This window comes from Seonamhaeicola sp. ABD4_175, assembly GCF_056160885.1.
This window is the reverse complement of record NZ_JBSWYC010000001.1, coordinates 1,105,243-1,220,585: the sequence shown is the minus strand read 5'-3', so window position 1 is coordinate 1,220,585 and position 115,343 is coordinate 1,105,243. Positions and strand designations below refer to the sequence as shown.

Sequence of the window (115,343 nt, the reverse complement as noted above, 5' to 3'; positions counted from 1 at the left end):
AAACTACACGTTTGTTTTCTTTTGAAAAATTAACAGGATATACAAATTTTGATCCTGAATTTAACCAAACTTTACTACCATCGGCCAATGTTAAAAACGATCTTTTTCCGTAAGGCACCACAAGAGTATTGTATTTAACGGTATTTTGGTTATTGGTTTCTTGGGTTAAAGTTTTGGAGTTGCCAATGTTAACTTTTGAACCTGATGTTGAGTAAGAAATAGTTGTGTTTTCGCCATCAATTTTAATGTTTTTATCTTTGGCTATAATAAGTTTTACTTCGTTTGAATTTTCTAAAGATTTTACATCAGCAGATTTTACAAATTTTGAAATTTCAGAGGTTTCGTTTTGTAGTTTTAAGTAAGCACCAACACCTAAAGCTATTACTATAACTGCAGCAGCACTAGTTGAAATGTATTTTAAACGTCTTTTTACTTTCAATTTTTTAATTGAAGAAAAAATAGACTTTTTTAAAAGCTCTTTTTCTAAATCTGTTGCAGAATTATTTTCAAACTTTTTATTTGAATGTTGGCTCATTTTAGTACGTTAAATAAGTTTTTATAAGTAGAAATTAACGCTTCCTAATAGATAAAGCATCAACCTTTTGTTCTATAGACAAATTTTTTATAATTTTTTTAAAAAAATTGGAACCAAGAGAATATTATTAAAGTAGCAGGGTGTTTTCTTAGGGTTTTAATGGCTCTGTAAATGTTGGTTCTTGCAGATGAAACCGATACGTTTAACATTGCAGCAATGTCTTCGTATGATAGGCCTTCTTCAAACCTTAGTTTTAAACCTTCACGTTGTTTTTCGGTAAGCTTATTTAGCAATGTATTTAATTTAATTACTTTTTGTTGGTAAATTTCTTTTTCAACTAAATAATCTTCAACAGGTTTGGTATAATTTTTTTTATGAAGTATAGTGGTGTTTAATTCGTTTTTATCAAAGCAAATTTCTTTAACCTTATATTTTTTATTGATTTTACGTTTTAAAGCGGTAAAAAGGTAGAACTTAACATTATTAGTATCTCCTAATTTATTTTTGTATTTGTATAGGTCTACAAAAAGATCATGAATACAATCCATGGTGTAGCTTTTGTCTCCAGAAATTTTAATACCGTAAGAAATTAATGAATCTACATGTAAATCATAAAGATTACCCAAAGCCGAAGTGTTACCTTCCCTTATTTGAGACCAGAGGGTTTGTTCTTTAGTATTGGTTTTGTTTGTAATCTCCATTAACAGCTTAATTTAGTAGCTTTCGCCAAAATATTTGAGGTTTTTAAATAGAATTTAGAAACCAGAAATGTGCTTTTATTCAAAAAAGGTTTGTTGTGTTGTTAAAGAGGGGTGTTGGGTACTAATTTATAATAAAAAATTAAATATTATTAATTATGAAGAATTAATTATTAACGTGCCACTTTTTGTAATTTGATAAATTTTAGGTTAAAAAAAGCAAAAAACATGAATTTAAAAAGATATTTTTTATTTCTATAAATTAGTGTGTTATGGTAATTAGTTGTTTTTGCAATGTTTGCTTTACTATAATTTTTGTTGAACAGTTGTTTTAATAACATTAGATAACTATACAAAAAATGTATACATTTGTGAAAATTAAAAATGGGGATGTAGCTCAGTTGGCTAGAGTGCTTGACTGGCAGTCAAGAGGTCACGGGTTCGAATCCCGTCTTCTCCACAAATAAAAAAGCTTCCTAAATAGGAAGCTTTTTTATTTATTCATAATTAAACTTGGTAATATTTCATACAAGTTAATTGTGTTTGATATCTTTTGTCTGTCATTTAAAACTATTGATGCCGTATAATTTTCGTTTAGTTTAAAAGATGTTACTTTAATATTATTCTCATTCGGTAAAAAGGTTGGGTCTATTTTATGTGTACCGTTACTTATTCTTAAATTTTTTATTGAATCATTAATGCCAATACCTAAATATTTTACAAAGGCTTCTTTTCTAGTCCAAAATTCAAAAAAAGAAAAGTATTTGTCTTTACTTTTATTTATTATAGAAATTTCTTCATCATTAAAAACGCTAAATAGTATATCATTAAACACAAAAGTTCTATTTAAAAACTCTATATCAACACCAATTTCAGAATCTGTAATACCAATTAAAGCGCAGTTGTTTGCGTGAGAGATATTAAAAAAAATATTAGGATGTGAGGCTAAATAAGGTTTTTTATTATTGTTGTATGAAAAGTTAATTTCATTGTAATTTAGTTTTATAATTTCACATAAAATATATTTTAAGAGAGCTCTACATATTATGAATCTGTTTCTGTCTTTAGGAAAACGATACCTGCTTGCTTTATTTAATTCTTCAGTATTTAGGAGTGTTTCTAAAAAAGGAATAAGGTTGATAAAATGAGATATGTTTATTGTAAAAAGTTTAAAACCATTAAATTGATGTATGGGGTGTTTTAGTTTTACATTATTTATTTTGGCAGTTTTGCAGGTAATATAATTATATGTTTTCTTGCTCATAGTTATCTAATACAAGTTGAAGTTTGTTTGCAAAACCTTTAACAGCGGGTGGCAAAAGCATATCAGTATGGTTTCCGGCTACTTTATGTTTTTTAATACCATTTAAGGCTATTTTTTTCCAACCTAAAAGATTAAAATCATGAGCAAAATAAATATTTTCTGAAGCTCTGAATAAATCTACTTTAATATTATCTGGTATTATTGTGTAGTTTGAGTAAGCTTTTTCATGATATTCATCAATTTTTGGAGTTCTATTAAATTGTATTTGGAACTGTTTTTCTTTTCCATATTTGTATCTTAAAATGATTCCTGAAAACATAGTTTTAAGTAAACTATATCTTCTTTTAAAGTTTTTAATGCTACTAAACATATCAAAGCCCATATATATAAGCTGACTTATGTTATAAAGTTTTTTAACTACTTCTTTTTTAAATGATTTATTATAATAGTAGTGTGGGTAAACATAACTATCAAATAACGCTAGAGTTTCAACAGTTTTACCTTTAGCTTTTAATTGTTTTACCATTTCGTATGCAATAATACCACCAAATGAAAATCCGGCTATTTTAAAAGGCCCTTTAGGGTTAACGGTTAAAATTTCAGAAATATAGTGTGCAGCCATAGCTTCAACCGAATCATGAGGTTTCTCATTGCCATTAATTCCTTTAGCTTGAAGCCCGTAAACAGGTTGGTCTTCACTTAAATTTTTAGCTAAATTTTTGTAAATTAACACATTATAGTTTGCGCCATGTACAATAAATAGAGGGGGTTTAGATCCTGTTGTTTTTAGTGGCACTAGAGAATCCCAAGTTATAAAATTTTTATCCATATAAGATGCTAACTTGTAAATAGTTGGATGTGCTAAAAGTGAAGCTAAAGGTAACCTGTTGCCTGTTTGCTTTTCAAGCATTGTCATTACCTTTACTGCAATTAATGAATGGCCGCCTATTTCAAAAAAATCACTATGGATATCTATTTTTTCAATGTTTAAGCACTCTTGCCAAATTTTAGTAATAATTTCTTCAGAATTAGTAAGCTTGTTATTAGTAATTTTAATTGAATTGAGGCTTTTTAGAGATTGTAATAAAGTATTGCGGTCTATTTTACCATTAAGTGTTTTTGGAAATTCATTAACAAAATTAAAATGTTGAGGAATCATATGAGGTGGCAATTGCTTTTTAAGAATATTTTTGAAATTGGCCACTACAGCTTGTTTTTCAGTAATTGATTTTGATGGAATTAAACAAGCAACTAAATTACCATTATGAAGTAAAACTACTGATGATTGAACACCATCTAAAGAGTCTATTGCTTCTTCTATTTCTCCTAACTCTATTCTATGACCTCTTATTTTAACCTGCTGATCAATGCGTCCTAAGCACTGTATTTCACCAGAAGGCAGAAGTTTAGCTAAATCTCCTGTTTTATATAAAACTGGTCCTAATTTTGATTCAAAAGGATTATTTATAAATTTTTCATTTGTTAAATCTTCTCGCTTCCAATAACCATGGGCAACCCCATCTCCTGCAATACAGAGTTCTCCAGTTTTTCCTGGGGCGACTAATTGATTTTGGTTATTAACAATGTAAACTTGTGTATTATTTATAGGAAGCCCTACTGTAATAATTTCATCGGTTTTTGAGATTTGTTTTACAGATGACCAGATGGTGGTTTCTGTAGGCCCATACATATTCCAAAGTTCATCAACATTTTCTAATATTTTTTTTGCCAAAACCATTGGCATTACTTCACCTCCGCATAAAGCTTTTAGCGGTAATGGTTTATGCCATTCTGCGTCAAAAAGCATTTGCCAAGTTGTTGGTGTTGCTTGCAGAATAGTGATTTTTTCTTCTTTTAGCAAGTCTAATAATAAGCGGCTATCTTTTGAAGTCTCTTCATCTGCTAAAACTAATTTTGCTCCTTTTAATAAAGGTGTAAATAATTCTAACCCTGCAATATCAAATGAAATGGTGGTTATTGAAAGAAGTTTGTCTGATATTTTAATACCAGGTTTTTTTAACATACTATATAGAAAGTTAACTAAGTTTTTGTGCGTAATAGGCACACCCTTTGGTTTTCCTGTAGAACCTGAAGTATAGAGCAAATAAACATTATCATTAATATTTGATTTTATATTTACCTGTGTTTTTGGGTAATTATTTAATTTAGAAAAAATGGTGTTTACAAGCAGAATTTCAGAATTAGAGTGCAATGTGCTTAAAAGATCTTTGGTTTTTATTAAGTATTTGGCCTCAGAGTCTTCTAACATAAACTCTAAACGGTTGTTTGGATATTTAGGATCTAATGGTAAGTATGCTGCACCACATTTTATAATAGCAATTAAACTAACAACTAATTCTATTGATTTTGGTAACGAAACCGCTACAAAATCACCTTTACTAACACCTTTATTAATTAAATAATGTGCTAATTGATTAGATTGTTTCTCTAAATCTTCATAAGTTATTGCATTATTTCCAAATTTTACAGCTTGGTTATTTGGTGTTTCAAAAGCTTGTTTACTTAAAAGTTGATGTAAAGTTTGCTGTGGGTAATTAACATTTGTATTGTTAAGTTTTAAGTACTCTGAATCATCAACTTTTAAGAATTCACCTATTTTTTTGTTTGGGTTTTCAATTATACTTAATAAAACTTCTTTAAAAGAAGTCATCATTTTTTTAATAGTTTCTGGTTTAAAAAGCGAAGAGTTATAAGACCATTCTAGAGTAAAATCATTTTCTGTACCGGTGGCATTTAAGAATAACTCAAAGGCTTCATATTCTCTAGGGTTACTAACCAATTTATACGTTAATTCTTTAAATTTAACAGCATTGGTCATTCCCATATCTATATTAAACATAATAGGAACTAACGGAACTCTTGATGGGTCTCTAGGTATTTGAAGTTTTTTAAGTAGTTGACCAAAACTAAACTGTTGATGGTCATAGGCATCAAAAATTGAATTTTTTCTGTTTTTTAAATAATCAATAAATGAACTTTCATGAGAAAGTTTACTTCTTAAAGGTAATAAATTAACACAATGTCCTATTAATTGTGTTTTTCCGCTTTGAGATTGTCCTGCGGCTGGTAGGCCTACAACTAAATCATCTTGTCCTGTTAGGTTGTGTAAAAACACCTCAAATGCAGCTAATAAAGTAACTACAAAACTTGCGCCAGCTTTTAATCCTGCTTTTTTCAGCTTTATTACAAGATCTTCATCTATTGTAAAATCTAAACGGTTGCTTTTAAAGGTTCTAATTTCTGGTCTTGGAAAATCTGTAGGTAATGAAACTGTAGGGACAGAATCTTTATACACATTTAACCAATAGCTTTCAGTTTTGGTATAGGCATCACTATTTATAAATTCTTGTTGTTCAATTGCATATGAAGTGTATGATTCAACTTTAGGTAAATTAGGTGTTTCATTTTCAACAAATGCTGAGTATAAAGAACCTAACTCTTCTAACATAATTCCAATAGACCATCCATCACAAATAATATGATGAGCGGTTAGTACTAAACGATGTTCGTTTTCTGAAATTTTAATCAAACCAACTTTAAAAAGTGGTCCCCTTACTAAATTGAATATATGACTAGCATCTGCAAGTAGATACTTTGAAAACAAAGCTTCTTTTTGAGACTCATTATGTTTACAAAAATCTTTATAATCTATTTTTAAAGATACTTGTTTAAAAATAGTCATAAACTTACTATCTGTACTATAAACAGCTCTTAAAGCTTCATGACGGTTTACCAATTTTTGGAGGGCATTTAATAACTCTATTTCATTTAGTTTGCCCAATAAAACCAATGTTACAGACTCATTGTATGCTCTATTGGCATTGTTGCCTCCAAATTCACAAGCTGTCCAAATTTCTATTTGAGATTCTGTGGTATAAATTACTTTATCAACCACGGGAGTTTCAAATGGGTTATGAGTTTTTTTTACTGTTGTTTTAGAGCGTGTTTCATTCATTAGTTAAAATGGTTAATTAGTAAAAAAAATCCCTTTTATTAGAGTTCTATTTTTTTATAATTTTTATCTGTATTTCCTTTAACATACCATGCTGGATTTCCATTTTCATCAATACCAAGTTTTGCACCTTTAACAGGAGGCATATTTAATTCTTTAACAGACTTTTTGGTAGATTTTTTGGTTGAAATTGATGATTTTAAAATTCCTACATTAACTAATTCGTTTATACTTTCTTTAAAGCATTTAATTATAAATAAAATGTCTTCATTTTTAAAAACTTCTGTCATATAGCAAGGAAAACCGTCCCAAATATGTATGCCTTTAAGCCTAAGTAAAACAAATAACAATTCTGAGTATGGAACTTCCTTAATAAAAGCAGTTCGCCATAATGATCCAAAATAATTAATTTGAATAGGCAATCCATTTTCAGTAAAAAAACTGTTTAATTCTGAGGCCAATTGCTCTGTTAATTGAGCTAAATTATTTTGAAGTTTATGTTCGTTTGCTTTTAAATGTAAAAGAGCGGCTTTAGTTGAAGCTAAAGCTAATGGATGACGCACAAAGGTTCCTGCAAAATAAGTAACACCAACTTCAGGGAATGAATCATCACCATATTGCCAAAAGCCACCATCTAAGGCATCCATATATTTTTTACTTCCTAAAATAGCTCCAATAGAAATACCGCCACCAATTACCTTCCCGTAGGTAGCAACATCAGCCTTAATGTCATACATACCTTGAATGCCTTGAGGATGCATACGAAACCCTGTAATAATTTCATCAAAAATTAAGGTAATATCTTTTTGTTGGGTTATTTTTCTTACCTTTTTTAAGAATTCTACAGGTTGAAATTCTGGTCTTCTACTTTGAATAGGCTCTACTAAAACAGCTGCAATTTCATTAGCTCGATCTTTTATAATCTGTAAACTTTCTTCAGTGCCATAATCTAAAACCAACATATTTTGAACAGCTCCTTGCATAATACCAGGAGCAGCTGGAAATGTTCTTTTCATTTTAGAACCTCTTACTATCACCTCGTCGTTAATACCATGGTAAGAACTAGAAAAAACTACAATTAAAGATTTACCTGTTACAGTTCTTGCAATTCGCATGGCGCCTAAAACAGCTTCAGATCCTGTATTGCAAAGTGCAGCTCTTTCGTGCCTTGTTAGTTCACAAAGTAGCTCACAAACTTCACCTGCTAACGGATGTTGTGGACCTACCTCAAAACCAAGTTCAACTTGATTGTGAATAGCTTCTTTTATGAAATCTGGTTGGTGACCAAATAAACAAGAGCCAAATCCGTTTAATGTATCTAAAAATTCATTTCCATCTAAATCCCAAAGTTTGTTGCCAGATGATTTTTCAACAACTAACGGGTACACTAACTCTTTTGTAAATGGCTTAAAACCTGAAACTACACGTGGATCTGACATATGCCCACGATGCTTTTGAGTATAAGCTTTACTTTTAGCCGTTTTTTTATTGTAAGCCACTGTTAAATCTTTTAGAAATGCTTCTTGTTTATCTGTTATTTGTATTGCTGTTTTTTCTATTTTAGGAGAAGCACCAAAGGGTTTTTTATAATCTTTTATTTTGTCTTTTTCTACTTTTGGGGGTGTATTACTCTCTACGTGTTTTATATTATTCATTACAACGCTTTCCTGAGGGGTTGTTGTAGGTTGTCCACCTCTTAAGAGTTCTAGCTGTTTCCCTAATAATTGAAGTTGTTGTGCAATTAAATCTATAGCAGTACTATTATTTGTATTAGAAGGTATATTTGAACTAAACCCATTAGTTTGAATAGGAGGAGTTACTGGTAATTCTATATTAGCGGTTGTTAGAGTGTTAGAAGTTATTATGTTTGGTGCAAATTTATCAGCTGGTAAATTTTTATCTAAATGATTAGCTAAAAGACTTGGCGTTGCAAATTCTCCATTAAGTTGACGGAATGTTATAGGTGTTGCAAATTCATTTTTACAGGTAATAGCCATTTGGGTTAAAACCAAAGAGTCTAATCCAAGTTCTAAAAAACTGTCTTCATACTCACTAGTTTGTAAATCTATACCAGCAGTATTAAGCACTATTTCAGAAATTTTTTCTAGAATTAGTTGTTTTCTATTAGTTTGTTCTATTGTATTCATTTGTTGTTTTGAGAGTTGTAGGTTGTTTTGTTGATTTAGAATATTTGTTTCAGGCACTGGAGGGTTTATCCAGCAAGGCTTTTTATCAAAAGCATATGAAGGTAAAGTTACTCGTAGTCTTTTTTCATTTTTATAAAAAGCAGACCAATTAGGTTCAATACCATTTAACCAGAGAGTACCTAAAGCATTTAAAACAGTATGATAAGCATTTTCTTCTTCATTTGGTTTTACTAAACTAGCAACAGAAATGCTGCTATTAGAGTTCTTTTTTTGTTTAGATAATGTAGTAAGCGCCCTTCCTGGTCCAACCTCTAATAATACCAAATCGTCAAGTTCATATGCCGTTTCCATTGCTTGTGAAAATAGTACGGTATCTCTTAAATGATTGGTCCAATAGGTGGGGTTAGTAGCCTCGGCATCACTAAGCCAAGAACCTGTAACTGTTGATATAATAGGAAGTTTTGGAATGCTTAATGTTCTTTTATTTACTTCTTTTTCAAAAGTTTTTAATACAGGATTCATCATGGCTGAATGGAATGCATGACTAGTTTGTAGTTTTCTATTAGCTATTGTTTTTTTATTTAATATTATTGAAAAAGCATTAATAGCTTCATCTTCACCTGAAACTACAGATAACACATCTGAATTTACTGCTGCTACGGATAAGTTATTTGGAAGTATTTCTTTTAAATTTTTATAAGACATTCTAACAGAAAGCATACTGCCTTCTGGGAGTTCACTTACCAACTTACCTCTAACTGCAACTAATGTTAAGGCATCTTTTAGTGTAAATATATCAGCCAAATGTGCTGCTACAAATTCTCCTATGCTATGGCCGCAAAGTACGGTTGGTTTAATACCCCAACTCATCCATAATTGGGCTAGAGCATATTCAACAACAAATAAGGCGGGTTGTGTGTATTGTGTGTCTTTTAAGGTATTTTCTGTTTTAGAGGAATTTGTTTCAGGATAAATAATACTCTTTATGTTGTATCCAAATTCATCTTGTAAAATGTTAGCACATTTATTAAAAGCATTTTTAAAAACTATTTCGTTGTCATAAAGTGCTTTCCCCATTTGTAAATATTGTGCCCCTTGGCCTGGAAACAAAAATGCTAAATTACTAGGCACTACCTTTAAATGTGATGTTTTATTAGACGAAGTTTGGCTTAATAATGTATTTACATCTTTTTTAGAATTAGATAGTAAAGCAAAACTTCTTCTATTAAATGTTTCTTTAGTAGTAGAAAGCGTGTATGCTATATCTGCTAGTTTTGAATTTGTTTTTGATTTTATATATGTTCCTAAGTCTAATTTATAAGCCTCAAGGCTATTTTCTGATTTGGCCGACCAAGTTAACAGTTGAAGAGGCCTTTTACTTTCTTCTGATGTTGTTTTGTTAGACTTATATTCTTCTACAACTACATGCACATTGGTGCCACCAACACCAAAAGAACTTATTCCCGCACGTCTTAAACTATTGGTTTTCCATTCACTTAGTTTTGAATTTACATAAAACGGACTATTTTTAAAATCTATTGATGGATTTGGGTTTTTATACCCTAAAGAGGCAGGAATTTGCTTGTTTTTTAATGACAACATAGTTTTTATAACACCGGCAACACCAGCTGCAGCTGTAAGATGCCCCATATTACTTTTAATAGAACCAATAGCACAATACCCTTTATTGGGCTGCTCTCCAAACGCTAAACGCAAACCTTCAATTTCTATAGGATCTCCTAAAGGAGTAGCGGTTCCATGTGCTTCTATATAACTAATAGTTGATGGTGGTATTTTTGCATCTTCTAAGGCACTCATAATAGCACCAGCTTCACCTTCAACGCTTGGGGCTGTAAAGCTTCCTTTGTTAGAGCCATCGTTATTAACTCCAATACCTTTAATGACACCGTAAATGGAGTCTTTGTCTTTTATTGCCTGGTCTAAATCTTTTAACAAAATTACACCAGCGCCATCACTAAACAAGGTGCCTTTTCCTTCTGCATCAAAAGAGCGACATTGCCCATTAGCACTTAACATAGAGCCTTCTTGGTATAAGTGGCCACTGTTCATTGGTGCTGTTACGCTAGAGCCTCCTGCTAAAGCAACATCACATTGTCCGCTTCTAATTGCTTTAACTGCCTCTGCAATTGCTAATAAAGATGTAGAGCAAGCAGAATGAACACTTACCGCAGGCCCTTTAAGATTAAGATGATAAGCTGTACGTGTTGCAATGTAATCTTTGTCATTAACAGTAAATGATTGAAATTTTCCAATAGCATTTATTAAATCAGTATTAGGAATAACATTGTTTATATAATAAGTATTGTTACCTGTGCCTGCATATACGCCTATACTACCATCATAATGTTTTGGTAAATGGCCTGAAGTTTCTAAAGCTTCCCAAGCTATTTCTAAAAATAGCCTTTGTTGAGGATCCATAGCTTCGGCTAGCTTAGGGTTAATTCCAAAGAAGCTGGAATCAAAACTTTTAGCAGAAGGCACAATACCTCTTGCTGCTACGTACATTGGATCATTACGTAATGACTCTGGAATGGATGTGTCAAGTTCTTCAGGCGAGAAGAATGTAATTGTATCTTTTCCGTTTTGTAAAATTTCCCATAATTCATCTAAAGTAGATGCTCCTGGAAATCTACAAGCCATAGATATTATGGCAACATCTCCACCTGTGCTTTTTCTTTTTGGTTTTTTTCTTTTCTTATTGAAATCATTTTTGAGATTTAAAAAATCTGATAAGCCAGAAATAGTAGGGTACTGATATATTTTTGTTACAGGAACTTCTATACTTAATCTTTCTTTTATTAAAGCAGAAACTTTTTGTGTTAAAAGTGAAGTGCCTCCCATTTCAAAGAAATTATCATCAATTCCTATTTCTATATTTCCTAGTTGTTCACTCCATATTTTGGCTATATCCTTTTCGGTATTGTTTCTTGGTTTTATAAGAATTGGAGCAGAATCAAGTCTTTTATTTACTATAGGAGGAAGGTTCTTTTTGTCTACTTTTCCATTAGAATTCATTGGAAATTCACTAACCACAATAAAAATAGAAGGAATCATATACTCTGGTAATGATTCTGTTAATTGACTTTTACAATCTTGTATGGTATTACGCTTATTAAAAAACTGAATGTAAGCAACTATTTTTTCTTCATTGTTTATTGCTTTACTAATAATAACAATTGCTTTTTTTACAGAAGGTAAAGAGTTTAGAGAAGTTTCAATTTCTCCTAATTCAATACGATACCCTCTTATTTTGACTTGATCATCTTTTCTACCAATGTATTCTAGGGTTCCATCTTTGTTTTCTTTTACATGGTCTCCCGTGAGATACATTTTTTTGCCAGGCTCAAATGGGTTATCAAGAAACTTTTCTTTTGTTAATTCAGGTTTATTTAAGTAACCAATAGCTAAACAGTCTCCAGAAAGGCATAATTCTCCAACTTCTCCAGGAGCAGCAAGCTCTAAGTTTTCTGAAACAATGTAACTGTTTGTGTTAGCCAATGGAAATCCAATAGAAAGTGTTTTTCCATTTGAGTTATTGGAGTTGTATTTATGTATTGTAGATGTTACCGTTGTTTCTGTGGGTCCATATTCATTATAAAAGTCACAAAATTCCCCAAGTTTTTCGGCTAATTTTAATGGGCATACTTCACCTCCAGCAATAATTCGTTTTAAAGATTTTATTTTAGAAAGATCTGGTAACGTTTCAAGATAGCTTGGGGTAGCATGCAAATGAGTAATTTTATTGGTATATAAAAATTCATCTAATTTATGATGATTTAAAGTTTCTTTATCTACAATAAAGAGGGTAGCTCCGTTTAATAATGCTAAGAATATTTGTTCAATAGAGGCATCAAAACAATAGTTAGAGAATAATAAAATATGCTCTTTGTTGGTAATGTTAAAATATTTGGTTTGAGATGTTATTAAATTAACTACAGATTTATGTTTAATAACAACACCCTTGGGTTTTCCTGTGGTTCCTGATGTATATATTACATAAGCTGGATGACTATTTTTTGTTTCATTATTAACAATTAATTTTTTACTGAAGGCATCTAGTTTTGATACAAAATCATTTATAATTGAAATATTTATAGTGAGCTTACAATTACTGTCTTTTTGAATATATTGTTTTCTAGATTCTGGATAATCTACATCTATGGGCACGTAAGAAGCACCTGCTTTAAAAATACCCAACATGCAAAATATAATCCATTCACTACGTTCTATCATTAAACCAACAAAATCATTAGGTTTAATTTTATGAACTTGAGTTAAATAATTTGCAAATTGATTTGAAATAGCATCTAACTCTTGGTATGAAAAATATTTACCATTAAATACAACAGCTTTGTTATTTGGTGTTTCAATTGTTTGCTTAACAATTAATTCTTGTAGTGTTTTTTGAGAGTATACAAGTTTTTCACCTTGTATTTTATTAGTAGGTTTCATTACGGTTAAGTTATTTACAAAGACAATTAGATTAAAAAAAATGTCTTCTAATAGTATTGATTATCTGAGGGGCTATAAAATCAATACTTAATTAAATACTAACACAATATTAAAATGTTGGGCATTAATATTAAAATTAGCACCTTATATTACACTAAAAATCGATGAATTGAAACAAATAAGCTGTTTTTAGTTATAAAAGAATAGTATTAATAAAGGATATTAATGAGATTATAAAAAGAGGTTTATCAAAAAATTTTTAACCTTTAGCAATTATGAATTGCTGTTTAATAGATTCACCAAAGTATTTATAGGATTGATGCCAAAAAATAAACCCGTTTTCTTTAAAAAGTTTCTTATAATTATGAGAAAATGAGCGCTCACTACCATAGGGTTTAGAGTTGGGGTTTTTGTTAAAATCATGTTCTGCATCATTAGGTTCAATAGCTACAAATATCACATTTTCTAAACTTTTTACTTCTTTTAATAAGGTCTTTAATCTCTCTTCAGTAAAATATTCTAAAACGCCTCTAGAGGTGACAAAAATGGTATGAGAATGCCCATTTTTTTTAATCCATTCCAAACCATCTGAAGCTAAAAATGTTAGCTTTTTATTGTTTTTGTACTTTAATAAATTTTCATTTGTTTGAATAGGGCTAAGGTCTATACCTATAAGTTTGTTTATTTCATGAAATTTATTGCTTAAGTATTCCAAAACTTTTCCATTTCCTGTTCCAATTTCAACTATTGTATTAAAATTAGTAGTGCTTTTTTCTAATTCATTCTTTAAAATATCAAAAACAAACGAACAATCAGGTAAAAAGCTATTATAGAAAGAATCATTATTAGAGTCAAAAAATTCGTTCCCTTTTTTTTCCCAATAGTTTTGATGAAGCTGTGCTAAAGATTCATAATCCTGTTTTTTTTCTAATTTATTTAAAAGAGCTCTTCGCATAAGGCGTTCATTAAAACTGAGTTTTCCTTTAAGTACCAGAGTCATTCCGCTTTTAGCTAACTTATTAGCTTTGGCAGGTTGAGCTTTAATTAATAAAACACCTAAAGTTCTTGAAAGAAATTCAATTAAAGCTTGTCTTACTTTTGTTTTCATTTAAAAATGAATCTATTTAAAATTTACTATAACAAATAAAAGCGAAGATTATTCATTTATAAACTATTTATGATTATGTGTAAATTTTTTTGTTGAAAGCAAAATTAACATACATATGCACTAAAGTTATATTCCCGTCTTCTCCACAAATAAAAAAAGCTTTCTAAATAGGGAGCTTTTTTTATTTTAGTTTAATTAGTGATTTACTTAATGCTAACAAATCTGGTTTTATAAACTCTGGTGTTTTTGCTAAAGGATACAGTTGTTGCCCTGGCCTGCTAATAAAAGCAGCTCTCCAATTTGCCCAAAGTGCTCCGGCTACATCCCAGCCATGGGCTGCAATTAGCATGCTTTCTGTTGGTTTTACACCTATTTTTTTTGAAGCCCAAGTGTAAGCATCTGTAAATGGCTTAAATTTTTTAATACCTTCAACACTTAATACATCATCAAAATATAATGATAAATTGGCGTTTTCAAACTGATTTTTCACACCTTCTGTAGATGAGTTTGTAAAGGCCACAAGCTTATAATTATTATTTTTTAATGCTGTTAGCGCAGGTTTTACATCAGTATGCGCGTGTAATGATTGTAGGGCATTAGTAACTGTTTTTTTTGCATCAAATTCAGAAATTGAAATGTCATTATTTGATGCTATCATTTGTAGTGTTGCTGCGCCAATATCAGAAAAAGAAAAATATTGACCACTTGCACTAGTAACCAATGAATATTGTAGCATAGTTGTAAACCAAATGGACAACAATTCTTGGTTGCCTCCTAATTTATTAGCAATAATTGGTTTAATGCTTGATAAATCTAAAAGTGTTTCATTTACATCAAAAAATAAAACTTTTGGTCTTACTGTCATGGTTTTTTCTTTTTATTATAGTAAAGCGAAACGGCTAAAGCAATACTAATGTAATTACATTTTGCAACTTATTGTATCTATTACTTAAATAGTTTAAATGAAAATATTTTTAGTTTAAAAAAAACACTAGGCAATTTTGCCTAGTGTTTATAGATAATATTTTAATTATTTTTTGCTCCATGCAAATTTTTGAAAAGGAGCATCTACGGCTGTTTCAGCAATATGATTTGTATAGTTACTAATTACTTTTTGAGCAAGCCCTAAAATAATTTCTAGAAGTTGTTTATCGGTATAACCAACTGCAAAGAATTTTTCTTTTTCTTCATTTGAAATATAACCTCTGTTTTGTGTTAATGCTAAAGTTGTTTTATGTAAAACTTGTAGCTTTTCAGTAGGTAAAGTTGTTTGATTTCTTAAAGCCTCAATAATGGCATCATCAACTTTCATAGCTTTTGCAATTGCTGTATGTGCAGGCACACAATAGTGGCAAGCGTGCTCAACGTTTATAGTTTGCCATACTACTGTTAATTCATCGTTGTTAAATGATGTGTTTGTAAACAATTCATGCAAATTTTGGTATGCCTCTAATAATTCTGGAGACTCAGCTAAAACACCATGTAAATTAGGCACATAACCATATGCATTTTGAGATTTTTCTAATAAACTTTTACTTTTTTCAGGTGCAGTTTCAATAGTGTGAATTGTTAATGTTTCTACGTTACTTGTTGTACTCATAATTTTAAATTTATGTTAAATAACTAAATGATTGTTTAGTTATTGGTTAAAAAAAATGTTTTATATGTTTTTAAATGTTAATTCAATATAATCTGCTATTTCTTTATTGCTATTCACTCTGGTGGCTGCGGCTAAACCGTGTTTTGCCAATACAAGAAAGTTGGCTTGTTTTATTATGGTGTCTTCGTCTTTTTTTGTATCTGTTTTTAGTTTTTCAATAAACATAGCTTTTAAATTATCCATAAACTGAAGTACATCAGTTTTAATAACTTCATCATCAATAAACGAAAATTCATTGTAGGTATTTGTAATTAAACAGCCTTTAACGTTTCCTTCTTCATAGCACACATCAACAGAATCATAAAAAAAATCTTTTATAGCTTCAACGCCTTTGGTTGAGGTTTTTAATTTATCGAAAATATTTTTTCTCTTCTTTTTATAATTTTTTAGTGTTTGCTGAAATAAGCCGTGTTTACTACCAAAACTAGAATAAATAGAAAACTTATTAATGCCCATTTCATTTTCTAGCATTTGCATAGATGTATTTTCATAACCATTACGCCAAAATAAACGCATTGCTTTTTCTAATACTTCTTCCTCATTATATTGTTTTCTTCTAGCCATTGTTATTTAAATACTTTACAAAACTAAACGATTGGTTAGAAACAAAAAAACTTTTAACATCATTTTTGCATTTAAGTTACATTTAAATTGATTTTACAATCCGAAAAGTCTTGGTAACCACATTGATATTTCAGGAATATATGTAATTAGCATAAGAACTATTATCATTATAAGTAAAAAAGGCAATAGCGGTTTTACCACCTGAGACACCGAAACTTTAGCAATACCACTACCCACAAATAAAATAGTACCAACGGGTGGTGTACATAAACCAATACAAAGGTTAAGCACTAATACAATACCAAAATGCACAGGATCCATACCCAAAGCCATCACCACAGGTAAGAAAATTGGTGTGAATATAAGTACAGCAGGTGTCATATCCATAAACGTTCCAATAACAAGTAGTGTAAGGTTTATAACTAAAAAAATGGCAAACTTACTGCTAAATTGTTCTAACAGAAAATTACTCATTAACGCAGGTATACCTTCAAAAGAAAATAACCAACTCATTGCCATAGATGTACAAATTAAAAACATGACTACAGCTGTTGTTTTGGCACTGTTTAATAGAATGTTTGGGAAGCTTTTTACTGTAATATCTTTATAAATTAGTGCTAGTACAGCGGCATAAAGTACCGCAATTACAGATGCCTCTGTAGCAGTAAAAACACCTGCAACAATACCGCCAACAACTATAACAAGCATAAGTAAGCTAAAAAATGCTTTTGTAAAATGGCTCCAAACTTCTTTTAAGCTTGCTCTTTGTCCTCTAATAAATTTTCGTTTTACAGCCACAAAAACAATGTAACCAATAATGGCCAAACCAAGCAAAATACCGGGTAAATAGCCCGCAATAAATAATGCGGCAACAGATGCTGCACCACCACTAGCTAAAGCATAAACAATTAAAATATTACTAGGTGGAATTAATAAACCTGTTGTTGAAGATGTAATATTAACCGAAGCACTAAAAGCTCTTGGGTAGCCTTCTTCTTCCATTCTATCTGTCATAATACTACCAATTGCCGATGTTGCAGCCACAGCAGAACCCGAAATTGCTCCAAATAACATGGAAGCCAAAACATTAACATATGCTAATCCTCCTGGAAGACTAGCCACTAAGGATTTTGCAAAATTAATAAGCCTATTGGCTATACCACCTTGTTTCATTATTTCGCCAGCTAAAACAAAAAACGGAATGGCCAAAAGTGCAAAACTATCAATACCCGTTGTCATGCGTTGGGCAATGGTTGTTATACCTGGCATTTTATCAATGTTTAACAGTAAACTTAATGTTGTAGAAATACCAATACTATACGCCACCGGAACTTTTAATAGTAACAGAAAAAAGAAACTAGCAAACAATACAATAATACTTATTACTTCAATGCTCATAGCTTATAGTTTTATTTGATTTTTTGAAATTTTTGAAATGTGATATACCGAAAACCACATAATTAATAGTCCGCTAAACGGTAAAATGGCATAAATATAGCCTAAAGGAATACGAAGTGTTCCTGATAATTGCCCTAGATGTAAAGTAGTATAAACAAGGTTGAAGCCACCAATAACCATTACAATTAGTGCAAACATAAAAATTAGAAATTCAATAGCTATGGCAGCTTTCTTTTTATTACTATCTGAAAATTTTTGATAGAGAAAATCCATAGACAGATGCTCTCTTTTGGCATTTAAATAGGCGGCTCCAAGAATAGACATCCATATAAGTGAAAATCTGGCAAGTTCTTCGGTCCAAGTAAAAGACCCTTTTAATACGTATCTTGAAAACACTTGAAATAATACATCAAATACTAAAAGCGCAAAAATAATTATTAAGAAAACTTCCATAAACCTAACCACGCGATCAAATAGTGTTTTTTTAGTTTTCATATGTTTAGTTAGATTTTATCTTGTTAACAATATCGGCCAATTCTGGGTGTTCTTTTTGAAACGCTTCTAAAACAGATTTAGATTGTTCTGAAAACAATGATTTTTCAGGAATTATAATTTCAACACCAGCATCTTTGGCTATTTTCATACTTTCTTCAACAGAAGCTTTCCAGAATTGTTTTTGTGCCTGCGCAGATTCATTGGCTGCATCTTGTACCCAAGTTTTTTCTTCTTCAGATAATTTTTCCCATTGTTTTGTGCCAATTAAAAGTACATCTGGTACTGATGAATGTTCATCTAAGGTATAATACTTACTAATTTCATAATGGTTTGATGATACAAATGAAGGCGGATTATTTTCTGCACCATCAACCACACCTTGTTGTATTGCGGTGTATAACTCGCCATAAGCCATAGGTGTTGCAGACCCGCCTAAGGCATTTACCATATTTATGGCCATTTGGTTGTTCATAACCCTAATTTTTAAGCCTTTTAAATCTTGAGGTGTTCTAATTGCTTTGTTAGCTGTGTAAAAACTGCGGCTACCGGCATCATAATAACATAAACCACGTAACCAAAATTGTTCGCCTTTTTGTAAAACAGCTTTACCAATTGGGCCTTCTAAAGTTTCAAACATATGCTGTTTGTCTTTAAACAAATACGGAATGCCAAATACATGGTAATCTGGCACAAAGTTAGACATTGTTGCGGCGCTTACTTTTGTAATTGCTACACTACCAATTTGAAGTAATTCAACTACTTCACGCTCTGAACCTAGTTGCCCATCGGGAAAAATTTTAATAGTTAAACTACCTTTAGATTTTTTTGCTAATGCTTGTTGAAACGCCACAATACCCTTGTGAACTGGGTGAGTTTGTGGCAAAGTATGCGCCAAGTAAAGCACCTTTTTGTCTGCATTTTGATTACATGACATGAAACCTAAAGACAGCAATAGTACTAAAAGGAACTTGTAGTTCATGTTTTATGTTAGTTTAAGTGGTTATCACAAATATAAAAAATACAATCGATTGTATTTGTGTGTTTCAATTAAAAATTGAAATAAACCTTAGAATTAGTATAACATATGTTTTTTATCATGTTACCAAGATATTCAATATCGTTTGGTAACAAATCATTTTTTAAATCTTCGGCCATAATATTACACAATATACGCCTAAAATATTCGTGCCTTGGTATTGATAAAAAGCTTCTGCTATCTGTTAGCATACCAATAAACTTGCTTAACAACCCCATGTTTGAAAGCACATTAATTTGCTTTTCAATGCCATCTTTTTGGTCTAAAAACCACCAAGCGGCGCCCCATTGCATTTTACCAGCAATACCATTAGAGTTAAAATTACCCATCATGGTGGCAAAAGCTTCGTTTTGTGCTGGGTTTAAATTATACGTTATGGTTTTTGTGAGTTGATTGGAGCTGTCTAGGGTGTTTAAAAATTTTGATAAACCGTCAATAATGGGGTAATCGGCAATAGAATCGCAACCAGCATCAGAACCAACAAGATTTTTTAAGCGTGCATTATTATCTCTAATTACGCCTAAATGAAGTTGTTGTACCCAACCTTTTTCATGATACTTTTTTCCTAGGTAAACTAATAAGCTAGAGCGGTACTTTTTTATATCAGTTTCAGATAAAGTTTCGCCGTTTAATTGTTTTTTAAAGATGGCAATAACTTCATTTTCAGTAAATCTAACAAACGAAAATGCGCCACTAATACCATAATCTGATAGTTTACAGCCATTATCATTAAAAAAGTCAATGCGCTTATCAATAGCCAGCAAAAGTGTTTGGTAGCTATTAATTTTAAAATCGACACAGTTCTCTAGTCTATCTAGATAGTTTTTGAAGTTGTCTTCGCCTATAAAAAACAAAGCATCAGGTCTAAAAGTTGGATAAACCTTGGTAAAAAAATTACTTTTAGCTATTTGTTGATGGTATTTTAAATCATCGGTTGGGTCATCGGTAGTGCACACCACTTCAACATTCATGTCTTGTAAAAGTTGCGCAGGTGTTTTGTCTTCTAAAATTTTATTTGCTTTGTTATAAATTTCTAAAGCATTATTTGGTTGTAAAATATCGTCTATATCAAAATACCGTTTCAGCTCTAGTTGCGTCCAATGAAACAATGGGTTTCTCAATGTGTTAGGCACTGTTTCTGCCCATTTTAAAAATTTTTCTTCTGAAGATGCTTCACCTGAAATGTAATATTCTTCAATACCATTAGCACGCATACCACGCCACTTATAATGGTCATATTTTAACCAAGCTTCAGTAATATTTTTAACAGGCTTATTTTCTGCAATTTCTTTAGCCGATAAATGATTGTGATAATCAATAATAGGCATTTTTTTTGCGTACTCATGGTACAGTGTTTCGGCTGTTTTAGATTGCAATAAAAAATTATCGGTAATAAAGTTTTTAGCTTTTATAATGCTCATAAATCAAGGCTTTTGCTAATTCCTAATTCTAAACCACGTAATTCTGCCAACCCTTTTAATCTGCCTATTGCAGTATAGCCAGAATAGGTGCTTTGCGTATCTAAATCGTTTAACATTTGGTGCCCATGATCGGGTCTCATTGGTAATTCAATATTTCGTTCTTTTTCAATGTCTTTTATGGCTTTTACAATGGCATACATGTTAGACGAACCCTCTAAATGATTGTCTTCATAAAAACTTCCATCAGCTTCACGTTTTACATTTCTAAGGTGAAGAAAATGAATGTTATTTTTGAATTTTTTTATCATTTTTGGCAAATCATTATCGGGATTTGCGCCTAACGAGCCTGTACAAAATGTAATGCCGTTTGAATGCGAATTTATAAACCCAACCAAATCATCTAAATCACTTTCAGATTTTATAATTCTAGGTAATCCCATAATGTCTATTGGCGGATCATCTGGATGAATGGCCATTTTAATACCTAACTCTTCAGCTAAAGGAATAATTTCATTTAAAAAATAAGATAAATTAGATTTTAAATCTTGGTGAGACATGTTGTTATATTGTGCAATCATGTCTTTAAAAACAGGAATGGTTAAATCATCAACAGTTCCTGGTAATCCTTTTAACACACTATCTTCTAAACGTTGTTTTTCAAAAGATGTCATTAAGGAAAAGCGTTCATGTGCTTTTTCAATAATATCTTTTGAGTATCGGTTTTCAGCATCATTAAGTTCCATAATGTGACACTCAAAAACAGCCATATCAATTTTATCAAATCGTAAAGCGGTAGCACCGTTATCAAGTTTCCAGTGTAAATGTGTTCTGGTCCAATCTAGTACGGGCATAAAGTTGTAACACACATTTTTAACACCACATTTGGCAATATTTATTAAACTTTGTTTGTAGTTTTCTATGCGTTGTAAATAATTGCCAGTTTGTAATTTTATGTTTTCATGAATGGGAATACTTTCAATAAAAGACCATGTTAAACCCGCTTTTTCAATAGTGTTTTTTACACTGTTTATGGTTTCAATATCCCAAATTTCACCATTAGGTGTTTGGTGTAAAGCTGTTACAATGCCTGTGGCTCCAGCTTGTTTTATGTATGATAATTTTACAGGATCGTTACTACCAAACCATCTAAAAGTTTGTTCCATTTTTTATAAATTTTATACACCACTAAAGGCGCTAAATCCGCCATCAATTGGTAATATGGTTCCAGTTACAAATTTTGAAGCTTCGGCGCATAAATAATGAATTGCTCCGTTTAGTTCTTCGGCTTCACCAAAACGTTTCATTGGTGTGTTTTTAATTATAGTTTCGCCTCTTTTGGTATAACTTCCATCTTCATTAGTTAATAATTTTTTATTTTGAGCGCCAATAAAAAAGCCTGGAGCAATGGCGTTTACCCGCAGACCTTCACCAAATTTTAAACCTAATTCTACAGCCATCCATTTAGTAAAATTATCAATAGCCGCTTTTGAAGCCGAATAACCAGCAACCCGCGTAATAACACTTTGCGCTGCCATGGAGGATATATTTATAATGCTACCTGTACCTTGTTTTGCCATGGTTTCACCAAAGATTATAGAGGGTAGGACAGTGCCATCTAAATTAAGTTCAGATACTTTTCTGAAGTCGTCCATTTTAAGATCGAAAATAGTTTGATCTTCTCCAATGGTTGCACCAGGCATGTTGCCACCAGCACCATTAATTAAAACATCAATTTGCCCCCAAATGTTTAAAATTTCTTCTTTTACGTTTTCAAGAAAGTTTTTATCTAAAACACTTCCTGTAAACCCTAAAACATTATCATTTATGGCTTTTAATTCTTCAATTTTTGAAGTTACTTTTGCTGGTGTTTGTCCAAGAATTGCAATTTTAGCACCTTGTGTAAGTAGGTAATTTGCCATACTACCACCAAGAGCTCCAGAGCCACCAGTTATTATTATTACTTTATTTTGTATGTTGAAAAGCGACATATTTTTAGCTTAATTTAATTTTTCGTGTGCGTACACGCAAATATATAAAAATTAAAGTGTATATAATTTTTAGCGTGTTGAAAATTAGTTATTGCTTAATAAAATTAACCATTTTGGTTGCTGCTTCTTGTAATTGAAGAGGCATACTATTTTCTTGCCAAGGGTGGCTAGCGTTAAACACATGGTTGGCATTTTTAATAATTACCAAACTACTTTTTGGTTGCCATTTATGAAGATTTTTAGCTTCATCTATTAAAATACTCGTATCATTTTCACCATGAATAATTAAGTATGGTATTTTAAGATTTGAAACTGCTTTTTCAACGTTTAAACGTTCTTTATTATTAATGGTATCTAAATAAAACTGATAATAATGCGGCATTTTTTGTTTTGTACGCCCATTTATTACATACTTTACACCTGTTTTTTTCCAGTTTTCAATACCAGAATTGGTTACAGATCTAGCCAATAAATTAGAAACACCTGCTAAACTAATGGCTTTTTTAATTCTAGAATCTTCAAAAGCAGTTATAGAAATAATGGCACCACCACGGCTATGTCCTATTAAATTTATGTTATTAACATCACCAATTTTGTTTATGGTGTTGTTTTCAAAACACCAATTAATAACGTGTTGTAAATCATCTAACTCTTTTGTGTAGTTGTTATTTCCAAAGGCTTCTAAATCGGGGAAATCAATTGGTTGTTCAATAGTACCGCCATTATGTGAAAAGTTGAATTTTACAAAGCAAAATCCAGAACCGGCAAAAGATTCGGCCATTAAATTCCACGCACCCCAATCTTTAAAGCCTTTGTAGCCGTGACAAAAAATAACAATGGGTTTTGGGGTGTTATTATTTAAATAAGTAACATCTATAACAATAGGTTTATTTTGGCTTCCAGGAATTACAAAGTTGTGTTTAGTAATCATTAGTTGGTATTTCTTTTTCAGTAAAAGGTATATTTATGTTACAAATTTCTAAAATAAGATGTTTCAATTCTGCACTAAAGCTATTAATAGTGTCTTGGGTTATTAAATATTCTTTTGTTCTAGCGCTTGGTTTGTCTTTTTTAGCAAATTTTATAAAACCAACACTTAAATTTTTAAATGAAATAATACCAGCTTCAACAGGCAGATTAAGCAACCCCGATTGTTGCATCATTAAAGCATAAGTAAGCACCTGGAAACTTTTGCTGTACTTTTTATAATCTGTAGTGAGGTCTTCCCAATTAACAATTTCAACATCTCGTTGTTCTACTTTTCCGGTTTTGTAATCTATAATTCTTGTAGTGCCGTTGTAGTTATCTACCCTATCAACTTTTCCGGTAAGTTTTATTGGGAAATCTAATTCAGGCACATTAAAAACGGCATTATTATTAGCTTCAATTGCTATTATTTTTATGGTGTTACCAGCTTTAAGTTCTTTAATTTCAAAATTTAAAAAGTTTATAACATAACGTTTAGCAATTTCAAAAACAATAAGGTTTTTGCCCGTTGTAATATCACCTTCTTTGTAAACATCGTTAAAATGATGTTTTACGGTTTTGTTGATGCTTTTTTTTAAGTTTTCAATAATTTCAACCGTTAAAAATTGCCCTTCTAATGGTTTGTAAAAATCTTCTAAAGTATTGTGAACAACGGTACCAAGTGTGTTGGCGGCCACAGTTTCTTCAACATCAATAAATTCATCAATTTTTAAAACTTTTTGGTAATAAAAATCAATAGGGTTTCTAATATAATTGGTTAATGATGATGGCGAAAACCCTTTTTCTGCTACCTTTTTTAAGCTTGAAATAACATCATCATTTTTTTCAACAACTTGTAATTCCTTTTTAATAGCAGGCACTTTTGGTGCAATAATTTTATGATTTATATTGTGAATACCCTCGTGCTCAAGCTGGATTATAAAACGACTTTTTTCACCGCCTGTTAAAACATCAGCTTCTGTGTTATAAAGTATATATACGTTTTTTGCACGTTGTAATAATCTATAAAAATGATAGGTGTAAACGGCATCTTTTTCTTTGTATGTTGGTAGTTTGTTTTCAATTTTAACATCAAACGGAATAAAAGAATTGTTGCTTTTTCCTGATGGTAAAATACCCTCGTTTACGCCACTTATAATAACGGTTTCAAAATCTAAAACGCGTGATTCTAACATACCCATTACCTGTAAACCTTGTAAAGGTTCTCCTTGAAAATCTAAGGTTTCTGATGCTAAAAGTTCTTTGTAAACACTATGTAAAGCGGCCACATCTTTAATGTGTTTATAGGTGTTGTTTAGCCTTGTTAACTCATTAAATAATTGGTTAAAACGAAACAGATATTCTAACGGTAATAAGTTGGCGGTTTTATCTGTATCTAGATAATTTTTAATATTTAAAATAAGTTGTGAACAATTATTTAAAACCGTTTCAGTATTGTTGTTCCAATTGCTAAATAATATATCAATTATAGCACTTGATGTTTTAGCAACTTCTTTAAGCTTACGCACTGTTAAGTACACCAAATTATTTGTTTTTATGGTGTCTATTATTTTTGAGGCGTTGTTAGAATCTTCAGTATTAAATAAAGGCCATATAAACTGGTGCGAAATAACACTTGTAATGTCTTTGTAGTAAAAGGTATTTGGTGTTGTTTTGTGAATTCTAAAAAGTGTTTCAAAAAGTGTAGCTAAAGGAATTGATTTTAACGGAAACCCCATGGTTACATTTAGCGCCTCAATGTTTTCTGGCAAGGCATTTAGTGTTGGTATTAGTAAGTTTTCGTCTCCTAAAACAACTGCGGTATTTGTTAACGTTTTATGTTCCTTTTGTATGTTTTTTAGTAATGAACCAATATGTTTTGCTTGCCCTATACTTTTTGGAACCCCATATATGTTAATGTTTTTGTTTTTAGTGTAGTTATTTGTAATCCAATTAAAAGGATGGTTTTCAAAGTACGACCAGTTTTTTTTATGATGTCTTGTAAAAAGTGCTGCATCATGTTTTGGGTTATTAAAAAAGGTATTATCAATATCCCAATAAACTTTGGCTAAATTTGTTTTTAAAAGGGTTTGTATTATGGTTGTTTCGGCAGTATTTAAAGCATTAAAACCTAAAAATACATGTTTTGTATTTGGGTTGTTTTGTATGTAATTTTGCAAACTGGCTGTTGCTTCTCTGTAAATTAAACCTTGATAGCCTATATTTTTATCTAAAAGTCTTTTGGTAAAATGGGTGTAATATTCAGGCAGTTTATTCCAAAAGTTGAGATAGTTTTTTATAAAATCTGTTTGATTTTTTTCTAAAGACCAGTGGTTTTCTTCAATTTCTTTTATGGCCGCTAAATAATTAAATATTTTTTTCTGCGGAATAAGATACCTATCTATTTCATTAAAATCTTGAAGTAAAATTTGCGCCCATTTAGAAAAGGCATCAAAGCTATCTGTTTCTTTTTGAGGTGTTAATGCTTTGTAGGTGTTGTAAAATTCAAATAAAAACTCTGTATTACCAATGTTTTTTATTCCTGAAAGATCTTCAACAAAGGTTTCAATACTAAGTATTGTGGGTGCAAAAAAGTTTTGGTTATTAACTTTAGCCAGTTGGTGTTTTAAAAACAGGCCAGCCCTTTTACTTGGCAGTATAAAGGTAAGGTTTGAAATTGTTATGCTTTGACTTTGAAGGTCTTTTAAAACATCAAAAATAAAACTAGTCATTGCATAAAAATAAAAAACGCTTCGGGATTCCCGAAGCGTTTTTTGAAGTTATTTTAAGAATTAACTTATTACTTTACTAAGTTAATTTCAACTCTTCTGTTTTGAGCTCTACCAGATCTAGTTTTGTTAGAAGCGATAGGTTTAGACTCACCGTAACCTTTAGATGATAATCTGAATTGATCAACACCATGAGACGTTAAGTAATCTTTAACTGAAGCTGCTCTAGATTCAGATAAGTTTTGGTTTAATTTTTCGCTACCAACACTATCTGTGTGACCTTCAACTGTAAATTTAGCAGTTGGGTACTCATTGATAATTTTGATGATATCAGATAATACTTGCTCAGATTCAGATTTGATAGAAGATTTACCTGTATCAAATAAGATAGTTTTAGCGTACTCATTTAAAGTTTTTTGTACTTCAGCAGTAACTTCAGGACAACCGTTGTTAGCTACAGTACCTTTTACTTTAGGACATTTATCATCTTTGTCTAATACACCGTCACCATCAGTATCTGGCCATGGGCATCCTTTGTTTGCAGCAGGACCAGCAGTGTTAGGGCATTTATCATCAGCGTCAGTTACACCGTCACCATCAGCATCTGGACAACCAGCTAAAGCTTTTAAACCAGCAACTGATGGACATTTATCTTTGTTATCAGCAACACCGTCACCGTCAGAATCAGGACAACCGTTTAACTCAGCTGTACCAGCTTCGTTAGGACACTCATCTTTAGAATCTTCAATACCGTCACCATCAGTATCAGGACAGCCGTTAAATGCAGGTAAACCAGCAACTTCAGGACAAGCATCGTCTTTGTCATATATACCATCACCATCAGTATCAGTTCCGCCAAATCTAATAGAAAGACCAGCAGTATGTTGGAAATGTGTATCTAAATAATCTTCAAAAGCATGTTTGTAAGCAGTTTGAAGTGTGAAACCAATGTTATCGTTAAACCAAATGTTTAAACCAGCAGTACCGTTTAAAGTACCAGCACCAATTTCATCAATCCAAGTGTAACCACCACCAACACCTAAGTAAGGATCAATAGTAGTTCCTTCTAAGAAGTTGTATTTAATGGTACCATCTACACCGTAGTATGATAAATCATCTGCTGAAGCAGAATCAGAAGTTCCAGGAACTTCTCCCCATTTTTCAATTTTGTTTAAAGATCCAGCTACGCCAAATGAGAAACCATCTCCTACGTATTTAGATACGGAAATTGTAGATAAAGAAGGTAAAATGTTGTAGTTATCAGTATCTACTAATTTACCAAAAATTGAGTAAGAAGCTTCACCGTTTCCTGTAAATAATGCACCATCTCCAGAAGGGAAAGCGTCTACTGCATTTACACCAATGGTAATTTGCCATGGGTTGTTTTTGTCTTGTGCATCTGCATAGTTGTAACCAAGAACTAAAACAAATGCTAACAATAATCTGCTAAGATTTTTCATATTCAAAAGTTTAATTTTTAAGTGTTAATTGTAAACAAAAGTAAGTTGTTAAATGTTATTAACAAAGACAAATATATAAAAAAATACTACAAAAGCTCTGTTCATCGATAGTTCAGACTCATTTTAACTAAATTTAAAACATTTGTCTTGTGCTATAGACACGCTTGCTTTAATAAAGTCACATGTTTTTTGTTAAAAAATGGTGTTAATTTCTTTAATAGTTACCTTTTTATTAACATATACTAAAAGTTTGCGTGTTACCTTTAAATGCATGGGTTGTAGCGCATCTTGATAGTTTTGTAGTTGTTGTGCGTGTTTTGTGTGTTCTGCACCTGTTTTATAGTCTATAATTACTACGTTGTTATTATTTTTAATATTTAACCTGTCTGGTCTTAAAATAATGCCTTCTTTGGTTATAATATCTCTTTCATTGTAAACAGTATCATCTGAATTAAAATAACTAGCTAATAATGGATGGTTTACAATTTGTAAAACTGTTTTTTTAAGTGCTTGAGCTTGGTTATTATTTATTGTAGCGGTATCTAAAAAATTATTTATTACGTTATCAACATCATTAATAGTTTTTATTTGTGCCATTATATTGTGTACAAGGTTTCCTTTTTCAATGGCTTCTTGTTGTTTGGTGTCCCATAAAAAGCCAGATTTTGTTACTACCTTAATATTATGGGTTTCTTTTGCGGTAGAAATAAATTCGTTTTGAAAAATGGTATTATTGTTTTCATGTGTTTTGGTTGATGTTTTTTTTGCCTCACCAAAACTGTAGGTTAGTTGTGTATTATTCCATAATGCTTTTTGTTGTAAATAGTTTATAAATAACCCTGCGTATGTTTTAGTATTTACTTCGCCTTTACCATTTATGTCTTTTTTTGAAATAATATATAATTGTTCAACGGCACGTGTTTGGGCAACATATAAAAGGTTTAAATTATCTAATTCAAGTTCTGTTTGGTGTTTATTGTGTATTTGAAGGCCTTCTTCACCATAAAACTCAAAATTTTTGTTGTAATTTAATAGGGTGTGGTCAAAACCATTATAGGTATTCTTATTTATTTTAAACCATTCTTTAGGTTCTAAATCTTTATAAATATTTAAATCGGCAAAAGGAAAAATTACCACAGGAAACTCTAAACCTTTAGATTTATGAATGGTCATAATTTTTACGGCATTTTGCCCTTCAGGAGATATAATGCTTAGTTTATCTTTTTTCTTTTCAAAATAAGATATAAAAGCTAAGAGGTCAGATCCTTTTTTTTGTGAAAATTCTAAAACTATGTCTAAAAAATACTGTATGTAGGCGTTTGATGTTTGTGCCAAATTAAAACTTCTAACAATAGTTTCGGCTAAATCATATAAAGGTAATTGTAATACATTGGTGTTTATAAAAACATGATGTTTCTCAAGGCTTTTTAGTAGTTGTTTAAGGGTTAGTTTTAACTTATTGTTAAAAAAATCATGTTTATTTTCAATATTAAATAGTAATGTTAAATAATTTAATACGGCAACTTTTAATTGGTTGTTATTAGGTTGTGTTAAAAGTTTTAAAAAATTTACTATAAATATAATTTCGGGGGCATTGTTTAGTAATAAGGTTTCTGATGATACTATAGGTATTTTTTGTTCACTTAAGTAATTTGCAATGGCAACACCTTCTTTACCTTTTCTAACTAAAATACAAATATCACTTAGGTTAAACCCTTGTTTTAGGCATTTGTTTATTGTGTTAAGTGTGGTTTCACTGTAAAGCTCATTACGGTTATCATCTTTTTCAAAATCTAAAAAAGACATTTCAACATAGCCATTGTTTTCAATAGCAGTTTTTTGGGTGGCTTTTAAATAAAGTTTTTGGTGCGTTTTACTGGCAAAAAAATGTTTAGATAAATAAGTAAAAAAATTGTTGTTAAATGTTACAATTTCATAAAAACTACGGTAATTAGTTGGTAAGTTTTTAACGGTTTTTTCTATAAAAAACGGATTGTCATGGTTTATCAAGCCAATAAACTGTTCTGCTTTACCACCGCGCCACCTGTAAATAGCTTGTTTGGCATCGCCAACTAACATAGTGCTTCCGTTTTCGGCAGCTAAAGCGTTGCTTAAAAGTGGTGTTAAATTTTCCCATTGTTTAATTGATGTGTCTTGAAATTCATCAATAAAATAATGTTTAAATTTTTCGCCCAAGCGTTCATAAATAAAAGGTGTTGGCTGTTGCTTAATTTGAGTGCTTATTATGGCGTTAAATTCTGAAATAAGCATTTTGTTTTGCTCTGTTTTTAAAAAATATAACTCGTTGTTTATAGCATTTAAAACAGATAACGGTGTGATGTTTTTATAAAAGTTTTTTAAAAAATTTAAATGATGAACGCCTTGTTTGGTTTTGTTAAATACCGTTGCAATTTGTGGTTGTAAACCATCAATAGTAGTGGCAATGTCATTACTTACACGTTTTGGGTAAAGTGTGGTGTTTTCAATATCATTTTGCCATTTGGCTTCAAAAGCAACATTAAAATTTTTATGTGCTAATTTTTCAAGGTGTTTTGGTAAATATTTCCCGGTAAAATCTGAAAAATTTAAGTTAGCATCTTCAAAAACTTGCAACATGTTTTTTGCGGTTTCAGCAATAGCGTCTTCGGTATGCTTTAATTCGTTTTTTAAGTGTTTTTTTAAGACATTAAAATCTTCAAAAGTTTTGTTTTTTAAAGTTTGAATAAACGGAATATCATTTTCATTTACCAGTAGTTTGGCAATTTTATTAAAATCAAAACTCACATCCCAACTTTTATCATCATCAGCTTTTTCAATAGCAAAATCAATTAAAATTTTTGTGAGCTCATCATTGGTGCCTGCTTTAGCAATTAAGCTGTCAACAGCTTCAGTTAAAAGTGACGCTTGGTCAAGTTCAACTTCAAAATTTAAAGGTAGTTTTAAATCGTGCGCAAAAGTTCTAATTACTCTGTGTGTAAAACCATCAATGGTAGAGATATCAAAAGCAGCATAATTAAATAAAATAGCATTTAATATGTTTTTAGATTTATTGTGAACCTCATTTTTACTTAAATCTAATTCACTACAAATAGTAGTAAACATGCTATTAGGGTTTGTTAAAATAGCGCTATTAGAAAATTCTTTAAGCGTGCCAACAATACGTTCTTTCATTTCGGCCACCGCTTTATTTGTAAACGTTATAGCTAAAATGTTTTTAAATTTTTCGGGGTGGTTAGCTTTAAATAAAATTTTTAAATATTCTTTTACTAGCGTAAAGGTTTTACCGCTACCGGCCGAGGCGTTATAAATAGTAAACGTAGGGTTAAGGCTCATAAATACTAATTTGATTACAAGATAAAAACAAACAATGGTTTAATAACAATTTATTATTTTTAATTGAGGGCTTTTATGCGTAAATTTGAATAGAAATAAATTACTAAATAGAAAAAACAAAAACACTATGGCTTTTGAATTACCAGAATTAGGCTACGCTTATGATGCGTTAGAACCACATATGGATGCACGCACAATGGAAATACACCATACCAAGCACCACGCAGGATATACAAACAACCTAAACAATGCAATAGCAGGAACAGATTTAGAAGGAAAATCTATTGAAGATATTTTAACTAATTTAGATATGAGTAACGGTGCCGTTAGAAACAACGGTGGCGGTTTTTACAACCACTCACTTTTCTGGTCTGTTATGAACCCTGAAGATAAAGGATATTTATCAGGAGAATTAAAAGATGAAATAGAAGCAACCTTCGGATCAAAAGACGCATTTATTGAAGCCTTCAGTAAAGCAGCAGCAACACGTTTTGGTTCAGGTTGGGCATGGTTGTGTGTACACAAAGGAGGTAAATTAGAAATTTGCTCAACACCAAACCAAGATAACCCATTAATGCCAGAAGTTGGTTGCGGTGGCACACCAATTTTAGGATTAGATGTTTGGGAACACGCATACTATTTAAACTATCAAAACCGTCGTCCAGATTATATAAAAGCATTCTTTAATGTAGTAAACTGGAACGAAGTTGAAAAACGCTACGCAAACGCGAAGTAATATTAATTTTAAGTGTTATCAAAAAAGTCGTTTAGGATGCATATTCTAAACGATTTTTTTTGGGGCGTTACCCACAAGGGGTCGGGCTTTTCACTATATCTTTTTACGTTTTAATTCCAGCTAACGCAGCAATTAAAACATAAAAAGGATGCCGTTTCAATCCCTAACGCAAACAAAATTCAGAAGAAAAAAAATTCTACAAAATCACTTGGGTGTAAGTGTAGCAACCAATTTAGTATTGCATATAATTTAAAAAAGGAGTTAGCAAGAATGTAAAACAGAAAATTAAATTTTACAGGCATTAAAAATGAAAAAGGTGAACTAGAACGTTCACCTTTTTGCCCCAAATCTACCATAAACTTAACCTACTTATGTTATGGTGGTTCAAATGTAGCGGTGTTAAAAAGATTGGTAAAATATATTGGCTGAAATACTTATAAATTGGCTTAATAGAAGTAAAGCCCAAAAAGCGGTTAAACAGTCTGTTTTATAGTGTTTTGAAAGAAATTGCAGTCATTTATCAAATGTTATTGCATAAAAAAAGGCGAACGAGAGTTCACCTTTTTTTGCCCCAAATCTACCATGAACTTAACCTACTTATGTTATGGTGGTACCAATTTATGTGTATTTTAGATAATCAACTTATTTATTAGATGAATAGCATAAATATCAGTCAAAATACAATATATACGGTTTAACCGTAATATTTTATGAATATGTTAATTAATAAGCACGTTCTTTGTTGCCTTCATAAAAGTTAATAAAAGCCTTGTTAACCACTCTATTACCACCAACCGTGGGGTAATTTCCTGTAAAATACCAGTCGCCTAAATTCTTAGGGCAAGCTTTGTGTAAATTTTCAACCGGTTGGAAAATTATTTTAACTTCAGCCTTTATACTTTCATGGCTTAACAGCTCTGAAATTTTATTTGAAATTTGTTCATCTGTAAAAGGGCTGTAAATATTTTTCACAAAGTTTTTTACATCTTTATCATCTAAATCTTCTTGGGCTTTACATTTGTTGTAAACCTCTTCAATGGTGTTGTACGTGTTATTATCTTTATGAAGCGCTAAAGCGGCTCTAAAAGCTACTAAACTTTCAAGATTTGCCATGTCTATACCATAACAATCTGGGTAGCGAATTTGTGGTGCCGATGATACTACAATAATTTTCTTAGGATTTAACCTATCAAGCATTTTTAAAATACTTTTCTTTAGGGTTGTACCTCTTACAATACTATCATCAATAATAACTAAGTTATCATTAGGTTTTACAACACCATAGGTAATATCATAAACGTGTGCTACTAAATCATCTCTACTACTATCTTCGGTAATAAAAGTTCTAAGCTTTACATCTTTAATAGCTATTTTTTCAACTCTAATTCTTTCAGAAAGAATATTGGTTACTTCTTCAGCTGAAAGATTGCGTTGCCCGTTTAAAATGATATTAGTTTTGGCTTTGTTAAGTTCGTTTTCTGCTGTTTCAACCATACCGTAAAACGATGTTTCGGCAGTATTTGGTATATATGAAAAAACAGTGTTTTTAGTATCATTATTAATAGCCTCTAGTACTTTAGGCATTAAAAGTTTACCAAGTGTTTTACGTTCTTGGTAAATTTCGGCATCACTACCTCTAGAGAAGTAAATGCGCTCAAAAGAACAGGCTTTACGCTCAAGTGCTGGTAGAATTTCTTTAATTCTAACTTCGCCAGATTTTTTGGTAATTATGGCGTGCCCTGGGTCTAGTTCTTTAACGTCTTCAAACTTTACATTGAATACGGTTTGAATTACGGGTCTTTCAGAAGCTATAACAACAACTTCGTCATCTTTGTAATAATATGCTGGACGAATACCTGCCGGATCTCTTAAAACAAAGGCGTCTCCATGCCCAATAAGGCCTGCCATGGCATAGCCACCATCCCAATTTTTGGCGGCGCGTTTTAGTATTTTTGATACTTTTAAGCGTTCTGCAATTAGTGGAGATGCTTCGCGTTTATTGTAGCCTTCTTTTTTTAGGTCTTTGTAAATTTTACTAACAGCGTCATCTAAAAAATGACCTATTTTTTCCATTACCGTAATGGTGTCTGTATATTCTTTTGGATGTTGCCCAAGCTCAATTAAATTTGAAAAAAGCTCTTTAACATTGGTCATGTTAAAGTTACCGGCCATAATTAGGTTACGGTGCATCCAATTGTTTTGTCTTAAAAACGGGTGCACACTTTCAACACTATTTTTGCCAAAAGTACCATAACGTACGTGGCCTAATAAAACTTCGCCAATGTATGGTATATTCTTTTTTTGTGCCGCAACATCATCTAAATATTCTGGGTGTGTTGCAAACTCATTATTTATACGTTTGTTTATTTGAGCAAAAATATCTTGTATTGGTTGTGGCTCAATAGATCTTACTCGGCTAATATAACGCTCACCGGGTTTGGTGTTGAGTTTAATGCTTGCAAAACCAGCACCATCTTGACCGCGATTGTGTTGTTTTTCCATCATTAAGTACATTTTGTTTACGCCATAAAATGCACTTCCGTATTTTTCTTTGTAATATTCTAACGGTTTTAATAGCCTAATCATGGCTATGCCACATTCGTGTTTTAAAACATCACTCATTATAAAATTGCTTTCCTTTTTTTATTGTTTTTTTCAGAAGTTATAATTAATATGTTTTCTGAAATTTATTTTAAATTAAAAACGCGCCCAAATATTGAGCGCGATGTGTTATGATAATTCTATTTCAAACTGCGTTAATTGCTTAAATTGCAGTAATCGTTTGTGTACTTCTTCATTTGATACATTAACCATGCGTTCTGTTCCAAATTTTTCAACACAAAACGATGCCAATGTTGAGCCGTAAATAATAGCGTTTTTCATGTTTTCAAAAGAAAAATTGTTGGTTTTTACAAGATAACCCGCAAAACCGCCGGCAAAAGTATCACCAGCTCCTGTTGGATCAAACACTTCTTCTAAAGGTAATGCTGGTGCAAAAAATACGTTTTCATCATGAAATAATAATGCGCCATGTTCTCCTTTTTTGATAACCACGTATTTGGGGCCCATTTCATGAATTTTTCTGGCAGCAACAACCAAACTGTATTCACCAGTTAATTGTCTAGCTTCTTCATCATTAATAGTAATTACATCAACACGTTTTATTACGTTGTGTAAATCTTGTAATGCAGAATCCATCCAAAAATTCATGGTGTCTAAAATTACCAAGTCTGGTTTGCTAGTCATTTGGTCTAACACGCTAGATTGGACGATAGGATGTAAATTACCTAACATTACTACGTTAGCATTTTTGTAATCTTCAGGTACTACTGGATTAAAATCTGCTAAGGTATTTAGTTCTGTAACTAAAGTATCTCTAGAATTCATGTCGTTATGATAACGCCCACTCCAGAAAAACGTTTTACCTTCTTTAATAATTTCTACGCCTTGTAGGTTTATGTTTCTTTTAGATAATAAATCTAAATATTCTTGAGGAAAATCTCCGCCAACAACAGAAACGGCAGCGGTATCTACATTAAAATGTGAAGCAGCTAACCCTATAAATGTTGCGGCACCACCTAGAATTTTATCGGTTTTTCCAAATGGCGTTTCAATAGCATCAAAAGCTATGGTGCCAACAATAACTAATTTACTCATAAAATGAGGTATGATAATTTTGTGCAAATATAGGGCTTTTAAATGCGCAATCAATATAATTTTTTGTTGGGTGTGACTTATTAAAAAATGTGGTGTCTTATAATCAAATGCTATTATTAATTTAATTATAATTGAGGGGCTTGAGTTTACTTGAGCCCTTTGGTTTTTTTGGTGGTTTTACTTTCTGCCAAAATCAGCGGGTATTTCTCCCCATGCTTTGGTTTCCCATTTAACAATAACGGTATTGTAGGTGTTGGTTTTTAGCCAGTGTTCGGCTCTGTTTATTAAATCAAAAAGTGGTTTGTTTTTGGTATTAGGTTTTAGTTTAGTGTTGCATTTTTTCTTTGCAACCCAACTTATGGCAGTTCTAGAGTCGGTGTAAATAATTCTATTACTGTTGTTTTTTTGTAAAAATGCTAAACCGTGAACAATGGCTAAAAACTCACCAATGTTATTTGTGCCTTCTTCAAAAGGGCCTTGAATAAAAAGTTGTTTTTTGGTTTTAGTGTCAACACCGCGGTATTCCATTTTTCCTGGGTTGCCGCTTGAGGCAGCATCAACAGCTATAGAGTTGTAGTTTGGCTGTCCAATTTTTTTTAATTGGGCTTCAGTAAGTTCGCTTTTAAAACTTTTATTCTTGCCAACGTAATCAAAGTAATTACCCTTTAGTGCTTTTTTAGCTTCATCAAAAGTGGTGAAAGACTTGTATTGTGCGCCTTCAAAATTGTTTATTTGCGCTTTACAGTCGTTCCAAGACTCAAAAACACCAGTTTTATGGCCTTTCCATACGGTGTAATATTTCTTTTTTTTTGATGCCATTTTTATGTTATTCTGAATTTGTTTCAGAATCTTTTCATTCTAAATTTATGAGTTATGTAGCAATTTTTCAACAACCTTTGGGAAGTGTTCCATTTCTAAGGCATGAATTTTTTTAGCTACATCATTAGCATTATCTGTTGGTAAAACGGTGCATTTGGCTTGAAAAATAGTGGCGCCTTCATCATAGTTTTCGTTTACATAATGTATTGTTATGCCTGTTTCAGTTTCGTTATTTTCCACAACTGCATTGTGTACGTGCATGCCGTACATACCCTTGCCACCAAACTTTGGTAGTAGTGCAGGGTGCACATTTATAACCTTATTTGGGAATTCATTTAAAATATTTTCAGGAAATTTCCATAAAAAACCTGCCAAAATAATAAGGTCTGGTTTTGCTGCTTTTAAAATGTTTAAAACATCATTAGTTTTAGTAAAAGCAATACGGTTAAATGATAGTGCGCTAACGTGTAATTTTTTAGCTCTATCTAAAACTTTGGCATGAGGATTGTTGGTAAGAACCTGAATAACAGATGCATTATCACTGTTTTGAAAAAACTTAATTAAATTTTCAGCATTAGATCCGCTACCGGATGCAAAAATTACTACACGTTTCATAATACAGCTTATAATGTTAAAATTGTTCCAACAAAAAAAAGAATAATTATTAACATTTAGTAGGTAAAAACAAATTACTTGAAAGTTATTTATTAAATTACAAACACATTTTTATGTTAATGGTGTGTTTTAAAAATAAAGTTTTTTATTTTTGCCAACTGAATTAAAACTTAAAATTAAAAAATTATGTCAGACATTGCATCAAGAGTAAAAGCGATTATCGTAGACAAATTAGGAGTAGATGAAAACGAAGTAGTTGCAGAAGCAAGCTTCACAAACGATTTAGGAGCAGACTCATTAGACACTGTAGAACTAATTATGGAATTTGAAAAAGAATTCGATATTCAAATCCCAGACGATCAAGCTGAAAACATTGCAACAGTAGGTCAAGCTATATCATACATAGAAGCTGCAAAATAAGCTATTATATTCATGGAATTAAAGAGAGTTGTAGTCACAGGTTTAGGAGCTTTAACACCAATAGGCAATACCAAAGATGAATATTGGGACGGCTTAATAAACGGTAAAAGCGGTGCTGCGCCTATAACATATTTTGACACCGAAAATTTTAAAACTAAGTTTGCTTGTGAGGTTAAAAACTTCAAAGTAACAGATTTTATAGACCGTAAAGAATCTAGAAAAATGGATAAGTTTGCGCAGTACGCTATGGTAGCTGCAGATGAAGCCATTGTAGATTCTGGTTTAAATCTAGACGAAGTAAATAAATTACGTGTAGGTGTTATTTGGGGAGCAGGAATTGGTGGGTTAGAAACATTTCAGCAAGAAGTATTAAACTATGCTGAAGGAAACGGATCACCAAGATTTAACCCATTCTTTATTCCTAAAATGATTGCCGATATAGCTCCGGCAAACATTTCCATAAAACATGGTTTTATGGGGCCTAATTACACAACAGTTTCTGCCTGCGCCTCTTCAGCAAACGCATTATTTGATGCATTAAACTCTATTAGACTAGGGTATACAGATGTAGTTGTAACAGGAGGAAGTGAAGCAGCAGTAACTATTGCAGGTATGGGAGGCTTTAATGCAATGCATGCACTATCAACAAGAAATGAAAGTCCAGAAACAGCATCAAGACCTTTTGATGGAAACAGAGATGGTTTTGTTTTAGGCGAAGGCGCTGGAGCTCTAATTCTTGAAGAATATGAACATGCAAAAGCTAGAGGCGCTAAAATTTATGCCGAAGTTGCAGGAGGTGGTTTATCTTCTGATGCTTACCATATGACAGCGCCACACCCAGAAGGCTTAGGTGTAGTTGAGGTTATGAAAAATTGTTTAGAAAATGCAGGACTAAAACCTGAAGATGTAGACCATATTAACACACATGGAACATCTACACCACTTGGTGATGTGGCCGAACTTAAAGCCATATCAAAAGTATTTGGTAGTCATGCAAAAAACATAAATATTAATTCAACAAAATCAATGACAGGCCACCTTTTAGGTGCCGCAGGTGCTATTGAGGCTATTGCAAGTATTTTAGCAATAGAACACAGTATTGTACCACCAACAATTAACCACACTACGGTTGATGAAAACATTGATGCTGAGTTAAATTTAACACTAAACAAAGCTCAAAAACGCGAGGTAAATGTAGCAATGAGTAATACATTTGGATTTGGCGGTCATAACGCTTGTGTATTATTCAAGAAAATATAGATAGAATCCCGAGTGAAAAACATTCGTAACATACTAAATTCCCGTTTTAAACGCAACGGGAATTTTTTTATGGAATTAACCCAAATACTAGGGTTTAAGCCTAAAAATATTTTATATTTTAAAAAGGCATTTACGCACAGGTCTATGAATTTAAAAGACGCTGAAGGTAATGCCATAAATTATGAACGCTTAGAGTTTTTAGGTGATGCCATGTTAAGCGCCGTAATAGCCTGCCATTTATACCAAGAAGTACCAAGTGGAGATGAAGGTTACTTAACAAAAATGCGCTCTAAAGTAGTAAGTAGAGAGCATTTAAATGAGTTAGGTAAAGAGCTTAACTTAATAAAGTTAGTACAAAGCAAAATACCTGAAGGACAATTTGGTGATAACATACACGGCAATCTTTTTGAAGCCTTAGTAGGCGCCATTTTTCTAGATAGAGGCTATAAACACTGCGAAAAATTTATATTTAAGCGTGTTATTATTCCGTATGTAGATATTGAAAAACTTGAGGGTAAAGTAATAAGTTACAAGAGTTTACTTATTGAATGGTGCCAAAAAGAGAAAAAAACTTTTAACTACAATGTATATGATGATACCGGTAATGACGATGTTAGGCATTTTTCGGTAAAACTATCAATAGACAATAAAATTGTAGCTAAAGCCCGAGCAACTTCAAAAAAGAAAGCTGAAGAAAAAGCATCAAAGCGTGCGTTTTTTGCATTTCAAAATAAAATATCAAAAATGTTAGAATAAATTTCGGTTAAAAAAGAAATTAACTATAACGTTTTAGTTGGCTTTATCTTTAAGATTAAGTAAATACTAACCCAATTCAACATTATAAATATTATATTTACGCCAATTATATTTGGGTATGGCAATACACAAACTTGTTTTAGATGATGTTGAAGCAGACCTATATACCTTAGTGGCAATACACTGCGCACTTGAAGATTATAGGCTAGCATATCTATTAAATAAGTTTTTAGGAATAACGCTTACAAGAAAACCTTCAGATTTAGATTTTAACAATGGAGAATTTACCTATTCAATTTTTGAGTGGGAAGACTGTAAGCAACAAACCCTTTGGAGCTTAGCAAAAAATGTGTGTAAAACCGAAGTATATAGGCAAGGTAACAACAACTCATTGTTTAATTTACAAGAAAAAACAACCAAGATAAATTACCTATTACCAGAATTTAAAAAAGTAAATTATCTTTTAAAAATAGAAGACCAAATTAACTTAAGCAAACAAAAGCATATACTTAATAGTATTTTAAAAATACCACAAGTTGCTACGGCTTACAGTATAGAAACCAATCAATTAAAATCTAAGGACCATTTAATTTTTAGCTAATGTCACAAAGAAAAAAAACCAAAATAGTAGCTACCTTAGGACCCGCTACAAGCAGTAAAGAAGTATTAAAAGGCATGCTTGATGAAGGTGCTAACGTGTTCAGAATAAATTTTTCTCATGCAGATTATGATGATGTAAGTGAACGCATAAAAATGATAAGAGAGCTCAATGATGAGTACGGTTACACTGCTTCAATTTTAGCAGATTTACAAGGACCAAAACTACGCGTTGGGGTAATGAAAGAAGAAGTTGTTGTAAACCCAGGTGACGAAATAGTTTTTGCAACAGGCGAACGTTTTGAAGGCACAAAAGAACGTGTTTACATGACCTACAAAAGCTTTCCACAAGACGCAAAACCAGGTGAACGCATTCTTTTAGATGACGGAAAATTAATTTTTGAAGTTGTGTCTTCAGATTTAAAAAGTGAAGTAAAAGCTAAAGTAATTCAAGGTGGTCCGTTAAAATCTAAAAAAGGTGTAAACTTACCAAACACCAATATTTCTCAACCAGCACTAACAGAAAAGGATATAAAAGATGCCATTTTTGCTATTAGCCAAGAGGTAGATTGGATAGCACTGTCTTTTGTGCGTCATGCCGAAGATTTAGTTGAATTACAAGATTTAATTAAAGAACACAGTGAACACAAAATACCAATTGTAGCCAAAATTGAAAAACCAGAGGCTATTGAAAATATTGATAAAATTGTAGCACAATGTGATGGTATTATGGTAGCTAGAGGTGATTTAGGTGTTGAAATTCCTGCTGCCGATGTACCTTTAGTACAAAAGCAATTAGTTTTACGTGCCAAAAAAGCAAGAATACCGGTTATTATTGCAACTCAAATGATGGAAACCATGATTTCTAGTTTAACACCAACTAGAGCAGAGGTTAATGATGTTGCAAACTCTGTTATGGATGGTGCCGATGCCGTAATGCTATCTGGTGAAACATCGGTTGGTAAATATCCTGTACAGGTAATTAGGCAAATGTCTAGTATTTTAACAAGTGTTGAAGATTCTCCATTAATTAAAGTACCACAATTACCACCACATATTCGCACAAACCGATATATTACAAAATCTATATGTTATCACGCTGCTAATATGGCTAATGAAATTGATGCGAAAGCAATTTCAACATTAACTAATAGTGGTTATACAGCGTTTCAAATTTCGGCTTGGAGACCATCTTGTCATATTTTAGTATTCACTTCAAACAAGCGTATTTTAACCCGTTTAAGTTTACTTTGGGGTGTAAGAGCTTTTTATTATGATAGGTTTGTAAGTACAGATGAAACTATTGAAGATGTAAATAAAATGGCTTGTGAAAAAGGCTATTTAGAAGAAGGCGATATGTTAGTAAGTTTAGCCGCAATGCCAATTCAAGAAAAGGGTATGGTTAATACATTAAGAGTAACTGAAATTACAAGCTGTAGCTTTTAATTTTATAATATAAACTAAAAAAAGAGAGACTTTTTGTCTCTCTTTTTTTATGCATTACGGTTAAGGGTTTTTACCAAGCTCCAATAAAGTGGCTGCCATCAACATTTACTAATTCAGCCCCTTTTGTTACCTCGCCAGTTTCGGTATCTACAACGTAAATATTACCATTTTTACCAACAGGTGCAGCAGCTAAGTAAATCTCGTTTCCGTCAACTGCGTAACTTTGGTATTGAAACATTTCCATATCTACTTCATAAGGAATACCTTCTAGTTTAGTGGCTGTTTTAGCATTTAAATCTACTAATGCAAAATAAGATTCTGGTCTTCCAGAAATACCATCTTGAGAACCATCGTGACGGTAAGCTAATACAGCTTTGCCATTAGCTGCTGGTCTCCAAGCTAAAACGTAAGCTCCTGTAACACCTAAAGCATCATCTAAATTAAAATCGTAGTTATCGTCGTATTGGTTATTTGCATTAATTTTTAAGATGTGCGAACCGTTAGGATCGCTTTGGTTTGCTTGGTAAACACTGCCATTGTATAGAAATGAGTTTATGCTACGGTAACCGTTTGTGTTACCATTGCTTATACCCGAAGTAATTATTGTTGGATTGGTTAACGCTGGGTAATCTAATACAATAGTTTTAGAACCTAAAATTTCGTAATCGCTTTCTCTTTCTACGGTTATAGGATCTACTTTTCTTACACGGGCACCAATATAAATTTTATCGCCAGCAGCATTAAGTGTTGGCATATCGATTCTATCAATGTAATAACCATTTGCAGCATCTTCATCGCTAAGTGTAAAAGTAGATTCTTCGAAGTTTTTAATTAATGAATTTTCTAAATCTAAAGTAACAACACCCATGTTCGATACAGTGTGTGTGTAAACATCATCTGTTTCATCATCAGGAGTGCCATTATCATCAAATTGATGTTCTGCTGAAACATATACAGCTGCACCTGTTTTGTCGCCATCAAAAAGTTTTATCCAACGTGGTGCTGAACCTACGTATGGCGCTATATTAACTTCAGAACCTGTTGGTGTAAAGTTTTGACCTCCGTTTACGGTATATTTTGAGTAGTTACCACCAGTATCACCCGCATAACTAATATTAAAAATAGTACTACCATCTTGAGAAGCTTGTAAACGTGCCGTACGGTTAGATGGTACAATAAAACCATTGTCGAAAGGTGCGATAGATTTAGTTTCGTCTTTTGCATCATCGCTACTTAACGCATAAATTAAAGTACCTCCGTTACCATCACCAGGGTTATCACCCATTCTAGCGGCCGCAACGGTAATCCAGCGACTTTCTTCTTGTTTTTCTTCTTCAGTAGGGTTGCTATCGTCTTCGCTACAGCTTACAGTAAGTACTAAGGCACTTAATGCTAATGATATGGTTTTTAAGTTGAAAAATTGATTTTTCATGTTATAGTTATTTTTAGAATTTATTAATGAAATAATTAAGTTTTAAATAGAAGGCTCTACCTGGTTTTGGTACTCTTAAATTGTCGTAAAGTGGTTTGTCGAAAATATTTTTTGCGTCGAAACTTATTACAAATTTATTGTTTGGGAAATTGTACGAAAACCCAAAGTCTTGAGCAATTTGTCTTGGTACTTCAAAAAATTCGTTGCCTGTAGTATTGTTTCCTTGTGGAGGTAAATACGAAAAGGTTTCGGTAAAATATGCCGAGTAAAACAGATTTAGATTACTGTTTTTTAAAAATACATTTTTTAAATTATAATTTAAGCCAGCGTTCATTGTAAAAAACGGTATGTTAGGCACATCTATTTCTACACCACGATTAACTACTTTTAAGTTTAATTTTGTGATATTATAGTTAAATCTTAAACGTTTATTATAGCTATAATTTAAGGTTGCTTCAATACCTCTTGATGTACCATCGCCTTGATTTTCGTAAAGAATAAGTTCTTCGTCTGGAACACGCTCAATAGGTAAACCGATACGTTGTTTTATATTTCTAGTAAATAAATTTGTAGAAATTGTAAACTCATGTTTATTAATATTAAATGCCCCAAAACGAAAGCCTAAATTGTAATTATTACTACTTTCTGGGTTAATAAATGGGTTTGGCACAACGTTATCGCCATCGTTACCAAAAACTTCAGTTTCATTTGGTAATCGAATAGCTTTTTCGGCAGAGGCTAACAGTGTAACCTCAGGAATTATGGCATAAGAACCTGCAAAACCATAACCTGTATATTTTTTGTTACTACTTACAATTTCATCTACTATAATGTCGTTACCTTGATCATCTTGTTGGATTTCGGGATCTTTACTAATCCTTTTTTGCTGATAGAATTTAACAAAAGTGCTGGTTTTTAGCTTTTTATCAAATGCGGTTAACTCATAAGTAAATGCGTAAATATTTTTGTGCAAATCACGGGTACCTGTAAAGGCATTTTCTGTTGCAGAAGCATATTCGTCTCTATCTTTTCTGTCAAGAGCACTATAAAAATGATTAAATAAGAATTTGTGGCTATTATTAATTTTATAAGAAATACCTGTTCTAACTGAAGCTACATTACGTGATATGTAGTTTTCAACAGGGCCAAATTCATTTTTTTCTTGTTGAGATCCCCAAGAGTATTGGTACTCTTCACCTCTAAAATTTATAGCTCTTTCTCCATTCCAGCTATAAGCCCAAGCTAAGGTATCGCTAGTTACTTGGTTACGTTTACCATAAGACCCAATTACATTAACATCTAAGCCTTTGGTTAATAAGTCTTTCTTTTGATAGGTAAGATTTCCTAAAAGAACATCAGATTCTCTAAAGCGGTCTTTATAAGGCGTAATGGTAACAAAAGCACCATGTTGTATTTCTTTGTAATCATCAGATCCTGTAACTCCAACAAAAAATTGATCTGCCCATGTAACGTTTGTAAAACCAATTTCGGCGGTACCGCCAGTAGAACGGTAGGCATCGTTAAAACGTCTTGCTGTAATTGGCGTTTGTACACCACCTAAACCAGTAACTTTTACTTGTCCGCCAGAAATTTTATAGTCGTTATCAGAATAGTTGTGAAACCCTGAAGCTTTTACAGTAAATCCTGATTTTTCGGCACGGTATAATCCATTTATACTAGTTTGCAAAGTGTTAAACGACCCGTAAGAAACAGAGGCGTTAAAGTTAGAAGTTGTGGTATCATGAAGTACTATGTTTATGGCTCCACCTAGAGCATCATCTGCTAAATGCCCTGGTACCACGCCTTTATAAACCTCAATACGTTTAATCATTGATGGTGGAATACTGTTTAAACTAAACGATGAACCGTAAATTGAGATAGGAATACCATTTATAAAAATACGAACAGAACTTCCTGTTAAACCATTTAAACTATATTCTACGCGAGACCCTAATCCGCCATTTTGTCTCAGTTTTACACCAACCGATGTATTTAACAGCTCGTTAGTTTGTATGTTTCTAACACTTGCTTCTTTAGTTTCTATTACATTTACCGCAAAACCTTCGTCTTCTATTTGGCGCTTTTCGGTTTTGGTTTGGATTAATACTTCCTGTAAATCTTGGTAGCTTGTTAATTCTAAAACAATATTAATCGACTTATTTTTTGAGTTTATGACGATTTGTTTCGTTGAGCTTTTTGCATTTAATGAAGATGTAATTAAAGTGTAATTACCATAAGGTAAGTTGTTAAAAGCAAACTCACCATTTATACCTGCAGATGTTTCTTTTTTTAAATGCTCATTTTGAATAACAATTGATGCACCTAAAGCTGGTTTGTTATTATCAAATAACACATAACCCGAAAGTGTAGTGTTTTGAGAAAAAATACTTAAACTATAACAAACTGCTACTAAGAATAATACCGACTTTGCCAAAATACTGGTTTTAAATTTCGGACAAAATTACATTTATTTAGACTAAGTCCAAATAAAAACAGATGTTTTTTTAGAATGAATATAAATAAGTTTTTAGCTATTAAATGAAGGATTAATTTTTTTTATTTACGCTAAAACCCAAACTTCAATTGCACACTCACGCTCTTTTTATCTGGTTTTTTTTCGGGCTTTTCAGTGTTTAAATTAGATAATGAAATGCCTAAAAGCCTTACGGAGTTTTGTAGTTTTTCTTGGTAAAGTAAATTTTTTGCAGTTTCTAAAATTATACTTTTATCACTTATAAAATAGGGTAATGTTTTGCTGCGTGTTTGTAATGAAAAATCACTGTATTTAATTTTTAAAGTTACTGTTTTGCCAGCTACATTACTTTTGTTTAGCCGTTTAGATACTTCTGCAGCAATATGTTTAAGTTTTTCAAGCATAAATACTTCGCTTGATAAATTTTCACTAAAAGTACGTTCGGCAGCTAAACTTTTTCGGGTGCGGTGTGGTTTTACTTCACTGGTATGAACGCCTCTTACAATGTAATAGTAATATGCACCAGATTTACCAAAGTTGGCTTCTAAATATTCTAGTGATTTTTGTTTTAAGTCGGCACCTGTAAAAATGCCTTTTTGGTACATTTTTTCGGCAGTTACTTTACCAACACCATAAAATTTTCTAATATCCAAATCTTCAAGAAACTGTAAAACTTCTTCGGGGTTTACCGTTTTTTGTCCGTTAGGTTTATTATAGTCACTAGCAACTTTAGCAATAAATTTATTAATAGAAATACCTGCAGATGCTGTAAGGCCAATGTTGTTTAAAATACGTTCACGAATTTCTTTAGCAATTAAAGAGGCACTTGGATTTCCTTTTTTATTTTGGGTAACATCTAAATAGGCTTCATCTAACGATAGCGGTTCCACTAAATCAGTATAATCGTAAAAAATGGCTCTAATACGTTTTGAAATTTCAGAATAACGTTCAAAATTAGGTTTCACAAAAATTAAATCAGGACATAATTTAGCCGCCAAATTACCAGACATAGCACTTTTAACCCCAAATTTTCTTGCTTCGTAACTAGCTGCACTAACAACACCACGTTTACCGCCACCACCAACAGCAATGGGCTTTCCCTTTAGTTCAGGATTATCCATTTGCTCAACCGATGCGTAAAAAGCATCCATATCTACATGAATAATTTTTCGTTTTGGTAAATTATTAAACATACCACAAAATTATGCTAATTTTGAATACAAAAACACAATTTAACTACTTTTGAAATTGAGGTTTTTTGTTAATATAAATAGCAAAAATTATGATAGAAATAGAACGGAAATTTTTAGTTAAAAACACCAATTTTAAAGCACAAGCAACTAACAAAACTAAAATTTTACAAGGCTTTTTAAACACTCATAAAGAACGAACAGTAAGGGTTAGAATAAAAGGAGATATTGGTTTTTTAACCGTTAAAGGAAAAACATCTGAAAACGGCTTGTCTAGGTTTGAATGGGAAAAACAAATACCTTATAACGAAGCTACTAGTTTATTAAATATTTGTGAACCCGGTGTTATAGATAAAATTCGTTATGAAGTACAAGTAAAAAACCATACTTTTGAAGTAGATGAGTTTTTTGGTGATAACCAAGGTTTAATTGTTGCTGAAGTTGAATTAAATAACGAAAATGAAGCATTTGAAAAACCAAGTTGGTTGGGTGATGAAGTTACCGGAAACGTGAAATATTACAATTCTCAATTAAGTAAAAACCCCTTTAGTAATTGGTAATAAAAATAAAGCGCCGTTAAATAATAATTTTTACAATGTTTTTATTGAACTTAGTAAAACCAAAACCCTAAAACATGAAAAAAGCATTGTTTGCATTAAGTTTTTTAGCTATTGTAGTTTCTTGTAAAGAAGAAACCAAAGCAAGCTTACCCGATATAAAACAAGTTGTTAAAGAAGAAACAACTAAAAAACAAGACACTGTTAAGTTAGTTGAAGTTGTAAAACCTAAAACTAAACAGCAAATAAAACAAGAGCTTAAAGAAAAAGGTTTTGAGGTTTTTGATTATGTTGACGAAAAAACTAAAGACACCGTTTTAATGCAACAATACTTTATAGCATTTTTAAAAAGCGGTCCAATACGCACACAAAACGAAGAAGAAGCGGCACAAATACAAAAAGAACATTTAGAACATTTAGGCAAAATGTATGAACTTGGTTATGCTGATATTTCTGGGCCATTTGGTGACGATGGTGATATTAGAGGTATTACCATTTACAATGTGCCAACCCTAAAAATGGCCGATAGTTTAGCAAAATCTGATCCGGCAGTAAAAGCAGGTCGTTTAGAAATTGAAATACATCCGTGGTGGGCAGCAAAAGGATTTCCGTTACGTTAATTTTAAAAATTTTCAGGCTTATTTTTCAAGTTATAAATATAGCCTGTGTTGCCGCACTTTTAGCAATTCATTTTATAATAAAAGAAAGTACGTTTAAAACATCATTGTTTTTTTACAGCTTTCCGTTGCCTGTAATTATTGGTGTTATACTCATACTTTCAGTATTTATTGGTAAAAAATTTAGAAGAATTAACGTAGCATTAGCAGGTGTACTTTTACTAATTTGGTTAACCCGAAGTTTTAAAATTAGTATTGCTGAAAGTATTAAAAGTACTGATGTTGAAATTGTTTTTTGGAATGCATCTCACGATAGAGATTTTACCGATGTTTTTGAAGAATTTGAAACCATTCCTGATGTTATTGTATTATCTGAATACCATGGAAAAAAAATAGAAGAAACAAAAAAACAATATCCTAATTATTATTTTTATGAAAACCAAAACGAAGCAATTGCTGTGTTTTCAAAACAACCAATTTTAGTAAAAAGTGTTAAACCATCAAAATACAATTCAACAGTTATAAATTTTGAAACTCATAACACAAACTTTTATGCGGTTGACGTTTCAGGAAGTTTTGATGTTCCCAGAAGTTGGGAGCTCAATTTTGTTACCAAAAACATATTAAACAATGAAAATACGTTGGTTTTGGGCGATTTTAATGTGCCTTATGAATCTAAATTATTAAAACCTTTAAAAACTAATTTTAATCATGCTTTTAACAAAAAAGGGTTTGGTTTTAGAGAAACGTGGTTTTATAATTTACCATTATTATCTCTAGATTATATTTGGGTTTCAAAAGACTTAAAAATTTTAAAAACCGAAAAAGTATGCACGTTTAAAAGCGATCATGCTATAATTAAAACTGTTATACGCCATTAGTTTTTTAAATGTGCCGTTAATAAAATTTGCATAACAACACTTAATTATTTATTATTATTTTTTTACTCAATTTAAATGCATTTGAATATATTTTAGTTATGTAAACCCCATCTGCAAGGTTTACTGGCATTTCAATTTTACTTTCTGAAGTATTAGTGGCGTATTCAAATACTTTTTGACCTAATGTATTTATAAGTTCTGCCTTTTCTATGAAATGATTCTTAGAATTAATAATTGTAAGGTTTTGATTTTTAAAATACAATACTACTTCATCTTCTAATGCTTTATTTTCAGTAGATAAACTTTGTTGGTTAGAGCTAAAAACTATTTCGAATCTATCGTTTATTTCCCCTGCTTCAACTGTTGTTATATATTTAGATTTTGTTAAATCATGATATGAACCATTTGTATTGTCTCTTAAATAAATTCTTCTGTTAGCAAGATTTTCTAAGGTATCAATTTCAATTTCAATTACTCCACCATTTTTAGTGTTTATTCCTAGTGGTAAATTTTGTGCTTCGTCAAAATTATCTACAGCCTGAATTACAAGAGGCGTATTGTTAAGAAGCCAGTACATGTCGTCATTAATAGATTCATTTAAAATAGCTTCATAACCTAAATCAAAATCTTTTGATGCATTAGGGTCAACACCAACTAATAATTGACGGTGGTACCCATCGGGAGAATTAAAGTTTAATCTTATTTTTTCTCTGGTATCATTATTTGATTTGGCTAACGCTCCTTTAATTTTAGATTTTAAAAAAGTTGAAGGATCAGCGGATTCTGTTTTAAAATCACGTTGACTATTTTTAAATACAATATCTCCACCTATAATGGGTTGCGTTAAATTTGGGTCATTATCAACACCATCTTCGGTACTATCTCCTAAAGAGTTATCTGTTGTTGTAGACACAAAAAATCCTTGACCAATGGGAATATATCTTTCAGGAATTTTGGTTCCTAAATCTCCATTATCATCAATTAAGGCATTGTTTGAAACAGCTGGAGCTCCTCCCATTAAAGTATAGGTGGCGTAACCACCAACATATTGTTTTAATGCATGGCTTCCTCCCCCAAAATGTTCCCAAAAATATAAAGCGCCATTAATTATGTTTCCTGAGGTATTTCTTCCGCCATCTGCCACACCAATATTGTCTAATATAAATTCTCTAGCATCTATTGCAGAAGGGTAAGGGTTGCCAATTAAATAATCGTTATTTGGGTCTATTGTTAAGGTGATATCACCATTGTTGGGAGTGCCTTTAAATACGTAATTTTTTTCATTACTAATTGCACCAGTACCAGGGCCTTTCATGGTAAACCCTTCTCCTATATTAATTACTTTATTACTTCTTACTTGTTGCCATTGTGAATAATCTCCAGCAGAACTATTGCTATATTTCCATATCCAATAATCTGCTATTTCTATTGGAGATGACGTATTATTTCCGTCATAATTACTACCGCTAACAAAATTAATTGGCATTGGGTTATTAGGATCTTCTCCATCTAATAAAATATCTGCAACAGTATACGTTTCGTCTCCATCAATAAAGGCATTGGGGTTAGCAGTATGTACGGGAGAAGACCAAAAATTATAAGTATAGCGATTTTCTGTTCCTTGCTGATCTCTTTCTAAAGTACCAGAACTTGACCCATCAATTATACTACCACTAGTTTGAACAAGTTGAGATTCTCCTTGTAAATCTATTGTTCCATCTAACTTTAAGTACCAGTTATTATATAGTCCTTTATCTGAAGAAACAGTTAATTCTACACCAGTATCTACTACAAGTCCAATCATTCCTTGAGTACTGTATGAGCCGTTAAGCGTTACATTATTTTTTATATGTACTATTGAGACATCATCACTATTATTTTGTTTAGATGTTATATCCCAAACATTACCATGTAACCACGTAGATGCATCTGTCCAATTACCATCTGAAGAAGTTTCATATGGTAAAGGAGCCGTTTGAAAGTAAATATCCTTGATATTATACAATTTAGCGCCAGATGCCAAATTACTAACTACATCATCGGTATAAGAATCCATTTTATAATATCTGGATAAGGTGCCTGCTAATGCTCCCGATATGTTTGTTGAAATAAAACTACCTTGTTGGGCGGTATTTAATTCTTGATAAACCATACGTTGTAGCTCGTCTTTTGTAAGTGCTTTAGAAAACAATCTTGCTTCATCAATTTCTCCATGGAAGTAATTACTATCGGTATCTGGTGTTCTACCAAGGGTAAAGCTGGAAGCGTCAACGGGCAATGCCCCTGAAATTGTGTTATTAGCTATTTCATTACCGTTAATGTATAATTTAAACTCTCCATCTGTACTGTTATATGTGGCAGCTATATGAACCCAAATTCCTGTAATTATTATGGTACTTTCTAAAGTGGTTCCATTGGCATAGGCTCTAGCTAAGCTACCACTTGTTATCATTAAATAAAAATTATCTTGACCTACAATAACCCTTTCTCCAGATGCTCCCGGTTCTATTTTAATCCAAGCCATTAGTGTTGCATTGGGCCAACCACTTGTTACAGAGCTTTCTTCAACATAATCATTTCTACCATCAAAGAACAAGGTGTAAGAATCGTTTAAATTTCGTGGTGATCCGTATGTTGTATTATCGGTATCAAAAGCATCTAATAGTCCGTCTTCATCAGTATCTGTATTTCCATCTATAACACCGTCATTGTCTCCATCTAAGGCAGTGTAAATGGTACGGTCTATGTCGCTTCCGTTTGATGGGTTATTAGTGTTATCTTCACTATCTATATCTCTATAGTTTGGAATGCCATCTCCATCATCATCTAAAGGATCTGCGTAGCTGCTTCCAAAGTCATTCCCATCAGCATCATCGTCATTAGTATCTATTATGGTTAAAATACCATCGCCGTCTGCATCATCGTTATCAATTTTGTTTACAAAATCTTCATTATCTAATCCATTACCAACACCATCTCCGTTAATATCAACATCACCCTTATGGTCGTTTTCAACATTGTCAAAAATACCATCGTTATCTGAATCTAGATCTAAGTAATCCGGAACACCATCAGAATCTGTATCTCTGTAAGATGTTGGTGGTGTTTCGTAAGAATCATGTACCCCGTTATTATTACTATCAACCCAACCCGTACCAAATAATGTGGCGTCTTTATCAGGGTCTGCAAAACCTAACTCAACTACATTTGGAATGCCGTCATCATCGTTATCTAAATCTGTGATATCAGGAACCCCATCTTCATCTATATCACATAAAGTCTGTTTTACAAAAATGTCATCTATAGCTAAGTCGTTACCCGCTCCACCAGGGCTTTGGTTTGTTAATCTTACCGTAAATTGTGTGTAAGCTGAATTAAATGTTGCTGAAATATCTACCCAATCTCCGGTTGTATAATTGGATGTTGGAGCAATTAAACCAGAAGACGTAGAAGCAATTACAGTATTGGTAGGATCTAATACTTCTATAAGAACAGAAGGTCTATTTCTAGAAGCAATTCCAGGCGCATCAGCTCTATCTAAATTAATAATAGAAAAACCATATGTTACATCAACCCCAGAGGTTACACCCGTTATGGTAGTTTCATAAAAAACACCAGCTGCATAATCTGCGTTAAACATAGCCATTCTACCATTAGTATCTCCAGAAGTATGATCAAGTCCCGGATACCAATATACATCTGCCCAAGATGCTACTTCGCCATTAGGTGTATCATTAAAACCATCTGCATCTGCAGCTTGGTAATATGCTACATACGAACCGTCATTTAAATTTATAGTGCCGCCACAAGTGCCTGTTCCGTCTTCATAGCAATATGATGCGCCTGTAATACTTGTTCTGGTTGTGCCAGAGCCAAAGTCTTCGTTTAAAAAAATAACATCTGTGGTGTTGCCTATTGGGTTATTTATACAGATAGATTGTTCTTCTGAATCTAGAATACCATCATTATCATCATCACCATCAATATTATCAGGAACCCCATCACCATCGGTATCAGGGAAAGTTTGTACGCCATTACCATCTACTAAAAAAGTGTACGAAGGGTTGGTAGCGTCATCTGAATTTACTGTAACTGTAGCGGAATAATTGGTAATTGTTGAAGGGTTAAAAGCAACTGAAAATGTTTCAGAATTTCCTGCTGCAATTACCGCGTTATCTGGTTGGTCTGAGATAGTAAACACGCCGCTTGGATCTGTAATAGGTAAAGTTAGTGTAAGTGCAGAGGTATTATTATTAGTAATAGTATATGTTTTTTCTAAGGGTATACTATTAATATCATAAGAGCCGTAGGCTGTATTGTTAGCTGTATTTGTAGTTGTACTGCCTGAATTAATAGCATTACCGTTTCCCGAAATTTCCATTACACCCGCGGCGCTTCCGGTGATATTAATGGTATAATCTTCAACATCTCCTCTATAAGTATTGGTGAAGTTACAACCATCTGCAGAAATAACAGCGCCATTACCAGAACACGAAGAACAATATGAGCCTTGAATTCTTAGTCTGGCAGTGCCGCTTATTGCAGCAGGGTCTATAGTAAAAGACCCAGATTTAGTTTGGGTTTTGTGAGGACTATTATTTGTATACGCCCCAGAATCATAAACTTGGGTAAAATTTCCATTGTTATTGTAGTCTATCCAGATTCTAATTTTTACATCTCCCCACTTCTTGCCTCCTTTATCATTTAATATTGAAAAGTTATAGGTGTTTCCAGCAGTCATATCAACAGATATAGCTGTGTAATCTGTATAACGTGTATTAGAATTTGAATTATTAATTTCGGCTACAGAATTATCTCCATCTATAGTTACATTAGAAATGTGATGTCCGTCCCAATTAACTAAATCATTACTTCCTAAAGAATTAATATTGTATGAGCATTGGCTATTAGTTTTATTAATACATAGTGTTATGTATACTAAAAGTAATATACCCCTTGAGAGCATGTAGGTTATTTTCATGTGTGAGAGACTTAAGAGTAGATAAAATTTGAGAATATTTTAACTACTTAATTTTACATTTTATCGTATAATAATAGCGTTTCGTCGATAAATTTAGTAAAAAGTTTTAAAAAACAAATTTTTTATTGGGAAATATGATCTTTAGTTAATGAAAATTTATTTTTTATGTATTTCATCGATAATATGTTTGGTAATGAACACATTATGAAAATATTTAGAGCTTTTATTATTGAATTTGAATTTTAGCTTTAGCTTCATTTCCAAATTCATCTACAACAGTTAAAGTATGCTCTCCTTGTTTTGGTAGTACAGCTATTTCATGAATGTTTTTGGTACTGCCTATAAACGCATTATCTATATACCAAAAGAGTTTGGTTTCGGGTTTTGAATGCGCTACTTTTAAAATAAACTGGTTAGTAGCGCCATTAAAATTTTTAGGTAAATAAATAGTGGTGTTGTTTTTAGGGTAAATAAATTCCATAGAAATAGCGCTGTTGCTCAAACAATCACTTCTAAAAGGAGGCAATGGTTTATAAAACGGATTATTTGTTTTGTAGTAATACGCCATTAAAGGAGGCAATACAAACCACGAGGTGTGTTTTATATTACTTACGTTTTCACAAGAAGTATTTACCTGAAATATTCCAGAATTATCTAGATGAATTAGTTTATGATATGGGCAGGCTTTGGTTTTTAATCCGCTTACTTGAATATATGTTTCTTCAGTATGATTACAGTTAGGTGATGCTCTATGCCCGCTTTGTTTGCAAATGCTTACTTTTTGCATTTCATCAAAAGGTTTTGCAAACCATTTGCTTTTAGGTAACAAGTCGAAAACTTCAAAAAGTATTGGAGCAGCGGTTTGTACACCAACCAATCCTGGGCGTCCTTCACCATCGGCATTTCCAGCCCAAACACCTACAACATAATCTTTTGTGGTGCCAATAGCCCAAGCATCTCTAAAACCAAAACTAGTACCGGTTTTCCAAGCAATTTGTTTAGAGTCATCAAAAAACTCCCAATTTTCATCACCTTCAGGTCTGTTAACGTGTTTTAAACTTTCAAAAGTTAAATAAATTGAAGCCGCATCAAACACGGTTTTTTCAGTTTGTAGTTTTCCAAAGTTAACATTTTCAGAAGCCAGTAAAACAGGTTCACAAAATTCATTAGTATAATATTCACTTGAAGTTTCTGTAAAATGATTTAAGGTTGAAGACATGGCAGCGTAACTTTTACATAAATCCCAAAGGTTACTTTCTGCACCACCAAGAATTAAAGATAAGCCATAGTAATTGGCACTTTGTGTTAGGTTTTTTAAATGTAGCTGTTTTAAATAATGATAAAACCTGTTTAAGCCAAATTCTTGTAGCATTCTAACCGATGGTACGTTTAAAGATTGCGATAGCGCTTTACTTGCCGGAATTGCACCGGCATAAGTTTTATTGAAATTCTCTGGGTTGTAGCTACCAAACTGGCTAGGTACATCGGCCACCAAAGTGTTTGGTAACATATCGCCGGCATCTAACATGGCAGCGTATAAAAATGGTTTTAAAATACTGCCTGTGCTTCTTGGTTTATCAATTACATCAACATCTTTTTGGTGTGATTTGTTGGTTGGTGTATTGCCAACATAAGCCAAAACTTGTCTTGTTTTTACGTTTAAAACCAAAACAGCCGCATTATGAATTTCATTTTGACTTAATACTGAATGATGTTGTTTTACAATAGCGTTTACTTGTTTTTGAAGTGAAACATTAATAGTGGTTTTTAAGGCTTCACCTGGATGCGTTTTAGATAATTTTTGTAAAACGTGCGGCGCTATTTGAGGCAGCGGATAAGGTTTTTGAGGTAAATCTTCAGCAATAGATAGATTGTAAGTTAGCGTATCTATAATATTATTTTGAAGTAGTTTATTAAGCAATCTATCGCGTTTGTTTCGTAAATATATTTCGTTTTTACCCGGATAAATTAAACTTGGCGCATTGGGTAAAACTGCCAAAGTAGCATGTTCTGCCCAAGATAAATTATGAGGGCTTCGGTTAAAATACCGCCACGATGCAGCATTTAAACCAACAACATTACCGCCAAAGGGCGCATTACTTGCGTAGTAGCTTAAAATTTTTTCTTTTGAGGTTCTTAATTCTAAACGTGAGGCTAAAATGAGTTCTTTTAATTTTTCAAAATAAGTTCTTGGTTTACCTTGTCTAGATAAACGTATAACTTGTTGTGTAATGGTGCTGCCACCACGTTTTATGGTGCCAGATTTTAGGTTGTTTTTTAACGCTTTAAAAATAGAAATAGGGTTAAAACCGGGGTGTTTATAAAAATATTCATCTTCAAACTGAATGATGCAGGTTTTAAATTTTTTTGGTATACTATCATTATGCGGAAAGCGCCACTGACCATCACTGGCTATTTTAGCTCCAATAAGTGTGTTGTTTGAGCTTGTTATTATTGTTGATGTTGGTGTTTTAAAAAGCTGTTTGGGTAAACAAAAATAATAGGCTACTAAAAGTATAAATAGAATAGAAAATCTAATCTTTCGTTTTTTTATGTAGCCTAGTATTTTATTCAATTTATATGTTTTTTTATTGTGAATGAAACGAAGAAACCTCATTAATTAAGATTGCTTCAGTCATTTTTCTTTAGTATAACGTTAAATTATTAACATCCCATTGGCACATCAAAAGCAATCACTTTTTCAATAGTTTCATCATACATAGTAGTAAAAATCACTTTAAAATATATTTTACTAATACCAATTACAGCTGCACCTTTATTAATGTTTTTGTCGTTTTTAATCATATTGTACCAAACCTCGCCACAGTGCTCTTTTACAGCGTTTTTAAATGATGAAACATCAACTTTTATAAACTTGTTTTGGGCCTTATTGTTGTATGTTATGGTTTCAAAAACACCTGTTTCTTTTGTTTTTAAAGGCTCCCAAGCAGAGTAATAGTGTTTCCAATCTACTAAATCGCAATGCGGACCTTCAGCCTGAATAGTTATACTGTTTTCATGACGTTGAAACACTTTTATGCTTTTGTATTTTGAATGATGCCTAATACGCAACGTTTTACCTTCAACCGTTTCGCCCATTTCAATAATGGCGTCAATGGTTTTACTTGTGTGTGTTGATAGTTGATTATTACCAAGAATTTCAGCTTTTACATTATCAAATTCCAAGGTAAAATCTTCAAAACCAACACTAAAGCGCTTGTTTATTTTACTTTCAGATAAAAAACCGTTAAACACATAACCAGTTCTGTTGTTATGAATATCGTCTTTACAAGTTACTTTTACCCATTGGCCTGAAATTACGTTGTTATTATCTTTAACATCAAGTTTTAAATTGGTACGTTCTGTTATTTCTAGCTCTGTACCATAAACGAGTTTATCTAAACGTTTAGAGTTTTGACTAGGGTTGTCTCTTAAAAATAAGCCATTATTGGCGTTTACGTATCTAATTTCTTGTGCGTTGGTACTATTGAATACCATCAATAGTACCACTATATAAATATATTTTATCATTTTTTTTTGAAGTTTTTTGTGTTACAAAGAAAGCAAAAGTGGTGTCAACCTAAACTTGTTTCAGGTTCTCAAAACGATTAATAATCTGTAAGATGAGATTCTAAAACAAGTTCAGAATGACACAGTTAATGCTTTTAGTAACGTTATTTAATTACATTAATCCACTGCCCTTTAGTTCTCACTAAAAAGTCGTTGTCATACATAGCTTCCGCTTGAATTCCTGGTAAATAATAGTTGCCTAAATAAGCAGCGTTTAGCATTACCGAGAATGTTTTGGTACTATTGGAATTTCCATGTTTGCTTAAGTCAAAATAGAAATTCACGCGGTCGTCTCTAATGTCTGTATAGCGCGCTTCATTAGAGGTGGCAGCCCCAAAATCTGTAAACCGGGTATTTACAATTTCCCATCCCGAAGGGAAAATTTGAGTAAGCGCCACATTATTTATTGCAGTATTTTTAAGATTATTAATCTTAACCGTAGCTACAAAATCTTGTCCTTGTTTTAAGTTGGTAATATCTATGGTATTACCTTGTAAATCTTTGTAGTTGTAATGAATGCTTAAACCACGTTGCTCAGCAATTTCTTGTCCTAACGGTAGTTTTCCTGTGTTTAAAACACGCACATAAATTACGTTGTTTTGGTTGTTGGCTATGGTTAATGCATTTGCACCATTGTTAATTTTTAGTGTACGTTGTGCAATAGCATTTTTTGTATTAATTGTTTGTTTTTTTCCGTTAATAGTATAATTTAAATTAAGAGCTTTTCCGCCATTAGTATTTACCATTTTGGCCATAGCTAATAAGCTATATGCTGTAGTTTGGGTGCTCATCCAACGGGTGCTAGATAAATCTGTGGCAATATCTTCAGCAATTTCTCTCATTTTAGAATTTTTGGTTAGTACCATAGTTTCTAAAGCCATGGCTCTGTTTCTATCAACCGATCCGTATGAGTAATAATCGTATTTATTAGGTGTGAAATTAATGTTGGCAAATTTTGAAATATTATCACTAGCCTCTTGTTGTCCTGCCAAAGCATAAGCTGCAGCTAAGCGCCATTTGGCATTGTTTGAAAGTTCTGAAAACTCACGTAACCTATTCATTGCTGCTAAATCTGGGCTTTCAGCCAATGCCAAGGTATATAATCGGTAAGCTTGTGCTAAGTCTGAGTTGTAACGTTTATAGCTAGGGCGCCAATTTCTGGCAGCTTGTTTTTGGTATGCAATCCAATTACTTTTAAAAGTAAGCGGTAACACGTAGCCTTTCTTTTCAGCTTCAATCATAAAATGGCCAGCGTAACTTGTGCCCCAATCGTCTGTACTGTTTTCACCAATCCAATAACTTAATCCACCATTTGGTTTTTGAAAATGCCCAAGGCGTTTAATACCATTTTTAATATTTTCTTGAATATCTTGTTTTTTATCTGCCGTTAAATCAAAAATATCACCTAAAAATAACTGCGGAAATACGCTTGATGTTGTTTGCTCTACACACCCGTGCGGATATTGAATTAAGTATTGCATTCTGCGAGAGAAATCCATTGGCGGTAAGGTTGAAAACTCTACAGTGGCAGAATTTGTTCCGTGAACGCCAAAGGTTTCAAAAGAAATAACTTCAAGAGCATTGGCTGTTACAGTTTTATCTAATGCTTTTGATGTAAACGGATTAGGGTTAACTACATCAAGTTCTACTTTATATTTTGATGTTTCGCCGTTGCCGGTAGCAATAACTTCAACAGTATTAATGTCTTTTGCTTTGCTTACATCTAAAGTAAAATACGCCATTTTTTCATCAGGTTTTGGAAAATTTAACCTTTGTGTAGGTGCACCTTCAACCGTAATGCCATCACTTAATTTTAGGCTAATAGTCACGTTTTTCACCTTAGGTTCCATGGCAAAAACAGTTACTGGTAATATTACTTTTTCACCAGGACTTAATTTTCGCGGAAGCGTAGCCAATACCATTAAAGGTTTTTTAACTTGTACGGTTTTATCGGTGCTTCCGTAGGCCTCTTTTGTATGGTCTCCTGCCACCACCATGGTTCTAACAGAACCAATGTAATTTGGCATTTTAATAGTGTGTAACTTTTGCTCGCCTTTCTTTAAATTATAGGGACCAAAGTATTTTACAACAGGTTTAAATCTATTGGCTTTTTTCTTTTTGCCAGCAGCAGCACTACCATCTCCACCAATAGCAAACACTTGGTCTATGCTGCCAGAGTAAGCACCAACAACATCATCAAAAACATCCCAAGTTTTTACACCTAAGGCTTCACGAGCGTAAAAGCTGTTCCAGGCATTTGGTGTTTTAAAGCGTGTTAAATCTAGCAACCCTTCTTCAACCACAGCAATGGTGTAGGTCATGGGTTTTTTATTTTTTTCTGAAACTGAAACTTTAAATTCTTGCTCTGGACGCAGTACATCAGGCATTTTAATTTCAGGTTCTAATTTAGTTTCTGGGTTTTCTACCATCATTGGTATTACGCCGTAAAGACGAATTGGTAAATCGTTTGCTGTTATGGCGTGAGGTTGTAAAAGTGAGATGTTAATAAACACATTAGGAGCCATTTCTGAAGTTACAGGAATTGCTACGGTTGTTTCGCCTTTTTGTGTTTTTACCCATTGGTAATCTACTACTTCGGTGCCGTTTTCAATACTTACCAATGCACGACCTTCATTACCAGATTGGAAGGTTACTTTGGCGGTTTCACCAACATTATAAGTTTCTTTATCACTTGAGAAAATGAGCATTTTAGCCGCTTCCTTGTCACCAGAACTTGCGTTTTGCCACCAATTTTTGTAAAAATACGCTGTTCTGCCAGTGGCATGCCCACTTACAGGATCTTCAATTCTAATTAAATAGCGGCCTCTGTCATGGTTTGGTACATTTATATTAAAACTAGCTTTACCATTTGAATCTGTGTTTATTTTAGATGTTGAATACGGTTTATGATAGCTGCTAGACACATAACTTGATAAGTTATCATAAGATGAGTTCCACCACCAGCGCCATTCAATTTTATACACTTTTACTTGTAAATTGTTGCGTTTTATGGGGTTTCCTTCGGCATTAACAACTACCACGTCAAAGGTTTGGTTTTCATCTGTAAAATATGAGCCATATGCGTTTCCTTTAGGTGAGCGTAAACCAACAAATGAACTATATGGAGCATATTTTTTGGTGAATGCATCAATAGAGAAATCGCCGCCGTTTTCAAAAGCTCTCACTAAAAATTGAGCATTTAACATGCCTGGAGCTTTCTTTTTAATGTTTATTTTTTTGTTAATGTTAGCTAAACCTTCTGCATTTACTTTACCTTCAAAAACATTAAATTCTTTAGTGTTAAAATTACGTGTTGGGTCATTAAACACATAGTTTTTGTAACTACTAAAACCGGTATTTGATGCGCTAAACTTTACTTTAACTTCTGTTTTTAAGTTTTTACCAGGGGCACCGTGTAACCATTTTACATCTAAATTTCCTGTAAGTGGCTTTTTAGCGGAAAGCACTTCATCATCAAAATCTATTTTAATTTTTAATCGGTTTGGTTTAACAGTTTCAATTTTTAAGCCTTTGTTAAAAGTTGCCCCGCCAACCGCTATTTTGGCATTGTAATTACCCGTTTTATCTTCGGTTGAAGTTGGTACAGTAAATTTATATACATTATTAAGATTATTACTAGTTACGTTTTTATAGACTAGTTTCCCGTTTGGATTTGTAATTTCTAGCTTTACCGGGTGGCCTTTGGGTAATTTATTGGCATTATCATTTAACATAAAAGCTAGGTGTAGCGTATCGCCAGGTCTCCAAACACCACGTTCACCGTAAATGTAGCCTTTTAAGCCGCGTTGTAGTTTGCTTCCAGAAACATCAAACTTACTTAAAGATAGAGCATTACCATCATGAAGTCTTACATAGGTTACATTGTTTTCTTTTGAAACTATGGCAAAACTTGCATGTTTTTCAGCATCAATAACTGCTAAACCATCCTTATCGGTAGTGGCTGTTTCCATTTTTTGTTGCTGAAAATTGTAAAGCGTTACCGTTGCATTGGTTTCAGGTTTTGTGGTTAAAATATTGGTAACCGCAAAAAAGTATGATTTATTGGTGCCTTGTTTGGCAATAACGCCTAGGTTTGAGGCTATTAAATTTTGCGATGCTATTTTGCTTTCGCCATAGTAAGCATCGTGGCAAGGGTTGTTTTCTTCACGCCAATTGTAAGTGTAGTTTTTGTAGCGGTACAAAAGGTTGTCCCAGTATTTTTCTTCACGAATTTCTTCGTTTTCATCATTTAAATTTTGGTCGTTTTCATAAAAATCATCTTCGTAATACGTGTCTTCATCTGTATTTAAAGTGTTGTTATTTTCTTCACAATCATACAAAGAATAGCTTTTGTTAAAGCTAACTTCAACACGGTAAATGGCGCCAACATCGGCTTTAAAATAGTTTGATAAATCTATGCTATAAGCTTTCCATTTACCAGTGTTTTCTGCAGCTGTTTGCAATTGAATGGTTTGTTTTGCAATGCGGCGCCCCACTTTTTTAATGTTATATTGGTTGTTGCTGTTTAAATTGTTTTCTTGTAAAAACTGAAGCACATTGTCTTCAAAAATTTTAATAATTCTAACATCAACAGCACTTAGGTTTACCGCTTCAAAATTGAATTTTAATTCTTGCGAATTTGGTAAAATACTACCGCTGTTTAACAAGCGCACTTGTGGTTTTAAAGATTGAAATGCAACGGTTTCTGAAAATGGTTTTTTAAGTTTAAAACCATCGGTGTTTTTAATACCTTGAAACACATCAACACGAATGTTACCAACTAATTTAGTGCTTGGGTATACTTTTAAAACATTACCGTTAACCACATATTTTGGGTTTTTTGCTTTTTGAATAGACACTAAACCATCAAAATTTTGTTGTTTTTTTAATGGGTCTGAAAAATTAATAAGCAAATACTGTTCAGGTGATTGGTATACTTCGGTTTTTGTAATCGTAAAATTATTTATACCCGGAATTAGAATGGTGTTTTCGCCTTTATTGTCTGCATTAATAGCTGTGCCATTCCATAATACGTCAATGTTGCTGTCTTCAATAACACGGTTAATACTATCAATTTTAAATTCGAAAACGGCACTATTTTTATAGCTTTCATTAAAAACAATATTTAGTTTTTTTCCGTTTTGTTTGGCTGTAATTAGTTTTTTGGCGTTTGTAATAGAAATAACATCGGCCGATTTTATAACGCCTTCTAAATACTGCCAGTTTTTGGTATACGATTGTAAATTGTTTGTAATCACATTAAAACTAGGTGTAATTGTTTTAAACTGAAAGGTGTAGTTTTTAAAATTTGAAGGGGTGTTTTTATAAATTTCAGATAATTTTACCGTAACCGTATATTCTGTTGAGGGTTCTAAATTTTCATCAGGTGTAAAAATTAGTGTGTTATTGTTGCTAACACTTAATTTGCCTTCTACATGTGGTTTTATAGTTACAATGTTTGTGTTAATTTCTTTGGCGGTTTCCCAGCCATCAACAGGTTTAGCTAAATTAATTTGAATGGGTTTAGCTACAGATGTTATTCCAGAAGTTGTGTAACTTATATAATCTCTGTACTTAAAAATATTATCGGTTTCAACAGTTTTTTCTTTACAGGAAATAATTACTGTAAACGCTAAAAAGGCAATAAATAGTTTTTTTAAATACATGAGAAAAAGATTTTAAATGAACACAAACAAAAAACTGTGCGGTGTTTCCTGTTAATAAAGTTACGCTTTACAATTAATAGTTAGACTTTATGTTTTTGTTAAATTGTTCTTAAATTTATATGGTCAAAAATTTTGTAATTATTATTAAAAGATATTTTTTATTGATATTTTCGTAAAAAATTAGTGATTAATTAAAAAATCAATATAAAAAATATTTAAAAATGAAAGCATTTGGTTTAAACAAAGCATTACAAACTTTAGGTATTTTACCTGTAAATAACGGAACTTCTACTGGAGTAGAAAATTTTTCAAACGGAGAAATTATAGAAAGTTTTTCGCCGGTTGATGGAAAAGTTATTGCAAGTGTAAAAACAACCTCAAAAAGTGATTACGAAAACGTAATGATTGTTGCAACCAAAGCTTTTAAAACATGGCGTTTAATGCCGGCGCCACAGCGTGGAGACATTGTACGCCAATTTGGTGATAAACTAAGAGAAAATAAAGAAGCTTTGGGCAAATTGGTGTCTTTTGAAATGGGTAAAAGCTACCAAGAAGGCTTAGGCGAAGTACAAGAAATGATTGACATTTGTGATTTTGCCGTGGGTCTTTCGCGCCAATTACACGGGTTAACCATGCACAGTGAGCGCCCAGGGCACCGCATGTATGAACAGTACCATCCGCTTGGGGTAGTTGGTATAATTTCAGCATTTAATTTCCCGGTGGCCGTTTGGTCTTGGAATACCGCTTTAGCTTGGGTTTGTGGAGATGTTTGCGTTTGGAAACCAAGCGAAAAAACACCACTTTGTGGTATAGCGTGCCAAAATATTATGGCCCAAGTTATAAAAGAAAATAATTTACCCGAAGGCATTTCGTGCCTAATAAATGGCAATTATGAAGTTGGCCAATTTATGACGAAAGATGACCGTATTCCATTAATATCTGCAACAGGTTCTACAAAAATGGGAAAAATTGTAGCTAAAGAAGTTGCTGGCAGATTAGGCAAAACCTTACTAGAATTAGGCGGTAATAATGCCATTATTGTAACACCCGATGCCGATATAAAAATGACGGTTATTGGCGCTGTTTTTGGTGCTGTTGGTACCGCAGGACAACGTTGTACAAGCACCCGAAGATTAATTATTCACAATAGTATTTACAATAAAGTAAAACAAGCTATTGTTGATGCTTACAAACAAATTAAAATAGGAAATCCTTTAGATGAAACCAATCATGTTGGGCCGTTAATTGATAAAGCAGCTGTTAAAATGTATGAAGATGCTTTAGTAAAAGTTGAAAAAGAAGGTGGCACAATATTGGTTGAAGGCGAAGTGCTTAAAGGAGAAGGTTATGAAAGCGGTTGCTACGTAAAACCTGCTATTGCCGAAGCTGAAAACAATTTTGAAATTGTACAACATGAAACCTTTGCGCCTATTTTGTATTTACTAAAATATGAAGGTGATGTTGAGAATGCTATTGAAATACAAAATGGTGTTGCTCAAGGATTATCTTCAGCAATTATGACCAACAATTTGCGTGAAGCAGAACGTTTTTTAAGTCACGCTGGTAGCGACTGCGGAATTGCTAATGTAAACATTGGAACTTCAGGGGCCGAAATTGGTGGCGCTTTTGGTGGCGAAAAAGAAACTGGAGGCGGCAGAGAATCTGGTTCAGATGCTTGGAAAGTTTACATGCGCCGCCAAACAAATACTATTAATTACACTACAGAATTGCCTTTAGCTCAGGGCATAAAATTTAATTTGTAGCAAAAAGGCAAAATTAAATGTGACTTTTTTCGGGTTAATGTTTCTTAAATATTGTGTAAAGTATTATATTACAAACACTTAAACATTAACCAAAAACAGTCTTTTAAAATGAGTAAAAAAACATCCTATCTCTTAGGAATTCTACTCACAATTATTCTTGGTACAATTTTGTATTATTTCTTTTGCTGCAGCCAATGTTGTGGTAAAAATGTTGCTACAGAAAAACCAAACCAAGAGCCGTTGGTAGAAACCCCAAAAGCTAAGGAAGCTACTAAAAATGCTTTCTTTATTTCTGATGAAAATGGCGATTTTAATCTAGAAATTGCCGATAATTTCAACTTTAAAACTTCAAACTATACTATTTTAGAACCTGTTTCTAAAAATGTTGAAGATGGTGTTTTAAAATTAAAAAATTATTTAATTGAAAATCCGCTTAAAGATGTCGAGGTCACTGGTTTTTATAAAAGTGATGAAGAAAATAACTCTGCCTACCCTAATTTAGGTTTAGCAAGAGCCAATGCTGTTAAAAATTATTTGGTTTTACATGGCGTGCCATCTAAACAAATTGATACGTTTGGTAAATTAAATGATACCATTAACCCTGATGAAACCAATACGCTTTTTGGGCCTTTAAATTTTGGTATGTTAACTTTAGATGCTTCTGATACTTCAGCATTAAAAGCTTTAGAGCAAGCATGTGATTCTATTAGAAAAAACCCATTAGTACTTCATTTTAAAACAGGGCAAGCAGCTATTAATTTAACAGCTGAACAACGCCAAAAAATTGCCAATATATCGCATTGTGTTGATAAATTAGGCGTAAAAGTACAAGTTGTTGGGCATACTGATAATACTGGTGATGCCAATAATAATGTGGTTTTAGGTAAACAACGTGCCGATTTTGCAAAAGGCTACTTAGTTAAAAATGGTATTTTAGAGCAAAACATTCAAACCTCTTCAAAAGGGCCGCATGAACCTATTGCAGATAATGAAACCGAAGCTGGTAGAGCACAAAACCGAAGAACCGTAGTAACAATTAATTAAAACATTTTAAAAATATATAATCATGACTTTATTAGCAATTTCAATACCATGCTGGTTAATTCCTTTACTTGTGGGTTTAATTTCAGCAATATTAGGATATTTATTAGGCAAACTTATGGGTGGAAACAGTAATGATGAAAGTGATAAAATAGCCAAGTTAGAAGCAGATTTAGAGGCTTGTTTAAAAAGCAAAACTGCCTTAAAAAGCGATTTAGATGCGTGTTTAACTAGCAAAGAAACTTATAAGAGAGAGTTGAATACAACCAAAACATCTTTAGCAAATTCTTTGGCCGCTAATTCAATTGCAGCTGCAGCACCTATAATTGCTTTTGATGCCGCAGGTGCAAAAGCTGTGTTTGGTAAAAAAATTAAAGAAAATGATTTAACTTTAGTTGAAGGTATTGGGCCTAAAATTCAAGGTTTATTTCATGATAATGATGTTAAAACCTGGAAAGCACTTTCTGAATGTTCAATTGAAAAATGTAAAGAGGTTTTAATTGGTGGCGGAGACAGGTTTAAAATGCACAACCCTGGTACATGGCCAAAACAAGCCAAATTAGCTTATGAAGGTAAATGGCAAGAACTTAAAGATTGGCAAGACCAATTAGACGGTGGCAGATAATACAAAAATGTAATACTCAATTAAAAAAAGCTGTTTCGTGTTTTGAAACAGCTTTTTTTATATCTTTCATAATTAAACCTTTTTAATTTATTGCAGTCTAAAGGGTTATATTAACATTTAGTTGTTCATTTAAAATAGTATTACCATGAAACAAAAGCATATTAAGCATTTATACAATAGGTTGGGTTTTGGTATTTTACCAAATGATTTAAAAAAGCTATCTAAAATGAACAGAAATACTGTTGTAAACAATCTGTTTAATGCTTCAAAAACGGTATCTCCTATAAAACAAGATGTTTCAGAAATTAAAAATTTAATAGGTAATTCTTATATAACAGCTAAACAGAATATAAGAGAAATTCAAAAATTAAGTAGAGATTTAGCACCTAAACTTAATATGGCTTGGGTTGAAAGAATGTCTAATACTTCAGAATTAGTAAGAGAAAAAATGACCTTGTTTTGGAGTAATCATTTTGTGTGCGAAGACAATAATTACATTTACAGAGAAAATTACCATAACACCATAAGAAAATATGCTTTGGGAGATTTTAGAGCCTTTGTAAATGCGGTTTCAAAAGAAGCAGCAATGACCAAATACCTCAATACCAAACAGAATAAAAAACAAAAGCCAAACGAAAATTTTGCCCGAGAATTAATGGAGCTTTTCACTTTAGGTGTTGGCAATTATACAGAGCAAGACATTAAAGAAGCGGCCAAAGCTTTTACAGGATATTCGCATGATATTCATGGAAATTTTTTCTTTAGAAAAGGCCTGCACGATTACGGTAGTAAAACTTTTTTTGGCAAAACAGGTAATTTTAAAGGCGAAGATATTGTAGATATTATTTTAGAAGAAAAACGCTGTGCAGAATTTATTTGCGAAAAAATATACCGCTATTTTGTTAATGATACTTTAAATAAAACTCATGTTAAAGCCATGACCAATGTGTTTTATAAAGACTATAACATAAACAACTTAATGCAGTTTGTATGTAATGCACCATGGTTTTATGATGATGTAAATATTGGAAACAAAATTAAATCACCAATAGAGTTATTAGTTGGTATTAACAATGTGGTGCCTACAAAATTTAATAACAAAAAGCAGTTTATTTATTTACAACGCTCTTTAGGTCAGGTACTTTTAGATCCGCCCAATGTTGCAGGTTGGAAAGGTGGAAAAAACTGGATTGATAGTAATACTATAACTTTAAGGTTAAAATTACCGTCTTTACTATTAAACAGCGCCTATATTTCTAAAGCTAAAAAAGGGCAAAATGATGCTCAAATGGAGCAAAGAAAAAAGATGATTAAAAAGCATTATGGTAAAAGATTTAAGGTTGAAAGCAACTGGAATTACTTTAATAAACAGTTTGAAAACGTACCAATAAACCAATTAGAAAACTATATTTTGGCTTGTGAAACTTCACCAGCAGCCAAAAACTATTTAAGCACATTACAGAAAACCTCAAAACAGGAATACTGTGTGCAATTAATGTCTTTACCAGAATATCAAATGTGTTAGTTAAAAAAGAATTCCTCAATAATTTTATTGGGGTATCCGTTGAAGTTGTCATTCTCGCAAAAGCGGGAATCTTAAAAAGAATTTTACATTAGAAAAACTATTTTATGGATAGAAGAAAATTTTTAAAACAATCATCATTAGCAAGTAGCTTATTTTTTGTTCCAAGTTTTGTAAAAGCTTTTGAAAATGTTGCTAGTGCAAGTTTAGGTTATAAGCGTTTGGTAATTATTCAATTATCAGGCGGAAATGATGGCTTAAACACCGTTGTTCCTTTTAATAACGATGTGTATTACAAAAAACGTCCGTCTTTAAGTATTGCTAAAAATGAAGTGTTAAAGTTAACAGATGAGGTTGGTTTACACCCTAGTTTAGCGCCTTTAAATAGACTTTATGACAATGGACTTTTAACCATAATAAACAACGTGGGATACCCCAACCCAAACAGATCGCACTTTAGGTCTATGGATATTTGGCAAACTGCAGTAGATTCTAATGAGTATTCACAAAGCGGATGGATAGGGCGTTATTTAGATGCTTATGGTAAAAATCCGCATTCTGCAATTGAAATTAACGAGAGTTTATCTTTAGCAATGAAAGGCGAAACTACCAATGCCATTGCAACACAAGATGCTAAGGCTTTATTCAATTTATCTAGAGACCCGTATTTTAAAAACTTGCAACAACATCAAAATGATACGCATTTAAGTGAACATAATTTAGGGTATTTATATAAGTCTATGATTGAAGCACATTCATCTGCAAAATATATTTTTGAAACCAGTAAAACCGTAACTTCAAAAAAAGAATATCCAAAGAATAAATTTGGAAGACAATTAAAAACTACGGCTCAATTTATAAATTCACATTTAGAAACTAAAGTGTATTACGCGTCATTAAATGGTTTTGATACACATGTAAACCAATTGGGTACACAAAAAAGATTATTAACCCAATATGCTGATGGTATTGAAACCTTTGTACAAGATTTACAAGCCGGAGGAACCTTTAATGATACCTTAATTTTAACTTTTTCTGAATTTGGTAGGCGTGTAAAACAAAATGCCAGTGTAGGCACAGATCATGGTACAGCTAATAATTTATTTATAATTGGTAATCAATTACGTAAACCAGGATTATATAACAACATGGCCAATTTAGAAAATTTAGATGCTAATGGCGATTTAAAATTTGAAATAGATTTTAGAACTATTTACGCTACCGTTTTAAACAAGTGGTTAAATGTGAGTGATGAAAAAGTACTTAAAAAATCATTTAAGCAACTCAATTTTATATAAATAAAAAAACCTTGCTTCAATGCCAAATTTTATGGGAGAAACAAGGTTATATCTTAAAAAGATTAATAGCAGTGCAAAAGTAAGGTGTTTTTTGTTTTTAATAAAGTTTTAACGTTAACTAAAGGTTAAGTTTTGTGAGAAAACTAGCTATATTTCACTTTTCGTAAAATACGCATGGTTTCTTTGTATAATTGATATACTTTTAAGTTGTGTTGTTTTAAATATGGTTTAGCTTCTTTTAGTTTGTTAATGGCATCATGAAACAAATTTAAGTAGCAAATTAAATAAGTTGCCGGTAGGTTTAACAAATCAGCCTCTTCATTTTTTGTTAATATTGCTCCTTTTTTTAGTTTATTTAGTATGGCGTTGTTTGTGTTGTAAATATGGTGCAGTACTTTTTTATCAAACTCTGGTGGTTCAAATAAAAGCTTGGTTTCAATATTGTAATTGGCATTGTTTTCAAACTTAATATGGGTTTCTTCAAGTTTGTAGTATTTGCGTTTATTTTGAAGTCCTAAGTTTACGTATTCAACAATTTTAAAGCTGTCTTCGTTGTAAACAATTGAAACTTCATCAAGTGCTGAGAAAAATAGGCGAACTTGCTCGTTTATCAACTCAATATCAACTCTAGAGAAAAACGTTTCGTTTTTTACAACCTTTTTTTGTCCGCTCCAACACAGTACAAAATACTCTTTAAAAACTTTGTATTTAGCATTGTAGTCTTTACGTTTGTTCATAAAATGAAAAACACCATTTAGTGTATGCTCAATATTATTTTGGGCATTGTTTTCAATAGCTTCAACAATTTTTGAGTTTACATCTTTTACTTCAATATCAAACACTTTGGGCATGCTCATGCTGCCATCTCTAAAAAACACAGAGCCGCCATAATATTTCCAAATATTTTTTCTAAGTGATGTGAGTTTGCCGGTTGGTCTTATGGTTACTAAGCCTACTACTTTATCATCTGGTAAATGCGGAAAAGGTATATTTTCATATTGTACAATGGGTGGGCTGGTTAGGTAGGCGTTAATGAGGTTTTGTATTTTGCTGTCGTCAAAAAAATCAACACCAACAATGTTATTGTCTTCATCTTCAACACCAATTACAATGTAGGCATTGTTTTTTGGGTTACTGTTAGATAGAGCACAAATGTGTTTTAAAAATTTGGCCTTTCCCTCTTTGTGGCTAATATCAACCTTTCGTTTTTTGTCATAAAAACTGTTTTCATCATTATGAGCCAAAAGGTGTTTAATAAGTAGGCGTTTGTTAATCATGGTGGCTATTTCTTAAAAAAGAAATTAATTGCTGTATAAAAATACTTAAAACAGATTAAAAATAGCGCGTAATACAATTTCAATTTAATTTATATGCAAACTACTGATAATACGGCATTTTTGCTTAATATTTTTAACCAATTTTTAACAGCAAGTCCGTAAAAATTTTAACAATTTGCAACACTCAATGAAGCTTATTATATTCGGGCTTCAAAAAAATTAAAAATGATGCAAGAAACTGGTACAATTGATATTAAGTCTATTAACGAAAAGATTGAAAAAGAAAGTGCTTTTGTAGATTTACTCATGCTAGAAATGAACAAGGTTATTGTTGGTCAAAAGCACATGGTAGAACGTTTGCTAATTGGTTTGCTTGGGCAAGGGCATATTTTGCTTGAAGGTGTGCCTGGGCTAGCAAAAACATTAGCTATTAACACGCTCTCACAAGCGGTTGATGGTAGTTTTAGCAGAATACAATTTACCCCCGATTTATTACCAGCCGATGTTGTTGGTACATTAATTTACAACATAAAAGAAAACGATTTCTCAATAAAAAAAGGACCTATTTTTGCAAACTTTGTATTAGCTGATGAGATAAACCGTGCGCCAGCAAAAGTACAATCGGCCTTATTAGAAGCTATGCAAGAAAAGCAAGTTACCATTGGTGATGAAACTTTTATACTAGACAAACCGTTTTTAGTAATGGCAACCCAAAACCCTGTTGAGCAAGAAGGAACTTACCCGTTGCCCGAAGCGCAGGTAGACCGTTTTATGCTAAAAACCGTTATAGATTACCCTAAAATTGATGAAGAGCAACTTATTATTAGAGCTAACCTAAAAGGTGCTTTTGAAAAAGTAAACCCTGTGGTTTCTGTGCAGCAAATACTAAATGCACAAAAAGCAGTAAAAGAGGTTTACATGGACGAAAAAATTGAAAAATATATATTAGATATCATTTTTGCTACCAGATATCCTGAAAAATATAAATTGGCAGACTTAAAACCATTAATTTCTTTTGGAGCGTCACCTCGTGGAAGTATAAATTTAGCAACCGCAGCCAAATGTTTTGCATTTATAAAACGAAGAGGTTACGTAATTCCAGAAGACGTTAGGGCTGTAGTGCACGATGTACTGCGCCACAGAATTGGTATTACCTATGAAGCCGAAGCCGAAAATGTAACTTCATTAGACATTATAAACAAAATAGTAAACGAAATTGAAGTACCTTAAAATTGCTCAATTGATAATTGCCAATTGATTATTGAGAGTTAATAATCAATAATAAATATTCAATAGACAATTAAACGATGGATACTAAAGAATTACTAAAAAAAGTACGCAAAATAGAGATTAAGACACGCCGTTTGTCTGATCATGTTTTTGGAGGCGAATACCACTCTACCTTCAAAGGGCGAGGTATGACGTTTTCTGAAGTACGCCAGTATCAATTTGGTGATGATGTTAGAAATATAGACTGGAATGTTACTGCCAGATACAATGAGCCATTTGTAAAAGTTTTTGAAGAAGAACGCGAATTAACCATGATGCTTATGGTTGATGTTTCAGGCTCTGAGTTTTTTGGTACAGAACAGCAATTTAAAAACGAAGTAGTAACTGAAATTGCAGCAACTTTAGCATTTTCGGCAACACAAAATAACGATAAAATAGGGCTTATTTTATTTTCTGATAAGGTTGAGCTTTACATTCCGCCTAAAAAAGGACGCTCGCATGTGCTTAGAATTATACGCGAATTAATAGAATTTCAGCCAGAAAGTAAGCAAACCAATGTAGCCGAAGCTTTAAAATTCTTATCAAACGTCATGAAGAAGAAAGCCATTGTGTTTATACTTTCAGATTTTATTGCAGATGATTACCAACGTACCATGAAAATTGTATCAGGAAAGCACGATGTTACCGGTATTAGGGTGTTTGATAAGCGCGAAGAAAACATACCAAATTTAGGTATGGTACAAATGCAAGATGAAGAAACTGGTGAGCTTATGTTAGTAAACACATCGTCAAAAAAAGTGAGGCACAATTACGCTAAGTTTTACAAAGAAAAAGTAGACTATTACAAAAACAGTTTCAATAAATCTGGCGCAGGCTCTATAGATTGTAGAGTAGATGAAAGCTATGTAAAAAAGTTGTTAGGCTATTTTAAAAGAAGAGGATAATTTAAGTTTAAAATTAAAAGTGATAAGGAATAAGTTTCATAAAATAATACTTAATAAAAAGCAGTCGTTAATGCTAACAATTGCCTTTTTACTAATAACCAATGCCTTATTAGCTCAAGTTACATCGTCAATAGATTCTACAGCTATAAAAATTGGCGAGCAAATAACTTTTAAAGTTCAAGTTGAAACAGATACTATGCAATTGGTGGTGTTCCCCGAAGGGCAAACATTTTCGCCATTAGAAATGATAGAATCTTACGCTGTTGATACGGTTAAAAAGAATAGCAAATACAGCCTGATAAAAAAATACGGTTTAACACAATTTGATTCTGGCGCATATACCATTCCTAAGCAAAAAATAGTGGTAGGCAACAAAACATTTTTTACAGATTCTTTACAGGTTACTGTAAACAATATTGTTGTAGATACCACAAAACAAGGTTTGTATGACATAAAACCAATTATTGAAGTAGATAAAACAAGCGGTAATTGGTTAAAATATCTTTTAATAACACTGTTAATTATTGGAGCGGTTGGGGCTATACTTTGGTGGTTTATTTGGAGAAAAAAACCATTAACCGAAGCAGAGCAAATAGCACTTTTACCACCATATGATAGAGCTAAATTAGCATTAAAAAAACTAGACGAAAGCCATTATTTAGCGCACGAAGATTTAAAAACATATTATTCTGAACTTACTTTAGTAATTAGAAAATATTTAGACGAAAAAGTATACGATCACGCATTAGAAAGTACTACCGATGAGTTGGTTACAAGGCTTAACCTTTTAAAACAAGGCAATAAAATAGATTTAAGCCCTGAAACCATAAAAAATATTGAAAGTATTTTGAAGCGTGCCGATTTAGTAAAATTTGCCAAATCTGCACCCGATATTGCTTTAGCCGAATTAGATAGAAATACTATTGATGCAGAAATTGATCATGTAAAAGAGGTATTGCCTGAACCTGATGAAGAAGAAAAATTACTAGATGAGCAATACCGCAAAGAAAAAGCGCAAAAAAAGAAACGTAAAAAAGTAATTATTACTGTTGCAATATGTCTGTTTTTATTGCTAGCAACCTTTGGTGCATTTTCATTAAAATATGGGTTTAATTATGTAAAAGATACCATTGTTGGTCACCCAAGTAAAGAGCTTTTAGAGGGTAATTGGGTAACTAGTGAATATGGTTTTCCGCCAGTATCAATTTCAACACCAAAAGTTTTAAAACGTATGGATGCTAATATACCAGACGAGTTAAAACAACAAGTAGATATTACAACCTTTGGTTACGGTAGTTTAATAGATAAATTTAATGTTGTAGTTGCCACAAGTAAATACAAAAATTTAGGCGAAAACAAAATAGATGTACAGCAAGCTATTGAAGGTAATTTAAAAATGTATGAAGCTGCTGGTGCAAAAAATATTATAACTAAAAACGAAAAGTTTGAAACACCAAACGGAGCCCAAGGCCTAAAAGTATTTGGTACACTTAGCATGCCAATACCTGGTACAAGTAATTTAGAAAATGGTAAATATGTTATTTTAGGGTTTACGGCTCAAAATGTTATGCAACAAGTAGTATTAACATGGCGAGATAGTGATACCTATGCAGACCAAAATGTAGAGCGCATTTTAAATTCAATAGAACTTAAAAAAGAAGAAAGCAAATGATAGAAGGCGTTCAATTTTTAAATAAACAATGGTTTTGGTTGCTTTTAGCATTACCACTACTTATACTTTGGTATATTTTTAAACACAAAAAACAAACAGCCGAACTTAAAATATCAACCTTAAAAGGATTTAAGGTTACTAATTCTTGGTTGCCAAAATTTAGGCATGCGTTGTTTGTTTTAAGGCTTTTAGCATTAACGCTTTTAATAACAGCGTTGGCAAGACCACAAACAGTTGATGTTTCAACAAAAACAAAAACAACCAAAGGTATAGACATTGTTATGGCTATTGATGTTTCGGCAAGTATGTTAGCTAAAGATTTATCGCCAAACAGGTTAGAAGCCCTAAAAAAAGTAGCCGCAGAATTTATAAAAGGTAGGCCAAACGACCGTATTGGCCTTGTTGAATATGCTGGCGAAAGTTACACTAAAACACCAATTACCAGTGATAAAGCCATAGTTTTAAGAGCCTTAAAAAGCATAAAATACAATAATATTATAGAAAGTGGTACAGCAATTGGTATGGGTTTAGCAACGGCTGTAAACCGCTTAAAAGACAGTAAAGCCAAAAGTAAAGTTATCATTTTATTAACCGATGGTGTAAACAATGCAGGTTTTATAGACCCTATTACCGCAAGCGAGTTAGCCGTGGAGTATGGTATTAAAACCTATACAATTGGCTTAGGTACTAATGGTATGGCATTATCGCCAGTTGGTATTTTGCCTAACGGAAGCTTTCAATATGGACGTATACAAGTTGAAATTGATGAAGACTTACTAAAAGATATTGCCAAAGCAACCGGTGGCGAATATTTTAGAGCCACAAACAATAAAAAACTAGAAGACATTTATAAAGAAATAAATAAACTTGAAAAAACTGAAATTGAAGAATTCAAATTTTATAATTACGATGAAAAATACAGGCCATTAGTATTGCTAGCAGGCGCATTATTACTGTTAGAAGTCTTACTAAGGTTTTCTGTTTTTAGAAGTTTTATATAACTTTTAAGTTGAATTTTTTAATTTATATGAATATTAATACATGTATCAATTAGAAGAAAAAATATGGTTTTGGGCACTGTTGGTTATTCCGGTAATCATACTATTCTTTGTGGTGCTTCAAATCTGGAAACACAAAACACAACGTAAGTTTTCAGATAAAGCCTTGCTAAAAAGGTTAAGCCCAAACACCTCGCTATTCAAATCAGTATTAAAAATTATAGTTTTAAGTTTAGCATTTTTATGTTTAACCTTGGCGCTTGTAAACCCTAAAATTGGTACTAAATTAGAAACCGTTAAGCGCGAAGGTGTAGATATTGTTTTTGCAGTTGATGTATCAAAAAGTATGCTAGCTGAAGATATTGCACCAAACAGATTAGAAAAATCAAAACAACTTGTAACACAAATAATAAACAACTTAGCTAGTGATAGAGTTGGTATTATTGCCTACGCAGGTAAAGCTTTTCCGCAGTTACCCATTACAACAGATTATGCTTCGGCAAAAATGTTTCTACAAGGTATGAATACCGATATGCTCTCATCACAAGGAACAGCCATTAGCGAAGCCATAAAATTAGCATCAACATATTTTAATGACGAAGAGCAAACTAACCGTGTTTTAATTATTATTTCTGATGGCGAAGACCACACCGAAGAAGCTGCAGCAGTAGCAGAACAAGCCAGTGAAGAAGGTATTAGAATTTTTACCATTGGTGTTGGCGATGCCAAAGGTGGGCCAATACCCATAAAACGTAATGGTGTGGTTTTAAATTATAAAAAAGATCAACAAGGTGAAACCGTTATAACACGTTTAAATGAAGAAACCCTGCAAACTATAGCACAAGAGGCCAATGGCGCATACATAAACGGAAAAAACACAAACAATGTTGTTGAAAATATAAGAGACATTTTAACCAATATGGATAAAACAGAATTTGAAGCCAAACAATTTGCAGATTTTAAAGACCAATTTCAATGGTTTTTAGCCTTTGGTGTATTCTTTTTACTAATTGATGTGTTTTTACTAGAACGTAAAACAGCATGGTTAAAAAAGCTCAATTTGTTCAATGAGAATTTATAAATAATTTAACTAAAAACAACACAAGGTTTTATATATTAAAATATTGAAACAAAAAAAAATGAAACGTTTACTACCATTAATATTAACACTGTTTGTAGCAGTTTCTTTTGCGCAAAACAACAAAGAAAACAAACAGGAATTATTGGCTTTACAAAAGGCTAATAACTTTGTTTATGAAGGTAATAAAGTTATTGAAGAAGATTTTGTGTTGGCAGAAATGGAATACCGTAAAGCCATATCACAAAACCCAAATTCTATTTCAGGAAGCTATAATTTAGGCAATGCCTATTACAAATCGGGCAATTTAGATGAAGCCTTATACCGCCACCAAGAAGCAGCTAACAAGAGCGCTTCAAAAGCAGAAAAACATAAAGCATTTCACAATATTGGTAATATTTTAATGCAAAATAAAAAATGCACAGAAGCTGTTGAAGCTTATAAAAACGCATTAAGAAATAACCCAACAGATGATGAAACACGTTACAATTTGGCCTTAGCAAAAGAGTGCGCTAAAAACGAACAAGAAAATAAAGACCAAAACGAAGACGATAATAACCAAGAAAACAAAGAAGACCAAGAGGAAAAAGACCAAAACGAAGACAAAAATAAAAACAACGATAACGAAGGAGATAACAAAGACGAACAAGAAAATAAAGACGAAGGCGACGAGAAAGAAAAAGAAGGTGAAGACAAACAAGATGAAAACGGCAAGCCTGAAGATGAAAAAGACGATAAAGGCAAACAAGGCGATAAAAAAGATGATGAAAAAAAGCAACCGCCAAAGCCACAACCAGGGAAAATGTCGCCACAACAAATAAAAAACTTGCTAGAGGCCATGAATAATCAAGAACAAAAAGTTCAAGAAAAAATGAACGCCGAAAAGCAAAAAGGTGTAAAAGTAAAAACTGATAAAGACTGGTAAAATGAATTACAACAAAAGTCTTGTAAATCTAAACCTGTAAATTATCATTATGACGTTTAAAAAAAATATATCAATACTAATTTTATTACTAGTTTCAAGCATAACTTTAGCACAAGTTAAGTTTGAAGCCAAAGTAAGCAAAACTAAACTTGGTGTAAATGAACGCTTGCGCATAGAGTTTGAAATGAATGAAGATGGCGATAATTTTAATCCGCCAAGTTTTAATAATTTCACAGTTGTTGGTGGCCCAAATCAATCAGTAAGTAATTCTTGGATAAACGGCGTAAGAACCTATAAAAAAACATACACCTATTTTTTATCACCCCAAAAAAGAGGTGTTTTTACCATACAACAAGCCACTATAACAATAAAAGGCGAAACTTATAAAACTACACCAGTTAAGGTTGAGGTTACCGCTGCGGTTGATATTCCAAAAGACCCTAACGATCCTAATTTTATAGCTTCAGAAAATATTCATTTAGTTGCCGAAGTCTCAAAAACCAACCCATATTTAAATGAGGCTATTACCGTAGTTTACAAATTGTATGTATCGCCAAAAATAGCGGTTGATAATTGGAATGAAATTGATAGTCCGCGCTACAATGATTTTTGGAGTCATAATATTAGTACACAAGGGCAAAAGGTGCAAAATGGCACTTATAAAGGTGAAGATTATCGTTATTTAGTTTTAAGAAAAACGGTGCTTTATCCGCAAAAAACAGGTAAATTAAATATTGAGCCACTAACGCTAGATATTGCAATGCGTGTGCCCACAAACAGGCGCGATATTTTTGGTAGTTTGTTAATGACACGGGTTAACAGAACCATTTCTGCAGGTAATAAAACCATACAAGTTAAAGCCTTGCCAGAAACAGGCAAACCGCTAGATTTTACGGGCGCAGTGGGTGATTTTAATTTAGATGTTTCGGCATCAAAAACAGAACTTGATGCCACAGAATCTTTACAAGTAAAAGTAAGTGTTAAAGGTAACGGAAATTTAAAATTATTTAAGTTGCCAAAAGTATCGTTACCAAGTTCTTTAGAGGTTTTTGAGCCTGAACATACTGAAAATGTGAAAACAAATTTATCAGGTATGAACGGTTTTATTTCTGATAGTTATACTGTGGTGCCACAATATAAAGGCAAATATCCAATACCAAGTATTTCCTTTTCGTATTTCGATTTAAAAACCGAAAGCTACAAAAGGCTATCAAGTGATGAAATTGTAATAAACGTGTTAAACGGGCCAACTTCAAACACAAATGCAGAAAATAATGCAGTAGCAAATACTAATAAACAAGCGGTAATTGCAAACAATAATCAGTTTGCATTTATAAAAACCAAAACCAGTTTTCAAAATATAAAAGAAGCTTATTTCTTTAAAACATCACTTTTTTGGAGTTTATTGTTGCTGCCATTTTTGGCTATTCCGTTAGCTATTTTTATAAGAAATAAAAAAGCAAGTAGAGACGCCGATGTTTATGGAAACCGTATTAGAAAAGCCGATAAATTGGCCAGAAAATATTTAAAAGGTGCTAAAAAATCGTTGGGTCAAAAAGAAGCGTTTTACATTGCTTTAGAAAAAGCTTTGCACAATTATTTAAAAGCAAAATTACACATTGAAACCAGTGATTTTAGCAAAGAAAAAATAACCACACTACTTAAAGAAAAACAAGTAGATGAAACTACCATAAATCAATTTATTGGTATTATTGAAAACTGTGAGCTTGCAAGATATACACCCATTGATACGGTAACAATGCAAGAAGATTACGAAAAAGCAGCAACAACCATTTCGTTAATTGATAAACAAGCAAAATAAAGCCAAACAAAACAAATTGAAGCACTAATGAAATATATAATTTACATATTAATTGCTTTTTCAAGTTTTGGTATTAATGCACAAAACCAAGATTTGTTTGCACAAGGCAACGCGCTTTACAATCAAGAAAAATATGCAGAAGCCATTGATAAATACATGGCTGTTTTAAATACTGAAAAACATTCGGCAGACTTATATTTTAACCTAGCCAATGCGCACTATAAACTTAATAACATTGCTCCTAGTATTTATTACTATGAAAAAGCATTAATGTTAAACCCAAATGATACTGATATTAAAAACAACATTGCTTTTGCTAAAAACATGACTATTGATGCCATTGATGTTGTACCCGATGCTGGTTTTTCAAAATTAGTTAAAAGTACCACCAATGCTTTTACTTTTGATACTTGGGCTACAGTTGCAGTAGTATTAGTTTTTTGTTTTGTTATATTGTTTTTAGTGTATTATTTTTCATTTTCAACAGTTGTAAAAAGACTAACATTTATTAGTAGTATTATTGCATTAACGGGTGTTTTTATAACCTTAGCATTTGCATTTCATAAGTTTAGCATAGATAAAAAAAATAATCCGGCTATAGTTTTTGTACAAGAAGCAAAAATTAAAACAGACCCCAATTTACGAAGCGAAGAAGCTTTTAGGCTGCACGAAGGCACCAAAGTACAAGTTCTTGAAACTTATAATAATTGGAAAAAAATTGAATTATCCGATGGTAAAACAGGTTGGATAAATTCTGAAGACATAAAATTGTTGAAAGATTTTTAATAGTAAATTAATAATTATTAACCTATATTTGTTTGTAACCAAACTTCAACACTAAAGTGTCTGTTCGTATAATATCAATATTTTTCTCGTTTATTTTTGTGGTGTTTTTAACAACGCCAACAATAGTAACGCTTATTGATAGTTCTATTGATATTTCAATGTATTATACATCTGCTGAAGAAGAAGAAAAAGGACATGAAAAAACAAAAAACTGCGAGAAGTTGTTTTTTGAAAACCCATATTTGGAGTCTTCTTTTGCACTAACTGAAACTGAAGACAATTTAGGGTATTACATAAAAAAATACCCCAAACCTCATTTAAATCTTATATCGCCACCACCAGAAGTAAACATAGTATAATTGTAGTTTTTGGCGGTATAATTTCTCCGCTCAAGTTAATTTTAAAACACAACCTAATTTATATGTTGGGTTAAAATTTATATATATGTTTAAAACAATTAAAAATGATTTACCGGCAAGTATTGTCGTTTTTTTCGTAGCACTACCATTATGTTTAGGTATTGCTTTAGCAAGTGGTGCACCACTTTTTTCAGGCTTAATAGCAGGTATAGTTGGTGGTATAGTTGTAGGTGCTATTAGTGGCTCTAACATTGGAGTTAGTGGTCCAGCTGCAGGTTTAGCAGCTATAGTTTTGGCTGCAATAACATCTTTAGGCTATGAAAACTTTTTAGTAGCTGTTGTTATTGGCGGGGTTATTCAATTATTATTTGGTGTATTACGTTTAGGTATTATTGGGTACTTCTTTCCATCATCAGTAATTAAAGGCATGCTTACAGGTATTGGTATCATTATCATTTTAAAACAAATTAGATTCTTTTTTGGAATGGATGCTAATGTTGAAGGCAATATTGATTTCCTTAAAGTAGAATGGAACAATTTATTATCGGGCCTTTTAAACGATATTAATGCTTTATTAAGCGGAAATATTAGTATGGGCGCTACTTTAATAGGTGTGATTTCAATAGGTATTTTATTATTATGGTCTAACGTATTATCAAAAAAAGGAAAAATATTTCAGTTAGTACAAGGGCCATTAGTGGCTGTAATAGTTGGTATTGTTTTTTATCTTTTTACTAAAGATGGCGCAATGGGCTTAGTAGATAGCCAATTGGTTTCTGTTCCTGTGCCAGATAGTTTAGACAGCTTTAAAAGGCAATTTAGTTTCCCTAATTTTTCGGTAATTACCAAACCAGAAATTTGGTTAACAGGTTTTACAATTGCTTTAGTAGCATCATTAGAAACTTTACTTTGTGTTGAGGCTACAGATAAACTAGATCCGCATAAAAATGTAACACCAACAAACCGCGAGTTATTTGCACAAGGAACAGGAAATATAGTTTCTGGTATGATTGGTGGTTTGCCAATAACACAGGTTATTGTGCGTAGTTCTGCTAACATTCAATCAGGTGGTAGATCAAAAATATCAGCAATCATCCACGGATTTTTTCTATTAATTTCAGTTATTTTAATTCCAACGCTTTTAAATAAAATTCCATTAGCAGTATTAGCGGCCGTTTTATTTATAGTAGGTTTTAAACTAGCAAAACCATCAACTTTCAAAAGCATGTTTGCACTAGGTTGGAAACAGTGGGTGCCTTTCATGGCAACAGTTTTACCAATGGTAATTACCGGAGATTTACTACTTGGTATTGGTTTAGGTTTAATAGTTGGTATTTTTATAATACTATTAAAAAGTTTTCAAAACTCTCACTTTTTACACAAAGAAGGTGAAGATGTTGACGACGGAAAAATAAAAATGACCCTTGCCGAAGAAGTAACCTTTTTTAACAAAGGTGCTATTTTAAATGAATTAGACAAAGTTCCAGAAAACTCATTTTTAGAGTTAGATGTGAAAAACACAAAGTATTTAGATAACGATATTATTGAAATTCTTGAAGATTTTGGGTTAAAAGCCAAAGAAAGAAACATAACAGTAAAACTAGTATCACAAAGAGGCGAAGAAGAAAACCCAGAAAGTTATATTGAGTTTTTTAAAAAAGAATTAAAACCTAAATACAAAAATTAGAATACTAATAACAATATTGAAAAAAACACATATGAAAGCACATACACAAGAAACCCAAGCAACAATGACACCAGATAAGTCATTGCAATTTTTAAAAGAAGGTAACCAAAGATTTGTTCAAAACTTAAAAGCAAACCGTAACCTTTTAGAACAAGTAAATGATACAAAAGAAGGGCAATTCCCATTTGCAACCATTTTAAGTTGTATAGATTCAAGAGTATCAGCAGAATTAGTTTTTGATCAAGGTTTAGGTGATATTTTTAGTGTAAGAATAGCAGGAAATTTTGTTAATGAAGACATTTTAGGTAGCATGGAATTTGCCTGCAAACTTGCAGGTACAAAACTAATAGTAGTTTTAGGTCATACAAGTTGTGGTGCTGTAAAAGGCGCTTGTGATCATGCCGAAATGGGTAATTTAACAAAGCTAATTCAAAAAATTACACCAGCAGTAAACGCAACAACAGAACCTAAAGATGAAAGTTTACGTAACTCAAAAAACTTAGATTTTGTTGATAGTGTTTCAAAAAAGAATGTAGAACTTACTATTGAAAGAATACACAATGAAAGCCCAATTTTAAGCGAAATGGAAAAAAATGGAGACATTAAAATAATTGGTGCCATGTATGATGTTAACACAGGAGCTGTTAATTTCTACGAATAAAAAGTTAACATGAAAAATAAAGCATTTAGAGTGGCATTAACCTTTGCGTTAATGCTACCTCTATTTATAAGCGCACAAGACAGTAATTTTGGTAATTGGTTAATTTACATAGGTAATAAAAAACTTAATAGTAAATGGAATATTCATAATGAAGTTCAATACCGAAATTACAATGCTATAGGAGATTTAGAACAGTTATTATTAAGAACAGGCTTAGGCTATACCTTTAACCAAGGTAAAAACAATGTACTTTTAGGCTATGGCTACATACTTTCAGAAAACTATTTAGGTGATACTGATACTAAAGCATCTGTAAACGAACACCGAATTTTTCAGCAATTCATATCAAAACAAAAAATTGGAAGTGTAGGCTTAAGCCACAGATACCGTTTTGAACAACGTTTTGTTGAAGAAGATTTCAAAATGAGATTTCGATATTTTTTAGCATTTAAAGTGCCATTTAAAACAAAAGAAGATAATCAAAGTAAGCTATACGTATCGGCTTATAATGAAATATTTCTAAACACAGAATCATCAGTTTTTGATAGAAATAGGGTTTTTGGAGGTTTAGGTTATACCTTAAATGAAAATATAAGATTTGAAGCCGGTTACATGAATCAGTTTTTTGAAACCTCAAGCAGAGATCAATTTAACATCATAGCATTTGTTAATTTATAACTAATTTAACCTCATGAAAAACCTATTTTCAAATATAAAAGGCGATGCTTTTGGCGGCATAACTGCCGGAATTGTTGCTTTGCCCTTAGCTTTAGCTTTTGGTGTATCATCTGGTTTAGGGCCCAGTGCTGGGTTATACGGTGCCATATTTATCAGTTTTTTTGCAGCACTTTTTGGTGGTACTAATACGCAAATTTCTGGTCCTACAGCGCCAATGACTGCCGTAAGTATGGTAGTTATTGCAAGCATTATTGCTGTAAATGATGGCAATGTTGAAAAGGCGTTACCAGCCATTTTAATGGTGTTTTTTTTAGCAGGTTTAATACAAATAGGTTTAGGTGTTTTAGGCTTAGGCAAATACATTAGATACATTCCTTATCCAGTAGTTTCTGGGTTCATGACGGCTATTGGAGTTATAATTTTACTAACCCAAATTTTACCAGCAATTGGTTACTACCCAAATGAAGACGAAGCATTTGTAAAAACCTTTGAAGCTCAAGCAAAAACAAATGTGTTAAGCAATGTTTTAAAAGAAAATGTTGGAGATAAAACCTTAGTTTTAGATGCTTTAAATAAAACCATTAATGATGCCGAAAGTATTACACAAACAGATATAATTAATGAAGCCAAAAACATAGCTAAAAGTAAAGCAAAAAAACCACAAAGTGTTATTACGCTGTTGCCAAGGGCACTATCAAATATTAATTGGTTAGAGTTTGCATTAGCCTTAGGTACAATTGTTATAATATACGGTTTTAAGCGTATTACAAAAGCAGTACCAAGCACATTAGTAGCTTTGGTTGTAATGACAGGCATAGCAATTGGTTTCAAACTAAATTACAGACCAATAGAAGCTATACCAAGTGGTTTTCCGGTGCCAAATCTAGAAGTATTTACTAATTTTAAAATAGGCAGTATTATGCCTTATTTTTTCACAGCATTAACATTAGCATTGTTAGGCGCTATAGATTCGTTGTTAACTAGTGTAGTGGCCGATAATATGACCAAAACCAAACACAAACCCAATAGAGAATTAGTTGGGCAAGGTATTGGTAATACTATTGCATCGGTTTTTGGTGGTATTCCAGGAGCAGGCGCCACTATTAGAACGGTTGTAAATATTCAGTCTGGTGGAAAAACCAAACTATCAGGTATGATTGCTGGTGTATTGCTACTCATTATTCTTTTAGGGTTTAGCGGTATAGCATCAAAAATACCTACCGCCGTTTTAGCAGGTATTTTGCTAACAGTTGGTATTGGTGTTATGGATTATAAAGGCTTAAAAGCCATACCAAGTATGCCAAAAGATATAAAAATTGGACCAATACGCTTGAGTTCAGAAGTATTAATTATGTTTATTGTATTACTACTTTCAACCTTTTGGGATTTAATTTTTGCTGTAGGTATTGGTTTAGTAATTTCATCTTTAATGTTTATGAAAAAAATTGGGCATGTAACAGCTCAAATGTCTGATGTGAAACCTTTAAAAGAAGAAGCTTGGGATGATGAAATAGGGTTTCCTGAAAATTTAAAAGAAGAGGTGTTTATAAAACACATAAAAGGACCTTTGTTTTTTGGCTCAACTAACGATTTTCAGCAACTAGCAGCTCAAATTCCAACCACAGCAAAAACAGTAATTTTAAGGTTTGGCAGAATGCAATACATGGATCAATCTGGTTTGTACGTTTTAGAAGATATTTTACTAGATTTAAGAAAAAACGGCGTACAATTTTTGATAGTAGATTTATTACCGCAACCGCGCTATTTAATGGAACGTATTGATATTATTCCAGATTTAGTTCCAAACGAGCATATTTTTAAAACATTTGACGACTGTTTACAATGGATTAAACAAAACGTAAAAAACAAGTATTAGTAAATGTTTTAAGATAAGTCTATTTAAAAAATAATTAAAAAGTCGCATGAAGCGGCTTTTTTTATGCCTCTAAATTTAAATCAGCTTCGTCAGCATCATCCGCATCTGCATTAGTCTTATCACCCAAAATACTGGGGAAAATTGTTGGCACTAAATTTTTAACAGGATGGTATAAAACAGAAGCTTCTAAATCTTCTTCATCAGCAAACGGAATAGTTTTATTAAACCTATCAAAAATAATTAAAACCACGCTTAAAATAGCAGCAATTTTTAAGGCACCAAAAGCGGCACCTAAAATTTTATTAATAATACCTAAAGCAGCAAAATCGGCTAATTTGGTTAATGCTTTACCAGCAAGCGCAATAGCTAAAACAATAACCACAAACGTAATAGCAAAGGCAACAACGTTAATAGTTTTTTCGTTCCAATCAACCTTTTCAATTAAAAATTCAGCAGCAAAATTACTAAAATGTATAGCGCCATAAACACCAGCAACAAGCGCAATTAATGAGGCTACTTCAACAAAAAAACCTTTCATTAAACCACGAATTAAACCAAATAAAATCAATGCGCCTAAAACAATATCAATAACAGCCATAATAATACAATTTCAACAAATATAAACTAACTTTGCAACTTTCAAACTTATACTTTAAACTTACATATGTCTAGAGACCAAGAACTAAAAGAACGTTGGGAGCAGGTAGTGCAAAAACTATCAAGCCAATTTGCAGATGGAGACACTTTAGATCTTGATGCCATAATTTACCTTATTGGCGTACAAGAACTTGGGCAACTTAGCCGCAGCTTTAAAAAAGACCAAAAGCTAGACCTCATGCATATTGCCATTTGTAAATTACTAACACCTTATGGCTATTATGAGCTAGATTTTGTTGATGAAGATGGGTGGCCACACTACAAAATGTTAGAGCAACTACCCAACCTAAAAGCAGGCGAACAAAGCATTTTAATGAAAGAAGCCATAGTAAACTATTTTCTAGAAACCGCATATATTAATTAGGGCGTTCCCTTACAGGTCGGGCTTTCGCTACTCAATCTTTTTACTTTTTCAAAAAAAGCAAAAAGGATTTCAAACAAATAGCTCAATCCCTAACGCAAACCAAACCACAGTAATTTTACACATAAGTTGGCCGTTTCAACCCTTTAATGCCATTTTTTTAATTAAATTTGCTACCTATTTTTAAACATCATGATTGATAAATTAAAAGAACTTATAGTCGAAGCCGAAGCTTTTAAAGCACAAACAAAAGATGAAGTTGAAACTTTCCGTATAAAATACTTAGGTAAAAAAGGATTGTTAAATGAATATTTTGCAGAGTTTAAAAATGTAGCCAATGAGCAAAAACGTGAATTTGGTCAAACCATAAATCAGCTAAAAAAAACAGCCGAGGATAAAGTAAAAGCCTTAAAAGAAGAGTTAGAAAGTAACGAAGAGGTAAAAGGCATTTATGGCGATTTATCGCGCCCAGGCGAACCCATACAAATTGGAGCACGCCATCCAATTTCAATAGTTAAAAATCAAATTATCGATATCTTTTCGCGCATAGGTTTCAACGTAAGCGAAGGCCCAGAAATTGAAGACGATTGGCACAATTTTACAGCGTTGAACTTACCAGAATACCATCCAGCACGCGATATGCAAGATACGTTTTTCATTCAAACCAATCCAGATATCTTATTACGCACACATACCAGTTCGGTACAAGTGCGTTATATGGAAAACAATAAACCACCAATCCGTACCATTTCACCGGGTCGTGTATATAGAAACGAAGCTATTTCGGCGCGTTCACACTGTTTTTTCCACCAAGTAGAAGGCTTGTATATTGATAAAGATGTAAGTTTTGCAGACTTAAAACAAACCCTACAATATTTTACAACCGAAATGTTTGGTAAATCTGAAATTAGGTTGCGCCCATCATACTTTCCATTTACAGAGCCAAGTGCCGAGGTTGATGTGTATTGGGGTTTAAAAACTGAAACCGATTACCGTATTACAAAAGGCACCGGCTGGCTAGAAATTATGGGCTGCGGTATGGTAGATCCTAACGTATTAGAAAACTGTGGTATAGATTCTAAAGAATATTCAGGTTTTGCATTTGGTATGGGTATAGATCGTATTGCTATGTTATTACACCAAATAGGCGATATTCGTTTATTAAGCGAAAACGATGTGCGCTTTTTAGAGCAGTTTAAATCGGCACTTTAATAATAAAATTGTAGTTCTGTCCCGAAATTTCGGGATCAGGATCTAAATAAAAAGATAACAAACTTAAACCCTGAACTTATCAGGGTTTTTTTATTCAGAAAAGTATCACACCTTGCTTTTTCATAAAACTAAAACTATCTTCATACATATTTTTAAAACATGAAGGAAAACAAAGAACTTGACCTCGCTTGGAGTTTTGTTACCAAAACCAATCGTAATATATTTTTAACTGGTAAAGCAGGTACTGGTAAAACTACGTTTCTTCATAAATTAAAAAAAGAATGCCATAAGCGTATGGTGGTTGTAGCGCCAACAGGTGTTGCAGCTATTAATGCCAAAGGTGTTACTATTCATTCATTTTTTCAAATGCCTTTTGGTCCTATTTTGCCAAATGATAATTTGCAAAGTAGCTCTAAATTTAGCCGAAAATTCAATAAAACAAAAATAAATATAATCCGGTCACTCGACCTTTTGGTTATTGATGAAATAAGTATGGTTCGTGCCGATTTACTGGACGGCATCGATAAAGTTTTACGTCGTTTTAAAAACAAAATGTTACCATTTGGCGGCACACAATTACTCATGATTGGCGATTTGCAACAGCTATCGCCAGTAATTAAAGAAAACGAATGGCAATTATTACAACCCTATTACAAAAATGCTTTTTTCTTTAGTAGTTTGGCATATCAGCAAAGTAAAGCCATAACCATAGAGTTAAAACACATTTACAGACAAGAAAATCCCGTTTTTATTACTATTTTAAATGAAATTAGAAATAATAAATTATCGCAACAATCGGCCAATGAATTAAATAAAAGATATCACCCTAATTTTATAGCAAACGAGGAAGATGGTTACATTTCGTTAACAACCCACAACCGAAAAGCCATTGCCACCAACGAGCAAAAACTATCCGATTTAAATGAAAAACCCAAAACCTACAAAGCATCTATTGATGGTAACTTTCCAGAGCATGCATACCCTAACGATGCTATTTTAGAGTTAAAAGTAGGTGCGCAAGTTATGTTTATAAAAAACGATAGCTCTCAAGAAAAGGAATATTTTAATGGCAAAATAGGTAAAGTTATTGCTTTAAATAAAGACGAAGTTGTAGTGCGTTGTCCGCAGGATAATTTCGATATTACTACAAAATTTGAAACTTGGGAAAACATAAAATACACCGTAAATAGCGAAACAAAAGAAATTACCGAAGATAGAATAGGCAGTTTTTCACAAATTCCGTTACGGTTGGCGTGGTCTATTACCATACACAAAAGTCAAGGGTTAACCTTTGAAAAAGCCATTATTGATGCCGAATCTGCCTTTGCGCATGGGCAAACTTATGTGGCGTTAAGCCGTTGTAAATCTCTAGAAGGCTTGGTGTTAAAAAGTAAAATTTCTCCGCAACAAATTATAACCGATAGCCATGTGCTAACCTTTAACGAAGAAGCTGCAAATAACGAGCCAGATGAAGAGGTTTTGTTAGAATCGGAGCGCGATTTTCAACTCGATTTAATTGCCGAACTTTTTAATTTTTATGCCTTTTTATATCCTACAAATCGTGTTTTAGATATTTTTTACAAAAACAGAGGCAGTATTGAAGGTAACGTTGAAACGTCAGCAATTACAATAAAAGATACCGTTTCAAATTTGCTAAAAGTTGGTAATACTTTTAAAAGTCAATTGCAACATTTAGTTGAAAAAACCGAAATACCAGAAACCAGCGAACCATTACAACAACGTTTTGCAAAAGCCGTTAACTATTTTAACGAACAAACTAAAACCAATATTGAAGCATCTTTAAAAGCTTTAAATTTTACAACCGATAATAAAGCAGTAGAAAAAGATTTAGAAAAACAACTTGACATTTTAGAAGAACTTTTAACCGAAAAACTACTGTATTTTAAAGGCTTACCACGCGCCTTTAGTGTAAGTTTTTATTTAAAATTACGAACCGATGCCGTGTTTATTGCCAAAAAGCAACCTAAAAAACAACGTAAACAAGTTATTGATGGTACTGTAAATGTTGATCTTTTTGAATTGTTACGCGTATTGAGAAATGAAATTGCTGAACGCGAAGATTTAGCACATTTTCAAATTTTTACTCAAAAATCACTTTATGCCATGTGCGAATTATTGCCAACAAATACAAAAGAATTACTGGCTATTCATGGCATGGGTAAAACTAGAGTAGATAAATATGGTAAAGAAATTTTAGAGGTTATTACCAAATTTGTTGAAGAAAACGATATTGAAGTTACCAACCAAGTTGAGTTAGAAGAAGTAACTAAAAAGCCAAAACGCCAAAAAGGAGATACTCAAAAAGAATCATTAAAACTCTTTAAAAAAGGAAAATCTATTGAAGAAATAGCTAATATACGCGAACTTAATGAAAACACTATTTTTGGACATTTGGCTAGTTTTATTCCTTCAGGTGAAATAAAAATAACCGATTTAGTGTCTTTAGAACATTACACCGAGTTAAAAGAACTTATATCCACAAAAACATTCGAAAATCTTTCCGATTTAAAAGCACAACTCCACGATAAATATAGTTATGGTGAAATTAAACTCGTTCTAAATGAGTTAAATAGCGCATTTTAAGATTTGTTATAATATATTTAACAACACTTTAACTTCGTTTAGTTCGGTTTATTCCGAACCTAATATATATTTGCAGCATGATATTTTAGAATTATGTTATGACTAAAGATATATGTAGCAAAAAAATGGCACTGGTTGAAAAACTTGGTGTGCATTTAGAAAGCAGAGAAAAACTTGCGCCTGTTGCTGCGCGCATTATGGCGTACGTTATTTTAACAGGTAAGCGCGGTACTACGTTTGATGAAATGGTTACCGTACTTCAAGCTAGTAAAAGCACAATTTCTACGCATTTAAACCACTTACAAGATTTAAAGAAACTGGAATACTTCACTAAAACTGGTGACCGTAAAAAGTATTTCATCATTAATAAAGATTCTGTTTTGCATCATATTAATGAAATGATTAAAGAATGGGAAGAAGTGGCGGCACTTCATAAAGAAATGAAAGCTTACAAAGAAGCCATTAACGAACATATTACAGATGAAGAAGAAAAATTCGATTTAACCTTTCATAACGATTATTTGCGATTTGTAGAAGATGCTTCGGCTTCAATAGAAAACTTAAAAGAAAACCTAATTAAAAATAAATTCAACCTTTAAAATAATGACAACAAATAAATTAATTTCAATATTAACCATAGCTAGTGTGTTTCTAGTCGTGGTTAGCTGTGGTAATAAAGACAATGCGCAAGCAGCTGCAGCGCAACAACAGCAAGCCTTACCATTTCCGGTAACGCAAATTCAAACTCAAACGGTAGAAGGTTTTAACGAATATCCTGTAAATATAGAAGGTATTGTAAACAGTGATGTACGTGCAAAAACTTCAGGATATATTCAAAAAGTATTGGTAGACGAAGGTGCTAGAGTACGCAAAGGTCAACCACTTTTTAGGTTAGAAACGCAATCGCTAAGTCAAGATGCCGAAGCGGCAAAAGCACAGGTAAATGTGGCTCAAGTTGAGGTTGATAAGTTAAAACCTTTAGTTGAAAAAAACATTATTAGTCCGGTACAATTAGAAACTGCAAAAGCCAATTTAGCACAAGCCAAAGCGGCTTACAGCAGTATTGCTGCCAATATTGGTTATGCAACGGTAAAAAGTCCGGTTGATGGTTACGTGGGTTCAATCAATTTTAGAGAAGGCGCTTTAGTGAGTGCTGCCGATGCAACACCATTAACGACGGTTAGCGATATTAGTAAAGTATATGCGTTTTTTACTTTAAACGAAGCGCAATACATAGACCATTTAAAACGAATGAAAGGTCAAACAAAAGCTGAGCGTATTAAAAATTCGCCAGACGTTAGTTTAGTATTGGCAAATGGCGATATATATTCTGAAAAAGGTCGAATTCAAACCAGTACTGGTCAAATTAGTGAAACAACGGGAACCATTAAAGTAAGAGCAGCTTTTGATAATCCAAACGAACTTTTAACTAACGGAAACAGCGGTAAAATACGTATTCCTTCAACTTACGAAAATGCAGTAGTTGTACCACAATCGTCAACCTTTGAACAGCAAGGTAAAGTGATGATTTATACCTTGGGCGAAGACAATAAAGTAAGCAGTAAAATTATTGAAGTTGAAGCTAAAGTAGATAATCTTTACGTGGTAAAATCGGGTATAGATGCTAGTACAAAAATTGTAGCATCTGGTGTTTCAAAATTACGCGATGGTATGCCAATTGCACCACAAGAAATTCCGTTTAACGAAGCCACTAAAAAAGTAGCTACTTTATTTAAAAACTAAATTATCCCTTAAACATATTTATTAGTTATGTTAAAAACATTTATTGAAAGACCAGTGCTTTCAACAGTAATCTCTATTATCATAGTTATACTAGGTGTTATCAGTATAACATCCTTACCTATAGAGGAATACCCAGATATTGCGCCGCCAACTATTAAAGTTACGGCTAACTATACAGGTGCAAACGCAGAGACTGTTTTAGAGAGTGTAATTGTACCTATTGAAGAGCAAATTAATGGTGTAGAAGGTATGACGTATATTACTTCTACAGCATCAAATAATGGTACTGCCGAAATTACCGTGTATTTCGACCAAACTATGGATGCCGATATTGCTGCGGTAAACGTACAAAACCGTGTAGCACGTGCAAATCCGTTGTTACCTTCAGAAGTTATTCAAACTGGTATTGTAACGCAAAAGCAAGAAACCAGTGCATTAATGTTTATTGCTATGTATTCTGATAGTGAAGACTATGATGCTACTTTTATTCAGAATTACTTAAAAATAAACGTAATTCCTGCAATGCAGCGTATTAAAGGTGTTGGTGATGTATCTGTATTTTCGCAACAAGATTATGCTATGCGTGTTTGGTTAAAACCTGAAAAATTAGCAGCTTATAACTTAATTCCATCAGATATTACAGCTGCTTTAAACGAGCAGAATTTAGAAGCTGCAGCTGGTTCTTTAGGTGAAAATAATGGTGAATCGTTTTCGTATATTTTAAAGTATAGCGGACGATTTAAAGAAGAAGGACAATATGCAGACATCGTAATTAAAGCTTTAGGAAATGGCGAATATTTACGCTTGAAAGATGTCGCAGATATCGAGTTAGATGCGCAATCCTATTCATCTAACGCTACAAGTTTAGGTCATCCAGCGGTATTTATGGGAATTTTCCAAACCAAAGGATCTAACGCTGCCGAAATTATTGAAAACATAAAAACCACCTTAGACGATGTAGAACAAGGTTTGCCTGATGGCTTAAACTTCTTTGTACCTTACGATACAAGTTTATTCTTAAACGCATCTATAGATAAGGTAATTAGCACACTTTTAGAAGCCTTTTTACTGGTGTTTTTAGTGGTGTTTATCTTCTTACAAGATTTCCGTTCTACATTAATTCCTGCAATTGCAGTACCGGTTTCTATTATTGGTACCTTCTTTTTCTTGAATGTCTTTGGCTATTCCATAAACCTATTAACACTTTTCGCATTAGTGTTGGCTATTGGTATTGTGGTAGATGATGCTATTGTTGTGGTAGAAGCCGTACACGCCAAAATGGATGAAGGTGAGAAAAAACCAAAAGGCGCCACCTTAAAGGCTATGAGTGAAATTTCGGGTGCTATTATTTCTATTACGTTGGTAATGGCAGCAGTATTTATTCCGGTAACTTTTGTAACTGGTCCAACAGGTGTATTTTATGAGCAGTTTGGTGTAACCTTAATTATTGCCATCTTAATTTCAGCAGTAAATGCCTTAACCTTAAGTCCGGCATTGTGTGCATTGTTATTAAAAGAACATAAAGATGATGAAGAATTAAAAGGAAAAAATGCACTTCAAAAATTCTATACATTATTTAACAGAGGATTTGATGCAACGGTGAATAAATACGGTAAGTCATTACAGTTTTTATATAAAAATAAGTTTGTATCAGTAATGTTATTAATCATTGCTGGTGTAGGTATTTATTGGGCTGCAACAACAACGCCAACAGGCTTTGTACCAAATGAAGATAGAGGAATTATTTTTGCTAACATAGAATTACCTGCAGGTGCATCATTAGACCGTACCGAAGCAGTAACTAAAGAATTATACGCAAAAATTAAAGACCTTGATGGTGTAACAGACGCCAGTTTTATTAAAGGACGAAGTTTAATTAGTGGTGCTGGTAGTAACTTTGGTATTGGTTTCGTGAAGTTAGACGATTGGTCTGAAAGAGAATCTGAAGCCTTATCTGCACAAGCCATAACCGGAAAATTATTTGGTATTGCGGCTACCATTCCAGAAGCAAAAATTATTTTCTTCTCGCCACCAAGTATTCGTGGTTTTGGTAACTCAGCTGGTTTTGAGGTGAATTTATTAGACAAATTCGGTGGTGAATTTACCGATTTAGATAAAGCAAATAAAGAGTTTGCAGCAGCCTTAATGAGTCATCCAGAAATTCAGTATGCGCAATCGGCATTCAACACTAATTATCCGCAATACGAAATGGAAGTTAATGTGCCTTTAGCAAAAGAAAAAGGTGTGGCTATTAACAGTATTTTCGGGACGCTTCAAGGGTATATAGGTGGAATTTACGCCTCAGATTTTAGCCGATTTGGTAAACAGTATCGTGTGTACATTCAGTCCTTACCAGAAGACAGAGCAGATGAAAACGACCTAAACAGTATGTATGTTAGAACAAGTTCTGGTGAAATGACGCCAATTACACAGTTTGTAACCTTAAAACGTGTGTATGGTCCGCAATCGGTAACGCGTTTCAACCTATTTAATTCAACAAATATAACAGGTGCAACCAATCCTGGATTTAGTACAGGTGATGCCATTAGAGTGATTGAAGAAGAAGTAGCAAAATTACCAAGTAATTACACCGTTGCCTATTCTGGTTTAACACGAGAAGAGGTAAATGCAGGTAACCAAACCACGTTTATTTTCATCTTAAGTATTCTGTTTGTGTATTTCTTATTAAGTGCGCAGTACGAGAGTTATATTTTACCATTTTCGGTGTTATTATCGCTGCCATTTGGTGTATTTGGTGCGTATATAAGTACGAAATTCTTCGGATTAGAAAACAATATTTACTTCCAAATTGCACTGATAATGCTGGTTGGTCTGTTGGCTAAAAACGCCATACTTATTGTTGAGTTTGCATTGCAACGACGCAAACAAGGTGAAGGTATAGTAGATGCAGCTATTCATGGTGCCAAAGCACGTTTACGACCAATTTTAATGACATCATTCGCCTTTATACTTGGGTTAATGCCGCTTGTATTAGCCAAAGGTGTTGGTGCCGAAGGAAACAATTCTATTGGTACAGGTGCAGCAGGTGGTATGTTAATAGGAACCATTTTAGGTGTATTTGTTATCCCAATTTTATTCATCTTTTTCCAATGGTTACAAGAAAAAGTATCGCGTAAACCAGAAGTAGAAACAATTGAAGCTTAAAAAAATGAAATCGACTATAAATAAAAATTTTAGTAAAGGCGCATTAGTTTTAATGCTAGCGCTAACACTGCAAAGTTGTTTTGTGGCGAAGGATTACACACGTCCTGAATTAGAAGAAACAGAACATTTGTACAGAACCGATAACTTACCACAAGACAGTATATCGTTAGCCGATGTATCGTGGAAAGATATGTTTAAAGACCAATATTTAGCGCAATATATTGAAGAAGGTCTTCAAAACAACCTAGATATTCGTGTGGCTATTCAACAAATTGCTATCGCTAATGCGTATATGAAACAAGGTAAAGCAGGTTATTTACCAACGCTAACTGGTACAGCGCAGGCAACACATCAAGAACTGTCTGAAAACAGTCAGTTTGGTGGTTTTTTCTCGTCTGTAGATCAGTACGAATTATCAGGAAGTTTATCTTGGGAAGCCGATATTTGGGGTAAAATAAGAAGTAATAAACGTGCAGGTGAAGCTAGTTATTTACAAACAGTAGCAGCGCATAAAGCGGTAAAAACCGAATTAATTTCGGCAATAGCATCAACCTATTATCAGTTATTAGCGTTAGATGAGCAATTAGAAATTACTGAAAGAACCATTGCCACAAGAGACAGTAGTGTTTACACTATTAAGGCATTAAAAGATGCCGGAAACGTAACACAAGTTGCGGTAGACCAATACATAGCGCAGTTTAACAACGCCAAAGCGTTAAAAGTAGATTTAAAAGCAGCTATTTTTAGAACCGAAAACACCTTAAATTTCTTATTAGGAAGACCTGCAGAACCAATTGAACGTAGCAAGTTAACCGAGCAAAAGTTAGATGAAAACATTACACTTGGCGTGCCAGCAACCTTGTTGAGAAACAGACCAGATGTGATTGCTTCAGAATATAATTTAATCAATGCGTTTGAGCTAACCAATGTGGCAAAAAGTAATTTTTATCCATCGTTAACCTTAACGGCAAGTGGCGGATTTCAAAGTTTAGAATTAGATAAGTTATTTAATGCCAATTCATTATTTGCAACAGTTATTGGTGGTTTAACACAGCCCATTTTTAATCAGCGAAAAATAAAAACACAGCACGAAGTAGCTAAAGCACAACAAGAACAAGCATTGTTAAACTTTAAGAAAACCTTGTTAACAGCAGGAAACGAAGTGTCTAACGCACTTTACGTTTACAACGCCGAAACCGAAAAATTTGAATATCGTAAAAATGAAGTTGAAGCACTACGTCAAGCTGAAGCAAACTCAGAAGAATTATTGCAAAACGGTTTAGCTAATTACCTTGATTTATTAACCGCAAGAGAAAGTGCGCTTAATGCCGAATTAAATGTGATCGATAACAAATTACAACAATTACTTAGCGTGGTTACTTTATACGAAGCACTTGGTGGTGGTTGGAAATAGTATTTAAAAAACATAAAGAAAAAGTTAAATCATAGTTACTATGATTTAGGTTTGATTGTTGTTTTGGTTTGTGAGAGAGGGTTTAAATAATTACTATTTAAATCCTCTTTCTTTTTTATTAATCGTTAGTTATTTTACTATTCCACCAATTTGCATTTGGTTTAAAATCTTCCGATAGTACTTTTAAACGCTCTTTTTCCTTGTTAGGTAATAGGGTGTTTATAATATTGTTATCACGTTGTTGGTCTTTTTCAGCATCATATAAACTATCTTTTTCAGGAAATTTTGCCTGTACGTTATGTAACCAATTTAATAATTGCTTTTCTAGTTTTTGAGTTAATGCAATTTGTGTTTCAGCTATATTATTTTTTTCATAAGGGTCTGTTTCTAAATTATACAGTTCATTACGGTTATCTTCCCAATAATGAATTAATTTCCAGTTACCCTCTCTAATTATTGAAGAAGGTTCGCCACCTTGATTTCCGTAGTGAGGATAGTGCCAATACAGGGGCCGGTTTTCCATTTTAAAAGTGTTGTCTTTTATTAAAGGCTTTAGGCTAACACCATCAACATGTTGCTCTGGTATTAAATTAATGCCAGCTAAATCTAAAATAGTAGGGTAAAAATCTGAGCCCATAACAGGATAATTTACTTGTGAAGCTTTTGCACCAGGTACTTTAATAAAATACGGCTCTCTAATACCACCTTCCCATTGGTAGCCTTTACCACCTCTTAATGGTAAATTTGAGGTTGAAAACGAATCACCAGAAGCCACTCCACCATTATCTGAAGTGAAAATTACAATAGTATTATCATCAATACCTAGGTTTTTTAAGGTGTTTAAAACTTCGCCAATAGCATCATCAGTACTTTCAACCAAGCCAGCATAAATAGGGTTGTCTTGTTTTTGACGAATTGGTAGTACGCGCTCCATTATATAACCCGTACTATCAATACCCATTTTAACTGCTTTATCACGGTATTTTTGCCATTTTTCTTGGGTGGTTTCAATTGGTCCGTGTACTGCATAAAACGATAGAAATGCAAAAAACGGCTGTTTTGTATTATTCTTTATAAAGTTTGAAGTTTCTTTAGCTAAGCGCATAGTTAGGTTTTCGCCATCATGCAAATTTTGGAGTTTTGGGTTGTTCCAAGGAGAAAAATAACCACCTCTAGGACCGCCGGCTTCATAACCACCAATGTTAATGTTAAAACCATGATCTTCTGGGTGAGATCCTTTGTCGCCTAAGTGCCATTTTCCGGCAAAAAAGGTGTTATATCCGGCATTCTTCATAGCTTCAGCTAAAGAAATATCTTCATGTGGTAGATTGTGGTTGTATGCTGCAGGTAGCAGTTTGTCATGGCGTTTACGTTCTCTCCAAGCTTCTCTAGATTTGGCACCAATCCAATCGGTTATACCATGTCTAGCAGTAAATTTTCCAGTGAAAATACTTGCTCTCGAAGGACTACAAACACGGCAATTGGCATAACCTTGAGTGAAAACGGTGGCGTTTTCGGCTAAATTATCAATATGAGGTGTCTCGTAAAAATTACTGCCTGTATAGCTTAAATCATTCAAACCTAAATCATCAACTAAAATAAAAAGTACATTGGGTTTTTTTGTGGTTTTTGAAGGTTCAGGTTTACAAGAAATTAGGAATAATGATACTAAAAGTATACTGAATATTGATTTTAAGAATGGCATAGTTTAATGTTGAATAGCTGATATGTAACTAAATTAAAGTTTTTATTTAAAACATAAATGTTTAAACCACTATTTTTGCACGTATAAAACTGCTTTTAAAATGAAAAAGGATATTGAAATACCAAAGGTTGAAGGTGTTTATGTAGCCGTTGTTAATGAATATAACGAAACTTATAAAACCCAAGATTGGAATGCCTATATTATAAATGATAAAACGGTAGATTTAGATATGGTAATTATTGTTACCAGTGGTTATGCTGAAGGTAAAACAACATCGGTTTTTAGAAAAAAAATAGATAAACTACCCAAAAAAAGCTATGCTAAGATAGAGTTGATGCAAGAGGCTTTGTTTGAAATTAATAATACGTTTAAAGTATCGTTTTTTGAAGGCAATAAAATGTTTGATAAAACATACTTATTCAGAAAAAACACCATAAACTTGAACGCGTTACAACCTATTCCTTTAATGGATGTAAAAGGTGTTTTGGTAAAGTAAATGTGCCTGCTTAAAATGCTATTTTTAAACAGACACACGTTTTTTATTAGGCTGCTATTTTAATATGTTTATTAAAGGTATTAACCCATTTTTTTGAGAAAATAGTTTCACCATTTAATGGCGGGTCTTGTGTTTCATCGTAAACATTAAAACTTCCCTCTTGGTTTAATAAGTGTTTAAAACAAATATCTGCCGAAATTATAACGTTTTTATTATTGTGTTTCACATTTAAAAAACAATGCTCGGTTTTTTTAAGGTTTACAACAGTGCTTTTATCATATTTAATATAAAATGCTAAATTATTTACCGTATCAATAGCAATTATTGATGTGTTAAAAATTTCAAATGTTGTAATTGTTGCATTGTGTTTTTGGGCAACGGTATTTAATGTGTTCACTAATGTTTGTTTTTGCTTTTTTTTAGATATGTAAAAAAGTATAAAAGGTACAGCGCAAATTAGGGCTATAATAATACCAATAATGGTGCTTTGTGTGTCCATTTTATTTATGTTTTTAAGTTAAAATAAGTGTAAGAAGTTATTGTGGCTTAATTGTTTTTAAGCCAAATAACATAAAAGAATAAAAGAGAACACGTAACTTAAAAATGGTTGTGAAACGGAAAGATTATGTCCGTTTTTTTAAACGGCACAAATACTTTGTTTTGTGTTTTTAATATAACACCACATGCTAATGAGAAAAAAGTAACCTGATGTTTAAGGTTTGTAAAACCACCAAAAGCAATATTTGGTTGTGTGTGCCTAACCGTGTCAACTAGGTTAAATACAATGTTTTCTGCATTATTAGCATGAATAGCAACTTTGTTAGGCTGAGAAATATTACTTAAATACGCATTATTATTGGTATTAGTAATTTCAGCAATAACAGCTACATCTTTACCATTAGTATTTACAGCAAAGGTGTTAAAGCTTAAAAAGCAACTAAGCGTTAATAAAAAGAAAATTAACTTTTTCATGATGCAAATGTAGTTTAAACTAAATTACACCATACGTTGTAAACGTTAATTTTAATCTAATTTTTCAGTAAGTTTTTTAAATACTTTTTTAGGGTTTTTGTTTTCGTAAAGTATCTCATAAACCGCATTAATAATAGGTAGCCTGGTTTTTTTTAAGTTTTTTTCATTAAGTAATTGCGCACTTTTTGCGGCATAATAACCTTCGGCAACCATATTCATTTCCATTTGTGCAGATTTTACAGTGTAGCCTTTACCAATCATATTGCCAAACATACGGTTACGTGAAAACGTTGAGTAACCCGTAACTAATAAATCACCCAAATACGCAGAGTTATTAATGTTACGTTTCATTTTATGCATTTTTTTAATAAAACGGCGCATTTCTCTAATGGCATTACTCATTAAAACACTTTGAAAATTATCGCCATAGCCTAAACCATGAGCAATACCAGCAGCAATGGCATAAATGTTTTTAAGCATTACGGCGTATTCAACACCTATAATATCATCACTAATTTTAGTTTTTATGTAATCGGAAGATAAACTTTTAGCTATTATTTTGGCTTTAAGAGTATCAGAGCAAGATATCGTAAGGTATGATAAGCGCTCTAATGCTACTTCTTCGGCATGACACGGGCCTGCTATAACCGCTATATTTTCATAAGGTATTTTATAAATTTGATGAAAATGTTCGCCCACCAATAAGCCAGATTCTGGCATAATACCTTTAACTGCAGATACTATTATTTTGTTTGAAATATCAACATGTAGTTTTTCTAATTCATCATGTATAAATGCTGAAGGAATAACAAAAAACAAAACATCGGCCCATTCTGCAATTTCATTTATATCATTACTAAGCTTTAATTGCTCTAAATGAAACTCTACAGAACTTAAATAATTAGGGTTATGTTGTTCTTTTAAAATATGTTCTTTGGTATAAACACTACGCATATACCAACCAACTTCAGTAATATTTTCACACAGCATTTTCACAATGGCTGTTGCCCAACTTCCGCCACCAAAAACTGCGTATTTTAAAGGCTTTTCCATAAAAAGTTTGTCTTTTTTAGCTGTTCAAAAGTACACAAAATTATTAAAGGCAAAAGCCGCTTAATGTATTAATAACATTTTTTTGGCACAGGTTTTGAAATCTATTTACATATAAACCCTAAAATAACGAGATTATGAAGACTGTAAAATTACTTTTAAGCTTTGTTTTAATTACCAGCTTATTTACATCATGTTATACCGAAGTTCATGTTGATGATTATGTTGAAGAACCTCCAATTTCAATAAATCAATTATTAAGCTCTTATGAATTATGGTATGTAGATATTAATGCCACACAAGGTTATGGTGAAACACCGTTTTTACAAAAGGCTTTTACAGTATCTTTTAGAGGTGGAGTGATGTATGCAAACAACAATATTGTTGGTTTGGGTAATAGCGGAAATGGCTTTGGAATTGATGTGGCTGAATATGATGCTTACAATATGATTTTAGATGTACAACATGATATTGATGGGTTTTCAACTTTTGATGTGTATCAAGTAGATGGAAATACTATTGAACTGTATAACCCAGATAATGATACATCATACTTTTTAAATGGTTACCAGCGTAGTAATTTTGATTATGATTTTGTGTTTTATGATAATATTCATTATTTCTTACAAGAATACGAGGCTTGGGAAAAAACATATACTAGTGATTTTGGAGCCATTAATGAGTTTGATAATGAAAACTTTTTAGCCTTTTTAGCTAACGGCAATGATTCTGAGTTTTGGAGTTCGCAAGATGCTTCGGGTACAAACGTAAATAATTTACAGTGGGATTATACTGGGGTTTATGGCGTTGGAAATGTGGCAGGAAATATGCACTTAAAAACTTTAACATTAGATTATGATTTCTTCAACAATGAATACTTTGAATTGAGCGTTATTAATGATGTAACTATAGAGCTTTATCACCCATCATCTGAAACAGTGTATGAGTTTAAAGGAAGAGGTTACATACAGTATTTAAAAAATGCTGACAGTACAAGTAAAATAAAAGTAGAAAAGAAACGAAAGTTTAAAAATAAAAGGGTAGATAACCCTAGAGAAAGTAAAAGAAGTATTTAAAATATAAGTAAAAACTAGTTTGCGTTAACACCAAACTTAGTTTCACAAATTTTTTGGTTGGTTATTTAGTTAAGAAACCGTTTAAAGTGTTGTTACTTTAGGCGGTTTCTTTTTTAAATAAAATACTAAGCTAAATAGCTGTAACCAATAACTCTGCGGTTGCAGGGTTTGTAGCAAGTGGCACATCATGAACATCACATAAACGCATAAGCATATTTACATCAGGCTCATGCGGATGCTTTTCAAGTGGGTCTCTAAAAAAAATAACCATATTGCATTTACCCTCGGCAACTCTAGCTGCTATTTGGGCATCGCCACCCAAAGGGCCAGAAAGCATTTTAGTAACCTCAATACCTGCGTTTTCAACTTTACTTCCGGTAGTACCGGTAGATATTATGGTAATATTTTTTTCTTGAAATTTATTTTTATGTTGGTTTAAAAACTGAACCATTTCAGCCTTTTTACCGTCATGCGCTATTATTGCTATTTCCATTTAATTAGTCCATTTATTTAAAACTTCAAACAATTCTTCTTTTACAACAGGCTTTGTTAAAAAGCCAACACAACCTTTGCTGTAGCATTTTTCTTTTTCTTCTGGCATAACATACGCAGATTGCATGATAACTTTAGCCTCAGGGTTTATTTTTATAATTTCATCTAAGGCATCAATACCATTCATTTGTGGCATTCTTATATCTAGTAAAGAAATATCTATTTTAGGGTTTTCTTTGTGTGCTTTTATGGCCGCTTTACCGTTATTTGCAAAAAGTAAGTTGGCGCCAGTATTTTTAAGTACTATTTTAAACAATAGCCTTATTAAAGAGTCGTCTTCAGCAATTAAAATAGTTTTTCCTTTTAAAGATTTAACGGTTTCTAAATCTATTGTTTCTTTTTTGTCTGGTAGTATTTTACCTATTTTTAAAGGTATGTAAAACTTAAAGGTTGTACCAACATTAAACTCTGAGCTAACAGTAATATCTCCACCTAATAAATTTACTAAACCTTTACAAATGGCTAGCCCTAAACCTGTGCCTCCGTAGTTGGCGTTATCATTATAGTTAACTTGTTTAAAGCGTTCAAAAATTTCCATTTGCTTGCTTTTTTGTATGCCAATGCCTTGGTCTTTTACAAAAAAGTTTAGGTTATTTTTTTCAACAGTAAAACCAAATGAAATTTCGCCTTTGTTAGAGAATTTAAGTGCGTTGTTTAGTAAGTTAGAAATTATTTGTTGCAGCCTTTGCGGATCTGTTAAAATAACTAAATCTTTATGCTGTTCGGGTATATAAGCTTTAAAAGTAACTTCTTTTTTATACCTAGTGCGTTTAAGTTGGTTATAGGTTATTTCTAAATTATTAATTAGCTTAGGTACGTGGCATTGTTTGGTTACAATTTTAATTTCATTTGATTCAATTTTGGCAATATCAATAATATCATCAATTAAATTTAAAAGTTGTTTAGAGTTGTTATCTATAATTTCAAGGTATTTAAGCCTGTCATTGGTTGATAATTGATCGTTTTTAAGCAGCTCTGAAAATCCTAAAACACCATTCATAGGTGTTCTAATTTCATGACTCATATTGGCTAGAAAATGGCTTTTGTGTGCATTAGCAAGTTCAGCCACTTTTTTAGCTTTTATAAGTTCGCTTTCAGTAATTTTTTGGTCTGTAATATTTTGTGCTGCACCTCTTAAACCAATTACATCACCATTATTATCTAAAACAGTTTCACCACGTGCCCAAAGCCAACGTTTGTTGCCTTTTTTAGATATTATGTTTAATTCTACCTCGTAAGGTATGCCTGTTTTTGATGTTTCGGCAACCGCATTTTCAAGAATTTTCCAGCTTTCATCGGTAAAAAAGGCTCTACTTTCGGTAAAGCTTGGTGCCGGTAAGTTGGGGTCGCAGTCAAAAATTTTATACAGTTCTATAGTCCATGTAACTTCATCTGTATCTAAATTTAAATACCAGCTACCAATTTGGGTTATTTCTTGTATGCGTTTTAATTCTTCGGTACTTTTTCTAAGCTCAATTTCACTTTTTTTCACTTTTGTTAAATCTGAAATTGTACCTGCAAATTCGCCTCTTTTAGGAGAAAAGGCATTAACAACAAAGTATTTACCTAAAGCATCTACATTGCCTTCAATGGTTCTTTTTTCACCAGAAAAAGCTATTTCGGCATAATTTTTAATCCATTTATTAGGTTCATTGGCTAGTTTAGGGAAAAATTCTGAAACCTTTTTTCCTCTAATATCAGTAACATCAATACCAGTTATTTTTTTGTATGCAGCGTTTACGGCTATGTATTCCCAGTCTGCGGGGTTGCCTTTTTCATCGGTAATTATTTTACAATGGAAAAACCCTTCGGTTAAGTTTTCAAACAGCATTTTGTATTTTAAATCTGTATGAGCTAACTCTTTTTCGGTTTCTTTTAGTTTGTTAATATTGTTAAAGGTTATTACAACACCATCAATAGATTTTGTGGTGGTAATAAACGGGCTAATTCTTTTTAAATAGAAATTATTGTCTTTGTCTTGTACTTGTTTCTCAATGGTTATGAGTTTGTCTAAAACAAGCTTAGAGTCTTCAATAATTTGGTTTCTAATGGTTTCGTCAAAGTTTGATGTAAAGCTAGAAAGTGTTCTTCCGTAGTCAGATTCTCTTAAATTAAAAACATCAGTTAATTCTGGTGTAAATTTTCTAATACGTAAATCGGTATCTAAAAACAAGGTGCCAATATCTGTATTATCTAAAAGGTTGGTTACATCATTACTTAAGTTTGTGAGTTCTTTATTTTTTTCTTGAAGCTCTGAATTTACGGTATATAGCTCTTCGTTAACAGATTGTAACTCTTCATTGGTACTTTGCAGCTCCTCGTTTGAAGCCATAAGTTCTTCGTTTGAAGATTGTAACTCTTCGTTACTGGTTTCAAGTTCCTCAACGGTATTTTGCAATTCTGTTTTTACAACAGCCAGCTCATTTTCTAAATCTTCTAAACGATGATTTGAAATTTCATCAGCAGTTATGTTGCTTATTAACAAAGGGTTATCGTGGTTTATTGCAATTTCTTCGCTAAATTCTATTAAATAACAATCTTGTAAGTTAAACTTGTCGTTTGGGATATGGAATGTTAGGTTAAATGTGTAGTTATTGTTGTTAACTACATTGATAACATCTTTAATTATTATATCTTTTTTTTCTGTTTTTAGCCGCCTAATACCGCTTCTAATTATGGAGGCTATTTCAGGGTTTACAATTTTTAATAAATTATTTTGAAAAACGCCTTCTTGGTGTGATAGTTTTTTACCAGCATCACCTTTTATAAACAAAATATTGAAAAGACTATCTATAAATATTGCAGACGGACTATATTTTTTACTTAAATATTTATGAAACACAACATCGGGTGCCTCAGGCGATGAAATATATTTAGCAGGTTCTGTTATTTTAGTTGGTGTCTTATAAGCATATGTACTAATACGCTCTGATAGATTGTTTTTTGAAGGTGAAAATTTTTTGTTTTCAGATATGTTTTGATAAATTTTCCATTTTACATCAACGGGTTTAAAATATTTTGAAATATCTCCTAAAGATTCACTGTTTCCTAAAAATAAATAACCAGATTTGTTTAGCGCAAACTGAAAACTGTTGGTTACTTTATTTTGAATTTTATTATCTAAATAAATAAGTAAGTTTCTACACGAAATTAAATCCATTCTAATAAAAGGCGGGTCTTTTATTAGGTTATGGTTAGAAAATACAATACGCTCTCTTATACGCTTTAAAATACGAATTTTATCGCCAGTTTTTAAAAAATAATTTTCAAGGTATGTTTGCTCAATTTCATTAATAATATTAATATGATATGAACCTATACCAGCAATTGCAAGTGCTTTGGTGTCAATATCTGTAGCAAATATTTTGTAATCTAGCTTTAATTTATGTGTGCGTATGTAATCATCTAATAAAATAGCAATAGAGTATACTTCTTCACCAGTAGAACAGCCAGCAACCCAAACCCTAACAGTTTCATGTTCTGGTTTGTTTTTACATATATTAGGTATTACAGTTTCTTTTAAAATTTTAAAGGCATCACTATCTCTAAAAAAACGGGTTACACCAATTAAAAAATCTTCTTTTAAAATTCGTTTTTCTTCTTCATTACCAGCAATAAACGATGCATAGTCAAACAACTGTTCAATGTTGTTAATATTCATGCGTTTTTCTAATCTTCGTAAAAGCGTATTGCGCTTGTACTCTCTAAAATCTATACCAGAATGTCTAAAAATAATAGTTAAAATATCATTTACAATAGATTCGTTTGATTTGCTTTTGTGGAATTCTTTTGTAATAAGTTGTTTGTCTATTGTTTGCTTTTGAAAAAGTTCGGCTATTTTTCTGGGGCTTAAAACATAATCAATAGCATTAGTGTGTATAGCAGAGTTTGGCATTCCATCAAATTGGGTTGTTGTTGGATCTTGCACAATAGAGGTGCCGTTGCCTTCTTTAATAGTTTTTATGCCTCTAGAACCGTCTGACCCTGTGCCCGATAAAATAACACCAATGGCTTTTTCTTTAAATTCTTCACCTAAGGTGTGAAAAAAAATATCTATTGGTAAATTTAAACTGTGTTTTGGGCCTTTATTTAATAAATAGAGTTTATTACCTTTTATATGTAGGTTTTTATTCCTCTGGTTTAAATAAATAGTGTTAGGTTTAATGGTCTGCTTATCCTCGGCCGTAAAAATAGGCATATTGGTGTGTTTACTAAGCAGTTCTGGCATTAAGCTTTTAAAATCGGGTGAGAGGTGTTGAATGATTATAAATGCCATCCCAGTGTCATTTGGTATGTGGTCAAAGAGGGTTTGTATAGCATCCAAACCGCCTGCCGATGCACCTATACCAACAACATAGAAGTTGGAATTTTTACTTTTCATTATTTTGTGCTGAACTCTAGATTACTTTAGCTAAAATACTATTTTTTCGGTTTAAAAACATGTTTTAATTATTAAGTTTGAAAAAAATTCTTTCATACTTTTAAGGTGTTTTTACAAATTTATTGTTTGTAAAAATTCATTTCATCTAAATACGTCCAAACAGATTTTGATAGTAGTGGTTGTACATTTTTGCCATTTTTTATGGCGTTGCGTATAAAAGTTGAAGATATTTCCATGATTGGAGCATCTATCATTTGAATTTTTGGGTGGTTGTTATATTGTGAGGTTGGGTTATCTTTTGAAATTCTTGGATATACGTAAATATTGTAATTTTCTAGAATAACATTGGCATTTTTCCATTTATGAAAATGGTTTAAATTGTCTTCACCCATAATTAAACTAAATTGATGCTGCGGGTATTTATCTTCTAAATGCGCTAAAGTATTAATTGTGTAATTTGGTTGTGGTAGGTTAAACTCAATATCACTGGGTTTTAGTTTTGGGTAGTCTTCGGTAGCCCTAAATACAAGTTCTAAACGTTGGTAATTATCAAGTAATGAGCTTTTCTTTTTAAACGGATTGTGTGGCGTTACTACAAACCAAATTTCATCTAAATTACTATATTCAGCCATATGGTTGGCAATAACCAAGTGCCCAATATGAATGGGATTAAAAGACCCAAAGTATAACCCAACTTTCATAACTAAGAGTTTATAAATTTGCTTACCAAAGCTTCGGCATCTTTAAAGGCGCTTTCTAAATTATCGTTTATCACAATTTCATCAAACAAAGGTGCTGTTGCTAATTCTGCCGATGCTTTTGCAACGCGCATACTTATTTTTTCAGCACTTTCTGTTTGTCGTTTTTTTAGCCTTATTTTAAGCTCATCAATACTTGGTGGTTTTACAAAAATGGCTAAAGTTTGTTCAGGGTATTTACGTTTTATACGTAGGCCACCAGATACATCAATATCAAAAATAACATGTTTACCCATGGCCCAAATACGCTCTACTTCAGTTTTTAAAGTGCCGTAAAAGTTATCTCTATACACTTCTTCCCATTCTAAAAAATCTTCGTTTTTAATTTTTGTTTTAAAATCTTTTGCCGAAAGAAAATAATAATCTTTACCATCAACCTCGGTGCCACGTTTATCACGAGAGGTTGCAGATATTGAAAATTCTAAATTTAATTCGGGTTTGCTTAATAAATGCCTAACAATGGTTGTTTTTCCAGATCCTGATGGTGCCGAAAATACTATGAGTTTACCTTGTTTTTTTGTGTTGTTTTCCAAAAGTTAGTTTTTTTGAATTGAATGAAGTTTGAATTAGATTTATGTTTATTACAAATTAAAGCACATTTAATAGTTGTTCTTTAATTTTTTCAAGTTCATCTTTCATTTGTACAACCAATTGTTGCATTGGTGCGTAATTACTTTTAGAGCCAATGGTGTTTATTTCTCTACCTATTTCTTGCCCAATAAATCCTAATTTTTTTCCGTTAGAATCTTTAGTTTTTAAGGTTTCAATAAAATAGTTTAAGTGGTTTTTTAAACGTACTTTTTCTTCGGTAATATCAAATTTTTCAATGTAATACACTAGTTCTTGTTCAAAACGGTTTTCGTCGTATTTTTCTTTTAATTCTTCAACACCTTTTAGTAAGCGTTCTCTAACGGCTTCAACGCGTTGCGGATCCATTTCTATTACTTTTTCTAGAATGTCTTCAATAGTTTTAATACGTTTTATAAAGTCTGCTTCTAAAACACTTCCTTCATCTAACCTGTAAGATGTTAGTTTGGTAACGGCGCTGTTAATTTCGGTTTGTATGGCTTTCCATTCGTTGTCGTCAATTTCTTCTCTAACGGTGTTTAAAGCATCGGGAAATCTAACCGCCATTTTTAGTAGCTCAGTGGTATCGCCATCAACAATGTCTTTTAACTGATTTATATATTGGGTTACTACGGGTTTGTTAATTTGAGATGATGAGTCTTCACCTGTAACTTCAACATATATAGAAAAATCTATTTTTCCGCGTACCAAAGCATTGGCCAATTGTTTTCTAATGGCTAATTCTTTTTCTCTATAAATAGAAGGCATTCTTGCGTTTAAATCAAGATTTTTGCTGTTTAGAGATTTTAACTCTATAGTTATTTTTTTGGTAGGCAGTTGCAAAACAGATTTTCCGTAACCTGTCATTGAATAAATCATAAACGTGTGTATTAAGTTCTACAAAGGTAATTAAAACAAGTAAAGCGCATAAAATACTAAGCATAAGTAATAAATAAATTTAATAAATACCTAAATTAGCCTACTTTTCTATTTTAAAAATGAAGAAGCGCATTACACTTAAGCATATAGCTAATGAGTTTGAAGTATCTATAGCAACGGTATCAAAAGCATTAAATGATAGCTATGAAATTAGTGCTAAAACTAAAGAAAAAATACAAGAATACGCCATGGCTCATAACTATAAGCCTAATAGCGTAGCCCTTAGTTTACTTAATAAAAAAACAAAAACCATTGGCGTAATTATACCCAATATTATGAATAACTTTTTTGCCAAAGTATTTGTAGGTATTGAGGAAAAAGCTGCCGAAAAAGGGTATAGTTTAATTTCGTGTATATCAAACGAATCACATGAAAAAGAACTTAAAACTATGGAGCTTTTAAAAAATGGCACGTTAGATGGTTTTATAATTTCTTTAGCCGAAGAAACACAAGAAAAAGAGCAATATCAACATTTAAAAAATGCAATAAATGAAGGCGTGCCTTTGGTAATGTTTGACCGTGTTACAGATGAAATTGCATGCGATAAAGTTATTGTTGATGATTTTGAAGGTGCGCGTCATGCTACCAACCATTTAATAAAAACTGGTTGCAAGCGTATTGCTTTAATATCTGTAATTGATAATTTAAGCGTAGGGAAACTAAGAGCGCAAGGTTATGAACAAGCACTAATTGAAAATAATATAGCTGTTGACCCTAAACTTATTGTGAAAATTGGTAAAAATGAAGATTTTGAAACTGCCATGAAAATTGTTCTAGCCGATAAAACTATTGATGGGTTGTTGTGTTTAGAAGAAAGTAGCGCCGTACAATCATTAGAATTGGTAAAACGTATGAAATACCAAATACCAGAAAATTTATCTATTATCTGTTTTACTAATGGGCCATTACCACAATATGTATCACCTAAAATAACAACTATTAGTCAGCATGCTAAATATATTGGCGAAACAGCTGCCACAATGCTAATAAAAAGATTAGAAAGTACCACCGAAATGCCTTTTGAAACCAAAGTGGTTAAAACCAGTTTAATTGAACGCCAGAGCACAAAAAAATTAATGTAAATAATAAAAGCCCTACTAGAATAATACTAACAGGGCTTTTTAAAAACTTAATTAACAAAAAATAATTACCCTGTAAAATAGCTTAAAACGCCAATTACCAGAATAACTAATATTATAGATAACACAATGTCAATTGTGTCATAACTTCCTTTGTTTTCTTGTTTCTGTTCTTCAGTAAGTGTACCAAAAGATAAGCCAACAATAGCCTTATAATCTGGAGCGTTTGTTGCTAAACTTACCGTTATACAAAGTATCACAGAAAATATAAACATAAATATGGCCATATGAGCAAAGTTAATAGTGGCAAAACCATACATAATATTGCTCAATTCTTCTCCAGCAGCAATTTGCGGTTGAAAATAAATTTCGGAACCTAAACGCAGAATTAATAAAAATAAGCCAGCTAAAAGTGTTGTAATTGCAGCCTTGGCATTTACACGTTTCCAAATAATACCTAAAAGGAAAACGGCTGTTACTGGCGGCGCAATGTATGATTGTACATTTTGAAGGTATTGATACATAACACCTCCACCAATTTTTTCCATTATAGGAATCCAAATAATTCCTAAAATAACAATAAAACCAGTGGCAATTTGTCCAATTTTAACCAATTTAGCTTCGGTCATGTTTGGTTTTAATTTTTTATAAATATCTATTGTGAAAATTGTAGAACATGAGTTAAATACTGATGCTAACGAACTCATTAAAGCAGCCATTAAACCACCAGCTACTAAACCTTTTAAACCAACTGGTAAAAGTGTTTTTACAAGCATAGGAAATGCTCTATCTGCTTTTTCAACAGAAAACATTTCAGGATTTTGAATTGATAAAGCGAATGCGATAATACCAGGTATTAAGAAAATTAAAATAGGTAGTAATTTTAAATAAGCACCAAAAATAGCACCGCGTCTACCAATTTTTATGTTGTTAGCTGCTAAGGTTCGTTGTACAATATATTGGTCTGTACACCAATACCAAATACCTACAATTGTTCCTCCAATAAGAAGCCCTGTCCATGGAAATTGCGGATCGCTCATAGGGCGCCACATATTAAAATGATCTGGACTTACAGATGTTACAGTTTCACGTAATTGTCCCCATCCACCAACTTCTTGTAATCCTAAAAAGGTAATAATTATAGAGCCTAGAATTAGTATAACCGTTTGTAAAGTTTCTGTGTAAATTACAGCTTTCATTCCACCAACTACAGTATAAATACCTGTAAAAACTACAATGCCTATGGCGCCATACCAAAATGGAATTCCTAATAATTCAGAAACCACAATACCACCGGCATATATGGTTACCGATACTTTTGTTAACACATAAGCAACTAAAGAGAAAACAGATAAGAACCAACGTGAACGTGCGTCAAATCGTTTCTCAAGAAATTCTGGCATGGTAAAAGCCCCACTTCTAATATAAAATGGCAAGAATAGCCAACCAAGAAGTAATACTATCCATGCATGAAGTTCGTAGTGGGCCATGGGTGTACCAGATTCAAATCCTGTACCTGCAAGACCAACAACATGTTCGGAACCAATATTAGAGGCAAAAATAGAGGCACCAATTACAAACCAACCCACATTTCTTCCGGCTAAAAAATAATCTTCGGTGTTTTTGTTTTTTTGTAATACTACCCAAACAGCAACTCCAACAAGTGCTAAAAAGTAAATACCTAAAACAACCCAATCTAAACCTTCTAATACTGTGCTCATAATTATATATATTGGTTAATAATGTTTTCAAATAACTCTTGTTTACCGCTAGTTAATGGTAATTCACCATTTTCTTTGGCAACATCAAAAAGCGTTTTTAAGTCTAATTTTCCGGCTTCAAAATCTTTTCCTTTACCAGAATCAAAAGAGCTATATCTTTTAGTTCTTAAGTTGTTGTATTGAGAAGAAGAAATTATTTTATCTGCAGTAATTAAAGCACGAGCAAAGGTATCTGCACCACCAATATGAGCATGGAAAACATCTTCCATATCGGTTGAATTTCTTCTAATTTTAGCATCAAAATTAACACCACCACCTTGTAAACCACCAGCTTTAAGGAATACTAACATAGCCTCTGTAGTTTCTTGAATGTTATTTGGAAACTGGTCTGTATCCCAACCATTTTGGTAATCGCCTCGGTTAGCATCAATACTTCCTAACATGCCCGCTGCTGCCGAAACTTCTAATTCGTGTTGGAATGTGTGTTGCGCTAATGTGGCATGGTTTACTTCAATATTCATTTTAAAGTCTTTGTCTAAGCCATATTCTTTTAAGAACCCGATAGCTGTAGCAGCATCAAAATCATACTGGTGTTTCATTGGTTCCATTGGTTTTGGTTCAATAAAAAATGTACCATTAAACCCTTGGCTACGAGCATAATCTTTAGCTACGGTTAAAAATTGTGCCATGTGGTCTAGTTCGCGTTTCATATCGGTGTTTAAAAGCGACATGTAGCCTTCTCTTCCGCCCCAAAACACATAGTTTTCACCGTTTAAGGCAATAGTAGCATCTAGAGCTAATTTTACTTGTGCGCCTGCTCTAGCCACCACATTAAAATCTGGGTTGGTAGCGGCGCCATTCATATATCTTGGGTTAGAAAAGCAATTGGCTGTACCCCAAAGTAATTTTTTACCAGTTTCGGCTTGTTTTTCTTTAATATATTCAACAATAGTTTGAAGTCTTTTTTCAGACTCAGCTAAAGTTGGAGCCTCTTGAACTAAATCAAAATCATGAAAACAGAAATAATCAAATCCCATTTTAGAAATAAATTCAAAAGCAGCATCAGCTTTGTCTTTAGCCGCTTGAATAGGGTCTGAAGCCTGATCCCAAGCAAAATTTTGTGTTCCAGGACCAAATGGGTCTGCACCTTGCCCGCAGAATGTATGCCAGTAAGCAATGGCAAATTTGAAATGCTCACGCATTGTTTTTCCAGCCACAACTTGGTCTGGATTATAATATTTAAACGCTAAAGGGTTATCAGATTCTTTTCCTTCGTATTTAATAGCATTAATGCCTTTAAAGTATTCCATTGTTATTTATTCTTTAATATAATTTCTAATTCTTTTTTCCAGTTTTCGTAAGCCTCTAGATATGGCGCTTTGTTTTCAGAAGGTTTATAGGTCATTACGTAATCATTCTCTGTAGTGTAAGTACCAAATTTTTCAAAATCACCATCGGTTAAACCTGCAGCTCTTGCAGCACCAACAGCACCTGTGGTGTTGTAAATTTCAATGTCATGACCAATTAGAGTGGCTACGGTTTTTGAGAAAATTTCAGCTCTAAATAAATTATCATTACCCGCTCTAATTACATTGATTTCAGCATTATCATTTTTTAAAATTTCCATGCCGTAAACAAAAGCAAAGGCAATACCTTCTAAAGCTGCTCTACATAAATGGGCGTTGTTATGAAGGTTTAGGTTGAAGTTTAAAAAATGGGCACCTACATTTTTGTTGTTTAACATGCGCTCAGCACCATTTCCAAAGGGAATAATGGCAACGCCATTAGAGCCAATAGCGACCTCAGCAGCTTTTTTGTTCATGGCTTCGTATGAATTTATGCCAATATTATCTTTGAGCCAGCGGTACATAATACCGCAACCGTTAATGCATAAAAGCTTACCAACAGTTGTGTTATTTTTAGTGTAATTTACGTGTGTAAAATGATTAATTCTTGAAGATTCTTTAGATTTTAAGGTGTTTGAAACCGCATACAATACACCCGATGTTCCACCAGTAGCAGCAACTTCACCATTGTTAAAAATGTTTAACGATAGTGCGTTGTTTGGCTGGTCTCCAGATCTGTAATTAACGGGTACGCCTTCAGGAATTCCTGTATCTTCAAAAGCTTTTTTGTTAGTTTCACCTTGGTTGGTGAAATTCTCAACTATTGTTGGAGTTAAATTTTTATCAATACCATAATAGTTTAACAAAGATTCAGCTAATGAATCATTTTTATAATCCCATAAAATACCTTCAGATAAACTGTTTTTTGTGGTAACAATATTGCCTGTTAGTTTGTAAGCTATATAGTCACCGGGTAACATGTATTTATAAATTTTCTTGTAAATCTCAGGCTCATTGTCTTTTACCCATTTTAATTTTGAAGCGGTAAAATTTCCAGGAGAATTTAGTAAATGTTCAGCACAAAAATCTTCGCCTAAATCTTTATGGGCAGCGTCTCCAATGGCAACGGCCCTACTATCGCACCAAATGATAGAATTTCTAAGCGAATTTCCATTTTCATCAACAATAACTAAACCATGCATTTGGTAAGAAATACCAATGCCTGATATTTTTGAGGGGTTAATACTTGTTTCGGCAATAACACGTTTTATGGCTTTACAAGCATATTGCCACCACATATTGGGGTCTTGTTCTGCCCAATCGTTTTGTAGTGCCAAAATTTCCATTTCATTCTCAGGCTCGTTTAAACTTAATATGTTTTTGCCTGTAGCAGCATTTACTAGCGCCACCTTTACAGAAGAGCTGCCAATATCTAATCCTATGTAATACAAAATTTAGTGTTTAGTTGGTAAATTAAACCTGTTGAGGTTTGGTTTAATCATGGTTTTTGTAAATCTAAAAGTATTTATTTATTGGCAATTATTTAACAAAAATGTTTTAGTAACCTTTTGAATACGGTTGTATGCTTTTGAACTTAAACTTAGCTTTGAAGAAACTTGAAGCTTGGAAACTATAGTAAAACAGGTGGTTTTGTTAAAATTAGTTTTATGGCTTTGTTGTTATTTAACACAACTTAAACCTTTAAGTAAATTTTAATTGATATTACAAAAAATGAAAAGCTTCATTATAAAAATGAAGCTTTTTTTAGTTTGTACTCAAGGTGGGAATCGAACCCACACTTCCGAAGAAACTGGATTTTGAATCCAGCGCGTCTACCAATTCCGCCACTTGAGCGTTTAAGGAGAGCAAAAATAGGTTTTTTTTCAATATTAACCACAAAAATTATAGGTATAATGCCGTATAGGTTAAAATAAATGTATAAATTTGCACCTCGTTAAAAAACGGGTAGCTTAAACACTATAAAACAACACATTAACTATGCCTACTGTAAATACCGAAGCCAAAATATTTGCCTGTACACAAAGCGAAGTTCTTGGTAAGAAAATAGCTAAGGCTTTTGGCGAAGATTTAGGTAACGTAATAACCTCTACATATAGTGATGGTGAATTTCAACCATCATATGAAGAATCTATTCGTGGCGCCAGAATATTTATAATAGGTTCAACAAATCCGGGGCCACAAAACCTTATGGAAATGTTGTTAATGATAGATGCTGCTAAACGTGCTTCGGCAAGACATATTACAGCGGTTATGCCGTATTTTGGTTGGGCAAGACAAGACAGAAAAGATAAACCAAGAGTGCCAATTGCAGCAAAATTGGTGGCTAAAATGTTAGAAGCAGCAGGAGCAACCCGCATAATT

General features: G+C 32.5%; 82 protein-coding genes and 2 tRNA genes (2 of these 84 only partly in view). 39 read left to right on the top strand and 45 right to left on the bottom strand.

Annotated features, from left to right (window positions below; all coding sequences use genetic code 11):
• Together ACXAG4_RS04885 and ACXAG4_RS04880 are read right to left on the bottom strand one after the other, a co-directional pair.
• Window positions 1-535 carry the 5' end (the start) of a FecR family protein gene (locus tag ACXAG4_RS04885; protein ID WP_475294950.1) on the bottom strand. 554 nt of this gene lie to the left of the window's left edge, so only the first 535 of its 1,089 coding nucleotides appear in the window; its start codon is at window positions 533-535; the stop codon falls past the left edge of the window.
• A gap of 98 nt (window positions 536-633) precedes the next feature.
• A complete protein-coding gene (locus ACXAG4_RS04880) occupies window positions 634-1,236 on the bottom strand; it encodes an RNA polymerase sigma factor (RefSeq protein WP_475294949.1) in 603 nt (200 codons plus the stop codon).
• Between the two features lie 383 nt (window positions 1,237-1,619).
• Here ACXAG4_RS04880 and ACXAG4_RS04875 point away from each other — a divergent pair.
• Window positions 1,620-1,693: transfer RNA gene (locus ACXAG4_RS04875), tRNA-Ala, on the top strand.
• 33 nt (window positions 1,694-1,726) lie between these two features.
• On the opposite strand, the gene ACXAG4_RS04870 is transcribed toward ACXAG4_RS04875, so the two are convergent.
• The 17 genes from ACXAG4_RS04870 to ACXAG4_RS04790 all read right to left on the bottom strand — a co-directional run bounded on the left by ACXAG4_RS04870 (window position 1,727) and on the right by ACXAG4_RS04790 (window position 31,248).
• Window positions 1,727-2,497 carry a 4'-phosphopantetheinyl transferase family protein gene (locus ACXAG4_RS04870; RefSeq protein WP_475294948.1) on the bottom strand — a complete coding sequence of 257 codons (771 nt, stop codon included), beginning with the start codon at window positions 2,495-2,497 and terminating at the stop codon, window positions 1,727-1,729.
• Complete coding sequence (locus ACXAG4_RS04865) at window positions 2,478-6,473, bottom strand: non-ribosomal peptide synthetase (protein WP_475294947.1); 3,996 nt, start codon at window positions 6,471-6,473, stop codon at window positions 2,478-2,480. The genes ACXAG4_RS04870 and ACXAG4_RS04865 overlap by 20 nt, the downstream gene beginning before the upstream one ends.
• 38 nt (window positions 6,474-6,511) lie before the next feature.
• Window positions 6,512-13,090 carry an amino acid adenylation domain-containing protein gene (locus tag ACXAG4_RS04860; RefSeq protein ID WP_475294946.1) on the bottom strand — a complete coding sequence of 2,193 codons (6,579 nt, stop codon included), beginning with the start codon at window positions 13,088-13,090 and terminating at the stop codon, window positions 6,512-6,514.
• Window positions 13,091-13,349: 259 nt separating this feature from the next.
• Window positions 13,350-14,198 (bottom strand): class I SAM-dependent methyltransferase, encoded by an 849-nt coding sequence (locus ACXAG4_RS04855; RefSeq protein WP_475294945.1) that lies wholly within the window; start codon window positions 14,196-14,198, stop codon window positions 13,350-13,352.
• A 181-nt stretch (window positions 14,199-14,379) separates the two neighbouring features.
• Window positions 14,380-15,063, bottom strand: a complete 684-nt coding sequence (locus ACXAG4_RS04850; protein ID WP_475294944.1) for a haloacid dehalogenase type II — start codon at window positions 15,061-15,063, stop codon at window positions 14,380-14,382.
• 165 nt (window positions 15,064-15,228) lie between these two features.
• Window positions 15,229-15,798, bottom strand: coding sequence for a carboxymuconolactone decarboxylase family protein (locus ACXAG4_RS04845; protein ID WP_475294943.1), 570 nt, complete (start codon window positions 15,796-15,798; stop codon window positions 15,229-15,231).
• A 60-nt stretch (window positions 15,799-15,858) separates the two neighbouring features.
• The gene (locus tag ACXAG4_RS04840; protein WP_475294942.1) at window positions 15,859-16,422 is read right to left on the bottom strand and encodes a TetR/AcrR family transcriptional regulator; all 564 of its coding nucleotides are present in this window, start codon (window positions 16,420-16,422) and stop codon (window positions 15,859-15,861) included.
• A 93-nt stretch (window positions 16,423-16,515) separates the two neighbouring features.
• Window positions 16,516-17,820 (bottom strand): TRAP transporter large permease, encoded by a 1,305-nt coding sequence (locus tag ACXAG4_RS04835; RefSeq protein WP_475294941.1) that lies wholly within the window; start codon window positions 17,818-17,820, stop codon window positions 16,516-16,518.
• A 3-nt stretch (window positions 17,821-17,823) separates the two neighbouring features.
• Window positions 17,824-18,315 (bottom strand): TRAP transporter small permease, encoded by a 492-nt coding sequence (locus ACXAG4_RS04830; RefSeq protein ID WP_475294940.1) that lies wholly within the window; start codon window positions 18,313-18,315, stop codon window positions 17,824-17,826.
• Between the two features lie 4 nt (window positions 18,316-18,319).
• Window positions 18,320-19,294: a TRAP transporter substrate-binding protein gene (locus ACXAG4_RS04825; protein WP_475294939.1), complete on the bottom strand. Its 975-nt coding sequence runs from the start codon at window positions 19,292-19,294 to the stop codon at window positions 18,320-18,322.
• Window positions 19,295-19,362: 68 nt separating this feature from the next.
• Window positions 19,363-20,772 carry a glucuronate isomerase gene (gene uxaC, locus ACXAG4_RS04820; protein WP_475294938.1) on the bottom strand — a complete coding sequence of 470 codons (1,410 nt, stop codon included), beginning with the start codon at window positions 20,770-20,772 and terminating at the stop codon, window positions 19,363-19,365.
• Complete coding sequence (gene uxuA, locus ACXAG4_RS04815) at window positions 20,769-21,935, bottom strand: mannonate dehydratase (protein ID WP_475294937.1); 1,167 nt, start codon at window positions 21,933-21,935, stop codon at window positions 20,769-20,771. The genes uxaC and uxuA overlap by 4 nt, the downstream gene beginning before the upstream one ends.
• A 12-nt stretch (window positions 21,936-21,947) precedes the next feature.
• A complete protein-coding gene (locus ACXAG4_RS04810) occupies window positions 21,948-22,760 on the bottom strand; it encodes an SDR family oxidoreductase (protein ID WP_475294936.1) in 813 nt (270 codons plus the stop codon).
• Between the two features lie 88 nt (window positions 22,761-22,848).
• Window positions 22,849-23,691, bottom strand: a complete 843-nt coding sequence (locus ACXAG4_RS04805; RefSeq protein WP_475294935.1) for an alpha/beta hydrolase family protein — start codon at window positions 23,689-23,691, stop codon at window positions 22,849-22,851.
• Window positions 23,681-26,458, bottom strand: coding sequence for a PD-(D/E)XK nuclease family protein (locus ACXAG4_RS04800; protein ID WP_475294934.1), 2,778 nt, complete (start codon window positions 26,456-26,458; stop codon window positions 23,681-23,683). The genes ACXAG4_RS04805 and ACXAG4_RS04800 overlap by 11 nt, the downstream gene beginning before the upstream one ends.
• Before the next feature lie 68 nt (window positions 26,459-26,526).
• Entirely contained in the window at window positions 26,527-27,915 is a 1,389-nt protein-coding gene (locus tag ACXAG4_RS04795; protein WP_475294933.1) for an OmpA family protein, read from the bottom strand.
• A 192-nt stretch (window positions 27,916-28,107) separates the two neighbouring features.
• On the bottom strand, window positions 28,108-31,248 hold the full coding sequence (locus ACXAG4_RS04790; RefSeq protein ID WP_475294932.1) for a UvrD-helicase domain-containing protein: 3,141 nt from the start codon (window positions 31,246-31,248) through the stop codon (window positions 28,108-28,110).
• A gap of 127 nt (window positions 31,249-31,375) precedes the next feature.
• Between ACXAG4_RS04790 and ACXAG4_RS04785 the strand changes: the two genes are divergently transcribed.
• A complete protein-coding gene (locus ACXAG4_RS04785; protein WP_475294931.1) occupies window positions 31,376-31,984 on the top strand; it encodes a superoxide dismutase in 609 nt (202 codons plus the stop codon).
• Window positions 31,985-32,707: 723 nt separating this feature from the next.
• Here the strand turns inward: ACXAG4_RS04785 and ACXAG4_RS04780 are convergent.
• The 4 genes from ACXAG4_RS04780 to purN form a co-directional block, all read right to left on the bottom strand.
• Complete coding sequence (locus ACXAG4_RS04780; RefSeq protein ID WP_475294930.1) at window positions 32,708-34,606, bottom strand: amidophosphoribosyltransferase; 1,899 nt, start codon at window positions 34,604-34,606, stop codon at window positions 32,708-32,710.
• A 108-nt stretch (window positions 34,607-34,714) separates the two neighbouring features.
• The gene (locus ACXAG4_RS04775; protein WP_475294929.1) at window positions 34,715-35,641 is read right to left on the bottom strand and encodes a PfkB family carbohydrate kinase; all 927 of its coding nucleotides are present in this window, start codon (window positions 35,639-35,641) and stop codon (window positions 34,715-34,717) included.
• A 177-nt stretch (window positions 35,642-35,818) separates the two neighbouring features.
• Window positions 35,819-36,460: a ribonuclease H1 domain-containing protein gene (locus tag ACXAG4_RS04770; protein ID WP_475294928.1), complete on the bottom strand. Its 642-nt coding sequence runs from the start codon at window positions 36,458-36,460 to the stop codon at window positions 35,819-35,821.
• A gap of 45 nt (window positions 36,461-36,505) precedes the next feature.
• Window positions 36,506-37,075 (bottom strand): phosphoribosylglycinamide formyltransferase, encoded by a 570-nt coding sequence (purN, locus tag ACXAG4_RS04765; RefSeq protein ID WP_475294927.1) that lies wholly within the window; start codon window positions 37,073-37,075, stop codon window positions 36,506-36,508.
• A 186-nt stretch (window positions 37,076-37,261) separates the two neighbouring features.
• Here purN and ACXAG4_RS04760 point away from each other — a divergent pair, with 186 nt between their 5' ends.
• From ACXAG4_RS04760 to pyk, 5 genes are all read left to right on the top strand, one after another.
• Window positions 37,262-37,495, top strand: a complete 234-nt coding sequence (locus ACXAG4_RS04760) for an acyl carrier protein (RefSeq protein ID WP_076698750.1) — start codon at window positions 37,262-37,264, stop codon at window positions 37,493-37,495.
• 12 nt (window positions 37,496-37,507) lie between these two features.
• On the top strand, window positions 37,508-38,755 hold the full coding sequence (fabF, locus tag ACXAG4_RS04755; protein ID WP_475294926.1) for a beta-ketoacyl-ACP synthase II: 1,248 nt from the start codon (window positions 37,508-37,510) through the stop codon (window positions 38,753-38,755).
• A gap of 12 nt (window positions 38,756-38,767) precedes the next feature.
• Window positions 38,768-39,511: a ribonuclease III gene (rnc, locus tag ACXAG4_RS04750; protein ID WP_475294925.1), complete on the top strand. Its 744-nt coding sequence runs from the start codon at window positions 38,768-38,770 to the stop codon at window positions 39,509-39,511.
• 118 nt (window positions 39,512-39,629) lie between these two features.
• On the top strand, window positions 39,630-40,112 hold the full coding sequence (locus tag ACXAG4_RS04745) for an IPExxxVDY family protein (RefSeq protein WP_475294924.1): 483 nt from the start codon (window positions 39,630-39,632) through the stop codon (window positions 40,110-40,112).
• Complete coding sequence (gene pyk, locus ACXAG4_RS04740; RefSeq protein ID WP_475294922.1) at window positions 40,112-41,554, top strand: pyruvate kinase; 1,443 nt, start codon at window positions 40,112-40,114, stop codon at window positions 41,552-41,554. Before ACXAG4_RS04745 ends, pyk begins: the two co-directional genes overlap by 1 nt.
• Window positions 41,555-41,624: 70 nt before the next feature.
• Here the strand turns inward: pyk and ACXAG4_RS04735 are convergent, their stop codons facing one another.
• The 3 genes from ACXAG4_RS04735 to dinB all read right to left on the bottom strand — a co-directional run bounded on the left by ACXAG4_RS04735 (window position 41,625) and on the right by dinB (window position 46,652).
• Window positions 41,625-42,986 (bottom strand): hypothetical protein, encoded by a 1,362-nt coding sequence (locus ACXAG4_RS04735; protein WP_475294921.1) that lies wholly within the window; start codon window positions 42,984-42,986, stop codon window positions 41,625-41,627.
• Between the two features lie 13 nt (window positions 42,987-42,999).
• Entirely contained in the window at window positions 43,000-45,420 is a 2,421-nt protein-coding gene (locus ACXAG4_RS04730; protein ID WP_475294920.1) for a TonB-dependent receptor, read from the bottom strand.
• A gap of 131 nt (window positions 45,421-45,551) precedes the next feature.
• On the bottom strand, window positions 45,552-46,652 hold the full coding sequence (gene dinB / locus ACXAG4_RS04725; RefSeq protein WP_475294919.1) for a DNA polymerase IV: 1,101 nt from the start codon (window positions 46,650-46,652) through the stop codon (window positions 45,552-45,554).
• An 89-nt stretch (window positions 46,653-46,741) separates the two neighbouring features.
• Between dinB and ACXAG4_RS04720 the strand changes: the two genes are divergently transcribed.
• The 3 genes from ACXAG4_RS04720 to ACXAG4_RS04710 all read left to right on the top strand — a co-directional run bounded on the left by ACXAG4_RS04720 (window position 46,742) and on the right by ACXAG4_RS04710 (window position 48,704).
• Window positions 46,742-47,209: a CYTH domain-containing protein gene (locus ACXAG4_RS04720; protein ID WP_475294918.1), complete on the top strand. Its 468-nt coding sequence runs from the start codon at window positions 46,742-46,744 to the stop codon at window positions 47,207-47,209.
• Between the two features lie 74 nt (window positions 47,210-47,283).
• Window positions 47,284-47,826: a YciI family protein gene (locus ACXAG4_RS04715; protein WP_475294917.1), complete on the top strand. Its 543-nt coding sequence runs from the start codon at window positions 47,284-47,286 to the stop codon at window positions 47,824-47,826.
• 104 nt (window positions 47,827-47,930) lie between these two features.
• Window positions 47,931-48,704 carry an endonuclease/exonuclease/phosphatase family protein gene (locus ACXAG4_RS04710; RefSeq protein WP_475294916.1) on the top strand — a complete coding sequence of 258 codons (774 nt, stop codon included), beginning with the start codon at window positions 47,931-47,933 and terminating at the stop codon, window positions 48,702-48,704.
• Between the two features lie 40 nt (window positions 48,705-48,744).
• Here ACXAG4_RS04710 and ACXAG4_RS04705 read toward each other — a convergent pair whose 3' ends face one another.
• The 4 genes from ACXAG4_RS04705 to ACXAG4_RS04690 all read right to left on the bottom strand — a co-directional run bounded on the left by ACXAG4_RS04705 (window position 48,745) and on the right by ACXAG4_RS04690 (window position 62,921).
• Complete coding sequence (locus ACXAG4_RS04705) at window positions 48,745-53,685, bottom strand: LamG-like jellyroll fold domain-containing protein (RefSeq protein WP_475294915.1); 4,941 nt, start codon at window positions 53,683-53,685, stop codon at window positions 48,745-48,747.
• 226 nt (window positions 53,686-53,911) lie between these two features.
• Window positions 53,912-56,302, bottom strand: a complete 2,391-nt coding sequence (pbpC, locus tag ACXAG4_RS04700; RefSeq protein ID WP_475294914.1) for a penicillin-binding protein 1C — start codon at window positions 56,300-56,302, stop codon at window positions 53,912-53,914.
• Window positions 56,303-56,349: 47 nt separating this feature from the next.
• Window positions 56,350-57,216: an SH3 domain-containing protein gene (locus ACXAG4_RS04695; protein ID WP_475294913.1), complete on the bottom strand. Its 867-nt coding sequence runs from the start codon at window positions 57,214-57,216 to the stop codon at window positions 56,350-56,352.
• Window positions 57,217-57,359: 143 nt separating this feature from the next.
• On the bottom strand, window positions 57,360-62,921 hold the full coding sequence (locus tag ACXAG4_RS04690) for an MG2 domain-containing protein (RefSeq protein ID WP_475294912.1): 5,562 nt from the start codon (window positions 62,919-62,921) through the stop codon (window positions 57,360-57,362).
• Between the two features lie 221 nt (window positions 62,922-63,142).
• Between ACXAG4_RS04690 and amaB the strand changes: the two genes are divergently transcribed.
• From amaB to ACXAG4_RS04665, 5 genes are all read left to right on the top strand, one after another.
• A complete protein-coding gene (amaB, locus tag ACXAG4_RS04685; RefSeq protein ID WP_475294911.1) occupies window positions 63,143-64,684 on the top strand; it encodes an L-piperidine-6-carboxylate dehydrogenase in 1,542 nt (513 codons plus the stop codon).
• A gap of 108 nt (window positions 64,685-64,792) precedes the next feature.
• The gene (locus ACXAG4_RS04680; protein WP_475294910.1) at window positions 64,793-65,728 is read left to right on the top strand and encodes an OmpA family protein; all 936 of its coding nucleotides are present in this window, start codon (window positions 64,793-64,795) and stop codon (window positions 65,726-65,728) included.
• 22 nt (window positions 65,729-65,750) lie between these two features.
• Window positions 65,751-66,350, top strand: coding sequence for a hypothetical protein (locus ACXAG4_RS04675; RefSeq protein WP_475294909.1), 600 nt, complete (start codon window positions 65,751-65,753; stop codon window positions 66,348-66,350).
• 145 nt (window positions 66,351-66,495) lie between these two features.
• Complete coding sequence (locus ACXAG4_RS04670; RefSeq protein WP_475294908.1) at window positions 66,496-67,875, top strand: DUF1800 domain-containing protein; 1,380 nt, start codon at window positions 66,496-66,498, stop codon at window positions 67,873-67,875.
• A gap of 104 nt (window positions 67,876-67,979) precedes the next feature.
• Window positions 67,980-69,170 carry a DUF1501 domain-containing protein gene (locus ACXAG4_RS04665; protein WP_475294907.1) on the top strand — a complete coding sequence of 397 codons (1,191 nt, stop codon included), beginning with the start codon at window positions 67,980-67,982 and terminating at the stop codon, window positions 69,168-69,170.
• Between the two features lie 143 nt (window positions 69,171-69,313).
• Here the strand turns inward: ACXAG4_RS04665 and ACXAG4_RS04660 are convergent, their stop codons facing one another.
• Window positions 69,314-70,447: a DUF5929 domain-containing protein gene (locus tag ACXAG4_RS04660; RefSeq protein ID WP_475294906.1), complete on the bottom strand. Its 1,134-nt coding sequence runs from the start codon at window positions 70,445-70,447 to the stop codon at window positions 69,314-69,316.
• 228 nt (window positions 70,448-70,675) lie between these two features.
• On the opposite strand from ACXAG4_RS04660, the gene ACXAG4_RS04655 reads away from it, so the two are divergent.
• The 13 genes from ACXAG4_RS04655 (at window position 70,676) to ACXAG4_RS04595 (ending at window position 85,163) form a co-directional block, all read left to right on the top strand.
• The gene (locus ACXAG4_RS04655) at window positions 70,676-71,677 is read left to right on the top strand and encodes an AAA family ATPase (RefSeq protein ID WP_475295241.1); all 1,002 of its coding nucleotides are present in this window, start codon (window positions 70,676-70,678) and stop codon (window positions 71,675-71,677) included.
• A 77-nt stretch (window positions 71,678-71,754) separates the two neighbouring features.
• Entirely contained in the window at window positions 71,755-72,621 is an 867-nt protein-coding gene (locus ACXAG4_RS04650) for a DUF58 domain-containing protein (protein ID WP_475294905.1), read from the top strand.
• A 70-nt stretch (window positions 72,622-72,691) separates the two neighbouring features.
• On the top strand, window positions 72,692-74,293 hold the full coding sequence (locus ACXAG4_RS04645) for a BatD family protein (protein WP_475294904.1): 1,602 nt from the start codon (window positions 72,692-72,694) through the stop codon (window positions 74,291-74,293).
• A complete protein-coding gene (locus ACXAG4_RS04640) occupies window positions 74,290-75,294 on the top strand; it encodes a vWA domain-containing protein (protein ID WP_475294903.1) in 1,005 nt (334 codons plus the stop codon). The genes ACXAG4_RS04645 and ACXAG4_RS04640 overlap by 4 nt, the downstream gene beginning before the upstream one ends.
• A 40-nt stretch (window positions 75,295-75,334) precedes the next feature.
• Window positions 75,335-76,372 (top strand): vWA domain-containing protein, encoded by a 1,038-nt coding sequence (locus tag ACXAG4_RS04635; protein ID WP_475294902.1) that lies wholly within the window; start codon window positions 75,335-75,337, stop codon window positions 76,370-76,372.
• A gap of 58 nt (window positions 76,373-76,430) precedes the next feature.
• Complete coding sequence (locus ACXAG4_RS04630) at window positions 76,431-77,294, top strand: tetratricopeptide repeat protein (protein WP_475294901.1); 864 nt, start codon at window positions 76,431-76,433, stop codon at window positions 77,292-77,294.
• 49 nt (window positions 77,295-77,343) lie between these two features.
• On the top strand, window positions 77,344-79,116 hold the full coding sequence (locus ACXAG4_RS04625) for a BatD family protein (protein ID WP_475294900.1): 1,773 nt from the start codon (window positions 77,344-77,346) through the stop codon (window positions 79,114-79,116).
• Window positions 79,117-79,143: 27 nt separating this feature from the next.
• Window positions 79,144-79,902 carry a tetratricopeptide repeat protein gene (locus tag ACXAG4_RS04620; RefSeq protein ID WP_475294899.1) on the top strand — a complete coding sequence of 253 codons (759 nt, stop codon included), beginning with the start codon at window positions 79,144-79,146 and terminating at the stop codon, window positions 79,900-79,902.
• 56 nt (window positions 79,903-79,958) lie between these two features.
• Complete coding sequence (locus ACXAG4_RS04615; RefSeq protein ID WP_475294898.1) at window positions 79,959-80,261, top strand: hypothetical protein; 303 nt, start codon at window positions 79,959-79,961, stop codon at window positions 80,259-80,261.
• Window positions 80,262-80,346: 85 nt separating this feature from the next.
• Complete coding sequence (locus tag ACXAG4_RS04610; protein WP_475294897.1) at window positions 80,347-81,948, top strand: SulP family inorganic anion transporter; 1,602 nt, start codon at window positions 80,347-80,349, stop codon at window positions 81,946-81,948.
• 16 nt (window positions 81,949-81,964) lie between these two features.
• Window positions 81,965-82,609, top strand: a complete 645-nt coding sequence (locus ACXAG4_RS04605) for a carbonic anhydrase family protein (protein WP_475294896.1) — start codon at window positions 81,965-81,967, stop codon at window positions 82,607-82,609.
• 9 nt (window positions 82,610-82,618) lie between these two features.
• Window positions 82,619-83,287: a DUF2490 domain-containing protein gene (locus tag ACXAG4_RS04600; RefSeq protein WP_475294895.1), complete on the top strand. Its 669-nt coding sequence runs from the start codon at window positions 82,619-82,621 to the stop codon at window positions 83,285-83,287.
• Window positions 83,288-83,300: 13 nt separating this feature from the next.
• The gene (locus ACXAG4_RS04595; protein WP_475294894.1) at window positions 83,301-85,163 is read left to right on the top strand and encodes a SulP family inorganic anion transporter; all 1,863 of its coding nucleotides are present in this window, start codon (window positions 83,301-83,303) and stop codon (window positions 85,161-85,163) included.
• Between the two features lie 61 nt (window positions 85,164-85,224).
• Here ACXAG4_RS04595 and ACXAG4_RS04590 read toward each other — a convergent pair whose 3' ends face one another.
• A complete protein-coding gene (locus ACXAG4_RS04590) occupies window positions 85,225-85,761 on the bottom strand; it encodes a CvpA family protein (protein ID WP_475294893.1) in 537 nt (178 codons plus the stop codon).
• A 66-nt stretch (window positions 85,762-85,827) separates the two neighbouring features.
• Here ACXAG4_RS04590 and ACXAG4_RS04585 point away from each other — a divergent pair, with 66 nt between their 5' ends.
• From ACXAG4_RS04585 to ACXAG4_RS04555, 7 genes are all read left to right on the top strand, one after another.
• Window positions 85,828-86,184: a hypothetical protein gene (locus ACXAG4_RS04585; protein WP_475294892.1), complete on the top strand. Its 357-nt coding sequence runs from the start codon at window positions 85,828-85,830 to the stop codon at window positions 86,182-86,184.
• 189 nt (window positions 86,185-86,373) lie between these two features.
• Window positions 86,374-87,393 carry a phenylalanine--tRNA ligase subunit alpha gene (pheS, locus tag ACXAG4_RS04580; RefSeq protein WP_475294891.1) on the top strand — a complete coding sequence of 340 codons (1,020 nt, stop codon included), beginning with the start codon at window positions 86,374-86,376 and terminating at the stop codon, window positions 87,391-87,393.
• Between the two features lie 159 nt (window positions 87,394-87,552).
• The gene (locus ACXAG4_RS04575; protein WP_475294890.1) at window positions 87,553-89,997 is read left to right on the top strand and encodes a helix-turn-helix domain-containing protein; all 2,445 of its coding nucleotides are present in this window, start codon (window positions 87,553-87,555) and stop codon (window positions 89,995-89,997) included.
• A gap of 98 nt (window positions 89,998-90,095) precedes the next feature.
• Window positions 90,096-90,596: a GbsR/MarR family transcriptional regulator gene (locus ACXAG4_RS04570; RefSeq protein WP_475294889.1), complete on the top strand. Its 501-nt coding sequence runs from the start codon at window positions 90,096-90,098 to the stop codon at window positions 90,594-90,596.
• A 4-nt stretch (window positions 90,597-90,600) separates the two neighbouring features.
• Window positions 90,601-91,740 (top strand): efflux RND transporter periplasmic adaptor subunit, encoded by a 1,140-nt coding sequence (locus ACXAG4_RS04565; RefSeq protein WP_475294888.1) that lies wholly within the window; start codon window positions 90,601-90,603, stop codon window positions 91,738-91,740.
• Between the two features lie 27 nt (window positions 91,741-91,767).
• Window positions 91,768-94,905 carry an efflux RND transporter permease subunit gene (locus ACXAG4_RS04560; RefSeq protein ID WP_475294887.1) on the top strand — a complete coding sequence of 1,046 codons (3,138 nt, stop codon included), beginning with the start codon at window positions 91,768-91,770 and terminating at the stop codon, window positions 94,903-94,905.
• A 4-nt stretch (window positions 94,906-94,909) separates the two neighbouring features.
• Window positions 94,910-96,319 (top strand): efflux transporter outer membrane subunit, encoded by a 1,410-nt coding sequence (locus tag ACXAG4_RS04555; RefSeq protein WP_475294886.1) that lies wholly within the window; start codon window positions 94,910-94,912, stop codon window positions 96,317-96,319.
• A 118-nt stretch (window positions 96,320-96,437) separates the two neighbouring features.
• Here ACXAG4_RS04555 and ACXAG4_RS04550 read toward each other — a convergent pair whose 3' ends face one another.
• Window positions 96,438-98,024 carry a sulfatase gene (locus tag ACXAG4_RS04550; protein WP_475294885.1) on the bottom strand — a complete coding sequence of 529 codons (1,587 nt, stop codon included), beginning with the start codon at window positions 98,022-98,024 and terminating at the stop codon, window positions 96,438-96,440.
• 100 nt (window positions 98,025-98,124) lie between these two features.
• Between ACXAG4_RS04550 and ACXAG4_RS04545 the strand changes: the two genes are divergently transcribed.
• The gene (locus ACXAG4_RS04545; protein WP_475294884.1) at window positions 98,125-98,520 is read left to right on the top strand and encodes a hypothetical protein; all 396 of its coding nucleotides are present in this window, start codon (window positions 98,125-98,127) and stop codon (window positions 98,518-98,520) included.
• A 46-nt stretch (window positions 98,521-98,566) separates the two neighbouring features.
• On the opposite strand, the gene ACXAG4_RS04540 is transcribed toward ACXAG4_RS04545, so the two are convergent.
• The 3 genes from ACXAG4_RS04540 to ACXAG4_RS04530 all read right to left on the bottom strand — a co-directional run bounded on the left by ACXAG4_RS04540 (window position 98,567) and on the right by ACXAG4_RS04530 (window position 100,545).
• Entirely contained in the window at window positions 98,567-99,019 is a 453-nt protein-coding gene (locus tag ACXAG4_RS04540) for a hypothetical protein (RefSeq protein ID WP_475294883.1), read from the bottom strand.
• 98 nt (window positions 99,020-99,117) lie between these two features.
• On the bottom strand, window positions 99,118-99,492 hold the full coding sequence (locus ACXAG4_RS04535) for a hypothetical protein (RefSeq protein WP_475294882.1): 375 nt from the start codon (window positions 99,490-99,492) through the stop codon (window positions 99,118-99,120).
• Between the two features lie 51 nt (window positions 99,493-99,543).
• Complete coding sequence (locus ACXAG4_RS04530) at window positions 99,544-100,545, bottom strand: NAD(P)H-dependent glycerol-3-phosphate dehydrogenase (RefSeq protein WP_475294881.1); 1,002 nt, start codon at window positions 100,543-100,545, stop codon at window positions 99,544-99,546.
• A 134-nt stretch (window positions 100,546-100,679) separates the two neighbouring features.
• Here ACXAG4_RS04530 and ACXAG4_RS04525 point away from each other — a divergent pair, with 134 nt between their 5' ends.
• Complete coding sequence (locus tag ACXAG4_RS04525; protein ID WP_475294880.1) at window positions 100,680-101,618, top strand: nicotinic acid mononucleotide adenyltransferase; 939 nt, start codon at window positions 100,680-100,682, stop codon at window positions 101,616-101,618.
• 130 nt (window positions 101,619-101,748) lie between these two features.
• Here ACXAG4_RS04525 and ACXAG4_RS04520 read toward each other — a convergent pair whose 3' ends face one another.
• The 5 genes from ACXAG4_RS04520 to ACXAG4_RS04500 form a co-directional block, all read right to left on the bottom strand.
• Window positions 101,749-102,111, bottom strand: a complete 363-nt coding sequence (locus ACXAG4_RS04520; protein WP_475294879.1) for a methylglyoxal synthase — start codon at window positions 102,109-102,111, stop codon at window positions 101,749-101,751.
• Entirely contained in the window at window positions 102,112-106,551 is a 4,440-nt protein-coding gene (locus ACXAG4_RS04515; protein ID WP_475294878.1) for a chemotaxis protein CheB, read from the bottom strand.
• A 119-nt stretch (window positions 106,552-106,670) separates the two neighbouring features.
• A complete protein-coding gene (nadD, locus tag ACXAG4_RS04510; RefSeq protein ID WP_475294877.1) occupies window positions 106,671-107,252 on the bottom strand; it encodes a nicotinate (nicotinamide) nucleotide adenylyltransferase in 582 nt (193 codons plus the stop codon).
• Between the two features lie 2 nt (window positions 107,253-107,254).
• Window positions 107,255-107,842 carry a guanylate kinase gene (gene gmk / locus ACXAG4_RS04505; RefSeq protein WP_475294876.1) on the bottom strand — a complete coding sequence of 196 codons (588 nt, stop codon included), beginning with the start codon at window positions 107,840-107,842 and terminating at the stop codon, window positions 107,255-107,257.
• Between the two features lie 55 nt (window positions 107,843-107,897).
• The gene (locus tag ACXAG4_RS04500) at window positions 107,898-108,755 is read right to left on the bottom strand and encodes a YicC/YloC family endoribonuclease (RefSeq protein WP_475294875.1); all 858 of its coding nucleotides are present in this window, start codon (window positions 108,753-108,755) and stop codon (window positions 107,898-107,900) included.
• Window positions 108,756-108,874: 119 nt separating this feature from the next.
• Between ACXAG4_RS04500 and ACXAG4_RS04495 the strand changes: the two genes are divergently transcribed.
• Window positions 108,875-109,897, top strand: a complete 1,023-nt coding sequence (locus ACXAG4_RS04495; RefSeq protein WP_475294874.1) for a LacI family DNA-binding transcriptional regulator — start codon at window positions 108,875-108,877, stop codon at window positions 109,895-109,897.
• 65 nt (window positions 109,898-109,962) lie between these two features.
• Here the strand turns inward: ACXAG4_RS04495 and ACXAG4_RS04490 are convergent, their stop codons facing one another.
• The 4 genes from ACXAG4_RS04490 to ACXAG4_RS04475 all read right to left on the bottom strand — a co-directional run bounded on the left by ACXAG4_RS04490 (window position 109,963) and on the right by ACXAG4_RS04475 (window position 114,815).
• Entirely contained in the window at window positions 109,963-111,615 is a 1,653-nt protein-coding gene (locus ACXAG4_RS04490) for a sodium:solute symporter (RefSeq protein WP_475294873.1), read from the bottom strand.
• 2 nt (window positions 111,616-111,617) lie between these two features.
• Window positions 111,618-112,925, bottom strand: a complete 1,308-nt coding sequence (gene xylA / locus ACXAG4_RS04485; protein WP_475294872.1) for a xylose isomerase — start codon at window positions 112,923-112,925, stop codon at window positions 111,618-111,620.
• Window positions 112,926-112,927: 2 nt separating this feature from the next.
• Window positions 112,928-114,412, bottom strand: coding sequence for a xylulokinase (locus tag ACXAG4_RS04480; protein ID WP_475294871.1), 1,485 nt, complete (start codon window positions 114,410-114,412; stop codon window positions 112,928-112,930).
• Between the two features lie 321 nt (window positions 114,413-114,733).
• Window positions 114,734-114,815, bottom strand: a tRNA-Leu gene (locus tag ACXAG4_RS04475).
• 144 nt (window positions 114,816-114,959) lie between these two features.
• On the opposite strand from ACXAG4_RS04475, the gene ACXAG4_RS04470 reads away from it, so the two are divergent.
• A protein-coding gene (locus ACXAG4_RS04470) for a ribose-phosphate pyrophosphokinase (protein WP_475294870.1) crosses the window boundary here: on the top strand, window positions 114,960-115,343 show its 5' end (the start). It continues 558 nt past the right edge of the window; the window shows 384 of its 942 coding nt (coding positions 1-384); it begins with the start codon at window positions 114,960-114,962; its stop codon lies beyond the right edge, outside the window.

Excerpts from the sequence above, each read along its gene's own strand:
- uxuA (WP_475294937.1), bottom strand. The coding sequence starts at position 21,935 with ATGGAACAAACTTTTAGATGGTTTGGTAGTAACGATCCTGTAAAATTA.
- ACXAG4_RS04545 (WP_475294884.1), top strand. The coding sequence starts at position 98,125 with ATGAAAAAGGATATTGAAATACCAAAGGTTGAAGGTGTTTATGTAGCC.
- pbpC (WP_475294914.1), bottom strand. The coding sequence starts at position 56,302 with ATGAGGTTTCTTCGTTTCATTCACAATAAAAAAACATATAAATTGAAT.
- ACXAG4_RS04665 (WP_475294907.1), top strand. The coding sequence starts at position 67,980 with ATGGATAGAAGAAAATTTTTAAAACAATCATCATTAGCAAGTAGCTTA.
- ACXAG4_RS04500 (WP_475294875.1), bottom strand. The coding sequence starts at position 108,755 with ATGATTTATTCAATGACAGGTTACGGAAAATCTGTTTTGCAACTGCCT.
- pyk (WP_475294922.1), top strand. The coding sequence starts at position 40,112 with ATGTCACAAAGAAAAAAAACCAAAATAGTAGCTACCTTAGGACCCGCT.
- ACXAG4_RS04880 (WP_475294949.1), bottom strand. The coding sequence starts at position 1,236 with ATGGAGATTACAAACAAAACCAATACTAAAGAACAAACCCTCTGGTCT.
- ACXAG4_RS04610 (WP_475294897.1), top strand. The coding sequence starts at position 80,347 with ATGTTTAAAACAATTAAAAATGATTTACCGGCAAGTATTGTCGTTTTT.
- ACXAG4_RS04690 (WP_475294912.1), bottom strand. The coding sequence starts at position 62,921 with ATGTATTTAAAAAAACTATTTATTGCCTTTTTAGCGTTTACAGTAATT.
- ACXAG4_RS04520 (WP_475294879.1), bottom strand. The coding sequence starts at position 102,111 with ATGGAAATAGCAATAATAGCGCATGACGGTAAAAAGGCTGAAATGGTT.
- ACXAG4_RS04825 (WP_475294939.1), bottom strand. The coding sequence starts at position 19,294 with ATGAACTACAAGTTCCTTTTAGTACTATTGCTGTCTTTAGGTTTCATG.
- ACXAG4_RS04745 (WP_475294924.1), top strand. The coding sequence starts at position 39,630 with ATGGCAATACACAAACTTGTTTTAGATGATGTTGAAGCAGACCTATAT.
- ACXAG4_RS04845 (WP_475294943.1), bottom strand. The coding sequence starts at position 15,798 with ATGAGTACAACAAGTAACGTAGAAACATTAACAATTCACACTATTGAA.
- ACXAG4_RS04625 (WP_475294900.1), top strand. The coding sequence starts at position 77,344 with ATGACGTTTAAAAAAAATATATCAATACTAATTTTATTACTAGTTTCA.
- ACXAG4_RS04800 (WP_475294934.1), bottom strand. The coding sequence starts at position 26,458 with ATGACTAGTTTTATTTTTGATGTTTTAAAAGACCTTCAAAGTCAAAGC.
- ACXAG4_RS04870 (WP_475294948.1), bottom strand. The coding sequence starts at position 2,497 with ATGAGCAAGAAAACATATAATTATATTACCTGCAAAACTGCCAAAATA.
- ACXAG4_RS04540 (WP_475294883.1), bottom strand. The coding sequence starts at position 99,019 with ATGGACACACAAAGCACCATTATTGGTATTATTATAGCCCTAATTTGC.
- ACXAG4_RS04790 (WP_475294932.1), bottom strand. The coding sequence starts at position 31,248 with ATGAGCCTTAACCCTACGTTTACTATTTATAACGCCTCGGCCGGTAGC.
- ACXAG4_RS04490 (WP_475294873.1), bottom strand. The coding sequence starts at position 111,615 with ATGAGCACAGTATTAGAAGGTTTAGATTGGGTTGTTTTAGGTATTTAC.
- ACXAG4_RS04595 (WP_475294894.1), top strand. The coding sequence starts at position 83,301 with ATGAAAAACCTATTTTCAAATATAAAAGGCGATGCTTTTGGCGGCATA.
- ACXAG4_RS04630 (WP_475294901.1), top strand. The coding sequence starts at position 76,431 with ATGAAACGTTTACTACCATTAATATTAACACTGTTTGTAGCAGTTTCT.
- nadD (WP_475294877.1), bottom strand. The coding sequence starts at position 107,252 with ATGAAAGTTGGGTTATACTTTGGGTCTTTTAATCCCATTCATATTGGG.
- amaB (WP_475294911.1), top strand. The coding sequence starts at position 63,143 with ATGAAAGCATTTGGTTTAAACAAAGCATTACAAACTTTAGGTATTTTA.
- ACXAG4_RS04550 (WP_475294885.1), bottom strand. The coding sequence starts at position 98,024 with ATGCCATTCTTAAAATCAATATTCAGTATACTTTTAGTATCATTATTC.
- pheS (WP_475294891.1), top strand. The coding sequence starts at position 86,374 with ATGATTGATAAATTAAAAGAACTTATAGTCGAAGCCGAAGCTTTTAAA.
- ACXAG4_RS04805 (WP_475294935.1), bottom strand. The coding sequence starts at position 23,691 with ATGATTACTAAACACAACTTTGTAATTCCTGGAAGCCAAAATAAACCT.
- ACXAG4_RS04515 (WP_475294878.1), bottom strand. The coding sequence starts at position 106,551 with ATGAAAAGTAAAAATTCCAACTTCTATGTTGTTGGTATAGGTGCATCG.
- ACXAG4_RS04855 (WP_475294945.1), bottom strand. The coding sequence starts at position 14,198 with ATGAAAACAAAAGTAAGACAAGCTTTAATTGAATTTCTTTCAAGAACT.
- ACXAG4_RS04650 (WP_475294905.1), top strand. The coding sequence starts at position 71,755 with ATGGATACTAAAGAATTACTAAAAAAAGTACGCAAAATAGAGATTAAG.
- fabF (WP_475294926.1), top strand. The coding sequence starts at position 37,508 with ATGGAATTAAAGAGAGTTGTAGTCACAGGTTTAGGAGCTTTAACACCA.
- ACXAG4_RS04640 (WP_475294903.1), top strand. The coding sequence starts at position 74,290 with ATGATAGAAGGCGTTCAATTTTTAAATAAACAATGGTTTTGGTTGCTT.
- ACXAG4_RS04670 (WP_475294908.1), top strand. The coding sequence starts at position 66,496 with ATGAAACAAAAGCATATTAAGCATTTATACAATAGGTTGGGTTTTGGT.
- ACXAG4_RS04705 (WP_475294915.1), bottom strand. The coding sequence starts at position 53,685 with ATGAAAATAACCTACATGCTCTCAAGGGGTATATTACTTTTAGTATAC.
- uxaC (WP_475294938.1), bottom strand. The coding sequence starts at position 20,772 with ATGAGCATTATAAAAGCTAAAAACTTTATTACCGATAATTTTTTATTG.
- ACXAG4_RS04860 (WP_475294946.1), bottom strand. The coding sequence starts at position 13,090 with ATGAAACCTACTAATAAAATACAAGGTGAAAAACTTGTATACTCTCAA.
- ACXAG4_RS04695 (WP_475294913.1), bottom strand. The coding sequence starts at position 57,216 with ATGATAAAATATATTTATATAGTGGTACTATTGATGGTATTCAATAGT.
- ACXAG4_RS04770 (WP_475294928.1), bottom strand. The coding sequence starts at position 36,460 with ATGGCATCAAAAAAAAAGAAATATTACACCGTATGGAAAGGCCATAAA.
- ACXAG4_RS04585 (WP_475294892.1), top strand. The coding sequence starts at position 85,828 with ATGTCTAGAGACCAAGAACTAAAAGAACGTTGGGAGCAGGTAGTGCAA.
- ACXAG4_RS04810 (WP_475294936.1), bottom strand. The coding sequence starts at position 22,760 with ATGTCGCTTTTCAACATACAAAATAAAGTAATAATAATAACTGGTGGC.
- ACXAG4_RS04565 (WP_475294888.1), top strand. The coding sequence starts at position 90,601 with ATGACAACAAATAAATTAATTTCAATATTAACCATAGCTAGTGTGTTT.
- ACXAG4_RS04830 (WP_475294940.1), bottom strand. The coding sequence starts at position 18,315 with ATGAAAACTAAAAAAACACTATTTGATCGCGTGGTTAGGTTTATGGAA.
- ACXAG4_RS04865 (WP_475294947.1), bottom strand. The coding sequence starts at position 6,473 with ATGAATGAAACACGCTCTAAAACAACAGTAAAAAAAACTCATAACCCA.
- ACXAG4_RS04775 (WP_475294929.1), bottom strand. The coding sequence starts at position 35,641 with ATGAGTAAATTAGTTATTGTTGGCACCATAGCTTTTGATGCTATTGAA.
- ACXAG4_RS04635 (WP_475294902.1), top strand. The coding sequence starts at position 75,335 with ATGTATCAATTAGAAGAAAAAATATGGTTTTGGGCACTGTTGGTTATT.
- ACXAG4_RS04735 (WP_475294921.1), bottom strand. The coding sequence starts at position 42,986 with ATGAAAAATCAATTTTTCAACTTAAAAACCATATCATTAGCATTAAGT.
- ACXAG4_RS04840 (WP_475294942.1), bottom strand. The coding sequence starts at position 16,422 with ATGGCTAGAAGAAAACAATATAATGAGGAAGAAGTATTAGAAAAAGCA.
- ACXAG4_RS04590 (WP_475294893.1), bottom strand. The coding sequence starts at position 85,761 with ATGGCTGTTATTGATATTGTTTTAGGCGCATTGATTTTATTTGGTTTA.
- xylA (WP_475294872.1), bottom strand. The coding sequence starts at position 112,925 with ATGGAATACTTTAAAGGCATTAATGCTATTAAATACGAAGGAAAAGAA.
- ACXAG4_RS04835 (WP_475294941.1), bottom strand. The coding sequence starts at position 17,820 with ATGAGCATTGAAGTAATAAGTATTATTGTATTGTTTGCTAGTTTCTTT.
- ACXAG4_RS04620 (WP_475294899.1), top strand. The coding sequence starts at position 79,144 with ATGAAATATATAATTTACATATTAATTGCTTTTTCAAGTTTTGGTATT.
- ACXAG4_RS04785 (WP_475294931.1), top strand. The coding sequence starts at position 31,376 with ATGGCTTTTGAATTACCAGAATTAGGCTACGCTTATGATGCGTTAGAA.
- ACXAG4_RS04655 (WP_475295241.1), top strand. The coding sequence starts at position 70,676 with ATGCAAGAAACTGGTACAATTGATATTAAGTCTATTAACGAAAAGATT.
- ACXAG4_RS04760 (WP_076698750.1), top strand. The coding sequence starts at position 37,262 with ATGTCAGACATTGCATCAAGAGTAAAAGCGATTATCGTAGACAAATTA.
- ACXAG4_RS04495 (WP_475294874.1), top strand. The coding sequence starts at position 108,875 with ATGAAGAAGCGCATTACACTTAAGCATATAGCTAATGAGTTTGAAGTA.
- ACXAG4_RS04850 (WP_475294944.1), bottom strand. The coding sequence starts at position 15,063 with ATGACAGTAAGACCAAAAGTTTTATTTTTTGATGTAAATGAAACACTT.
- purN (WP_475294927.1), bottom strand. The coding sequence starts at position 37,075 with ATGAAACGTGTAGTAATTTTTGCATCCGGTAGCGGATCTAATGCTGAA.
- ACXAG4_RS04600 (WP_475294895.1), top strand. The coding sequence starts at position 82,619 with ATGAAAAATAAAGCATTTAGAGTGGCATTAACCTTTGCGTTAATGCTA.
- ACXAG4_RS04555 (WP_475294886.1), top strand. The coding sequence starts at position 94,910 with ATGAAATCGACTATAAATAAAAATTTTAGTAAAGGCGCATTAGTTTTA.
- ACXAG4_RS04525 (WP_475294880.1), top strand. The coding sequence starts at position 100,680 with ATGAAGACTGTAAAATTACTTTTAAGCTTTGTTTTAATTACCAGCTTA.
- ACXAG4_RS04780 (WP_475294930.1), bottom strand. The coding sequence starts at position 34,606 with ATGAGTGATGTTTTAAAACACGAATGTGGCATAGCCATGATTAGGCTA.
- ACXAG4_RS04535 (WP_475294882.1), bottom strand. The coding sequence starts at position 99,492 with ATGAAAAAGTTAATTTTCTTTTTATTAACGCTTAGTTGCTTTTTAAGC.
- ACXAG4_RS04575 (WP_475294890.1), top strand. The coding sequence starts at position 87,553 with ATGAAGGAAAACAAAGAACTTGACCTCGCTTGGAGTTTTGTTACCAAA.
- ACXAG4_RS04715 (WP_475294917.1), top strand. The coding sequence starts at position 47,284 with ATGAAAAAAGCATTGTTTGCATTAAGTTTTTTAGCTATTGTAGTTTCT.
- ACXAG4_RS04680 (WP_475294910.1), top strand. The coding sequence starts at position 64,793 with ATGAGTAAAAAAACATCCTATCTCTTAGGAATTCTACTCACAATTATT.
- dinB (WP_475294919.1), bottom strand. The coding sequence starts at position 46,652 with ATGTTTAATAATTTACCAAAACGAAAAATTATTCATGTAGATATGGAT.
- ACXAG4_RS04795 (WP_475294933.1), bottom strand. The coding sequence starts at position 27,915 with ATGAAAAATCTTAGCAGATTATTGTTAGCATTTGTTTTAGTTCTTGGT.
- ACXAG4_RS04645 (WP_475294904.1), top strand. The coding sequence starts at position 72,692 with ATGCTAACAATTGCCTTTTTACTAATAACCAATGCCTTATTAGCTCAA.
- ACXAG4_RS04530 (WP_475294881.1), bottom strand. The coding sequence starts at position 100,545 with ATGGAAAAGCCTTTAAAATACGCAGTTTTTGGTGGCGGAAGTTGGGCA.
- ACXAG4_RS04560 (WP_475294887.1), top strand. The coding sequence starts at position 91,768 with ATGTTAAAAACATTTATTGAAAGACCAGTGCTTTCAACAGTAATCTCT.
- ACXAG4_RS04660 (WP_475294906.1), bottom strand. The coding sequence starts at position 70,447 with ATGATTAACAAACGCCTACTTATTAAACACCTTTTGGCTCATAATGAT.
- ACXAG4_RS04720 (WP_475294918.1), top strand. The coding sequence starts at position 46,742 with ATGATAGAAATAGAACGGAAATTTTTAGTTAAAAACACCAATTTTAAA.
- ACXAG4_RS04570 (WP_475294889.1), top strand. The coding sequence starts at position 90,096 with ATGACTAAAGATATATGTAGCAAAAAAATGGCACTGGTTGAAAAACTT.
- ACXAG4_RS04675 (WP_475294909.1), top strand. The coding sequence starts at position 65,751 with ATGACTTTATTAGCAATTTCAATACCATGCTGGTTAATTCCTTTACTT.